Below are 105,513 nucleotides of genomic sequence, written 5' to 3' on the forward strand. Positions count from 1 at the left end.
AGCCTACGGCCAATGCTCCTGCAACCAGCCAGCGAAAAGGAGGCCACGCGGTGGTCATCACCTACGCGACGGGTCCGCGATAATCCTCGAACGCGAGCCGTAGAGGACGATTACACGATCGCCTTCGGCAAATCGTTGAGCCGTGCCCTGGACCACGGTCAGCAAGGCGCCGTTCTCCGTTTCCACGACGTACTCAACTGCCTTTTGGCCGGTAGTACCTTCCTCGATTGCCGCACCAGCAACACCACCGGCTACAGCACCCGCGATTGCCCCGATCACATTGGTGCGCGTGTTACCACCAATGAACGATCCACCAACAGCCCCGGCCCCAGCCCCGGCGGCTGCACCTACGCCGGACTGACTACCTTGCACATCGACATTCCTGGCGCTTACGACGGTCCCTCGGACAGAGCGGTTTACCTGACCAACAGAGGTTGCCGTGTAGGAGTCTGGGGAGATGTCTCGCTGGCACGCCGCGAGCGCGGCCGCCAAGGCTAGTGCGACGACGACTTTTCTCATTGTGATCTACGAACTGGGTGCTGAGCGGTCGGGCTTGCTCGGCGCGGGGAACATTGGGCGCTTCAGGTCGACTGTCTCCAAAGCCTGGAGGAAGGCGAGAACGTTGTTCTTCACAGAGCGGTTCACGCTTTCCCGTGCTCGGACCACGCCAAGAAAGTCATAGTCCCCCGGTGTCGTGCCTTGGGAGGTTATGTCCTGCGAGAAAATGATATCGCCATTGCTGCGGTCGATGATCTCGTATTTGGCGACGGTGTCGGTGGTCATGGAGATGCCCATGGCCGGGACGTCAAGCTTCAGCACCTTCACCGCTATCGACACTGTCTGAGGGGCTCTGTCGGTGAAGATAGCCATCCTGGCCAGGCTTTCTTCGATGGCGCCTTCCCAGGTGTCGGTAAGGGAGGTGCCTGAGCCCATTGCGCCGCCGGCTTCTGTGAACATGGTCTCCACTTCGCCCTGCTGTTCTCCTTCAGGGGCAATGCTGACCGTTATCGAGCGGACCTCCGCTGGCAGCTTGGTCGTCGAAACCCCTACGTTGTTCGGTGTGAACTGAAGAGGTGGTAATTGCTTCGCGCAACCGCCCAGTCCAATGGCGACGAATGCGATGGCAAACCAATAGCGCTTCATGTGGTCCCCCCGGATGTGTTCCGCGTTTGGTAGCCTAGCGGGCGGTTTTGGGCTTTGACGAGCAAATTCGACATAGCGCGCCCGCCAATGGGGCATTGCTGTCAAGTGGCGCAACCGCCCAAGGCCGAAATCAGGTCCGGATTTTTGGGGCAAGTTTGTGAGCGGCTACCCACGGACCTTGTGGGGTCGACTTCCCCCCGTTGGGGGGTGGTTCTGCGCAACATGGCGCTTGATGCCTGGGGGTGGGGTGTGGCTTGGAGCGCCCCTTCCACTTCGAGGGCATGCCCGTCCGCATCTGGGATGCCAGCGGCGAGCCCTGGTTCGTCCTGGTGGATGTCTGCCGGGTCCTGGAGATCGGCAACACCACCATGGCTGCCCGTGCCCTGGACCCCGACGAGAAGAATACCCTCAACATTACTGATGGTAATCGCGGCAACCCCAACCGGACCATCATCAACGAGAGTGGCCTTTACTCCCTGATCCTGACCAGCCGGAAGCCGGCGGCCAAGCGGTTCAAGAAGTGGGTCACCGCAGAGGTCCTTCCGTCGATCCGCAAGACGGGCAGCTACGGTGCCCCGGCCCTGGACATGCGGGACCCGGCTCAGATGCAGCAGGCGTTCTTGGGGGGCTCAGGTAGGGGGTCAGAAAAGCCTCGCCGATTGACGGCTTGAAAGGCCCGGAAACCCTCGCCCATAACTGGCCCATCTAATGGGTCGGAAAAGAGTTGATTTCTGACCCTATGGTTCCCAGGTGGTGGTCGAGGACGGCAACGGCCCACCAGCACCAGGGGACGGACCATGACCAATACCGCAGCCATTTACCTTCGGGTCTCCACCAACGAGCAGACCACCCAGAACCAGCGGGAGGCTCTCCAGGCTGTAGCTGAAAAGGCAGGCTGGGAGGTGGCCGAGGTCTACGAGGATGCCGGCATCAGTGGCGCCAAGGCCAGGGACAAGCGTCCTGCCCTAGACAGGCTCATGAAGGATGCCGCCCGCCGCCGGTTCGATGTGGTGATGGCATGGTCGGTGGATCGCCTGGGGCGGTCCCTGACGGACCTGGTGGGCCTGTTCGAGGACCTGAAGGCATCCCAGGTGGACCTCTACCTCCACCAGCAGGCCCTGGACACCTCGACCCCCTCAGGCAAGGCCATGTTCCAGATGTGCGGAGTCTTTGCGGAGTTCGAGCGGTCGATGATCCAGGAACGGGTCAAGGCAGGTCTGGAGAGGGCCAGGAAGTCCGGCACCCGGCTCGGTCGGCCCAGTGTGGGGGACACCGTCGAGGAGGCCATCAGGGAGCGCCTGGAGGCCGGCATGGGCAAGCGCAAGATCGCTGACGAGCTTGGTGTCGGGAAAGGGACCGTGGTCCGGGTGGCGAGAGCCCAGGCGGCGTGAACGTCCCTCAAGTCACTACGCCCCTGGCCCTGGTGACGCTTGGAGCAGGCCTGCACAGTTACTCCCGTCGACGTAGAGGCCGAGTTTCCATATGGGACCGGCCGGCCCAGGGTATGGCTCAGACTGAGGAGCGCCCAGAAAATTGGCGGACCTTGCAGTGATGTGTGAGCGGAAGAAACAGAATGAACAGAAGCGCTGTTGAGGCAGCTATCGGCAATCGACGAGCAGATGGAATCGGCACTAAAGTGCACTCATTGAGTTTTGGGGCAATCAGCGATGGCGAAGAGCGTTAAGGCCCTGGTGGAGCCTGCGGTGCTCGCTTGGGCGAGAAAGACTGCAAAGCTGACTGTGGAAGAAGTTTCGACCCGCATTCACGTAGATGAAGTTCGCATCAGTGGATGGGAGGACCCTGAAACCGACGATGCGCCAACGGTCCGCCAATTGCAGCGGCTTGCCGGCATCTACAAGCGTCCCCTCGCTGTCCTCTACCTCTCGGAACCGCCCACAGAATTCCAGGCGTTGCGCGACTTCCGTCGGCATCCCGGATCTACTGACCCTACTTCGCCCGATCTTGTCTACCAGATCCGGCGCGCGCAAGAACGCCGGCATATCGCACTTGACCTCCTCTCCATCGAGAACGAGACGCCTAGCCGCCTGGAATTGCAGGCCTCCCTTGCGAGCGACCCGGAAAATGTTGGGCGAGACGTGCGGGATCTACTTAACGTAGATGAGCAGCAGGTGAGCAGTTGGCGAGACGCGCGCGAAGCCTTCAATGGATGGCGTAGGGCTATCGAAAGCAAAGGTGTGCTCGTCTTCCAAGTGAGTGGCATTCCGGTTAGCCAGATGAGGGGATTTTCGGTTTGGGAACCAGAGCTGCCAATCATTGCAGTCAATATGCAGGATGCCCCGAACGGCAGAATGTTCTCGCTCTTGCATGAGTTCACACACTTGATGCTGCGCGAAGGTGGTATCTGCGACTTCGAAGAGGATGATCGCTCACCAAGCCAGGCCGTGGAAGTCTTCTGCAATGCGGTAGCTGGCGCTGCGCTCCTGCCAAGCTCGGATCTGCTAGGCGATCCCGTCGTTGTTGATCATGGTCGCGGGCCAGCTTGGTCAGATGCTGAACTTCAGGATCTGTCGCGGCGCCACCGTGTAAGCCGAGAGGTCGTTCTACGGCGGCTCTTACGGTTTGAACGCACCACTCCAGGTTTCTACCGCCAGACGCGGCAGCGCTTTCTGCAGGAATACGTGCGAGCGCGAGAAAGCAGCACCGGTTTTGCGCCCCCATCTACCCTGGCTGTGGCTAGGCTGGGCAAGCCATTCGCCCGATTGGTGCTCAGAAGTTACCGCAGTGAGCGAATATCGCTGAATGCAGTCTCAGACTACCTGGGTGTTCGGGTAAAGCACCTGCCGAAAATCGAAGAATTAGTGGCGGCTGCGTGATTCGATGTACTCGATTGATACCAGTGCCCTGCTTGATGGCTTGGTGAGGCATTATCCTATCGCTACATTTCCAGGGCTTTGGAGCCGGATCGACGACCTGATCCAGAATAATCGGCTCAAAGCATGTGAGATGGTAAAAGATGAACTCGATCGTAGGGATGACGATGCTTCGGCTTGGATAAAAGCAAGGCCAGAAATGGTGGTCCCGATCGACACTGAGCGACAACCGCACATTCGTCGAATTCTTGCTACACACCCTCGGCTTGTGGACACGCGTAGAGGTAGGTCGACGGCAGACCCCTTTGTCATTGCCTTGGCCATGCAGCTCGGTTGCCCAGTGGTAACTGGGGAGGCGGCAACTGGGGTTCCTACAAAGCCCAACATTCCGGACGTGTGTCAAGCAGAGGGAATTGAATGCATCACGTTCCTACAACTCATCCAGCGGAGTGGGTGGGTATTCAGATAGAAAAGACTTCTCCAGGGACGGGACAGTTAATAAATTGAAGAGATTTGAACGCTTATTCATGGCATAAACTAAGGGACTGTCTACGTCTAGGAGGTGGATATGCCGAGTAGAGAGGAAGATGGCGTCTCCATCGACGGAGATCGTTGGGATCAAACGCCAGAGTTTGCCGCCATGATCCAGCGATATTCATTGAATGCGCAACAACGTGCCGCCGAAGAGTTCTCTCGTCTAGTGTCGCATATGACGCCACGCTGCCGTTCTCCGTCAGAGTTCCGACTGTTGTTGGCATTAATTGATGCGCTTGGTGATATTTCGGACTTTGAGATCAGCTGGATGAATGGCGATGGGCGCTTCGAGCTTGAGCCCTGGCGTTACATTGACTGTATGTACGCTTACTGCAACGCTCAAGTTGGTTCATTCATCGCAGATTTCCTCTTTGAATTTGACTATATGGACCAGAGAGCCTTCGTAGTCGTCGAGTGCGATGGGCATAAATTCCATGAACGTACGAAAGAGCAGGCTCGACGGGACCGAAGCAGAGACCGTTGGATGACATCGAAAGGCATAAAAATTCTACGTTTTACTGGCTCGGAAATTTACCGAGATGCTGACAGGTGTGCTAACGAAGTCGTAAATCTTCTCATGAAAGTATACGGAGAGGTCACAGAAGGATTTTCGCCCCACCGGACGGGTAATTCTTGATCGGATTCGGCCCAGGTTTACTCTTGGAGCAAAAATAAACTGCGACAGGTTGGTCCTCCGTTGCTGGTCATTTGATCAGCTAAAATTCCTGATCTGACTAGGTGAGTCGTCGACTGACCGGTTCTCCCACGTTCATCCACTATAGTCGCGCTGCAGGGTGTTCGGGATCATTCTGTCACCGCGGACCTCTGCGCTAGTCACAAGGTACGACGACGCTTTCGGACTACAAGCGCGAGCCGAAATCTAGGCTAGATCTTCATCTTCTACGTAACCTGTAGAGTACCGGCATTCTAGCAGTGCCCGAGATTTGCCAAATATCAACATCCGCATGTCATGGGATATCAGTCTTTTTGACGATACCTCTCGCATGCCAGACAGCAACAAAGGGGGGGGCAATTCATCCCATGTCCCCCTCTCGACATCTGCAGAGGTAGATCCCATCTCGTATATATCCGGTCGCCATTGACCGGCGCTGGATGGGAAGCTTCGCAGGGGCGCATGGCTAGTATCGAGACGATTTCTAAGCCCGTACCTGCCTAATGGTCTGCCATCCGGTCCAACTAGCTAGAGCCTTGGAGGCATATGACGATGTTGGAACCCATTTCTGAGGATGGGGCCACAGTTGGAAGGACCGCTCGAGCCAAGCTGCACCGCGCCCTGGATGTCTGGCACAGCCGGACGAACGGCCTGGGGAGCGTCAACGAGCTGCGAACCTTGATGTACGTGGCAGAGCGACCTGGGGCGTCTGTCCGGGAGATCGCCAACCGCATGGACATGAGCGGTCCAGGGACCACCCAGATGGTCGCGATGCTGACCCGGAAGTCACGAGGAAAGAGCCCCCCGTTGGAACTGCTGAGGGTTGAGAGGGACCCCAAGGACGGGCGGGGCCGGCATCTGTACCTGACCACGAAAGGCAGGGCCTTGGTCGACCGACTGACCGAGGAACTGGTGGGGTGAGATGCCCCGCAAGTGCCCAGCTGGATGCAGCTGTGGCTTTCACTGAAGCGGCCGCTGAGTGCGCCGCGATCAACATCAACAGAATGAGGAGAACTGTATGACAGCACGGCAACGAGGGCAGAGCTGGCAGGCCGACTTCAGCATCCAGGGCCGGCGGTACCGCCGGGACTTCGACACCAAGCAAGAGGCCGAAGCCTGGGAGAGGGACACCAGGGAGACGGTCAAGGCCGGTCGCACCGAGGCCCTGGTGAAGCAGGTCCGGGACATCAAGATGGAGGAGCTGAAGCGGAAGGCCCACCAACGGTTCTGGCAGGGCACCAAGAGTGAGCTGGGCAGCGTGCGGAATGCCGAGGCTGCCGTGGCCTACTTCGGGGCCTCAACACCGGCATCCCAGGTGACCGCCGCCTGGATCGACGATTGGATCTCCGGGCTCCAGGACGAGGGCAAGGCCAACGGCACCATCAACCGCAAGCTGGCGGCCCTGAAGCGGATGCTAAGGTTCGCCCACCGCATGGAGTACATCGAACGGGTCCCGCATATCGAGATGCTGAAGGAGAATGGCGGCCGGATGTACGTCCTGGACGAGCAGGAGGAGGCGAGCGTCCTGGGGCTGGCCCGGCAGTGGGGCTACGAGGAGGAGGCCGACCTGCTGGAGTTCTTGATTCTTCAGGGCTGCCGCCTGGGCGAGGCCCTGAAGCTGACCGACCGGGACATCGCCGTGACCCCCAAGGGTGGGCACGTCACCTTCGGGGACACCAAGAACGGGGACGACCGGATGGTTCCGCTGCGGGCCAGGGCTCAGGAGATAGTAGCGCCGCGCGTCCGCCGGGGTGGGAAGCTCTTCAACACCACCATTTGGCGGGCGGAGAATGTCTGGGCTCGCATCCGTGCCCACATGGGGATCGACCGCAAGGACTTCGTCATCCATGCCCTTCGGCACACCTGCATCTCCCGGTGGGTGGCGGCCGGCATCCCGCTGCCGATGGTCCAGAAGCTGGCGGGCCACAAGACGATCATCACCACCCGCCGGTACACCCACTTCAGCCAGACCCAGCTCGACGGGTTCATGGCCCAGCTCGACCAGACCGAGGCACCGGCGGATCACCTCCGGGTTGTGAAGTAGATACCCCGAACAGATTTATCCTGTCGTGATAAGGTGTGACGACACCTGTGCCGTGGGCGTGGCGGAACGGGTAGACGCGGGGGGCTTAAAACCCCCTGGCTTATGCCGTGCAGGTTCAAGTCCTGTCGCCCACACCAATATCCTGGAGCTGTCGTAAGCTCTCAGGGGGGTCGGAGGACCCAGCTGGCACTACCCACCGGCCAGAAGTCCAAGCCTCTGTGTGAGGCTCCTTGTCCGAGATACCTAACAGCTTGGACTTAAAATCGCTTGGCTTATGCCGTGCCGGTTCAAGTCCGGCCGCCCGGACCAGCCGAAGCCCTAGTCGCTGATGATCTCCAGGATCCGGCGGGTTGCCTCCCCGATCAGCAGCACCTCGCTGTCTGCCCGCACATAGACGGCGCCGGGTGGCGGCTGGCGATAGTCGCGGATGACGGAATAGGGCAGGTCGGCCGGCAGGACCTGACCCACCTGCCACTTTTTCGCCTGGCCCGGCGGCACGCAGCCCTTCTTGGCCAATCCGGGCGGACAGTGGGACGGACCGCCGGCCACCTTGCCTTGCACGGCATTGCCTTGCGCGGCATTTGCGGGCCCGGCGGCTGCAGCGCCGAGGCCAAGGGCAAGTGTCACGGCGATCATGGCCACGAGGCCGCCGTTCGGCCGCGTGCGCGGGTCGCCGCGCCGGCAATCGGTTCTGTATCTGGTCGACATGGTCTGGCCTCCTCCTGCTCTGCACCTCGGCTCCGCAAGCTCCCGCAAGAACGGGGTCATGGCGTGCGAGGTTCCGGACCTGGTCACTGCCGCCCGGTGCAGCGCTCAGACGCGATAGGGGTCGCGGCGGCCAGGCTGGCCGTGCGGCGTCGGCGTGGCCTGTCCGGCAAAGACATTGGCACCGATCAGCGCCGGATGCAGCGGTCCGCCGCCGATAGGGTTCTCGGTCCAGCGGCGGCCCGGGCCGTCCTGGCCGGCGACGGCCTGGTCCAGGGCGGCCGCGAAGCGGCTGGCGCCTGCGGCCGGGCGGTGCCGGTCCTGCTGCTGCGGAACCGTGTCCCGTTCCATCTGCCAGGCGCCGGGGCGGATGGCAGTGACTTGTGTCGCGTAGCCCATCTGTCGTCTTCCGCTCTGTCAGGGCAGCCCCGACTGATAAATAGATTGGCAGGCGCAAAGTTCCTGTGGCGGACGTCACAGTGCTGCGCGAGACGGTGACATACGTGGCGAATTCGGCGGGAAGTTGGCCATCGCCGGGCGCTGATTGGGCGAGGGAGCGGGCGCCCGCCCGCATGAGCCCTGGCGCCGTGCCGGCGAAGAGCGTATCGAACTCCCGCGGGCGCTGGCATACCCTCGCCCCTGCCCGCCGGTGCGTCGCCCGGCTGGCGCCGGCTTGGCGGCGTGCGCTCTGGCGGAACGGGTCGGGACGAACGGCATGGCTCTGGGATGACGCTCCGCTACCGGGCGGTCGGTTTCGTGATCGGCCTGCTCCTGGCCATGCTCGCGCTGCTGATGCTGCTTCCGGCCGTCGTCGACCTGGCCGACGGCAATAGCGACTGGCTGTCGTTCGTCCTGGGCGCCGCGGTCACCGGTATCGCCGGCGGCTACCTGATCATCTCCTGCCAGTCCTCGGGGCCGTTCGAACTGGAGGTGCGCGACGCCTTTGTCCTGACGGCGGCGACCTGGGTCGCGATCCCGGCCTTTGCCGCCCTGCCGCTGATCGGGCTGGGCATCAGCTATACCGACGCCTTCTTCGAATCGATGTCGGGCCTGACCACCACCGGCTCGACCGTCCTGACGGGGCTGGACGGCCTGCCGCGCGGGATCCTGTTCTGGCGGGCCCTGCTGCAGTGGATCGGCGGCATCGGGATCATCGTCATGGCGATCGTCATACTGCCCTTCCTGCGGGTGGGCGGCATGCAGCTGTTCCGCACCGAGAGTTCGGAGCGGTCGGAGAAGATCGTCCCCAACGCGTTCTCGATGGTGGCCTGGATCCTGTCGGTCTATGGCCTGCTGACCCTGGCCTGCGGAACCCTGTTCCTGGTCTTCGGGATGTCCGCGTTCGACGCGCTCTGCCACGCCTTCTCGACCCTGTCGACGGGGGGCTATTCGACCCACGACGCCTCGTTCGGCTATTTCCGGGAGCCGGGCGCGGAGTGGGTGGCGGTGGCCTTCATGCTGGCCGGCGGGCTGCCCTTTGCCGCCTATATCCGGATGGTACGCGGCGAGAGGGCGGCGCTCTGGCGTGAGCCGCAGGTCCGGGGCCTGCTGGCCAGCCTGTTCGTCATCATCCTGATCGGTGCCGCCGTCCTGGTCGTCGACCGTGCCTACGCGCCGCTGGATGCGCTGCGCGAGATGGCGTTCAACACCGTCTCCATCGTCACGACCACCGGTTTCGCCAGCACCGACTATACCCTGTGGGGCCCGTTCTTCGTCGCGCTGTTCTTCGTCCTGACCTTTTCCGGCGCCTGCGCCGGGTCCACCAGCGGCGGCATCAAGGTCTACCGGCTGCAGGTGCTCTGGCTGTCGCTGGGCGCCTATCTGGCCCGCACCCCCAGCCCGCACCGGGTCGTGGTGCTGCGCTACGGCGGGCGGCGCCTGCCGGACGATGTGCCGTTCGCGGTGCTGGGCTTCCTGGCGGCGTTCCTGGGCTCGGTCGCCCTGGTCACCGTGCTGCTGGGGGCGATGGGGCTCGACTTCGTCACCGCGCTGACCGCCGCCAGCACCGCGATCACCAATGTCGGCCCCGGCCTGGGGCCGGTGATCGGCCCGGCGGGCAATTTCGCCGGGCTGCCGGATGCGGCGAAATGGCTGCTGGCCTTTGCCATGATGCTGGGCCGGCTGGAAGTGTTCACCGTGCTGATCGTGCTCGACCCGCGGTTCTGGCGGGGATAAGCCGCGGTCTTGCCGGCATGGACCCGGCGGGCCGGCAGCCTATCATTGCGGTTCCTCCGCCGTTCGACATGGACCCGTCCCCAGTGATCGATCCGCCTTCCGACCGCGACCCGCCAGGACCGGCGTCCCGGCCGCTTCGCCTGCTGCTGCTGTCGCCGGCGGCGGAGATGCCTGGCGGGGTGGCGGAATATGTCGGCATGATCCTGCACTGCCTGTCCCCCGCCGTGGTGGGAGAGCGCTTCGCGATCGGCCGGCGCCCGGGGGAGGGGGGCCATTCGCCCTGGCGGATGCTGCGCGACTATCTCCGCTTCGCCGTGCGCCTGCTGGGCCGCGACCGGCCGGACGTCCTGCATGTCAACCCGACCCTGGACCGCAACGCCCTGCCGCGCGATGCGCTGTTCCTCGTCCTGGCGCGGCTGCGGCGGCCGCGGGCGGTGATCGTCACCTTCCACGGCTGGCGGCAGGGCACCGAACGGCGCCTGCTGTCGCCCGGTCCGACCGGCGCCGTGCTGCGTCTGGGCATGCGGCTCGCCTTGCGGGGGGCGGACCGCGTCCAGGTCCTGGCCGAACCCTACCGCCAGGCATTGCTGAAGCTGGGGCTGGAAGCGGAGCGGGTGGCGACCACCAGCACCATGTTCGACGGCCGGCTGTTCGGCGGCCGGCTGCCCGACGACCGGCTGTCCGACGACCGGCTGTCCGACGACCGGCTGTCCGACGGTGAGGCGCCGGCAGGCCCGGGGCGCGAAGCCGGCCCGCGCCGGCGGATCCTGTTCCTGTCGCGCTTCGTGGCCGGCAAGGGGGGCGCGGAACTGATCGAGGCCTTCGGCGTCCTGCACGCGGCATTTCCGGAGTTCCGCCTCACCATGGCCGGCGACGGGCCCCTGGCGGCCGAATGGCGGCAGCTTGCCGCGGCGTCGCCGGCCCGGGCGGCGATCGACTTCCCGGGCTATGTCTCCGGTGCCGCGAAGGCCCGGTTGCTGCAGGACGCGCTGCTGTTCGTGCTGCCCAGCGCGACGGAAGGAATGCCCGTCTCGCTGCTGGAGGCGATGGCCGCCGGCGCCGCGGCCCTGGTCACGCCGGTCGGCGGCATCCCGCTCGTCGTGCGTCCCGGGCAGACCGGGGCGTTCCTGGAAACCGCCGATGCGGCAGGCATCGCGGCCGCCCTGCGCGACATGCTCGCATCGCCCGGCCTCGTCGAGGGCATGGGCAGGGCGGCGGCGGAACTGGCGTGGCAGCACTACGAGAGCGCGCAGGTGGTGGCGCGGCTCGAACGGCTGTACCTGGAGACCGCGGCGGCGCGGCGGCGATAGCGCCGGCGGCCGGCGCGGCGCAAAGAAAAAGGCCCGGCACCTGGGTGCCGGGCCCTGTCGCAAGACCGATCCCGCAAGACCGGTCCCCCGACCGGCGGCGGAACGCCGCCAGTCGGGGTTCCGCTGCCGTCTTACGGCGCCATCCGGATGATGACCAGACGGTTGCTCTGCTCTTTCACGCCATCGGCGGTCGGTTTCGGCAGGTTGAATTCGCCGCGGACCGACATCTTGATCGCGCTGGCCGGCACGCCGCGGGCCTCCAGGGCACCCTTCACGGCAGCCGCCCGGCGGGCAGCCAGATCCTCGTTGTAGGTCACGTCGCCGGAGGTGTCGGTGTAGCCGTACAGCGCGACATTGGCGAACCCGTCCATGCCGAACGCCTTGGCGGCATTGGCGATGGTCTCTTCCGCGGCCTGGTCGAGGAAGTTGCTGTCATGCGCGAAGTAGACGCGGTAGCTCTTGGCATCCGGCTTCTTCATCGGCTGCAGCTGCGCCATCGCCTTCTCGAACTCTTCGCGGCACATGGCGATGTGGGCGGGCTGCCGGTTCTCTTCCTGCTGCTCCATCCAGCAGTCGAACATCGCCTGGGCACGGGCGGCCGGCTTCGGGCTGCCCTGCTTGGCGCCGCTGGCGAGGGCGGCGGCCAGGCGCTGGCGGGCGTTGGACAGGTCGCCCTCGGTGCCGGCCGGCAGCATCCGGGCGTCCATCGCCGTCGGCTCGACGGCTTCGCCCTTGGCGACCATGATTGCCCGATCGGCATAATAGTCGGAATCGCCGTAGTCGGACTCGCCATACTCGAACTGCGACAGCTCGATATACTCGCCATAGAGCGCGGTATCGAAGTCGGTGCCCGACGGCACCACGGTCCTTGCGGTCTCAAGCCGCGTGCCGCAGGCGGCCAGCGCGAGACACGCTGCGGCCACACCCGCAATCCCAAGAATCCTGTTCATCCCCGTCGTTCCTCCTCAAGGTGGTGGAAGCAGCACCGTGGGTGCCCCTCATGATGGTTCCGGCAGGACCCCGCACGGCCCCGGCGCAGGGGGTCCAGTCTGATTCCGGTACGCTTGCACTCTCGCAAAACTGCTGCGGCAAGTCCAATATCGGCGGAGCAAACCGCGCCGCCCTACGACGATTGGCGTAGAAGCGTTGCATCCCTGCAGCGGAGCCTGTACCCCTCCGGCCGGGAACAGACCATGTCGGAAGGCACCATGCTGCAGCATCAACAGAAGAGCCCGGCATTGCCGGAGCGGACCGTCATCCTGGGCGCGGGCGGCTTTGTCGGCGCGGCTACTGCCGCCGCCCTGAAGGCCGCAGGCGGCGAGGTGCTGGCGCTGGGACGGGGCCAGGTGGACCTGCTGGCGGACGATGCGGCGGACCGCCTGGCGGCGCAGCTGAAACCCGGCGATGCGGTGATGTTCGTCTCGGCCAAGGCGCCGGTGAAGGACAATGCGATGCTCCTGGACAATATCCGCATGGGCGATGCGGTCTGCCGCGCCCTGGCGGCCTCGCCGGTGGCGCATCTTCTCTATGTCAGCTCCGACGCCGTCTATGCCGACACGCCGGTGCCGCTGACCGAGGCGTCGGCCGCGGCGCCGGGCTCGCTGCACGGTGCCATGCATGTTGCGCGCGAGGTGATGCTTCGCAGCAACCTGCCGCAGACCCCGCTCTGCTGCCTGCGGCCCACCCTGATCTATGGGGCTTCCGACCCGCACAACGGCTATGGCCCGAACCGCTTCCGCCGCCTGGCCAACGAGGGCAGCCCGATCCGCCTGTTCGGCGAGGGCGAGGAACTGCGCGACCATGTCCTGGTCGACGATGTGGCCGAACTGGCGCGCCTGATCCTGTGCCACCGCAGCACCGGGATCCTGAATGCGGCCAGCGGCACGGTGACTTCGTTCCGCCGGCTGGCGGAGCTGGCGGTTGCCGCAGCCGGCCGCGAGGTGGCGATCGAGGGCTCGCCGCGCAGCGGGCCGATGCCGCACAACGGCTATCGCCCGTTCGACATCACGGCGATCCAGCAGGCATTCCCGACCTTCCGGCCGACCCCGATCGAGGACGGCATCGCCCTGGCACAGAAGACGGCGGCCGCCGCGGCCTGAGGGCCTTCCGGCCTGTCGCCTTGCCTGCGGTGAACGCTGCCGCGGCCGATCCGGATGCCGGCCGCATCCTGTGCAGCGGCTGGTGGCCGGCAGCGTCGCTGCGCTGTTCGGTCGACCTGGACCGGCCCGTCGACCCGCCGGCGGACCTGGCCGGGGCGGCAGAGGCGGCATGGCAGAACCATCTGCTGCGGCATCCCGCCGATTTCGACGGCCGGATCCTGCACCTGCTTTCCTGGAGCGGCGGCGTGCCGGGCGAAGCGCCTGCCTTCCGGCTGGCGCCCATGCGCTTCGCCTTCCAGGCGGCGCGGCGCGCCCCGGACCTGCAGCCGGCCGATCGTGCGCGTCTGCCTGGGCCGATCGGCCTGTCGGTGATCCCCCGCACCGCTGACGGAAAGCTGATCCTGGCGCGCCGCTCCGACCGCGTCTCGATCGCCCAGCGCAGCCTGTTCTTCTTCGGGGGGTTCGGCGAGCCGCCGGCCAGCAGCGGCCCGTTCGACCTCGCGGCGGAGGCGCTGCGCGAACTGCACGAGGAACTGGGGACCGGCTTCATTACCCGGGATGTCGGCCTGCTGGGGCTGGGGGAGCGGCCGCGCGGACACCAGCATGCGGTCTTCCTGGCGGACCTGGATGCCGATTCCGACACGGTCCTGGCCCAGGCGGGCGAGGCAGCGGATGCCTTCGAGTGGGACCGGCTCTGGGCATTCCCGCCGGCAGAGCTGTTGCGGCTGCAGCCGGCGGAGCTGGAGGCGGGGGCAAGCTCCTATGCCTTCGAGGCGGGCCGGATTCTCCTGGCCCGCCATCTGGGCCTGCCGGAGCCGGTGCCGGCGCCGGGCGAGCTCCCCTGACCGGCAGGGCCGGCGCGATCGCGCGGGGCGGTGAGGATCCGGTCCGTCCCCCTGGTCAGTCTTCTGCGCCGAATCCCTGCAGGGCGCCGAACATCGCCCTGGCCTGGAAGTCGTTGGCCTTTTCCTCCAGATAGCTGATTTCGTCGGCCAGTTCGTCGGCCCGCTGGCGCAGCGCTTCCGCTTCTTCGGCGACGATCTGTGCCTGCATGTCGCGAATCCGGGCGAAGACGTCGGAACCGGGTTCGTCTGCACCGGCCGGATGGTAGTCGGGGATCGACAGGATCTGCGTGCACAGGTCGATGGTTGCGGATACGGTGGGCATCAGTCCCAGCGGCGCCCCGGTGCCCAGCGCCACGATGCGCCAATAATCGCCATCCTCATGCACACCCAGTCCGTCACAGGCATAGCCCGATACCTGGATGCTCTCGCTTCCGCCGTCCGGGCCGACGATTTCCGTGCGGAAGGCCGTCGCGGCAAAGTCATGCGCCGCGAAGGCCGCCGTGATCGCATCCTGTTCCGCCCGGCCTTCGGCGGTGCGGTCTGTGGTCATTCTCAGTCACTCTCCGCGAGGGCATCGGCCGGAGCATTCCCGTTGCCGGTGCCTGCAATACCAGATTCGCCGAACTTGGCGACTGCCGTCGACGGACGCAACCGTCCGGATGGCCGATGACCGACGCGCCGGACTTCACGCCATGGTGGTGGCAGGACGTGGCCACCGCAGCCGTTCCGCCCCGGGACCCGCCCCCCGTCGCGGAGATCGCCGTGATCGGCGGCGGCTATACCGGCCTTGCCGCCGCTCTGACCTGTGCGGAGGCAAAACGTGACGTCGTCCTGCTGGAGGCGGACCGGCCGGGCCGGGCGGCGTCCGGCCTGAACGGCGGCATGGCGGGCGCCGAGCTGGCGCACGACTGGTTCGCGCTGGAACGCCGCTTCGGGCGCAGCAGGGGGGCCGCCCTGGCGCAGGAAGGCCGTGCCGCTCTGGGCAGCCTGGAGGCACTGCTGCAGCGGACCGGGATCGACGCCGACTACGACCGCTGCGGCCGCCTGAAGGTGGCCGTGACCCCGCAGCAATACGTCGCGATGCAGCGCGCCGCCGAGCCCTTGGCGGCGATGTTCGGCATCGCGCCGCAGCCGGTGCCGCCGGCGGCGCTGGGCGCCCATCTGGCCGCCAGCGGCTATCATGGCGGCCTGGTCTGGCCGCTGGGCGGCGGGCTGCATCCGTTCAAGCTGGTGCAGGGGCTGCTCCGCGCCGTCCAGAAGGCCGGCGTGCCGGTCGTGCCGCATTGCCCGGTCTACCGGCTGGAGCCGGACCCGGCGGGGGAGGGCTACCGGTTGGTCACGCCGCTGGGCACCATCAGGGCACGTCGGGTGATCGTGGCCAGCAATGCGCTGTCGCCGAAAAGCTTCCGCTACATGCGCCGCCGCCAGGTGCCGGTGGGCAGCTACATGATCGCCACCGCCGCGATCGGCGCGGAGCGGGTCCGGTCGGTGATCCCCTGCGGCCGCATGATCGTCGACGGCTATCGGCGGCTGCATTACTACCGGCCCTCGCCCGACGGCAGCCGGATCCTGTTCGGCGGCCGGCCGCAGATCCTCGACACCCGGCCGCAGGCCTGTGCCCGCCGGCTGGCGGCGGAGATGCGGCAATTGCTGCCCGCCCTGGCCGACGTGCCGGTCACCCATGCCTGGAGCGGCATGCTGGGCTTCGCCCTCGACAAGCTGCCGCATATCGCGGAGCCGCTTCCCGGCGTGGTCGCCTGCGGCGGCTATGGCGGTTCCGGCGTGTCGATGTCGGTTCATCTGGGCACCAAGGCGGCATTGCGGCTGATGGGTCGCAGCGACGGTGCGACGGCGTTCGACGACCTGCCGTATCCCACCCATCCCCTGCACCGCGGTGCCGCCTGGTACCTGCCGGCGGTGATGGGATGGTATGCCGCGCGCGACCGCATCGGGATCTGACGATGCGGCCGCGCGACACCCTCTGGCACCGGCGGGTGCTGGCGCTGGCCTGGCCGGTGATGATCGGCAACATGACGGAGCCGCTCCTGGGCGCCGTGGACTCCGCCGTCGTCGGCCATCTGGAGGCGCCGCAATACCTGGCCGCCGTCTCCGTGGGCACGACGATCTTCTCCTTCGTCTTCTTCAGCTTCAACTTCCTGCGGATGGGGACCACGGGCCTGACGGCACAGGCATTCGGCGCCCGCGACGATGCGCTGGTGAAGGCGATCTTCCTGCGCGCGGCGGCGATCGGCCTGGCGCTGGGCATCCTGGTGATCGCGCTGCAATGGCCGATCCGCTGGCTCGGCCTGGCGGTCTACGACCCCGGCACGGAGGTGGCCGTCCTGGCGGATTCCTACCTTGCCATCCGGCTGTGGGGGGCGCCGGGCGCGCTGCTGAATTTCTGCGTCATCGGCTGGTTCATCGGCCGGCAGGATACGCGCACGCCGCTTCTCCTGCAGGTGCTGATCAATGTCGGCAATATCGCCCTCGACCTGCTCTTCGTCGTGGTCCTGGACTGGTCCGTCGCCGGTGTGGCGCTGGCCTCCGCCCTGTCGGTGAGCTTCGGCGCGCTGCTCGGCGTGGCCCTGGTCTGGCGCGCCGCCCGGCGCCGCCATGGCCGGCAGCCGGCGGCGCCGGTCTTCGACCTGCCGGCCATGCGCCGCCTGGTGGTGCTGAACAGCGACATCTTCCTGCGCACTCTCTGCATCCTGGTCGCGATCGGCTTCCTGGTGCAGCAGGGGGCCCTGCTGGGCGAGGTGGTGCTGGCCGCCAACGCGATCATGCTGAACATGTTCATCTTCCTGGCGTTCGGGCTGGACGGCTTCGCCTTTGCGGCCGAGGCGCTGGTGGGACGCGCCATCGGCCGGCGGCGGCGGCGGGACGTGCGCCACGCCATCCTGGTCTCCAGCCTGTGGGCGGGGGCGGCGGCGCTGGCCTATGTCCTGGTCTACCTGGCCCTGGGGGCGCAGATCGTGGGCGCGCTGACCTCGCTGCCGGAAGTGAAGGCGGAAGCGCTGGACGTGCTGTTCTGGATGCAGCTGATGCCGCTCTTGGGAGTGTGGAGCTTCCAGCTGGACGGCATCTTCGTCGGTGCGGCACTGACCCGGGAGATGCGGAACTGGATGCTGGCGGCGCTGGCGGCCTATTTCGCCACCTGGGCGCTGCTGCCGACGGAGATGGGCAATGACCGCCTCTGGGCCGCGGTCAGCGTCTTCCTGGTGGCCAGGGCACTGCCGCTGGCGCTGCTGCTGGGGCGGGTGCTGGACTGTGCCGGGCCGGCGTCCGGCCGCCTGCCGCAATCCGACGAGGCGGCGGTCAGCCGCGCTGATCGAGCGGTGTGACCGCGGCAATGATGGTCTTCGACAGCAGGGTGACCTCGCCGCTCTTCTGTTCCCGGAACGGGAAGAAGCCGTTCGCCTCGTTGAGCATGTCGAGCACCCGCTGGTTCGCGGCGATGTAGACCTGTCCCCGATGGATGGAGCCGTCGTTCAGCGCGATCTCCACGTCGACGGCGATCTTCGGGATGTAGTGCGGTTTCGCCAAGGTACTGGTCCCTGCCTATCGTCCCTGCCAATAATCCCTGGGCGCGTCAGCGCCGGTGCGACAGGCGCCAGAACAGCGGGGCTGCGACGATGACCAGCACGATACGCCAGATGTGCATGGTCGTGACATACGCCGTATCGGTATCCAGGGCGAGGGCGACCAGCGCCATCTCCGCCAGCCCGCCGGGCGCGATCGACAGGGCGACGACCGCGGCCGGCAGGCCGATCAGCGGCGCGGCGGCGAAGGCGGCCGCGACGGTCAGGGCCAGCAGCAGCAGCGTGGCGCCGACCGCTTCCTTCAGGGTGTGCGCCAGCTCGCGCCAGCGATAGCCGTGGAAACGGCTGCCGATCGCGGCGCCCAGCACCACCTGTGCAGCGGCGACCAGCACCGCGGGTGGCGTGGCCTGGGTCAGGCCGGCCAGATGGATGCCCGCCGACAGCACCAGCGGTCCGGTCAGCACCGCGGCCGGCAGTCGCACCGCGGCCGCCAGCGGCCAGCCGATCAGGATGCAGCCTGCCAGCAGGGCCCAGTCGCCGGCGGCGACCTGACCGACCGGCGGCGTCGGCAGCAGCGACGGCACGTCCAGCTGGGCGCCGAAGCGGAAATAGAAGGGGATGACGAAGACGACCACCATGATCCGGGTGGCATGGACCAGGGAGATCCGCCGCACATCGCCGCCATAGGCGCTGCCGACCAGGATCATCTCGGTGATGCCGCCCGGCGTGGCGGAAAAGAAGGCGGTCACCGGGTCGTAGCGCCGCACGACGCGGAAGTAGAAGGTCATCGCCGCCATGCAGAGTGGCACGAACAGCGCCACCAGGACAAAGCCGCCCAGCCATTCGTCCAGCCGCCCCAGCAGCTCCGGGGTGAAGGCGGATCCCAGCATCACGCCCAGCAGTGCCGCCATCGGCCCGCGGGCCATGGAATGCACCGGCACGGCAATGCCGGCGACGGCGGCGGCCATGGAGGCGCACATCGCGCCCAGCATCCAGGCAAGCGGCATGCCGGTGAGCCAGAACAGCGCGCCGCCCGCCGCGCCGAGCGCGAGGGCGAGGGCGGTCCGCAGCCAGAGCTGTCCGTCGCGCCAGTCATGGCGGGGCAGCCCGGCCCGGCTTCCGTCCCCGGCGCCGGCCGCCGCCTCTCCCTCTGGCTCCTGCGCGGGATCCGGGCGGCCTGCCGCCGTCACGGCAGGAACTGCTCCGCGATGATCCGCTCCTCCAGGCTGTGTTCGGGATCGTAGAGCAGGCGCAGGGTCACGTCCGGGGCCTCTGCGATCGTCACCCTGACGACATCCCGCACCTCGGTGGCGTCGGCCGTGGCGCTGACCGGCCGCTTGTAGTGATCGAGGATGTCGAGCTCCACCTGTGCGTGGCGGGGCAGGATCGCGCCGCGCCAGCGACGCGGGCGGAAGGCGCTGATCGGCGTGAGGGCGAGCACCTGGGCGTTCAGCGGCAGGATCGGGCCATGGGCGGACAGGTTGTAGGCGGTGCTGCCGGCCGGCGTGGCCAGCAGGATGCCGTCGCAGGTCAGTTCATCCAGCCGCACACGGCCGTCGACCTTGATCCGCAGCTTCGCCGCCTGCCGGGTCTGGCGCAGCAGCGAGACCTCGTTGATCGCCAGCGCTTCCATCTCGGTGCCGCCGTCATGCATCGCCCGCATGCGCAGCGGGTGAAGGCTCGCCACCTCCGCGTCACGCAGGCGCTCGCGCAGATTCTCCTCGGAAAAGCCGTTCATCAGGAAGCCGACGGTGCCCTGGTTCATGCCGTAGATCGGCGTTCCCTGCTGCATGTAGCGGTGCAGGGTCTGCAGCATGAAGCCGTCGCCGCCCAGGGCGACGATGCAGTCCGCCTCGCCGGGTGGCACGCCGCCATAGCGCTCCTCCAGCCGACGCTTCGCCTCCGTCACGCCCTGACCTGGCATGGCGACGAACGCGATCTTCTCGCCGATGGTCATTTGTCCTCGATGGCTGGCAGGGAGGGGGCCGGCGGGGTTGGCCGGTGGCCCCGGGGGGCTTTCGATCGATCGGGGCGACTGCCCCCTTGGGCCTTTACGCGCTGCGATCGTGCGCCGGCGCCGATGGCGCTGGCCAGTGTCGCGCTGCGCAGTATAGGTTTTCCCGCGGCAATGGCGATGGCCTTGCCGCCCGGGCCGGCGGTCGGCCAGGGCCGGCGGTCGGAATGAGGCCGGCCGCGTCTCCACCGGAAGGAACGTCCATGACCGACATCAGGCTTCTGCGGACCGGCCTGCGCCAGGCCCTGCACCGCGTATCGCCCGGCACCGGCCGCGTCGCAGAGCCGCGGCGCCGGGCCCGGCATTCGCTGCTGGCCGTCGTGGCGATGTCCCTGGCCCTTGTCCTGGGTGTCGCTTCCAGCGGCCATGCGGAGGACCGGCACGAGGAATATTACTACCCCTCTCCGGTGACCAGCGAGACCTATGTCTCCCGTGCCCAGATCATGCCGGAGGCCGAGCGTGCCACCAGGCTCGGCTTCGTCACCGGCCTGACGCAGCAACTGCTCAGCCGGCCCTATCCGCCGGGCTATGTGATCTTCGCCAAGGGCAACGAGGCTGAGAAGATGATCATCGTCGCCGTCGGCGACAACGGCTTCCGCACCCTTTACCAGGCACGGGCCCTGCTGGCGGAACTGACGGCCGTGGCCCGCTCCACATCCCTGCTGCAGGAACTGGCGGTGGAGGACATCTTCACTTTCTTCGATCTGGCTCGCCTGCTGGGCTTCGAACAGATCACGATCTCGAACGGGGTCGACTTCTCGCACCAGATCGAACTGGACTAGCCGGCGGCGGCCTGGCCTGGCCCGGCTCGAGCCTGGGCTACAGCTGGCCGGGCCGCGCGCCCAGCAGTCGCAGCATGCGGTCGTCGTCATTGGCCGCGGCCCGGTCGACGGCGGAGCGTCCCTCCGAATCGCGCCGCCTGGCATCGGCGCCGGCCGCGAGCAGTCGTTCGGCGACCGCATACTTGCCGTTCCATGCCGCGCGGATCAGGGGCGTGGCGCCAAAGGCGTCGGTGATGTCGACATTGGCGCCGAAATCGAGAAGGTCGTCCGCGATCTGCGGATAGCCGTTGATCGCGGACCAGAGCAGGGCGCTGCGGTTGTCGGCATCGCGGAGGTCGGTCATCACGCCATGCTCCATCAGCAGGCGCACGATGCTGCGCCGGCCGCGCCAGGATGCACCGACCAGCGCGGTGCGACCGGAATCGTCCAGCGACTGCGGGTCGGCGCCCTCCTGCAGCAGCCGCTCCACCTCGGCATAGTCCTGCCGCTCGATCGCCTTTGCCAGGTTGCGGTCCAGTTCGTCCTGCCCGGGTTTCGTGTCCGGCCCGTGCATGGCCAGCCACTGGGCGAGGATGCGCTCCGCCTCGGCGCGGACCTCGGGCGAGAGTTCGACCGCATAGGCGGCGCCGGCCTTCTGCGCTGCCGTGCTGCCCCGCAACGCCGCGATCCGGTACCAGGCCAGGGCCTGGGCCGGATCCGCGGGCTGGCCATCGCCCAGCATCGCGATCTCCGCCATCCGCAGCTGCGCCGGGCGGAAACCGTCTTCCGCCAGATCCTTCATGATGGCCGCGGCCTGTTGCGGGGCGCGGGCCACTCCGTCCGCATTCAGCAGTGCGTTCGCCAGGTTATAGAGCGCGCTCGGCGTCCGGACCGTCCGGGCAATATGGTTCAGCCGCGCCGCGTTCAGCGCCGCCTGCAGACCCTGCGGCAGCGGTGCCGTCCGCGGTCCGTTGACCGGTGGCAGCGCCGGATTCGCCTCGCGCGCCGCCTCCAGGACCCGCTTCTGGTGCAGGGTGGGCTCCGGCGGTGGCCGGGAGGCGGCTTCCTGCGCCGTCCGCTCCGCCTCCTGGCGCCGCTGCTCGACCAGCCAGTCGAAGCTGTCCCGCATCACCCGCGCCCAGTCCGCCTCCTCCTTCGGCAGGCGCGCAAGGACCGGCTCCATGGCCGCGGCCACCGAGCCGGCCGTGTCCACGAAGGCCGCGTTCGCCGCCTTCAGGCGAGCCGCGCGCTGCGGATCGGGGACGGGGGGGCGGCCTTCCTGCCGCGCCTTCCGCAGTTCCGCCTGCTCGGCCTGCAGGGCCGCGACAAGGTCGGCGGCAGCGGCATCGAGGTTCCGCTGCCGCATCTCCAGAGCCCGCATTGCGACGCGGGCATCGGGCGAGGACAGGCTGCTCGGATCACCCTGCAACCGCCTGACCATGCGTTCGATGCGGTCGCCCAGCCAGGCCGCTGCAGTGGTCTGGGCCACGCCGCGCTGCAGGCCCGCCTCCTGGACACCGACCTGCTCGAATGCAGGACCGTCGGCGCTTGTCAGCACGGGTGCCGGCTGCAGGGTCGGCTGCGGTCCAGCGGGCGGTGCCGCGATTGCGCTATTACCGGCTGGCTCAGGCGCGACCGCCACCGTTGGGGCCGGGCCCGCATCCGGCTTGTCCGATTCTGCCGGGGAAGGGGAAGGCGGCGTGCCGCCTCCTGGCGGTTCGGCTGGCCGGTGCACCTCCAGGAGCGTGGCAAGCTGGCGGCGGCTGCTTTCGGCTGCCTGCGCGGCCTGTTCGGTGCGACCGCGTGCCGTCGCGATCGCATCGGCCTGCCGGATGATCGCCGCAGGGCTGGGGTCGCCGGCGATCTCCGCCGTCAGGGTCTCCGCTGCAGCGGCATTGGCCGCCGCGGCTTCGGCTGCCCGTCCGGCGCGCTCCGCGACCGCCCGGGCCTCGCCATCCACTTTCTCGACCTGGTCGCGTGCCCATTGGGCGGAGGAAGCCTCCATCATCTCCTTCAGGCGGGCTGCCAGCTGGCGCAGCAGGTCCTCCGACACGGCAGCGGCGCTCTGCGTCCGCGCCGCCGCCGCCCTGATCGCCTCGATGTCCTGCGCCGCGGCCGCGCGGCGTTGCGCCGCCAGTTCGTCCAGCCTGCCAGCGCGCCGCCGCTCCGCCTGACCGGGGTCCGGCGGCTCTGCCGCCTCGGCCGCAGCCGTTGGTGGCGCGGTGCGGATGTCGGCCGCGGGGGGCGGCCCTGCCGTGGCCGCCGGCCTTGCGGCGGGCTCGGGCCGCGATGCCGGCGGGGAAGCCTGGTCCTGCGGCGCCTGGATGCGGAGCGGCGGAGAGGCAGGTGGCCGGGCCGCTGCCTGCGCCGGAACGGCCTCGGGTGGTGCTGCCTGTGGGGCTGGTGCTCCAGAAACGTCAGGCCGGGGAACGTCTGGCCGGAAAGCATCAGGCCGGGAGGCTTGGGATCGGGCCGCTTCAGTCGGAGAAGCGTCTGCCTGCTCGGCAGCAGGCCGCTGGCCTGCGCTGCCCGGTCTTGCCGCGTCCGGCCGCTGAACCTCCGGCGGGGTTGCCGGCGATGCCTGCGCCGGGGCCGGCGGGGTGCGTTCGCCCGGCTTTGCAGGCGGCGAAATCCTGCCGCTCTGTGCCGCAGACGGGCTGGCTTCCGCTTCGGCGGCGCCTGCGGCCGACCTACCGCCGCCTTCGGGCCGGTCGGTGGTTTCCGAAACGGACTGGGCCAGCCGCCTCAGCGCCTGCGCGAGATCGGGCTGGGGGGTCGGCCGCGCCGCCTCCTGCGGCTTCGGTTCCGCGCGGGGCCGTTGCGGTTCCGGCGCCGGTGCGTCCTCGATCCGAACCTCGAACTGCGGCGGCTCCGGCGGCGGGTCGCTTGCGAAGGGCAAACCCAGCGCAAGGGCGACCGCGACAACCAAGCCACTGTGGATCGCGACCGACACCAGCGGGCCGCGCCACCGGCTGCGGCCCGTCATGCGCCAGTCGGGGACCACCCGCCTGCCGATCAGTCCATGTCGCTTTCCCTCGGACACCGCCCGTGCAGCCCTCAAGCCGGCTCCGCCAAGACACCAGGATACCCTCCGCCGCGCCTTCCGGCACGCCGCTTCAGGTCAGGCTTCAGCCGCCGGTGACGCTCATATGGCGATTGACGGAGGGCGTCTTCCGCCGCCGGTCGATGACGAAATCGTGACCCTTGGGCTTTCGGGCGATGGCCTCTTCCAGCGCCAGATCCAGGGCGGCATCGTCGGCACCGTCGCGCAGGACCGCACGAAGATCGGCGGCATCCTCCTGTCCCAGGCACATGTACAGGGTGCCGGTACAGGTCAGGCGGACCCGGTTGCAGCTTTCACAGAAATTGTGGGTCATCGGCGTGATGAAGCCCAGCCGGCGGCCGGTTTCCGCCACGGTCACGTAGCGGGCGGGCCCGCCGGTCTGATAATCGCTGTCGGTCAATGTCCAGCGGCGGGACAGGTCGGCCCGCAGCATCGACAGGGGCAGGTACTGGTCCACCCGCGCCACGCTGTCCAACTCGCCCATCGGCATGGTTTCGATGAAGACCAGGTCAAAGCCCTCTTCGCCGCACCAGGCGATCAGGCGGTCCGCTTCGTCGTCGTTGGTGCCCTTCAGCGCCACGGTGTTGATCTTTACCGCAAGGCCGGCCGCCTTGGCCGCGGCCAGGCCGTCCAGCACCTGTTCCAGCCGGCCCCAGCGGGTGATCCGGCGGAACTTCTCGGCATCAAGGGTATCGATGGAGACATTGATGCGCCGCACGCCGGCCCGGAACAGGTCGTCGGCATGGCGGGCGAGCTGGCTGCCGTTCGTCGTCACGGTCAGCTCCGACAGGCCCTGCCCGGGACCCTGGCCCAGGCGCCCGCCCAGGCTGTCGAACAGCGACATCACGCCGCGCCGGACCAGCGGCTCGCCGCCGGTGATCCGGATCTTCCGGACGCCGCGGCGGATGAACGCCGCGCAGAGCCGGTCGAGCTCCTCCAGGGTCAGCAGTTCCGCCTTCGGCAGGAAGGTCATGTTCTCTGCCATGCAGTACTGGCACCGGAAGTCGCAGCGGTCGGTCACGGAAACGCGCAGGTAGGTGATCGCCCGGCCAAAGGGGTCGACGAGCGGTTCCCGGCCGCCGGCCGCCCGGCTCGTTGCGTCGGGCACCGGTGCATCCTGCGGGGCAGGGGCAATATCGCTCTGGGCATGAAAGTTCATGACGGCCCGCTGCTGTCCTTTCGTGCCGGCAGCCGCCATCGGCGGGCGGACACGCATCCATGGCGCTGCCGGTCTTTCGCTATATCCACCTGACTATATAGGGTTGCGGGCGGTCGCGTCATCCGCCAATTGGCCGGGGGCCCGTCAGACGCGGTCCGCCGGTGGCGCCGCCACCGGCATCAGCACCACGAACTCCGCCCCGCCCTCGCCATTGCGGGCGGCGATCGAGCCGCCCATGTCGGACACCAGCGCCGCACAGATCGACAGGCCCAGCCCCGTGCCGCTGCCCGGTGGCTTGGTGGTGAAGAAGGGGTCGAAGATGCGGCCGAGATAGCGGTCGGGGATGCCGGGGCCGGTATCGCTCACCCGGATCTCGACGCATCCCGCGCCCTCAGTCACGCCGGGCAGGACCGTCACGGCCACCCGCACATCGCCAGCCACGCGCCCCTGCCGGCCGGCCGGCGTCGCCGGATCTTCGGCCGGCGGCAGGCCCGGCTCGCGGAGGATGGCGTCGCGCGCATTGATGAACAGGTTGACCAGCACCTGCTCCAGCCGCAGCGGCAGGCCGAAGGCGATGGCCGCTCCGTAGGGTAGGCTGATGAGGGAGCGGATGCCGCTGCGCCGGAAATCCCGTTCCATGAGGGCGAGCGCGGTGCGGACGCTGTCGCTGACGTCGAAGGACACGGGATCGATGCGTTCGATCCGGGCGAAATGGCGGAGATGTTCCAGGATGCGGGCCATGCGCTGCGACTGGCCGCTGATCAGGCCGAGCTGGCCGCGCAGGAAGCGGGGATCGGTCTCGCCGTCCTCGACCATCAGGATCGTGTTGTCGGCGGACATGCGGATCACGCTGAGCGGCTGCTCCAGCTCCTGTGCCAGTCCTGCCGCGATCTGGCCCAGGGTGGCAAGCTGGGAGCTGCCGGTCGTTGCGGCCGGGTCGGGCCGGCTCTCGCGCCCCTCCGACAGCAGCAGCAGGGCTTCCGGGCGGCCGCGGCGCAGGGCCCGCCCCTGGATCCTGAGCTGCAGGCTGCGGCCGTCCTTGCATGTCAGGCGGCAGAGGATCTGCCGCGGCGTCTCGCGCCGCGACAGACCCTGCAGCTGCATCGCCGCGGTCTCCGACAGCTGCTGCAGGGGCACGCCCGCCAGTTCGCCCGCCCGGTAGCCCAGCAGATCCTCGGCCGGGCGGTTCGCGAAATAGATGGCATAGCCGTCGTCGAGCGCCAGAACCGGGGTGGGCAGCGCGTCTAGGACATCGGCCAGATGGGTGCCGACCGGCAGGTCGTGACGGCCGCGCTCCGGCGCATCCGCACCTGCCTCGTCAATGCTGCGCGCAGCAGGCTCCTGGCCGCCAACAGCCAATATGCCCGTCCTTCCATGACCTCGCCCGCGCCCCTTCGGCGGGGAGGGGGAGTGTTGTCTGTGTCGCAGCCCGGCAGGCATGGTAGACGAAATCCATTCATTGTGTATCCCGGACCGCAGCGGCATCGCCGGCGATCCGGCGCAGCGGCGGCGTCCGGCCCCGCCGGAGGAAGCGGACATGGCGAAGAGCGAACTGGCCGAGGCGCGCAGCCACATGGCAGAGGGCCGCTGGCCCGAGGCGATCCGGGCGCTGACGGCAGCGGCCGGTGGCGAGGGACCGGACAGCCGCGAGGCGCTGCTTCTTCTGTCGCAGGTCTTCCGCCGGCTGGGGCGCCCGGAGCAGGCCGTCCAGGCACTGGAGATGATCCTGTCGCGCGATCCGTCGGACGCCGAGGCAAAGTTCCAGCTTGCCAACATCGCCTCCGAGATGGGCGCCGGGGACGGTGCCGAGCGCCTGTACCGGGAGCTCCTGCAGGCCGTGCCGGATTCCCTTCCTGTCCGGAACAACCTGGCCAACCTGCTGCGCGGCCTGCACCGTCCCGAGGAGGCACTTCAGGTCATGGATGCCGCCATGGGGCAGGGACGCGACAGCGCGGACGCCATGTCCACCTATGGCCTCTGCGCGATGGAGTGCGGCGACCTGGACGGTGCCAGGCAGGCGTTCGAGCGCGCCCTGCGCCTGGACCCGGGGCATGGCCAGGCCCGCGCCAACCTGGGCGAGCTGCTGCTGCTGACCGGAGAGATTGCGGCCGGGCTGGCGGAACTGGAGGCCGCCCGCCGCCAGCTCGACAGCCCGGCGCAGGTCGATGTGAACCTGGCCTATGCCCGCTTCCTGGAAGGCGAGTATCGCGCCGGATGGGAGGCGTTCGAGAGCCGCTTCGATGCCGCGGCGCCGACGGAGCGGCCGCCGCGGCCCTTCACGCAGCGGCGCTGGCGCGGCGAGAAGGTTGCCGGCGCCGTGCTGGTCTGGGGCGAGCAGGGGGTGGGCGACGAGATCGTCTTCGCCTCGATGATCCCGGATGCGATGCGGCGGGCGGAGCGGATCGTGCTGGAATGCGAGCCGCGGCTGGCACCGCTGTTTGCGCGCTCCTTCCCGGCGGTCGACGTGGTGCCGCGCAGCGACCCCCCGGCGCCGCGCCTGCAGGCGCCGGACATCGCCGCTCAGATCCCGCTAGCCTCCCTCGGCGGCATCTTCCGGAACCGGCGGGAGGACTTCCCCGCCGACACCGCCGGTACCGCGGCTGGCGCCTATCTGCATGCCGATCCGGACCTGCGGCGGGGCCTGCGCGCACGCTATCGGCAGTTGGGGGAGGGGCCCCTGGTGGGCCTGTCCTGGCGGTCGGTGAATGCCCGGGCGGGGCCGGCGAAGTCGATGGCGCTGACCGACCTCTCCGAGCTGCTGGCCGTGCGGCCGGCGACCTTCGTCAACCTGCAATACGGCGATGTCGAAACGGAGGTGGCGGACCTGCGGCAGCGCACCGGCATCCGGATCATCCAGGATTCCGCGGTCGACCAGATGCGCGACATGGATGCCTTCGCCGCCCAGGTGGCGGCGCTGGACCTGGTCATCACGGTCAGCAATACGGCGGCCCATGTCGCCGGCGCGCTCGGCCGGCCGACCTGGGCCATGGTGCCTGCCGGGCCGGGGCTTCGCTGGTACTGGGGCCGCAGCGGCGTCGCCTGCCCCTGGTATGGCAGCCTGCGCCTCTACCGCCAGCCGATGCCGGGACGCTGGCACGGCCTGCTGGCGGAAATGACGGCGGCCTTCCGGGACTGGCAGCCGCCGTCGGTGGACGATTAGACGGACGAACGGGAAGCGGCGAAGCGGAAGCTGTACAGCTCGGCCTTGTGCAGCCTGAACAGCAGCCGTACCGGCCGCCCTGGCGACACTTCCGGCGTGTCCGGGCCGGTCCAGGACAGGGCAAGGTCGGTGTCGTCGATGCCGCCCAGCACGGCGCTCTCCGCGATCACCCGGCTATCCTCGGCGTCCAGCAGCAGCGCCTGCAGGCTGCCGTGCGGCGCCCGGACGTTCATCCGGAGCCCGCCCACCGCATCCGGCAGGACGGCCGTGACCAGTTCGCCGGGCATGTAGCCGGCCGCGAGGCAGGCGAAGCCGTCCAGCCGGAGCCGGGCGCGGCCGATCGCATTTTCCCGGTAGCGGCCATCGTCATGCCGGACATTGACCCCGCCATAATAGATCCAGATGGCGTCCGGATCGGTGGCCGGGGCGACCACCGGGACGGAGGCCGGATAAATGCTGCCGGCATCCCAGCTGCCGGCGCCGCCGACCGGCAGGATGGTGCGCCGGTCGGCCGCCCGCTGCCAGTTGCCGTCGGTCCCCTCCGCGGCCAGTTCGACCTCTACCCGCTTGTCGTCGGGGCTGTTGCGATAGACCCAGAGCAGGCCGAGGCGGGTGCCGAAATAGTCGAACCCGCTCATGCCGTAGAATTCGGTGCCTTCCGGATCGCGCCAGTCGGGCCTGAGGATGACCTTCGCCGGCTCCCAGGTGCGGAAGTCGCTGCTCCGCGTCCGCCCGACGACCCGGAAATGCCGTTCCTCGCGCACGCCGATCTTGAAATATGCGGCATAGCGGCCGTCCTCCTGACGGCTCATGGCAGAGGCATCGACCTCCCCGCCGACGATCGGCTGCGGCTGACAGGCGCGCCAGGACAGGCCGTCGGGGGAGGTCGCGGTGAACAGGCCTTCGCCTGCCATCGGCTGCCAGCCCTGCTTGCGGGCCGGCAGGGGGAAGGGATCGCCATGGGCGGCAAGGTCGGCCTCCGACATGGCGTCCCAGTTCAGCAGCCTGTAGCGCGCCTCCGGCGCGGCCTGCGGGTCCAGCAGCACCGCCGGGCTCAGCAGCTGGCCACGGCCGCGGCAGGTCGCCACGATGTTGCTGGGCTCGCCGCGCGGCGTCGCCAGTCCGGTCGTCGGCTTGGTCCAGACCCGTCCGTCCGCGCTCTCGGCATAGCCGATCGCGCTGTCGAAGCGGGGATCGTCATACCGGCCGCGCGCATAGATCTGGTACCACATGCGATAACGACTTCCGGACGCTGTGCCGAGGCAGCCGTCAGGATCTTCCAGCACGGTACCAAAGCAATTGAGACCGCCTTCCCAGGGCTGGTCGGCGACGACAAGCGGGTTGGTCGGATCCTTTTCTGCGACCGGCACCTGCCGATACACGCCATGCGTCGAACTGATCCAGCGATCGTCGACGAACAGGTGCTTTCGTCCAGTGGCGCTCATGTCCGTCACGTCATCAGTTCCTGGGCAGTGGCAAATATCAGCAATTTGATCTTTATCACCGAGCATCTATTGCCGGATTCCGATCCCACGATAGGCGGGTCTTGCCGGGCAAAGTTTGCATTCCAGCCCCTTTCGGGTTCGCCGAAAGCGGTCATTCGGTTCTTCAAATAACTATAACATATTGAAAAATATAGAAAAAATGAGCGGCAGGTAAACTGGCAAGCCGCTTGCTGTTAGCCGGCCGGGAGCGTTCGGTCCGACCGGACGCATTCGATTGAAGTTGCCCATGTCGAAGGTGCGGCGGCGGCCGGCAACAGGTGGAAGAAGGGAATGTAACACATGGCCGATATCGCCCTTTCCGCGAGCATTCGGTCCAACCTGCTCTCGCTGCAGCGGACCGACAGTCTGGCCCAGCGGACCGAAACCCGTCTGGCGACGGGCCGCAAGGTCAACTCAGCCATTGATGATGCCGTCGCATTCTTCGCCGCCAAGGCGTTGTCTGACCGTGCGTCCGATTTCAACGACCGCAAGGATGCCATCGGGCAGGCGGTCTCGACCCTGCAGGCCGCCAACGATGCGGTCGACGCGGTCGACAGCACCCTGCGGCAGCTGAAGGGTCTGCTGCAGAGCGCGAAGACCGCCTCGACGACCGAGCGGAATGCGCTGCAGAGCCAGTTCAACACCCTCGCCGAGCAGATGAACCAGCTGTTCAACGACTCTGCCTATCAGGGTCTGAACCTGCTGAACTCCTCGACCTCGGTCCTGCGGGTGGACTTCTCGACCAGCTCCAACGCCCAGCTGAGCGTGCAGGGCAAGAACCTGCTGGTTTCCTCGACCACCAGCGGTGCGCTGTTCACCTCGATCGGCGCGACGGCTGCCGGCTCCCTGGCCTGCAACATCATCGCCTTCTCGGCGGCGAGTTCGGTCTCTTTCGCTTCTGCGTCGGTCAGCAACTTCGACCGGGGCATCTCCAGGATCGACGACGCGATCACGACCCTGCGTTCGACGGCGGCGCAGCTCGGCTCGAACGTCACCTTCCTGAACACCCGCCTCGATTTCTCGGTCAAGTACATCAACACCCTGGAGACGGGGTCCGACAAGCTCACCCTGGCGGACATCAACGAAGAAGGCGCCAACCTGGTGGCCCTGCAGACCCGGCAGCAGCTGGCCCTGCAGGCATTGTCCTTCGCCGGCCAGAACGAGCGGGCCGTCCTTTCCCTCTTCGGCTGATCGGCCGAAGCGCTTCTTCCACCCCGGCCCGGCCGGCGTCCCCGGGGCGCAGGCCGGGCCTGGCGGTGGCGCCGCCGGGCGTCATGTGCCGGCCTTGCCCGCCGCGAGCGGGTTTTTTTCTTTCGTCCAGCCGTCCTCCCGCTTGGCAAGCGGCGCCCGACGTCCGTCCGGGCGGACTGGCGGGCTGGCCGTCCTCCGGATGCGGTCCCGGCTGCTGCTCCTCGGTGTCGCGCCGGCATGCCCCGATATGGGCGGCACCGGTCCTTTCGTGCGCCGCCTGCCGGCACAGCCGGCTTGCATCGGGTCCGTGTCGTCCCGGTTTGCCTCCTCAAGGCGGCTCCTTATGTCACCTATCCCCGGCGCATTGTTCTCCAGGATGTCTTTTCCCCGGCCGGGACGCGTCGGTCCTGCCGCTGGCGCGGGACACGACGGCAAATTCTGCCGTCCGCTGCAGGCAGCTTCTGCAGCCCCGGCAGAAAATGCAGCGCGCGCCCGGCAAAACCTGCCGATGGATCCCGCGCCGGGTGGGAAAATCCTGCCGGACCGTGCCGGTCGCCTGGCATGGATTGCCAGCTAGGCAGGTTTGTCCGGATGGTTTTTCGCGGATTTCTGCAGATTCCAGCCCCTCGGCCTGTGCGGGAAAAAACGAGCCGGCAGGTCCTGCCGGTTCTGGCACGCTCTGTGCTAGGATGTGCCTGCCCGGAAAATCCGGGGGATCGAGCAGGCGAAACAAGCCCGCCGGTCCGGTGCACATACAACAGTTCCAGAAAGGAGCTGACCAATGGCTGAAATAGCCCTTAGTTCGTCCATCCGGACGAATCTGCTGTCCCTGCAGCGCACGGATTCCCTGGCGCAGCGGACCGAGACCCGCCTGGCAACCGGCCGGAAGGTCAATTCCGCCATCGACGATGCGGTGGCGTTCTTCCAGGCGAAGGCGCTGAGCGACCGCGCCAGCGACATTTCCGACCGCAAGTCCGAGATCAACCAGGCCATTTCCAGCCTGCAGGCGGCGAATGACGGCGTGGAAGCCGTCGACAGCACCCTGCGGCAGCTGAAGGGCATTCTGCAGAGCGCCAAGACCGCCTCGACCACCGAGCAGCAGGCGCTGCAGACGCAGTTCAACACCCTGTCCGAGCAGCTGAACCAGATCCTGAACGACAGTTCGTACCAGGGCCTGAACCTGCTGAATTCCTCGACGGCGAAGCTGACCGTCCAGTTCTCCGACAGCTCGAACGCCAAGCTCGACGTCCAGGGCAAGAACCTGCTGGTCTCCTCGACCACCAGCGGCGCGCTGTTCACCTCCATCGGGGCGACGGCAGCCGGCTCCCTGGCCTGCAACATCATCGCCTTCTCGGCGGCGAGTTCCGTCGCCTTCACCAGCGCCAGCGTGTCGAACTTCGACCGCGGGATTGCCCGCATCGACGATGCGATCACGCGACTGCGCTCGACGGCGGCCGACCTGGGTTCGAACGTCACCTTCCTGAACACCCGCCTGGATTTCTCCCAGTCCTATGTCGACACCCTGGAGACGGGGTCCGACAAGCTGACCCTGGCGGACATCAACGAGGAAGGCGCCAACCTGGTGGCGCTGCAGACCCGGCAGCAGCTGGCCCTGCAGGCGCTGTCCTTCGCCGGCCAGAACGAGCGGGCCGTCCTCTCGCTCTTCGGTTAAGGGCAGGCGGCGCACCGCATCCCCGTACATAGTCCGATTTGAGTAGCGCAGGTCGCCAAAGGCGACCTGCGCCCGGAGACCACGCAGGACGCGGCAAGCGGCCTGCGAACGACCCCGCGCATCCAGAATGGGCCGGCGCGGTTCCAGAAAGGAACGTTACATGGCTGAGATCGCCCTTAGTTCGTCCATCCGTACGAACCTCCTGTCCCTGCAGCGCACCGATGCCCTGGCGCAGCGGACCGAGACCCGCCTGGCCACCGGCCGCAAGGTCAATTCCGCCATCGACGATGCGGTGGCGTTCTTCCAGGCGAAGGCGCTGAGCGACCGCGCCAGCGACATTTCCGACCGCAAGTCCGAGATCAACCAGGCCATTTCCAGCCTGCAGGCGGCGAATGACGGCGTGGAAGCCGTCGACAGCACCCTGCGGCAGCTGAAGGGCATTCTGCAGAGCGCCAAGACCGCCTCGACCACCGAGCAGCAGGCGCTGCAGACCCAGTTCAACACCCTGTCCGAGCAGCTGAACCAGATCCTGAACGACTCGTCGTACCAGGGCCTGAACCTGCTGAATTCGTCGACGGCGAAGCTGACCGTGCAGTTCTCGGACAGCTCGAACGCGAAGCTGGACGTGCAGGGCAAGAACCTGCTGGTCTCCTCGACCACCAGCGGCGCGCTGTTCACGTCCATCGGCGCCACGGCGGCGGGGTCGCTCGCCTGCAACGTCATCGCCTTCTCGGCGGCCAGTTCGGTGGCCTTCACCAGCGCCAGCGTGTCGAACTTCGACCGCGGGATTGCCCGCATCGACGATGCGATCACGCGACTGCGCTCGACGGCGGCCGACCTGGGTTCGAACGTCACCTTCCTGAACACCCGCCTGGATTTCTCCCAGTCCTATGTCGACACCCTGGAGACCGGGTCCGACAAGCTGACCCTGGCGGATATCAACGAGGAAGGCGCCAATCTTGTCGCCCTGCAGACCCGGCAGCAGCTGGCCCTGCAGGCCTTGTCCTTCGCCGGTCAGAATGAGCGGGCCGTTCTCTCGCTGTTCTAATCCGGCAAGGCCTGAGCGGGGCCGCCGCCATCGCAGACCGGGCAGGCGAAGCCTGACCCGGCGACGGGGGAGTCCGCCAGGTTCACCGAAGAGGTCCGAATGTCCTCAGTTTACCAAGGTTCCAGAAAGGGACTCCGATTATGGCTGAAATAGCCCTCAGTTCGTCCATCCGGACGAACCTGCTCTCGCTGCAGCGAACAGATGCGCTCGCTCAGCGGACGGAGACGCGCCTGGCCACCGGCCAGAAGGTCAACTCCGCCATCGACGATGCCGTGTCGTTCTTCATGGCAAAGGCATTGAGCGACCGCGCCAGCGACATCTCCGACCGGAAGTCGGAGATCAATCAGGCGATCTCCAGCCTGCAGGCTGCCAATGACGGCGTGGAGGCGGTCGACGCCACCCTGCGTCAGCTCAAGGGTATCCTGCAGAGCGCCAAGACCGCTTCGACCACCGAGCAGACGGCTCTTCAGACACAGTTCAACACGCTGTCTGAGCAGCTCAATCAGATCCTGAACGACTCGTCGTACCAGGGCCTGAACCTGCTGAACTCCTCGACGGCCAAGCTGACCGTGCAGTTCTCGGATAGCTCGAACGCCAAGCTCGACGTTCAGGGCAAGAACCTGCAGGTCTCCTCGACCACCAGCGGCGCGTTGTTCACCTCGATCGGGGCCACCGCGGCGGGATCTCTCGCCTGCAACATCATCGCCTTCTCGGCGGCGAGTTCGGTGGCTTTCACCAGTGCCAGCGTGTCGAACTTCGACAAGGGGATCGCCCGCCTCGACGATGCGATCACGACCCTCCGGTCGACGGCCGCCGACCTGGGTTCGAACGTCACCTTCCTGAACACCCGCCTGGATTTCTCGGAATCCTATGTCCAGACCCTCGAAGCGGGTGCGGACAAGCTGACCCTGGCGGACATCAACGAGGAAGGTGCCAACCTGGTTGCCCTGCAGACCCGGCAGCAACTGGCCCTGCAGGCATTGTCCTTCGCCGGCCAGAACGAGCGGGCCGTTCTCTCGCTCTTCTAGTAGGCAAAATTTACCTAGCGCAGAAGGTGGCTAGGTAAATTCTACCCAGTGGCCCGAAGGGCCGCGTCATCGAGCTTCAGAAAGGAGCTGACCCATGGCTGAAATAGCCCTCAGTTCGTCCATCCGGACGAACCTGCTGTCCCTGCAGCGGACGGACTCGCTCGCTCAGCGGACGGAGACCCGCCTGGCCACCGGCCAGCGGGTCAACAGCGCCATCGACGATGCCGTCTCCTTCTTCCAGGCGAAGTCGCTGACCGACCGGGCCAGCGACATCTCCGATAGGAAGTCGGAGATCAACCAGGCGATCTCCAGCCTGCAGGCTGCCAATGACGGCGTGGAGGCGGTCGACGCCACCCTGCGCCAGCTCAAGGGTATCCTGCAGAGCGCCAAGACCGCCTCGACGACCGAGCAGACGGCGCTGCAGACGCAGTTCAACACGCTGTCGGAACAGCTGAACCAGATCCTGAACGACTCGTCGTACCAGGGCCTGAACCTGCTGAACTCCTCCACGGCCAAGCTGACCGTGCAGTTCTCGGATAGCTCGAACGCCAAGCTCGACGTTCAGGGCAAGAACCTGCAGGTCTCCTCGACCACCAGCGGCGCGTTGTTCACCTCGATCGGGGCCACCGCGGCGGGATCTCTCGCCTGCAACATCATCGCCTTCTCGGCGGCGAGTTCGGTGGCTTTCACCAGTGCCAGCGTGTCGAACTTCGACAAGGGGATTGCCCGCCTCGACGATGCGATCACGACCCTGCGGTCGACGGCCGCGGACCTGGGCTCGAACGTCACCTTCCTGAATACCCGTCTGGACTTCTCCCAGGCCTATGTCGACACCCTGGAGACGGGCGCCGACAAGCTGACCCTGGCGGATATCAACGAGGAAGGTGCCAACCTGGTTGCCTTGCAGACCCGGCAGCAGCTGGCCCTGCAGGCACTGTCCTTTGCCGGCCAGAACGAGCGGGCCGTTCTTTCGCTCTTCTAGGTAGGCAAAGTTTACCTGGCACAAAAAGTGCATAGGTAAATTTGTCCTGGTGGCCCGAATGGCCACCGTTCATGAGGTTCCAGAAAGGAGCTGATCCATGGCTGAAATAGCCCTCAGTTCGTCCATCCGGACGAACCTGCTGTCCCTGCAGCGAACGGACTCGCTCGCTCAGCGGACGGAGACCCGCCTGGCCACAGGCCAGCGGGTCAACAGCGCCATCGACGACGCTGTCTCCTTCTTCCAGGCGAAGTCGCTGACCGACCGGGCCAGCGACATCTCCGATAGGAAGTCGGAGATCAACCAGGCGATCTCCAGCCTGCAGGCTGCCAATGACGGCGTGGAGGCGGTCGACGCCACCCTGCGCCAGCTCAAAGGTATCCTGCAGAGCGCCAAGACCGCCTCGACCACCGAGCAGACGGCTCTTCAGACGCAGTTCAACACCCTGTCTGAGCAGCTGAACCAGATCCTGAACGACTCGTCGTACCAGGGCCTGAACCTGCTCAATTCGTCGACGGCCAAGCTGACCGTGCAGTTCTCGGACTCCTCGAACGCCAAGCTCGACGTTCAGGGCAAGAACCTGCAGGTCTCTTCGACCACCAGCGGCGCGTTGTTCACCTCGATCGGTGCGACAGCGGCAGGCTCGCTCGCCTGCAACATCATCGCCTTCTCGGCGGCGAGTTCGGTGGCTTTCACCAGTGCCAGCGTGTCGAACTTCGACAAGGGGATTGCCCGCCTCGACGAGGCGATCACGACCCTGCGGTCGACGGCCGCCGATCTGGGTTCGAACGTCACCTTCCTCAACACCCGCCTGGACTTCTCTCAGTCCTATGTCGACACCCTGGAGACGGGCGCCGACAAGCTGACCCTGGCGGACATCAACGAGGAAGGCGCCAACCTGGTGGCCCTGCAGACCCGGCAGCAGCTGGCCCTGCAGGCGCTGTCCTTCGCCGGCCAGAACGAGCGGGCCGTTCTCTCGCTCTTCCGGTAAGGCCGGTAGTATCAGTCCTGAGTAGGATAGAAGGTCTGTCTATCTAGTACTTTTGGGCTTGAGAAGTCAGACCAAGGTCTTCTCAAGTTCCGCCCGCGGCGCGCTCCAGAGGAATTTGCCAGATTGGCAAGCATCGGCAACGATGTCCTTTGGGCCGGTTCTGCACCCGTCCGGTTTCCGCGTCGCGGGCTTTTTTTTCCGGGAGTCAGGTGTCCTCCCGCACATATTCAGAGGCGTGCGCATGGGGGCGATCGGGCCGGCACACCGGCCCGGCGCCCCCCTTGCCTGGCCGCCAATCCCTTCCGACGTTCAATCGTGAGCCTTCAGGCACGGCTTCATCGGTCCCGGTTCTGCGGGGCCGGTTCTGCGGTCGTGGCAGCGCAGGGCGGCAAATGCTGCCGGCAGAAATTGCCGGGCCTGGCCAGGATCGCCTGGCGGCAATCGAGGCGGCGCGATCTGAGTTCTTTAAGATATTGAATTATTTGAGTTATTCTTGGCCGGGCGATGGCCGCCTGGTGTGGCACGAGACGTGCTACCAGCGATCGGTGGGCGGCTCTGGCGCCGGACGGCCTGCTGGTTGTCTGTCTGTGCCGATGTTACCCTACGGAAGCGGGTCGGCGGCGCCTTGTGGCTGCCGCGACTGCTAGAGTGATGACATTCGGCCAGGCGGATGGTCCGCCGGCCGGGAAGGTCGCCACGGAACGGTTTCATAGGGCGCAGAAGGCGTCCGGAGAGGAGGTAGAATGCCGCTGAAGATCAATCTGAAACCGAACGAAAAAATCATCATCAACGGTTGCGTCCTGGAATCCGTCGGTGCGTCGGCGAATCTCGTCGTGCACAACGAAGCGCTGTTAATGCGCGAGAAAGACATCATGACGGAGACTGAGGCTGCGACACCGGCACGGCGGATCTACTACGCGATCCAATGCGCCTACTTGTTCGAAGCGAACCGGGACCGCTATCTGGCGCAGTTCGATGAGCTGACGTCGCAGTTCGAAGAGGCGGTGCCCAGCGCGCGCCAGCTGACCGGGGAGTTCCGGCAGTCGGTAGCCGAGGGGCGGTTCTACAAGGCGTTGCGTCAGGCGCGCGAGCTCATCGATCGGGAGCAGGAGATCCTCGATGGCATACATGAACGCGGCATATCCACGGACGGGCTATTCAAGAATCCCGCAGGAGGGGAATCCGCGTCGGACAGAAGGCTGGGCCCTGATGGAGGCGGCAAGACGCCTGCGCGAGGCCAAAAGCAAAGACAAGCGCGAGCTGTCTGAAGCCGTCCGTCTGAACTGGCGCCTATGGACCATCTTCCAATCCAGCATGCTGGAGCCGGACTGCCCCTGGCCGGTGGATCTGCGCGGCAATATCCTGTCGCTGGCGGATTTCATCGACAAGCGGTCGGTGGCGCTGCTGTCCAAGCCGGATCCCGACGGGGTCGAGGTGCTGGTCAACATCAACCTGCAGATCGGCGGCGGTCTGCTGGCCGAACCCCCGCAGTCTCATGACACCCAGTCCCAGGCCCCAGTACCCGGTCGCGTCAACCAGGTTCTCTGATCCCGCAAGCATACAGGATCTGATCCCGGCCGCGCGCGCCCTGGCGCGTGGCGAAACCGACACGGCACTCACCGCGCTGGAGGTCCTGGCGACCCAGCGGCCCGATCACCCGCCGACCCTGCTGCTGCTGGGGCTGCTGGCCTGGCGCAGCGACGATCTCGCCGATGCCATCGCCCTTGTCCGGCGCGCCCACGATGCGGAGCCGGAGAACGGCTCCTATGCGGAGGTGCTGGCCTCGCTCTATGCCCTGGCCGGCGACCTCAACGAAAGCCTGTTCCTGGGGAAGCTGGCCACCGGGATGGGGCTGGACGCCACCCTGCAGGACCTGGTTCCGCCGGACTTTCCGACCTTCGGCCAGGCCTTCCTCGCGATCGAGGAGCGGCCGCTGGCGACCGCCGCCCGCAATGCGGCGGCCCGCGACCGGCCGGAACAGGCGATCCGCTACCTGCGCGACCATCTGAAGCTGTTCCCGCGCGACCTGGAGGCGCAGGGCGACCTGGTGCGCCTGCTCCTGACCGAGGAGCGCTTCGGCGAGGCGGCGGCGGCGGCCGAAGGGCTGGCCGGCCGGCGCGATGCCGCGGCCCTGAGCCTGATCGCCCAGGCGCGCTGCGCCGCAGGCGAGCATGCGATTGCCGCGGGCACCCATGACGGGGCGGTCATGGTGCCCGGTCTCGACCCGCTGGCAGCCTGCCAGGTGGCGGCGCACCGGCTGTCCGACCTGTGGTGGTGCGAACCCGATACCGCTGCCCTGGCCCGGGCCTGCGGCGACTGGGTTGCGGCCTACTGCCCGCCGCCGGTGGCGGCGCGGCGGCGGCCGTCGGCCGAAAGGCTGACGATCGGCTTCCTGGTCGCCGGCGAGGTGCGGCCCGACATCCGAAGCGCCGTCGCCCAGATCTGCCGCGCCTTCAACCGCCAGACCGTGCGCCCGATCGCCTTCGGCTACGGACCCGCAACGCATCCCCGGAACAGTGTCTATCGCGGTGCCTTCGAGCTGTGGCGCGACGTGCGCCAGGTCGACGGCGCGACGATGGCCCGGATCTTCAGCGGCGAGGGGCTGGACGTCGTCATCGACACGGCCGGCTTCGGCTGTGTCGACGGGGTCCTGGCGGTGGCGCAGAGCGATGCGCCGCTGCGGCTGCTGTGGCCGCAGCTGCCGGTCGCGCCCGACGGGCGCCCCTATGATGCGCGCCTGGCGGCCGGGGAGGCCGATGTACCTGGCGGCAGCATGACGGGCGGGGCGGCGGGCCTGTCGGTCCTCACCTTCGGCCTGAGCGACGTCCCGGCCTCCCGGCAGGCCGCCATGCCCGGCGTGGCGGACGGGCAGGGGGGCGATCCGCAAAGCGATCCGGGCCCCGGCCTGGTCTTCGGCTGCGACATGCGGCCGGGCCAGGCGACGCGCGAGATGCTGTCGATGCTCGCCGCGATCGCCATGGCGGTGCCCGATGCGACGATCGCGATCCGTGACAACGGCTTCTCCGAACCGGCGCTGACCGAGCGGCTGCTGCAGGGCTTCGGCGACGCCGCGGCCGCGGTCACCCTGGTGAAGACGGACAGCGCCGATGATTTCTGTCGCTACCTGGATGTCGCGGTGGCGCCGACCCTGCCGGCCAGCGCGCAGCCGGTCGTGGCGGCCCTTGTGGCAGGCTGCCCCGTGCTGACGGTCGCCCCCGAAGGGCCGGAAGCCGGCCTGCGCGACGGCAGCTATGCGGCGCTGCTGACGGCGATGGGGCTCGGCGCGCTGGTCTGCGACGGGCCCGCCCAGCTGATCCGGCGGGCCGCCGAACTTGCCCTGGATCGCGACGGCTTCGTCCAGCTGCGCGACGGTCTGCGCGCCCGGGACCGGCGCCGCGACCTGTCCGCCTCGGTCCTGGCGGACCGGCTGGAGCAGGCGATCCGCGGCCGTCTGACCGCCTCCGGCGGCGACGCGGCGGCGACGCAGAGGGGAGTGGCGCATGGCTGATCGCGCGCGGTCCCTGGCGGCGATCCGCCAGCGCTTCCCGGTCCTGGCCGACAAGCTGGCGGAGCCGATCGCCAATCTGGTGCCGATCCTGGACGGGGAGACGCTGATCGACGTCTCGCTGGACGGCAAGCGCTTCTACGGCGCCGACGGGCGGGAGAGCACGCGGCGCCAGCTCGATGCCTATCTGGCTTCGCCGCACCGCTTCGCGCTCGGTTCGCCGGATTCCATGGGCCTTTCAAGCCCGCTCTCGAAGCGGATGACCCGCCACATGCTGGCGCTGACCCGTGCCAACCAGGCGGAGGAGGTGCCGGTCTACCCGCTGCGGGGCAAGACATTTCTGTTCGTCTACGGCGTCGGGCTGGGCCATGGCCTGGAGCGGCTGGTGGCGGAAACTGAGGCCAGTTTCGTCCTGTTCATCGAGCCGATGGTCCAGGTGCTGGCCCATTCGCTGGAGGTGGTGGACTGGGAGGCGCTGCTGGACAGTGTCGAGACGCGCGGCGGGGTTGTCGATTTCGTCACCCTGGACGATCCGAAGGCGATCCAGTCCATGGTGGAGATCTTCGTGGAGCGGAACGGCCCGGGTTTCCTCGACGGCAGCTTCATCTTCCAGCATCACGGCCTGTGGTCGCTGAACGAAGCGAAGAAGCTGCTGCAGGAGAAGATCCACGAGATGTTCCTGGCGATCGGCTATTTCGAGGACGAAATGGTCATGATCCGGAACACCGCGGGCAACTTCATCGGCCGCAGCGGCGGGCTGATCGACGGCCAGCCGCGGGTGGAGCGGCCCGAACCGGTGTTCATCGTGGGCTCCGGCCCGTCCCTGGACGAGGCGGTGCCGGTGGTGCGCGAACTGCGCGACCGGGCGATCGTGGTGAGCTGCGGTACCGCCCTGTCCGTGCTGCTGCGCCAGGGCATCACCCCTGACTATCATGTGGAGCTGGAGAACGTCCCCGTCGTGTTCGACCTGATGCGGCGGATCGGCAGCGAATTCGACCTGTCGCAGGTGCATTTCATCGGCTCCACCTCGTGCGATCCGCGGATTGCGGACCTGTTCGGCAAGGCGGATTTCTTCCTGCGGGATGCGATTTCCTCGTCGAAGGTGTTCCGGGGGCGGCTGAAGGAGCTGTTCGGCGTCGCGCCGACCTGCGTGAATTCGGGGCTGTCCTGCTTCTCGATCCTGGGCTTCCGGACCTTCTACCTGTTCGGCGTCGATTGCGGGAAGCGGGTCGACAAGCGCCACCATGCGAAGGGCTCGATCTATTTCGACCTGGGCATGGGCGACGACCGCTTCCGCTACCCGTTGAAGGTGCGCGCCAATTTCGGCGGCGATGCCCAGACCAGCTGGGCGCTGGACCTGTCGCGCATGATGCTGACCCAGGTGATCAAGAACCGGGTCATCACGGTGTTCAACTGCAGCGACGGCGCCATCGTCGAAGAGACGATCCCGCGGCTGCCGACCTCGGTGCGTCTGCACAACCCGCCGCTGGACCGCCCCGCGCTGCTGGCGGAGATCCAGCGCCGGATGGCGCCCTACACCGGCGACGACCTGATCCGGGCGGCGAACCTGCCGGGCTTCCTGGGCGATTGCCGGGACCTGACGGACGGGGTGTCGCAGATCCTGCGCGACTGCGCGGATGCCGATGAGCCGTTCTCGGAGTCCTTCGCCCGGATGCATATCCTGCTGATGAAGGCGCAGGCCCTGCACCAGGGCGCCTTCGCCACGATGGGCGGCAGCATCCGGGCCCTGGCGCGGGTGGGGATGTATTTCGGCAGCCGCGCCAGCGATCCGGCGACCAGCCGGGCGATCTACACTCTGTACCGGGAAGAGGCCGACCGCATCATGCGCCACATGATGCGGGAGATGCGCTTCGTCATCCAGGAGATCGGCTTGACGGTCGACGATGTCCTTACCGATGCCGACGAAGCCGTCGCATTAACAGGAAGTTAGGCTTTTTCGTTAAAATTTCCCGTTTCAGTTTTGTCTTAAATTGTAGTTGACCGGACGCACCCCCGGTGCCATCATGGTATTGCCTCTAGAAAAGGAGGGCAGTGCAATGGTGGTATCAGCTCTTGATAGCGCCCGCACGACGCCCCCATCCAGTTTTCCGCCGAAGGCGGAAGGGCTAGAGACCTCCGCTGTCGCTCCGGCATCGGACGGTAGTCAGCAGAATGCGCGTTACTTCAGCCCGTTCATCCAGTTCGACCACGAACTGGGGCTTGCGATCATCCAGTATCGCGATGCCGAAACGGGCGCGGTGATCCGCCAGGTGCCGTCGAAGCAAGCTGTCGACGAGTACCGGGCCAGATCGTCCGGACTCTCCCTGTCCGGATCCGAGACTTCGGACCGCACGCCAGGCGGCTCGCCGGGAAGCTCCGCTTCCAGCGAGGACTCCGCTTCGGGCGCCAGCAACGGACCCAACGGGTCCGCGCCGGCGATCGGGACTGCTGCCACCGGCTCGAACCAGACGATATCGGCGGATACGCCCACGGGTGGTGGCAAAGGCGAGAGATCCGTTCTCGCTTGAGCGGGCCGCGGCGATCGGATCGCCGCACACGACCAGGACGGGCCGGCGGGTGCAGCCGGTGCCGTTCCCTCGCAGAAAATGATGGCAAGACGCCAAAGAGCGTCTACCGGGGTCCGCCCCTTCGTCGCATCGATCGCTGCCTGATCGCAGCTGTTCCGATGTCGCCGGGGTGACGGGACGAATCCGGCCGGGTCATGCAGGCGCGCCGTGGGCGGGCGGCTGGCCGACAGGCGAGGTGCGTCCGGCGGGTCCCGAACGGATCGGCGCGCCGGGGCAGGGACCCCGGCGCGAACGCTCTTCTTCTGCCTGATCGCACGACGGCGTGCCGGCGGTCCCTGCCGCCGGCACATCCGAAAAGCTGATTTTCGTGCCCTGACGCCCGGCAATCTCCGGAATCCGGCACGGCGGATGCATGTAGACTCAGGCGTCAAGCGATGACGCAGCGGGGCCGGGCCGGTCCCCGGTGGAATGCGGGCGGACCACCCTTGCGGGCCCCGGCCGCCCGACACATCATCGGCCCGACAGGGACGGCATGGGCTCTGGCGGTGGGTTCGACCCGCGGAACGTCAGCCGTCGCGGGATCGGACAGCGCAACGGTGCATGTTCCGGATCCCTGGCAAGGGCTCACAGCGATGGCATCGACCATCTTCGGCAGTTTCGAGTTCAATTTCCGCAAGACCGAGTTCTTCATCAACCGCGCCTACACCCTGACGGCGGGGCAGTTGAAGATTCAGTCCCAGAAGGAGATTGGCGCCATGTCGGCCCGCCATCAGGCGGAGATCGTCAAGGCGCAGCAGCCGGTCACCAAGAACCTGGCCAACAAGTTCGAGGCAGGCGACGCGGTTGCAGACCTCAAGAACGCCCTGGACCGCATCGTCGACATCCGCAACTCGCTGTTCGAGGCGCGCGCAGCCGCCAAGCTGGGCGAGCGCGCAGGATTTGACAATGCGCTCTTCGACATCAACCGCAAGGCTCAGGATGCCTCTCAGGACAGCCATAACCTGATTGGCTGGCTGGCGGTCGACGGCAACGGGGTGCGGTCCAGGACAGTGGAACTGGGACCGGCCAGCTTCAACATTGCATCGCGGTCGCTGGGCGCCACCTACGCCGTGGAACTCGACGACGGCGAGCGCATCCGGCCGGAATTCCGCAAGAACGAGATGGAGCTCAACGGCCAGAAGTTCCTGGTCAATGAGCTGAACTACGTCTCGGAATCCGACGGCGCGATCACCTTCACGGTCGGCGAGGGCGAAGAGCAGCAGACTTTCACCGGTACGGTGAAGAAGGGCGGACTGGGGATCGCCAGTTCCTGGGTCTACGGCAATTTCGATAGCCAGGAGTTCCAGGACTTGGCTGTAGGGGATGTCAACGGCGCATTGCAGCGCCTGAACGCAGCGGAACGCGAACTCAACGCGTCGCTTATCCAGGCGGAATACCGCTACAACAAGTCGAAGACGCTGGCGGAGGCTGCCCAGACCAAGGTCGACAATACCGTCCGCGCACAGCTGACCGAGCAGCAGGCGCTGAACAAGGCGATCGAGGCCAAGACAAAGATCGCGCTCGTCGTTCTCAGCCTGGGCGCGCAGCAGAAACTGACCCAGATCGACGCGATCTTCCGGCCGGCGCCAAAGCCGACCAACACCATCCTGGACCGGTTCGGCCTGTTCGACTGAACCGGCGGGGTGCCGCCGGGCACCTGGACCCCAGGCTGAAACCCCAGATTCCCCGCCATGTGGCGCGGGATTTGCATTTTGTTTCTCGGGTTCGCGACGATTGCGGCCTGGGCAAAACGCAGTGGATCGATGGCGTCCGACTTCTTCAATTTCGACTTCGGTTTCCGGCAGGCCGAATTCAACGTGAACCGGGCCTACACCCTGACCAAGGCCCAGAACACGATTCGTGCCCAGCGCGAGACCGCCGCGATGACCTTCCGTCATCAGGAAGAGGTCGTGCGGGTGCAGAAGTCGGTGACCGCGTTCACCTCCGACAAGATCGAGGCCGGCGATGCCAAGGCCAATCTCGAGAATTCGCTCGACCGCATCATCGACATCCGGAATTCGCTGTTCGAGGCACGCGCCGCGGCCGCCACGGGCGACCGCGCGGCCTTCGACAATGCGCTCTACAACATCAACCTGAAGGCGCAGGACGCCTCCCAGGACCAGAACAACCTGATCGGCTGGCTGTCGGTCGACGGCAGCGGCACCCGCTCCAACACCGTCAGCCTGGGCCAGAGCAGCTTCAACATCTATTCGCGCTCCCTCGGTGCGACCTACAGCGTGGAACTGGACAGCGGCGAGAAGATCCGGCCGGAGTTCCGCGACAACGAGCTGGAGCTGAACGAAGAGAAGTTCCTGGTCACCGAGGTGAATTACGAGTCCGAAGCGGGCGGCGAGATCACCTTCAGCGTCGGCGACGGGGTCGACAAGCAGACCTTCACCGGCACGGTGAACAAGGGCGGCCTCGGTGTGGCCAGCTCCTGGGTCTACGGCAACCTGGACAGCCAGGCCTTCCAGGACGCGGCGGTGGCCGACATCAACACGGCTCTGGAGACCCTGAATGCCGCTGAGCGGCAACTCAACGGCACCCTGATCCAGGCGCAGTACCAGTACGACAAGGCCGTCACGCAGGTCGAGGCGGCACAGGGCAAGGTCGACGACACCATCCGGCGCCAGCTCACCGAGCAGCAGGCGCTGGACAAGGCCATCGAGTCGCGCAACGAGATCGCGCTCGTCGTCCTCAGCCTGGGCGCGCAGCAGAAGCTCACCCAGATCGACGCGATCTTCCGGCCGGCGGCGGAGCCGACGAACACGGTTCTCAACACCCTGGGCCTGTTCGACTGACGATTCGCGGTGCGGCAGGGTCGATCGTCGCTGTCGTCTTTGCGCTTCATTAACGGCTTGAATGGATCATCTTGCCGTATTGATCTGGCCTCTTTCTTGCTCCTTGCCGGGTTGTAGGCCACGCTGGCCTTGCCCCATCGATGGTATGGGGGCGGGCTCGGCGAGGCAGGCGACGGGCCGGCCCGGCGGACCGGATGGCCGGCGCACAGTGAGGAACGGGAGTATCCCCGAGCATGGCTCAGAACGGCAGCGGCAAGGGCAGGAACGGCAGCGCCGGCGGCAGCAATGGCCGTGGGGCGGGGAAGAATGGCCGGGTCACCAAGCTGCGGACGGTTGCCGCCGCGCCGGCGATCAGCATTGGCCAGGACTTCGCGGCGGTAGAGGATTTCAGCAGCTTTGCCGGCAAGTCCGTCCTGGTGACGGGCGGGACCGGGTCGTTCGGCCGCCGTTTCGTCGAGGAACTGATGGCCCGCGCGAAGCCGAAGCGGCTGATCGTGTTCTCCCGCGACGAATACAAGCAGTACGAGATGCAGTCCGCGCTGGACGGCAGGGATGCCCGGGCGCTGCGCTTCTTCATCGGCGATGTGCGCGATGTCGAGCGGCTGGAGCTGGCGATGCGGGAGGTGGATTTCGTTATCCACGCCGCGGCGCTGAAGCATGTGCCGGCGGCGGAGTACAACCCGTTCGAGTGCATCAAGACCAATGTCGAGGGGGCGCAGAACGTCGTCACCGCCGCGCTGCGCTGCGGGGTTGAGCGGGTGGTCGCCCTGTCGACGGACAAGGCCGCGAACCCGATCAATCTCTATGGCGCCAGCAAGCTGGCCTCCGACAAGATCTTCATCGCCGCCAACAACATGTCCGGCTCCGTCGGCACCCGCTTTTCCGTCGTGCGCTACGGCAATGTCATGGAATCCCGTGGCGGCGTGGTGGAACTGTTCGACCGCCTGCTGCGACAGGGCGCCACGGAACTGCCGATCACCGATCCGCGGATGAGCCGCTTCTGGATCACCCTGCGCCAGGGGGTGGATTTCGTCGTCTCCTCCCTGGCGATGATGCAGGGCGGCGAGATCTTCGTGCCGAAGATCCCCAGCATGAACGTGCTCGACCTGGCCAACAGCCTGGCGCCCGGTCTGCCGCACCGGGTGATCGGCATCCGTCCGGGCGAGAAGCTGCACGAGGTCCTGGTGACGGAGGACGATGCCCGCCAGACCATCGAACTGCAGGACCGCTACGTGATCGAGCCGCTGTTCCGCTGGTGGAAGCGCACACCTTACGTGGCGCTGGGCGCGAAGCCGGTGCCGGAGGGCTTCCGCTACGCCTCCGACACCAATGCCCATTGGCTGGACGCAGAAGGCGTGCACCGGCTGCTTGCCGGTCCGGAAGCGGCCGTCCAGGCTGCGGCCAGCGCCTGATCCCGGCCGCTCGTCCCGCGCCGCTACCCCATGCCGCCCGTCCTGCACGTCATCGATCCGGCGCTGCGCGGCGTCGCGGGCCATTACCTGAGCCAGCATGCCGCGCTCTGGCACCTGTGCCGGCAGCATGGCTATGCCATGCACAGCTATGGCCACGCCGCCTTCGATCCGGCATCGCTGCCGCCGGGCACGGGCTTCACCGCGCTGTTCGACGACACCCGTCCCAACGACAGGATCGGCCATTTCGTCACCGACGCGTCGCAGGCCAACCTGCAATGCCATGACGGGCTGTCACGGCTCGACGCCGGGCATTTCGCGCCGGAGGACCTGATCCTCCTGACCACGGCCACGATCCGCAATGTGCTGGGCTATGGCCGCTGGCTGCAGGACGCGGCGGCCGGCCTGGCCTGCCCGGTGGGCATCTATTGCACTTTGTCCGCGGAACTCGACGACACGGTCGGCCGCGCCCTGCGGCGCGACCAGGTGGCGATCGACGATGCCGGCTTCGACCTGCTGGACAGCATCGTCGTGCCCAACGAGTTCAAGCGCTCCGCCTATCGCTATATGTTCCGGCAGGTGCCGCGCGACCGGCGCAACCGCTATGCGGTCTTCTACGAAGAGCCGTTCCCCAGCCGCAGCCTGCTGGATTCCCTGGGCGCGGACGGCATCCGCTTCCACTCGCTGCGGTCGATGTACCAGGGCGGCGACCATGAGAAGGCCGATCCGGCATCGGTCGGCCGCAGGACAATCGCCTTTCTCGGCTCCGGCGGGCTGGCGGAGGGCGAGAAGGGCTGGCACCGCATCGTGGAGATCGTGCAGCAGGTCCTGGAACAGCGCGACGATGTGCGCTTCACCATTCATGCCGGCGGGCGGATGGCGCCCGCGGTCGAGCAGGCATTGCGCGACCTGGGGCGCCGGCATGACGGCCAGGATCGGGTGGACCTGCTGTTCGGTGCCCTGGACAGTGCCGCCTACTGCGCCTTCCTGGAGCGCGCGGACATGGTCTGCCTGCCCTATGGCGACAGGTACCGCCATGTCATGTCGGGCGTTTTCGACGACTGCGCCTTCCTGGGCACCGTCGCCGTGGTCCCGGCCGCCAGCAAGATGGCGCGCTGGATGGACGTCCACAACCTGACGCCTGCCTGCTTCCAGGAGGCCAGCCCGGCCGGCATCGCCGCCACGCTGGTCGATGCGCTGGCGGATTTCGACCGCCACCGGGAGACATTCCGGCGCACGCGGGAGATCGCGCGCGCGGGTTTCCGCCGCAACAATCCGGTCGCCGTCCTGTCGGCAATGAACCCGGCGGCGGGCCGGCGCGACCGCGCCTCGGCCTGACCGTCGCAATGGGGCAGGGCGGGGACAGGATCGACCGGGAAAGGATCGAGCGGGGCCGCATCGACCTGTCTGCCGACCCGGACGGGGTGGTGGCGGAACTGGCGGTGCGCCTGTCCGCATTTCCGCGGCATGGCGGGCAGCCAGATGCCGCCGATCTCAAAGCCGCTTCCGTCGCGATCCTGCTGGTGCACCAGGCGGACGGCTGGTCCGTCGTGCTGACCCGGCGCGCCGCCGGCCTGCGCCGTCATGGCGGCCAGTGGGCGCTGCCGGGCGGCCGCTGCGAACCGGGCGAGACGGCCGTCGCCGCCGGCCTGCGCGAGGTAGCGGAGGAGATCGGGCTGGACCTGCCGCCGGCCCGGGTCCTCGGACTGCTGGACGATTATCCGACACGGTCCGGCTATCACATCACGCCGCTGGTCATCTGGGGCGGGGCGGCGCCGGCGTTCCGACCGGATCCGGCCGAGGTCGCCTCGATCCATCTGATCCCGCTGGCAGACCTGACGGTCGAGGATGCGGTCGACTTCGTGACGATCCCGGAAAGCGACCGCAAGGTGGTGCGCTTCCGGCTGCAGGAGCGCCTGATCCATGCGCCCACCGCAGCTTTGCTGTACCAGTTCCGGGAAGTGCTGGCGGGCCGGGTGACCCGGGTGGCGGAACTGGAGCAGCCCACCTTTGCCTGGCGTTGACCGCGGCCCGCGTCACATCCCGGCGCCGATATGGATGCCGCCGTTGACGTTCAGCACATGGCCGGTGACGTAGCGGCCGCTCTCCGCCGCCAGGTAGAGGGCTGCCTCGGCGATGTCCCCGGGCAGGCCGATCTCGTGCAGCGGCACGTCGGCGATCGCCTGTGCCTCCTCCTCCGGGGTGACGACCGCGGCCATCATTTCCGTCCGGATCAGGCCCGGGGCGATCGCATTGACCGTCATCCCGTCGCCGGCATAGAGCCGCGCCAGCGACTTGGTGAGGCTGATCAGCGCCGCCTTGGACGCGGCATAGGGCACTGCCTTGGTACCGCCGAACTGCCCGCCCATCGACGAGATGTTGATGATGCGACCGCGCCGGCCGGCGGCCTTCAGGTGCGGCAGCACCGCCTGGCACAGCAGGAACGGCCCGCGCAGGTTCACCGCCAGGGTATGGTCCCAGTCCTCCGGGTCGATCTCCGCGAAATCGACCCGGTTCAGGTAGCCGGCATTGTTGACCAGGATATGCAGGCCCCCGAAGGCCTCCACCGTTGCCGCGACTGCCGCCTGCACCGAGGCGCGGTCGACCACGTCCAGCGGTACGGCCCGTGCGGACAGGCCGGTCGCCGTCAGGTCTGCGGCCAGCGTCTCCGCGCCGTCGCGGCCGCGGCGGTAGCCGATGGCCACGGATGCGCCGGCCTCCGCGAGGCGGCGCGCGATGCCGGCGCCGATGCCGCGGTCGGCGCCGCTGACCAGGGCGGCGCTGCCGGCCAGAATAGTGCTCACGGGGCCAGTGCTCACGCGGCCGGGCCCAGGGCGAGGTCGGGCCAGCGAGCGCCGATCGCCGCCAGGATCCCCGCTTCGTCCAGGCCGTAGGCCGCCTCCAGCTCCGCATTGCTGCCGGGTTCGACGAAGGACAGGGGGATGCCGATACGCAGCAGGGGGCGCAGCAGGTCGCTGTCCGCCAGGATCTCGGCCACCGCGGCGCCGAGGCCGCCGGGCAGCACATATTCCTCCACCGTCACGATCCGCGCCGCCCGGGCGGCGCGTTCGGCGAGCCAGCCGGCGTCGAGCGGGTCGAGGGTCCGCATGTTCACCAGGCCGGTCTCGTAGCCGGCGGCGGCCAGCCGGTCGGCGGCGGCAGCGGCGGCCTCGAACTTCTGGCCCGCTGCAAGGATCAGCGGATTGCCGCCGTCGCGCAGCACTTCCGGCCGGAAGACGGCCGCATCGTCCAGGGTGGCGACCCGGGCATCGATCTCCGGCGCCGGGCCATAGGGCATGGCGATGACGGTCGGGCCGGACAGGGTGGCCAGGGCGGCCGCAACCATGCGGCGTGCCTCATGCGCGTCTTTCGGGACATGGACCTTGAGGTTCGGCAGGGCGCGCAGATAGGGCAGGTCGTAGATGCCGTGGTGGGTCGGATTGTCGTAGCCGCTGAAGCCGCTCCGGAAGGTCAGGATCAGGGTCGGCAGGTTCATGAAGCAGACGTCGTGGATCAGCTGGTCGAAGGCCCGCTGCATGAAGGTCGACTGATAGGCGATCACCGGCACCCGTCCGGCAAGGGCCAGGCCGACGGTCATGCTCATCGCATGCTGTTCTTCCATGCCGGGATCGAAGCAGCGCTCCGGCCAGGTGGCGAAGACCTTGGCCAGCCCGGTGGCATAGAGGGTGGACGGCGTGATGCAGCAGATCCGCGGGTCTTCCTCCATCGCCGCAGCCACCGCCTCCGCGGCCACGTCGGGATAGCCAGGCGCCGGCGGCGGTACCGCGGCGGCGCCGCTCTCCGGATCGAAGGGAAACGAGAAATGCTGCCGGAACGGGTGGCCGTCGGCCGGCGGCCAGCCATGGCCCTTCACCGTCCGGACATGCACCACGACCGGTCCGCCATTCTCCTTTGCGGCCTGCAGGGCCGGCAGCAGGGCGGCGATGTCGTGGCCGTCCACCGGGCCGATGCTGGTGAAGCCCCAGCCCCGGAAGATCTGCGCCGCCCGCGCGCCGTCCTGCAGCGCGTCGTGCAGGCCGCCATAGCCGGGGCTGATCGCATAGCCGTTGTCGTTGACCACCAGGATCGGCGGGGCGGGATCGACCGCGGCATCGTTCAGCGCTTCCAGCGCGATGCCTTCCGCCAGGGCGCCGTCGCCGACGATGGCGACGACCCGGCCGGCCGTGCCGGCCAGCCGACGGCCGCGGGCCATGCCCAGCGCGATCGACAGGGCGGTGCCGGCATGGCTCGCCTCGATCGGATCGTGCGCGCTTTCCGCGCGGGTCAGGAAGCGGTTCATGCCGCCATAGCTGTTCAGGCTGGCGAACAGGTCGCGGCGGCCGGTCAGCAGCTTCTGGGTATAGCCCTGGTGGCCGGTATCCCAGACCAGCGCATCCTCGGGCGAGCGGAACACCGCATGCAGCGCGATGGTCAGCTCCACCGTGCCCAGATTGGCGCCGATATGGCCGCCGGTGCTGGAGATGCTCGACAGCAGGAAGGCGCGGACCTGATCCGCCAGGTCTCTCAGGGCGGCGATGCTGCGGCCCTGCAGCGCCTCCGGTCCGGTCAGCGCCTGGAGGTCCAGCGCATCCGCCGGCCGCGCGGCTGTCTCACCTGTCATTCTCGCCCGCCTGTCATTCTCGATGTCACTCCCCAATGGTTCGGGCGCCCGTCAGACCTTCATCGGCGCGCTGTCGCCGGCGATCACGGCACGCAGCGCGCCGGCCGCGGCGCTGAGCCGGGTCTTGAGCTGGATCCAGTTCTCGCCCTCGCCGAACACGAAGGCGATGACCGCCCGGTTGTCCGTGCCCGCCGGTACCAGCTGGCCGTTCCGGCGGATGACGATGACGTCCAGGATGCCGGCCATGTCGATCGCGCTTTCCAGCCCTTCGACCCGCAGGAACCGTCCGGCCATCGGACTGAGGACGGCGCGCCAGCCGATCAGCCGGCCGGCCTTCTGCGGGCCCTCCGTCGCCGACCGCCAGTCCTGGCCGGCAAGATGGCGGAACCAGGGCAGGGCCGGATGCCAGCCCAGCGCGAGCGGGCTGACATGGCTGGAGCTGACATCGCCGTGAAAGCGCGGCGAGACCTCCAGCAGGTGCGGGCCGTCCTCGTTGACCACCACGTCAGCCTTGACCGGGCCCTGATCGAGACCGGCGGCCAGGGCGGCCTCCGCCACCAGCGCGTAGATCGCGTCGGCTTCCGCCGCGCCGATATCCGCCGGCTGATGGCCCCAGAGCGGCACATGCAGCGGCGGCAGGGTGAAATAGCGGTCGAGCAGCCCGCAGCGCACCACCTCGCCCTCGATCAGGCAGAGATTCACGTCGACATGGCGGCCATGCAGCTGCCGTTCCAGCAGGATGACATTGCCGAAGGCGCTGGCCTCGGCCCAGGCACGGTCGATATCGGCGGCCTCGCCAATGCTGCGCACGCCCCGGCTGCCGCTGGACCCGGCGGGCTTGAGGATCGCCGGGCCGCCGATCTCGGCAAAGGCGGCGCGGGCATCGTCCGGGTCCGCGACCCGCCGCCCTGCGGTCGTGCGCAGGCCCAGGCTGCGCCACAGCTCCGTCGATCGCGACTTGTCCAGCAGGATCGACAGGCTCTCCACCGACGGGCCGGGCAGGCCCAGGCGGGTGGTGACCCGGGCCAGGGTCGGCAGCGCGTGGTCGCCCGCCGTGTAGATGCCCACCAGGTCGTCGATATCCAGCGCCGCCTGCAGGATCCCCTCGGTGTCGTCGGCGGCCACGCGGACGAAGCCGTCGGCGCGGTGCCGGCAGAGGGCGTCGGGATCCCGGTCGGTGGCGATCACCTTCAGGCCGGCGGCATGGGCCGCCCGGATCGATGGCATCTGGAGCTGGCCGGCGCCGATATGCAGAAGGGTCGGCATTACGCGGCCGCCGCCGTCCAGCGCCCGCCGCCGGCGCTGGCCGCCGCCGCGAGCGCCGCTGCGTTGGCTGCGGCGTCGCCGGGCAGCAGCCGCGTGCCCAGCAGGGTGGCGGGCCCCGGCGCCGGAAGCGGTCCGGCGGGCAGCGGATCGCCGCCCGTCCAGGCGGCGATCTCGGCCGCGAACGGGTCGAAACCGGGGAACAGCCCCGGCAGCAGAAGGTCGGCGATGCCATCGCCGCAGAGACCCGGATTGGCCTCGTACAGATGGGCCCGGCCGCCCGCGTCCGCCCGGAAGCTGAAGAAGGCGAAGCCGCGATCCATCCCCAGCGACCGTGCCAGGGGCAAAGCGAGGGCGGTGAGCTGCCCGGCGCCCATGCCGGTGGCAGGTGCGGCCAGGCCCAGGCCGCGGACGGAGCCGTCGGCCTGCTGGGCGACGATCTCGTCGTAGGCCAGGGCGAGAACCGGCGTTCCGCCGGCGAGCAGCAGCAGCAGGCCGATATCCTGCCCTGGCAGCCAGTCCTGCACCTCCACCTTGCCGTTGGCGGAGGCCTCCGCGGCGTCGCGCAGCAACGCGGCCACCGCGCGCGGCGTCCCCGCCGGCGGTGCCGGCAGCCGCACCACGGCGGCCTTGCCGCGTAGCGGCATGTCGGGTTTCGCGAGCAGGCCGCGATGCAGCGGCAGGTCCGGCGGCAGGTCGCGCTCCGGATCCGCGACAAGGCGGCCGGCCGGGCAGGGCAGGCCGAGTGCGGTGGCGGCTTCGCGCAGCACCGACTTGCGCACGGCCGCCGCGCAGAAGGCGGCGGGCGGTCCGGCAACATCCAGTGCCGCGGCCAGGGCGGCCGCCGTGGCCAGCGCGGGGCCGGAGGTCCGCTGGATCACGGCCCGGGTGCGCTGCGCCATCGGATGCGCGCGCGCGGCCGCCACGGCCGGCCCTGCCTCGAAAGTGCTGATCCGCAGATGCGCCTCCAGCAGGTCGGCGGCCGCCGGAATATCGGCCCGGTCGATCGCCCAGATCGCGAATCCGGCCGCGGCGGCGGCACGGATCAGGGGCAGTTGCGCCGGACCCGCGCCGACGCTGAGGACCGCATCGCGGCCATCGGCCCGCGGCTCTGCCCGGCGCGCCGCCTGCGGCACCGTTTCTTGCATGTCAGCTGGGTCCTGCCGTGGCGCCATGATCGGGAAAGGCTCGCCTGTCTCTGCTTGCGCCGGTGGGAGGGGGAACGACCGGCCGGGCATCGGCTGCTGGCCGAACCCGCCGAATTCTAGCAATCTCCGTACCGTGAACCAAAGCACAGAGCAGATGATGTCAGCGCCCCAGGCGGCCGCCGGCGCGAACGCGTTCGGCCAGGCCTCGATCATCCGATGCCAGGTATGCGGCGATTCCGCCGCCAGCCCGGCCTACCGCTTCCGGCAGCGACTGCCCTGGGCGGCGGAAAGCACCGAACAGGTGGTGCAGGGCTGCGGCAATTGCGGCTTCCTGTTCCTGTCGCCGCGACCGGACCGTGCCGCGCTGGCCGCGTACTACACGGCCGATACCCATGGCTCGGGCCAGGTCTTCCGCGACGAGAGCGGCGGCAGCCGGGCCGGCCAGAACGCCCGCATGCGGGCGGCCTTCATCGCCGGCATGCTGCCGGCCGGCGCGACCGTCCTGGATATCGGCTGCGGCCAGGGACTGGTGCTGGAGGCGCTGCGCGGCCATGGCATGGCGGTGTCCGGGCTGGAACTGTCTCCGGCGGCCGCGGAGACGGCGGCGGCACGCGGGCTGGACGTGGTGCAGGGCGGCCTGGGCACCGCCCTCGGCCGCCGCTTCGACGCGGTCGTGATGATCTCAGTGCTGGAGCATCTCTGGGATCCGGGCGAGGGGATCGCCGGTGCGCTGGACTATCTGGCGGCCGACGGCCTGCTGATGGTGGAGGTGCCGAACGCCCTGGTGCCGACCCCGTCGCTGACCGACTGGTTCAGCTTCGAGCATCTGTCGCATTTCTCGCCGGCGACCCTGGCGCGGCTGCTGCGGCGGCATGGCTTCCGCTGGGCCGCGCTGGGCAGCAGTTTCCGCGAAGGCGGCATCCGTCTGGGCGCCCTGCGCGGCGCCGACTATCCGACACGGCCCGGCCATTGGGAGGCGATGGAGGAGATCGAAGCGCGCTGCCCGGTCCCGTCGCTGGAATACAGCAGCTATCCGTCGCGCCAGGCCGCCCTGGTCGACGGCGTGACGGCGCGGGTCACCGGCCTGTTGCGGGGGTGGCGGGATGAGGGGCGCCGGATAGCGGTCTATGGTGCCGGCCTGCACAGCCTGCAGCTTGCGGAACTGGTGCCGCTGCAGGATTGGGTCGACTTCTTCGTCGATGGCGACCCGCGCAAGCAGGGCACGCGCTTCTGCGGCCTGACGGTCGAGCCGCCGGAGGCCCTGCGCAGCCGCGGCATCGGTGCCGTGCTGCTCTCCACCGGCGCCTTTGTCGAGGAGATGGCCAACCGGGTCCACGGTATCGCCGGGGAAGAGGTCGCCGTCGCGGACTGCTATGACCGCCTCTGAAGCGGGGCAGGGCGGCGGCGACAGGCCGCCGCTGCTGGTGGTCCTGGGCGCGGGCAGCGACCAGCGCTTCCTGCTGCAGACCGCCCGGGGGATGGGCCTGCGGACCCTCGCCTTCGACATGAACCCGCAGGCGGAGGGGGCCCCATTCGCCGACCGCTTCGAGGCGATTTCCACCCGCGACGTGCCTGCCATCTGCGGCCGTCTGGATGCCCTGATCACCGAGGGCGAGCGCCCGGCCGGCGTGACCACCATGGGCAGCGACATTCCGGAGATCGTGGCCGCGGTGGCGGCGCATCTCGGCACCCCCTCGGTCTCGGCAGAGACCGCGCGCCTGGCGACCGACAAGTTCGAGATGAAGCAGGCCTTCCGGCGGGCCGGCGTACCGATCCCCTGGTTCGCCGCGGTGCGCGATGCCCGCGACGTGCAGGAGGCGCTGGATACGCGCGGCGGAAGACTGGTTGTGAAACCGGTGGACCGGTCGGGCTCGCGCGGGGTGTTCCTGGTGGATCGGGACATGCGCGACCGGGTGCCGGCCCTGTTCGAAGCGGCGCTCGCGCAGTCCTTTTCCGGCCGGGTCCAGGTCGAGGCATTCGTGCCCGGCCCGCAATATTCCACCGAGACCGTGTTCCATCGCGGCCGCGGCGTGACCCCTGGCTTTGCCGACCGCAACTATGAATGGCTGCAGCGGCTGGCGCCACGGATCATCGAGAACGGCGCCTGGATGCCGACCGCCCTGAACGCGGCGGGGCAGGCGCAGGTCGACGAGCTGCTGGCGTGCGCCGCCGCGGCGCTTGGGCTGAGCGACGGCACCGCGAAGGGCGACGTGGTCTGGGGACCGGACGGGCCGCTGCTGATCGAGATGGCGGCGCGGCTGTCCGGCGGCGATTTCTGCGAAAGCCTGGTGCCGCTCTGCACCGGGGTGAACTACGTGCCTGCCGCGATCGACCTGGCGCTCGGCCGCACGCCCGACTTTTCCGTCCTGACGGCGCCGCCCAGGCAGGCGGTTGGCAACCGCTATTTCATTGGCGGGCCGGGCCGCCTGCAGGCGGTGGAGGGATTGGACGAGGTGGCGCGGCAGCCCTGGATCCACAAGCTGGAACTCTGGTACCGGCCGGGCGACGAGGTGCCGGCGCCGGTCAGCCATGCCCACCGGCTTGGCGTCTTCATCGCCACCGCGACGGACAAGGCGGAACTGGATCGCCGGATCGACTGGGTCTACCGCACCGTCAGGCTGCAGATTCTGCCTAGCGGCGATGGCGATCCGCTGGCCGGCCCGGCAGGATCTGCCGCCTGACCCGGCAGATTCTGCCGGGTAATGCGACTTCCATTTGCAGTCAGGCGGGTTGCGCCATCGGCAGGTGGCGCACCGCTTCGGCCAGGCAGGCCGCGATGCGGCTGGCGCCGCGTCCGTCGACCAGGGCGGCGGCCCGCTCCCCCATCGCAGCGAGCCCGTCGGGATCGGCCAGCAGGGTGGCAGCCTGGCTTGCGGCCTCCGCCGCCCAGTCGCGGCGGCGCAGGTCCACGAGGGCGGCGATGCCCGCCTCGGCGAAGCGTCCCGCCGTCGCCAGGTCGGCGTCGGAGCGGCAAAGCAGGATGCTGGCGCGGCCGCGCGCCGCCGCTTCGTAGGCGGTGACACCGAAGCCGATGACCGCCAGGGCGGCCCGGTCCAGAAGCGGGGCCAGGTTGTCGCAGCCCCGGCGGACGGTGACGGGGCCGTCCTCCATCGCGGCAGCCTCGGCCAGCCAGGGCACGGCGGGGCCGGCGATCAGCTCCAGCCAGGCCAGGGCGGGCAGGTCGCGCAGGGCGGCCACGGCCCGGGGCGCCAGGCCTTCGGGGTCGGCGCCGCCGAGGCTGAGCAGCACCCCTCCGGAGCGGCAGGCAGGGCCGGAATCAGGCCGGGGTGCCGAGAAGCTCCGTGCCAGTGGCATCCATTGCCAGCCGGCCTGCAGCCGGCCGCGGTAGCCTGTCCAGTCCAGCGTGCCGGGCGCGTCCTCCGGCGCCGGCGGCGGATAGAAGGCCAGATCGGCGACCAGGCGCCGCGGCGACGGGTCGTCGAGCACCGCCACCACCCGGCCGGTCCCGCGCAGGCCTTCGACCTGCGTCGCGGTCAGTCCGGTCCGCACGTCCAGCAGAATGGCCTGGTGGCGGTGGCTGGCGGCCAGGTCGCGGAGCCAGGCCGCCTCGGCGCCGGCCGCGATGCCGTCGGCATTGCCGCTGGCAGGCCGATGCACCCGGAAGTCGCGTTCGGCGAACAATGCGGCCGCCGCCGCATCGCGAATAACGGCAACATGGACGACGGCCCCCTGTTCGTCGCGCAACCGCTCCGCCACTGCCAGGCAACGGCGGACATGGCCCAGCCCCAGGCCGGCACCGCCGTCGCAGCGGATCAGCACCGACAGGCCGCGATGGTCGACGCTCTTCTGCCGCACATGGCCGTTGATCGCCAGCAGGTCGGGGCGGCGGCGCAGCAGCGCCAGCACCTCCGTCATCTCCGCCTCCGGCGCCGGGACCTCGAGCGCCGCGTAGAGCGCTTCCATGAAGGCGAGGTCGTCGGGGGTGTCGACCGACAGGCGGGCGCCTTCCACGCCGCGATCCTCGTGCAGCGGCAGGTCCAGGGTGCGACCGAAGCCGGGATCCACCCGGCGATAGCCGCTGACATGCTCGCGGGCCGCCGGATGGTCGCCATGTTCCGCGGCCAGCCGGTCCAGGGCGCGACGGCTCATCGGGGTATAGCCTTCGTCGCTGACCAGGCCGCCGGTCTGCAGGTCGACGAAATCGGCATCGGCTTCGACCATCGCCCGCACCATCAGGTCGGTCAGGCGCGGATCCACCAGCGGCGCGTCGCCGGTGACCCGGATCACGACGTCGGCTTGCAGCGCCTCCGCCGCCAGCACGAACCGCTCCAGCACATTGTCCAGCGGGCCGCGGATGCAGGGAATGCCAAGCCCGTCGGCGAAACGCTCCAGGGCATCGTCGCTGGGATCGGTGGAGGTCGCGATCGCAACTGTGTCGACGGTCTCCGCGCGCGCCATGCGGCGCACGACATGTTCCAGCACCGGCATGCCGGCCAGCGGCCGAAGCACCTTGCCCGGCAGCCGGCTGGACGACATCCGCGCCTGGATGATCGCGGCGACCTTGCGGCTCTGGACGCTCACGAAGCGGCCTTCCAGGTGCTGCGCAGGTATTTCAGCGGCCGCAGCCCGTCCTCCGGGTCGGCGCGCCATTCGCGCTCTTCCGCCTCGGCAGGCACCGGTCCCTTCGTGCCGTCGCCGTCGGCGCCGGCACCGCGGCGGATCTCGCCGATCACCCGGCGCAGGTCATCGGGCAGCCAGCAATGGCCGGCAGCGAATTCCGCGCCTTCGCCTTCCAGGTCGACATGGCATTCGATCGCGCCGGCGCCCCAGCGATGGACGGCGCGCTGGATCACCGCGGGATCTGTCGTGTGGTCCGACCAGCCGATGGCGCAGCCGAGTGTGGCGCGCAGGGTGGCGATAGCGGCCAGGTTGGCCTCGGCCGCGCTGGCCGGATAGTGGGAAATGCAGTGCAGGACCGTCAGGTCGTGGCAGCCGGCATCGCTTGCGGCCTGCGCCGCCGCCTCGCATTCCGCCATCGTCGCCATGCCGGTCGACAGGATCACTGGCTTGCCGGTGGCCGCCGCTGCCCGCACCAGGTCGAGCCAGAGCAGTTCGTAGGAGGCGATCTTGTAGAAGTCGACATGGTCGCGCAGCGCCGCCACCGCCTCCAGGTCGAAGGGGGTGCAGGCGAAGGCGATGCCGCGCGCGCGGGCACGGGCGGCGATGTCGGGCAGGAAGGCCTCCGGCAGTTCCCAGGCACGGCGGGCACGGTGGCGTTCGCTCTGCGCCAGGATCTCCGGGGCGAACAGCCTGTCGATCTTGAACAGCTGGAACTTCACTGCAGCGCAGCCGGTGTCGGCGGCCAGGTCGACGAAGGCCAGGCAGCGGTCCAGGTCCGTCGCATGGTTGCTGGACACCTCGGCGATGAACCAGGGGCCATCCGGGGTCTGCCAGGCGGTGTTCTCGGGTGCTGTCACGTGCGGGTCCGTCGCGTCTCGTCAGCTCGCAGGGCCGCGCTCCAGACGGATGCGGAAGCCGATGCGGAAGGGCAGGGGAAGGCGCGGCTCGCCCTCCTGCACTGCCCGGCTGGTATCGTCCACCTCTGCGGCGGAAAAGGCCACCTGCGCGAAATAGGTCTCGGCGACGCTGCGGCAGGTCACCTGTCCGACCAGCGCGGCGGCACCGCGGTCGAAGGAAATGCAAAGCCTGTGCCTGTCGTCGCCGATCTCGAAGCGGCCCTCGGTGACGCCGAGCGCGGTGCCGGCGGAGACCAGAAGGGAGACCGGCCGGCCATGCTCGACCTCGCCCTGCGACAGGCCGTGCCGGTCGGGCACCCGGCCGCCATTGTGGCAGACATAGGCCAGGCTCCGGCGATCGAAGGCGGCCGGGTTCAGAGTGACGAAGCCCAGCCGCAGCAGGCCGCGCGGCACCTCCGGCCAGTGCAGCACCAGGTCCAGCGCCAGCTCCGGTTCGTGCCGCAGGATGCGGTAGCGCTTCTCCACCGGGCCCAGCGCGGTGCCGATCACACTGGCCACCTGCACCGCGTCCGGGTCGCTTTCGTCGACGGTGACGGCGCAGGGGTTGAGGTCGGTGACCTGATGGGCGCCGGGGCTCTGCTGCACGACATTGCCGCTGTACCAGTCGGCACCCAGCAGGATGTCGTCGAAATGGTCCAGGTGGAGGGTGCCGAACAGCCAGTTGCCCGGCGCCTCGGGCAGCCAGCAGCGTTCCACCGCCAGTCCCCGGCGGCGGTTCAGCGCGATCCCCAGGCCCGCCGTCTCCACCGTCAGCAGGCGCGATTCCGCCGGCGCCGAGGGCACCGCCGGTGCCGGCGCCGGCGGCGCTTCCGGCGACAGGCCGAGCGCCGCCTCGAAACCGGCCAGCCGCGCCTTGTAGGCCGACCAGCGGTCCGCGGTGATGTGGGTGCGGAAATCGCTGCTCCACAGGAAGCAGAGCTCCTTCCACTGTGCCGCCGTGGCGGCCGGGTCGGCGGCCAGGCGGTCGGCGATGCGCTGGCAGCGGGTGTTGATCGTGAAGCTGGAGCGGCCGCTGACGGCCCAGCGCAGGATCGTGTACTTCGCCTGCTTCTTCGTCGGCAGCGGCACAGAGGCGGACTCCAGCCGCAGGGCCGGCCCGGCCGCCGCCTCGGTCAGCAGTGCCGTCGGGTCGGTGAAGGCGACGCCGTCCAGCGCGGCGACGGCGGCGAAGGCGTCGGCGATGCGCTGCCATTCGGACTCCGCCGCCAGGGCCGGTTCCGCCTCGAAGCGGCCGGGGCGGAAATCGAACACCTCGGCATCGTTGCAATAGAGGCAGAGCGCCCGTCGCGCGCCGCCGGGCGGCGGCCGGTGGCCGGCGACGAAGGTCGCGAATTCCTGCGGCTCGAACTCGCCATGCGCCATCCGCTGCAGCTTCTGGAACGGGATCGTGTGGCTCCAGATCACCGGCAGGCTGGCGCCGTCGCTGCCGGCGGCGCGCAGCGGGGCGTAGCGCCGCGCCGGCGGCCAGTCGGGATGGGCGCGGAAGCAGTTCTCCCATTCCATCACCAGGCCCTCATAGCCGGCCTCGGCATAGAGCGCCGGCAGGCCGGGGCCGTAGGTCTGCTCGTTCACCAGGGCAAGCCGCGGCGCGGCATCCAGCAGATCGGCATAGGCCTGCCGGCCCAGTTGCAGGTTCCAGGCATTGGCCGCAGCGGGCATCAGCGGGCCGATCGCCTGCGCATAGCCGGAGCCGATCAATGTGACCCGCCCGGCCGCCACCAGGCCCTTCAGCCGCGCGATCCAGTCCGGCGCAAGCCGCGCCAGTTCCTCCAGGGTATAGCCGGTCGCCTCGACGCCGATCGGGCCGGGAGCCGCTTCCGCCAGATCCAGCAGCCGCGCATAGGCGCGCGCGACCAGCGCCGGGCGGGCCTCCTCCGCGATCGAGGAGAAGGCGATGTTCAGGTGGAAGATCGCATAGACCCGCAGGCCCGGGGCGGCATCTGCACCGGTCTCGGGCGGGGGCTGGTCTGCGGGCCGATCAGAGGAGTGTGACATGGCGGAGAAAGCAATAGCGCGGGTCGGCCGCGATGCCCACTGCCGCCCGATATCGCCATTGCGGAGACCGCTGCTATGCGGCCTCTTCCTCCGCCCAGACGCGGAACCCGGACAGGGTATTGGGGCCGAAGGTGTGGGTCAGCGGCACGTCGGCGGCATCGCGGCCATGGGCGATCAGGATGCGGCCGATGCGCGGGCTGTTGTTGCGGGGATCGAAGGTCCACCAGCGGCCGTCCATGAACACCTGCATCCAGGCTGCGAAATCCATCGGCGCATAGGGCGGCGGTTCGCCGATATCCGTGACATAGCCGGTGCAGTAGCGGGTCGGGATATTCAGGCAGCGGCAGAAGGTGACGGCCAGGTGGGTAAAGTCCCGGCACACGCCGACGCCTTCGGCATAGGCCTCCGCCGCGGTGCGGGTGGCGCGCGAATGCTCGTAGCCGAAGGCGATGTGGCGATGCACGAAGTCGCAGATCTCCTGCACCAGCGGCCAGCCGGGGGTGCAATGGCCGAACAGGCGCCAGGCTTCGGCCATCAACAGGTCGGTCTCGCAATAGCGGCTGCCCAGCAGGTAGATCAGCACGTCCGGCGGCAGGTCCTCGACCGGGTGCCGCCTTGCCCGCTGGTCCCAGCGGTCCGGCAGGCCGTCATCCTGGATCACGCCGTCGGTGCCCAGGGTGAAGCGTCCCGGCGGCGCGACCAGCCTGTTGCACCAGTTGCCGAAGCCGTCGCGATAGCTCTCCAGCGGCAGTGGCGGATCGGTCCGCAGCAGGTCCGGGACCTCCAGGAAGCTGACCCGCGAATAATGCACATTCAGCATGGCGATCATCGGTGTCGCCTGCGGCAGGTCGTAGCTCATCTCGCAACCGAGCCTGATGCGCATCGCCGGGACTCCCCTTGGGTATCTGGCCGGGCGGCGGTCGCCGGGCCGTTCGTGCCGGGCTGAAGCGGGACCTTGGCCCGCCAGGCCCTGTCCCTTCAACTCCAGCAGGCAACCGGTGCGGCGGCGGCAAGGTTCCGCGATGCTGCGTTCCGGGGAGGCCGGCCGGGTTCTCAGTCCGTGCCGATGACCGTCCGGTTGCGCCCCTCTTCCTTGGCGCGATAGAGCGCCTGGTCGGCCCTGCGGGACAGGCGGTCCAGATCGTCGCCGGAATGGTCGAAGGTCGCCAGGCCGATGCTGACGGTGACCTGGAACGGGTCGCCATGGCCATCGAAGCGCAGGTCCTGCATCCCGTGCCGGATCCGTTCCGCGACGGCAAGGGCCGCCTGGCAATCGACACGCGGCAGCAGGATCGCGAACTCCTCGCCCCCCAGGCGTGCGGACAGGTCGCTGTCGCGCAGCGAGGCGGTGACGATTTCCGCCAGCTTGCGCAGGACCTCGTCGCCGGCCGGATGGCCGAAGCGGTCGTTGATCGCCTTGAACTGGTCGAGGTCGAGATAGAGCAGCGCCAGGCTGCCGCCGAAGCGTCGGGCGCGCCGGATCGCTTCGCCGGCACGGGTATCGAAGGATCGCCTGTTGTGCAGCCCGGTCAGCGGGTCCAGCTCCGCCTGGCGCTTCAGGTCCGCCTGCAGGTACTCGGTCACCATCGCCGTGTAGGTGGTGGCGACCATGACGGAGATGATCAGGGCGTTCAGCAGCGTGATGGTGATGTCCCAGCTGGCCTCGGACTGTGTCTCCGGTGAGGGGTGGATCGCGCCGAACGCCGCGCGGACCAGGAAGAACAGGGCGTTGTAGCCGAAGACGCAGGACATCAGCCGGCTCGATACCCGGACCGCGTCGCCCCTGGCCGGCCAGAGCGAGACCGCGTTCAGAGTGCAGACGACGAAGATACCGGCCGATGTGATGCTGATCTGGCGGGCAATCTCCGATCCGGTCTCCAGCAGGGTCCAGAGGATCGCCGCATAGAGCAGCGGCATCCCCCAGGCGAGCCAGCTGGGGAACGGGCGGCGTCCCATGAACTGGCGGGAGCCGACGGTCGCCACCATCAGCCCTGCGACGGCCAGCAGACCGGCGGCGACCACCACCGGAATCCGCGGCAGACCGAACTGCAGGGGCAGCATGGCGAAGCTGATGCCGATCATCACGCGGCCGACGATCCAGGCGACGATGCCCGGGACCTGCGGGTTAACGGCCCAGACGGCCACCAGGGCAGCGGTGCCGGCGATATGGGCGATGGCGAGCGCGACGACGAGCGTCACCGGGTCGAACAAGTCTGGCCTCTTGACGGGTTTGCCGCACCGCGGGACCGGGCACGCCCGGGTACCAGGGCGTCGGCGGGCGCGGTGCGTCCGGAACGCGGAATGATCCCCCAGGCGTAGCGGTTTCGCCATCACGAAACCGGCAACTAGCCGGAAGGAGGATGCACAGGCTGTCCGCCCGCCGTGCCGGACCCCGGCCCGGCAGCCAGGGGGAGACGGGCAGGGGAGACGGGCCGCGACCCGCTTCGCAGACGCGGCGTCAGGAACTTCGGCAGAGCCGGGCTGTTTCCAGCGCATCTGAATCAAGACGTGTGAGGGATAGATGCACGGGATCATTTACCTGGTGGGACTTGTCGTCGTCGTGCTCGCCATTCTGTCCCTGCTTGGCTTGGCCTGAACGAAACCGCGCCGCCGGCAGGACGAACGAATTCGATAGGGGAAAGAGATGGCAGAGGTCTCCACTTCCGCCGGCCGACAGCCGGCGCATCTGGACTGGCCGGCAATCATTGCCGGCGCCGTGATCGCGACCGCGGTGTCGTTCGTGCTGCACACATTCGGTGCGGCACTGGGGCTCTCCGTGGTCTCGCCGTTCGGAAGCGACGGAATCGGCGGGACGGGGCTTCTGATCGGGATGGCCCTGTGGGTGCTCTGGGTCACCGTTTCCAGCTTCATGCTGGGGGCCTATGTCACCGGCCGCCTGCGGCGCCGGGCCTATGACGCGACGGAGCATGAATCGGACCTGCGTGACGGTGCCCATGGCCTGACGGTCTGGGCGCTGGGCGTGATTCTTGGCGCATTCGTATTGGCCTCCGGCGTGGACAGCGCCAGCCGTACCGGGGCCGCCGCGGTGTCCGGCGTCGCCGAAGGCGCCGGCACGACGGTGCAGGCGGCGACCCGCGCGATCGATGAACCCGGCTTCCAACTGGCTCTCAGCCGGCTGCTGCGCCCGGTCCAGGGCGGCAACGGCGATGCCGAGCAGCGCCGCGCGCTGCAGGACGAATTCGGCCTGATGCTGGAGGGCACGGCCGGACCCGCCGGAACGGGGCAGGACGCGGCGGCAGTGGGGATCTCCGACAGCGACAGGGCCTACATGGCCAATGTCCTGCAGCAGGAACTGGGCCTCAGCGAAGAGCAGGCCCGGGCCCGCGTGTCGGATCTGGCGGAGAGCTGGAGCCAGCTGCAGGCCAGGGCGGAGGAGGCGGCGCGAACCGCCCGGACGGCGACCGTGCTGGGCGCCTTCGTGCTTGCCGCCGCGCTGCTGATCGCAGGGGCGGCCGCCTGGGTCGCCGCCGGCATCGGCGGACGGCATCGCGACGAGCAGACGGTCTTCCGCTTCATCGCCCGCCGCTTCTGAGCCGCGACAAGGAGAATCCCGATGCTTTATCTGCTTCTCTGGCTGCTTGGCGTCCCGCTGATCGTGGTGGTTCTGCTGGCCGTCGCGCTGTAGCGCAGGAGGTGTTCGACCCGGCCTGTCGTCCCGCTCAGCCGCCGCCGGGACCGACCCGGGCGCGGATGAAGTCGACCAGCCGGTCGACCGACGCCTCGGCGGTCTCGCGGCCGGTGTCCAGCACCAGTTCGGGCGCCTCCGGCGGCTCATAGGGCGCGTCGATGCCGGTGAAGTCCTGGATCTCGCCGGCGCGGGCGCGGGCATAGAGCCCTTTCGGGTCGCGTTCCTCGCAGACCGACAGGTCTGCGGAGATATGCACCTCGCAGAACCTTGCCCCGGCGGCCTTGCGGGCGCGGTCGCGGTCCGACCGGTAGGGCGATATGAACGCCGTCACCACCACCAGGCCGGCATCCGCCATCAGGGCCGCCACCTCGCCGACCCGGCGGATGTTCTCGGCGCGGTCCTCGGGCGAGAAGCCCAGATTGGCGTTCAGCCCGGCCCGCACATTGTCACCGTCCAGCACGTAGACCTGGTAGCCCAGCGCGAACAGCCGGCTCTCCGCCTCGATCGCGATGGTGGACTTGCCGGCACCCGACAGCCCGGTCAGCCAGATCACCGCGCCTTCGTGGCCGTTGCGGGCCTTGCGCTGCGCGCCGGTCACCCGGTGCGCGACCGCCATCAGGTTCGAGCCCTTGACCGTGACCAGGGCGCGCTGGTCCGCATAGCCGGCCATGGAGGCGCGCCCCGCCGCCACGACGCGGTCGCCGTCCACCAGGGCGAATCGCCCGGTGCGCGCCAAAGCGGGGTCGTCGTCGAGCGCCATCAGGCGCGCGCTGCGCAGGGTGACATGGCCCAGAGCCAGTTGCGTCACCTCGGTCGCCGGCGCCATCTCCAGGCTGTCCAGATCGGTCACGCCGTCGATCGACTGGACATGCACCGCATGGCTTGCGGTGGTCAGCCGCAGGGTCAGGCGGCGCCCGGCCTGCAGCGGCTGCCGGTCGAGCCACAGGATGCGCGCGCGGCAGACATCGGTCTCCTTCGGCGGTGCCTGCAGGTGGCTGGCGATGCTGCCGCGCTCGACGAAGACCTGGTCGTCCAGGGTGAAGCCGACGCAGTCGCCGGGCCCGGCGCTCTGGCCGGGCAGGTCCGGCCAGCCCTCGATCCTTGCCACCTTCGCCGTGACGTTGTGGGGGGAAAACAGCAGCGTGTCGCCGGCGGCGAGCCGGCCGCTCTCCACCCGGCCGACCAGGATGCGGCGTTCGTCGAACTTGTAGATGTCCTGGATCGGCAGGCGCAGCGGCGTCTCGCCCGGGTCGGTTGCGACATGGAGCGCGTCCATCGCGCGCAGGATCGTCGGGCCGTCATGCCAGGGCATGTTGCCGGACGGCGAGGCGATGTTGTCGCCGTCGCGGGCGACGATCGGCACGATCGCCGCCGGTGCCAGCTCCAGCTTCGCCAGATAGGCGCGGATGTCGGCGGACAGCGCCGCGAAGCGCGCGGCGTCGTAGCCGACCCGGTCCATCTTGTTGACCGCGACGACCACCTGCTTCACCCCGATCAGGGCGAGCAGCGCGCCATGCCGCCGGGTCTGCTCCCGCACGCCTTCCTCGGCATCGACTACCAGGATCGCGGCATCGGCCTGGGCGGCGCCGGTCAGCATGTTGCGGACGAAGTCGCGATGGCCCGGCGCATCGATGATCACCACGGTCCGCGCGGCGGTGCGGAACCAGATCTGCGTGGTGTCGATGGTGATGCCCTGGTCGCGCTCCGCCTGCAGGGCGTCCAGCAGGAAGCCGTATTCGAAGGGCATGCCGCGGCGCTTGCAGGCGGCGCGGATGCCCTCCTCCTTGCCCTCCGGCAGGGCGTCGGTGTCGTGCAGCAGGCGGCCGATCAGGGTGGACTTGCCATGGTCGACATGGCCGGTGACCACCAGGCGCAGGGTGGGCAGGGCGGCGACCGTATCGGTGCCGGGCGAAGCTCCGGAAGTCATGGGCGGTTCACATATAGCCGGCGTTGCGCAGCCGCTCGAAGGCGTCCTCGGACTCGTGGTCCATCGCCCGGCCGGCGCGTTCCTCGGTGCGGGTGGCGGCCAGCTCCGCGATAATGGCGTCCAGGTCGGCGGCGTCGCTGTCGATCGGGTTGGTGATGCCGATCTCGCCCAGCGACCGGAAGCGCCTGCCGCCTTGCGCGAAATAGAGCGGCACCACGGGAATGCCCTCGCGCTGGGTGTAGCGCCAGATGTCCAGCTCGGTCCAATGCAGCAGCGGATGCACCCGGACATGGCCGCCGTCGGGCGCGCGGTCGGCATAGAGGTCCCAGAACTCCGCCGGCTGGTCGCGATAGTCCCAGTCGCCGGTATCCACCCGCGGGCTGAACACCCGCTCCTTGGCGCGTGTCGCCTGCTCGTCGCGGCGGATGCCGACGATCACCGCCTTCAGCCCGTAGCGGGCGACCGCCTCCTTCAGGCCGGCGGTCTTGCGCGCGGCGAAGCGGGAGGCGGGCGGCAGGGTGGGGTCGATGCCCTCCAGCGGCGGGCAGGGGTCCGCGATCAGCTCCAGCCCCCATTCCTTCGCGTAGCGGTCGCGGAAGGCATAGACCTCCGGGAACTCCGCGCCGGTGTCCAGGTGCATGGCCGGGAAGGGCATGCGGCCGAAGAAGGCCTTGCGGGCCAGATGCACCATCACCCCGGAATCCTTGCCGATCGACCAGAGCATGGCCAGCGGCGAGAAATGCCGGAATGCCTCGCGCAGGATGTAGATGCTCTGATGCTCCAGGGCGTCGAGGGCGCTCATGGTGGGCTGGTCCGCATTGGTTGCAGAACGGGGGCGGGCGGTTGGGCCGGCGGTTTAGGCGCTGGGCCGGCGAAGCGCAAGGGACGCCGGGTCGCAGGCAACTCCCCGGTGCCGCGGTCAGGGCGCCGCTTGCGCCGGCACCGGATTGCCGGCCTGCGGCAGCAGCATGGTGAGTTTCAGCCCCGGCTGGCTGGCCAGGGTGAAGCCCACCTGTTCGAAGCAGAGCGCGCCGTCCCGCGGATGGCAGAACCGGCGCAGGCCACCCTCGCGGCCCTGCACGTCCTGCGCCGCCCAGAGCCGGGCGAAGTCCGGGCTGTCCCGCCGCAGGCCGTCGACCAGGGCGCGGATCGACGGATCGGTCATCCGGGGCGTGGCCTCGGCGCGGAACTCCGCCACCACCCGGCGGGCACGTGCGTCATGGTCCTGGATCAGGCGCCGGGCCACGGGCGACAGGAAGATGAAGCGCAGCATGTTGCGCCCGTCCGCGCCGGGCGTCTCGCCTGCCATGTCGCCCGGTGCATCGCCGTCGAGCCAGCCCGCGAACAGATGCGCGGCCGCGCCGTTCCAGTGCAGCACCGTCCAGCAGGGGTCGAGGATATAGGCCGGGCAGGCGATCGCCGCGACGCAGGCGGGCAGTGCGGCGGGCAAGGGCGCGCCCTCGGCATCCTGCCGCTCCGGGTCGCGGCGCGCCGCCAGTTCGAACAGGTAGGTGCGCTCCGCCCGCCCCAGCTGGAGCGCACGCGACAGCCGCGACAGCGCCGCGCGCGACAGCGAGATCTCGCGGCCCTGCTCCAGCCAGGTGACCCAGGTGGTGGAGAGGCCGGAGAGCTGCGCCAGCTCCTCGCGGCGCAGGCCCGGCGTGCGGCGACGCGGGCCGGGCGGCAGGCCCAGGGCTTCCGGCGACAGCCGTTCGCGCTGGGCCCGCACGAAGGCGCCCAGGGCGCGCCGGCGTTCGGCATCTTCGGAAGGATTCATGGTGTTATATATACCAGGATAAAAATGGATCTTATAACAGTGTCGAACTGTGCGTAGATCATCCCCGTGACCGGCAAGGGCCGGTCGGAACCAGGGAAATGCGGAGATGTCGGAGCACAGGAGTCACGAGGCGACCGTCGGCAGCCAGTTCGGCGTGCAGGCGAAAGCCTATCTGAACAGCGCGGTCCATTCCCAGGGCCCGGACCTGGAGGCGCTGGCGGACCTGGCGCGGACCTGGCCGCAGGCGCGGGTGCTCGACATGGGCTGCGGCGGCGGCCATGCCACCTATACCATGGCGCCGCATGCGGAATCCGTCATCGCCTACGACCTGTCGCCGGAGATGCTGTCGGTCGTGGCTGCGGCGGCGAAGGAGCGCGGCCTGTCCAACGTCACCACCCGGCAGGGGCGGGCGGAGCGCCTGCCGTTCGACGATGCCAGCTTCGACCTGGTGGTCAGCCGGCTGTCGGCGCATCACTGGCAGGATGCCGCCGCCGGGGTGCGGGAAGCGGCGCGGGTGCTGGCGCCGGGCGGCACCTTCTGCCTGATCGACATCGTCTCTCCCGGCACGCCGCTGGCCGACACCTTCCTGCAGGCGATCGAACTGCTGCGCGATGTCTCCCATGTCCGGGACTACAGCCGCGCGGAATGGGAAACGATGATCGCTGCCGCCGGCCTGACGACCGTGGTCACCCGGCAGAACCGCATGCAGATCGACTTCGACAGCTGGGTGGCGCGGATGTCGACCCCGCCGGAGAACGTGGCCGGCATCCGGGCGCTGCACGCCGCCATGCCGCAGGAGGTCGCCGCCTGGTTCGAGCTGAAGGCCGACGGCAGCTTCGTCTTCGACAACATGCTGTTCCAGGCCGTGAAGCCGGCGCGGTAGGCGCGGAAGGGATTGTCTTGCGACCATCACATGACTAGTTATCTGACTAGTCATGTGACGGTTCATTGGAGCGACGGCGATGGCGCGACCGGAATCCTGGTCCGTGCAGGATGCGAAGGCACGGTTCAGCGAGTTTCTCGAGACCTGCCTGAGCGAAGGGCCGCAGATCGTCACCAAACGCGGGACGGAGACCGCGGTTCTGGTGTCGGCGCAGGAATGGCGGCGGTTGCAGGCCGCCGCGCAACCGGACCTGAAAGCGCTTCTGCTGTCCGATGCCGGCCGCATCGACCTTCCGGTGCCGCGCCGCGGCCGATTGCGGCGCAGGGCACCCTGATCGCCCGATGTATCTTCTGGATACCAATATCGTTTCGGAACTGCGGCGCCCGAAGCCGCATGGCGGTGTGGTGGCCTGGATCGCGGGCATACCGGACACCGCGCTTCACCTGTCGGCCGTGACCATCGGCGAGATCCAGGCGGGCATCGAACGGGCACGCGAACAGGATGCCGCAATGGCAGCGGAGATCGACGCCTGGCTCGACCGGGTCGCCGGCAGCTGGAACGTCTTGCCGATGGATTCGCGGTGCTTCCGCTTGTGGGCCCGCCTGATGCACGGCAGGTCGGACAGCCTTCTGGAGGACGCGATGATTGCCGCAACCGCGATGGTCCACGACCTGACCGTCGTGACACGGAATGTGCGGGACTTCGAGGTCTTCGCGGTTCCGGTGCTCGATCCCTTCCGGGGCGACTGACGGGGCGGCGCCCCTCCCCACCTTGGCTCTCGATCGGGCCCTCGATTGGTCCGCGGACGGTTCTCCCATACCCTGTGGCAGACGGAAGCGGGGGAGGGAAATCATGACGCGCCGGAACCTGGCAGGCCTTCTCGTACTCATTGTCCTGGTGTCGGGGCCTGGCCTTCACGGACCGGCGGCGGCGGCTTCGCCCTGCCAGCGCTCGCTCGACTATCTGGCGGACCGCTACGCGGCGGAGCCGCAGACCCGGGCCGCGTTCCAGGCCGCCTATGACGGTCTGCAGCCCTTGCCGCCGGGCTACAGCTATGGCGGGTCGGGTGCCAATCCCTGGACGGCGGCCGGCGACGGCGAAGGCCTGGCGAAGGCGGTCGGCCGCTTCTACGCGCAGGTCTGCACGACCCTGCCGCAGATCGTCGGCGACAGCGACAATGCCCTGGATTCCATCCAGTATTTCGCCTGGCTCTACTATCACAACAAGGCCGGGCAGCGGCTGGTGCAGGGGATCGACCCCGTGGATCCGGCCCGGAAGCTCCCCAGCGTCGCCACCTTCCTGCAGATGTTCCTGGAGGACTACAAGGCCTTCATGGACAGCCCGCAATCGACCGGGCAGGTGGCCGAATGGATCGCCGACCCGCGCATCGAGATCGAGGATTACCGCCGCACCAGGGCCGCCGAGTATGAGAGCTGGAACGCCTTCTTCGCCCGCAACCTGAAGGGCGATCCGGCGACCGGCTATCCGTCGCGGCCGGTGACCATGCCGGACCGGGACTATGTCGTCGTGGCGCCGACCGACTGCATCATGAACCCGCTGGTGCAGGTGGTGGTGAAGGATGCACAGCCGGTGGAGCGCCGGCTGCTGGAGAACCCGCTGCAGCGCGACACGGTGCTGGACGTGAAGGGCATCCCGCTGTCGGTGGACGAGCTGCTGGGCGATGCGCCGGACGCGCTGAAGGCGAAGTTCGTTGGCGCCACCGGGCTGGCCTGCGTGCTGATGCCCAACACCTACCACCATTTCCACAGCCCGGTGGACGGCACCATCCGCTATGCGCAGATCGTGGAGGCGGGCAGCCCGGGCGCGGCCGGCGTGTTCGGCTATATCGACTGGCCGAACTGGGTGCCGCTGGACGGCAATGTCGGCCGGCCGGGCACCGATTTCAGCCAGTTCCAGGGCTTCACCCGCGGCGTGATCGTGATCGAGGTCGAATATGCCAACCTGCCGGGCCGGGAGCCGGCGATGCTGAAAGGCCATGTCGCCTCGATCCCGGTCGGCCTGGACACGGTCGGCTCGGTGGTGTTCCACGACGGCGTGACCGAAGGCGCGCGGGTGAAGAAGGGTGTCACCCCGTTCGGCAACTTCTTCTTCGGCGGCTCCCTGGACATCATGCTGTTCTCGCCGATCGAGGGGGCGGACGGCGCCGAAATGCTGAGCCCGGCGGTGCAGGTCCGCATGGGCAACCAGATCGGCATCCTCAACACCCCCCAGCCGGCGCCCAGGACGCCCTGGACGCCGGATTGAGCTGTGGTCCCTAAGCGGCGCCTGCTGGCACCGCAGGTTCGATATCGGTGCGCCGGAAATCGTCGCCTACGAACAGCAGCGGGGCGGCCGTGCGGCGGGCGAGGGCATAGGCGAAGCAGTCGCTGAAGTTGAGACCGGCGGGATGAATGCCCTTGCCCCAGCGGCGATAGGCGGTGGCGACCTCCTCTGCGGCATCGCGGTCGACCGGGTGGATCTCCATGCCCAGGCCGGTGATCAGCCGGTCCATCTCGGCGGCCAGGTTGCGATGCGCCGCGACGATCTTGGCCTCGGCCACAGTGCCGGCGGAGATGCAGAGGGACGGAGCGCCTTCCAGGACCGGCATGCACGGGCGCCCGCCCGGTTCGCCGCACAGGACCGCCATAAGGGCCGAAGTATCGACGACGATCACCCGGGCAGTCCCTCATCTCCGTAGAGGAAGTCCTGGCTGCGGGCGGCATCCGGGCCGGCAGTGATTTTTCTGGCGGCCGCAGCCTGCAGGGATTGCAGCAAAGCACGGCGGTCGGCAGGTCTGGGAAGGGCCTGAAGCCCGACCAGTCGGGCCACCGGCCGGCCATGCCGGGTCAGCAGGATCTCCTCGCCCGCCTCGGCCCGCCGGATCAGGTCGGTAAGGCGCCCCTTGGCGTCTGTGACCGGAATCTCCACGCCTGCCTCCTATCTGGACCAGAGAATGGTCCAATATTGCCATGCTGTTCGGGTATGGCTAAGCCGCGTGGTGGGCCGCCGCATAGCTGCGGGGGCAGCGAATTGTCGGCGCCGGCCCCGCCTGCTACCGTTAACCCCTCTGGGCCGCCCCGCGGTGCGGGCGGCGGTGGGTGATGCGGAACCGATGGCCCAGCTGACGGGCATGGCGGCAGGCGCCGTCCAAGCGACTTTACCGGCCGATGCCGCGATGGCGGCAAGCTACGACCCCTGGCTGGTCGCGGCTTCGATCGCCATTGCGGTGATGGCCTCCTTCACCGGCCTGCGGCTGGCCTCCGGCCTGAAGGACCTGGACGGCGCGGCGCGCCGCCGCCAGCTGGCGAAGGCGGCGCTGACCCTGGGCGGCGGCATCTGGTCGATGCATTTCGTCGCGATGCTGGCGGTGAAACTGCCGGTGCTGGTCAGCTACGACGCGCTCTACACCCTGGGCTCCGTCCTGCTCTCGATCCTGATCGTCGGCATCGGCCTGTCGCTGATGCATCTGGGCGCGCGGACCTGGCCGCGAACGATCTTCGCCGGCACCCTGACCGGGCTGGGCATCGTGTCGATGCACTATGTCGGCATGGATGCCATCGGCGGCGCCTGCATCGTCGACTACCGGTTCGGCGGGGCCGTCGTCTCCTCCGCCGTCGCGATCGGCTTCTCGATCTGCGCGATCCGGCTGGCCTATGGCCGGCGCACCCTGCTGCAGCTCTGCCTGGGCGCCCTGCTGCTGGGGGTCACGATCGCCGCCATGCATTATTCCGCCATGGCCTTCACCCGGTTCCTGCCAGTGCCGGAGACCTGGAGCCTGGCCACGCCGGAGATCGACCAGGGCCAGCTGGCCCTGATCGTGGCCGTCGCCGCCTTCCTGGTCTGCGGCCTGTTCCTGCTGACCGCGATGCCGCTGGACGGCCGTGCCTCCGCCGCCGGCGGCAAGGCGGCGGCGACCGGCGGTGGTGCAGGAACTGTCCCGCCCGAGGCGGCCATGGCCGCGGGTGCCATGCTGGCGATGGCGCCGCAGCCGGCGCTGGCCAGCGGATCGATGGACGAACAGCCCGCGGCTCTGCGGACGGCCTTCTTCGACGGGGCCGGGGAGGGGGCGAAGCCTTCACCTGCCGAAGGGGCGGCGCCTGCCGGGACGGCCGCGGTCACGGAGCCGGCCGCCAACGCCCCGGAGGCCCATCCCGCCGCCCGGGTGCGGCTGCCCTACGAGCAGAACAACGCCACCCTGTTCATCGATGCCGGCCGGGTGCAGGCGGTCCAGGCCGACGGTCACTACACCCGTCTGATCGACGGGGCGGGCCGGCATTTCTGCCCCTGGTCCCTGTCGAAGGTCGAGGCGCATCTGGCCGGCGGCCCGTTCATCCGCACCCACCGGTCGTTCCTGGTCAACCTGGACCATGCCAGCGGCCTGCGGCGGGAACGCGACAAGGCGTTCCTGATGCTGCCGGCGATGAACGACGACCCGGTGCCGGTCAGCCGCTCGCACCTCGCCGAAGTGCGCCGCGCCCTCGGCCTCTGATCCATCTTCCATCGCCCCTGCGGGACCGCCGGCCTGCTGCCGGCCACGGCCGATGCCCGGCATTCGCGCAGGCGTTGCCGCCATTCGTGCAGCCATGCCGCCGTTCGTGCGAAATCGCGGTCATCCGCGGTTTCCCGGCCGCGAGCCTGGCCGAACCGCGCCAGACTCAACCCCAACGAATTGAGACCCGGGCCGGGCCCGGGCAGCGAAGGGAGGGTCGCGGGGCATGATTCCCGGCACATTCGAATACCATCGGCCGTCGCGGCTGGACGAGGCTGTCGCGCTCCTGGCCGAGCATGGCGACGAGGCGCTGGTGCTGGCCGGCGGCCACAGCCTGATCCCGATGATGAAGCTGCGCATGGCGGCGCCGGAGCATCTGGTCGACCTGCAGGCGCTGGCCGACCTGCGCTTCGTCGAGGAACGCGACGGTCACCTGGCGATCGGCGCGATGACCAGCCAGCAGGACCTGCTGGCCTCCGACGTGGTAGGTCGCACCTGCCCGATCCTGCACGAGGCCGGCGCCCTGATCGCCGACCCCCAGGTCCGCGCGCAGGGCACGATCGGCGGCAATGTGGCGAACGGCGATCCCGGCAACGACATGCCGGCGGTGATGCTGGCGCTCGATGCCCGCTATGTCCTGGCCGGCCCGGGCGGCGAACGGGAACTGCCGGCGCGGGGCTTCTACCATTCCGCCTACGAGACCGCGCGCGAGGATGGCGAAATCCTGACCGCGATCCGCATCCCGCTGCCCGCCGCCGGCCATGGCTGGGCCTATGAGAAGCAGAAGCGCAAGGTCGGCGATTATGCCACCGCCGCCGCGGCCGTCCTGCTGCAGATGCAGGGCGGCACCTGCCGCGCCGCCGCCATCGGCCTGACCAACGTCGCGGCGGTGCCGCTGCTGGCGGAGGAGGCCGCCGCCGCCCTGGTCGGCACGACCCTGGACAAGGCCGCCGTCGATGCCGCTGTCGCCGCGGCGAAGGCGATCACCGAACCCGCCGCCGACGGCCGCGGCCCGGCCGACTATCGCACCCATGTGGCCGGCGTGATGGTCCGCCGCGCGATCGCGCGCGCGGCCCAGCGCGCGTCCTGAAGAGGAGCCCGGCGATGAGCAAGAAGCACGTCAAGATCACCGTCAACGGCACCGCGCACGAGGCGCTGGCGGAGCCGCGCACCCTGCTGATCCATTTCCTGCGCGAGGCGCTGGAGCTGAAGGGGCCGCATATCGGCTGCGACACCGGCCATTGCGGCGCCTGCACCGTGGACCTGGACGGCCGCTCGGTGAAGTCCTGCATGGTCTTCGTCGCCCAGGCCGACGGCCATGAGGTGACCACCATCGAAGGCGTCGGTGCGCCGGGCGCGCTGCACGCCCTGCAGGAGGCGTTCCGCGAACATCACGGCCTGCAATGCGGCTATTGCACGCCGGGCATGATCACCCGCGCCTGGCGGTTGCTGCAGGAGAACCCGGCGCCGACCGAGGCGGAGATCCGCATGGGGATCTCCGGCAATCTGTGCCGCTGCACCGGCTACCAGAACATCGTGAAGTCGATCCAGGCCGCGGCCGCGACGTTGAGCGCCGCAGGTCAGGAAGCGGCGGAATAGGGGAGGGCAGGCGATGACCGAGACCGAGAGCCGCGAGGCCCGTACCGCGAAGCTGGAAGGGCTGGGGACCAAGCGCAAGCGGGTGGAGGATGCCCGTTTCACGCAAGGAAAGGGCAACTACGTCGACGATATCCGGCTGCCGGGCATGCTGTTCGGCGATTTCGTCCGTTCCCCGTACGGCCATGCCCGGATCAAGTCGATCGACGCCTCCGCGGCCCTGGCCCTGCCGGGGGTGAAGGCGGTGCTGACGGCGGCCGACCTGAAGCCGCTGAAGCTGCACTACATGCCGACCCTGGCGGGTGACGTGCAGGCGGTGCTGGCGGACGAGAAGGTGCTGTTCCAGAACCAGGAGGTCGCCTTCGTCGTCGCCGAGGACCGCTACATCGCCGCCGACGCGGTGGAACTGGTGGAGGTGGAGTACGAGGAGCTGCCCGCCCTGGTCGACCCGTTCAAGGCGATGGATGCGGACGCGCCGGTGCTGCGGGAGGACCTGGCGGGCAAGACCGAGGGCGCGCACGGCCCCCGGCGCCACCACAACCACATCTTCACCTGGGAAGTCGGCGATGCCGGCGGCACCCAGGCCGCCATCGACGGGGCGGAGGTCGTGGCGAAGGAGATGATCTCCTACCAGCGGGTGCATCCCTGCCCGCTGGAGACCTGCGGCTGCGTCGCCTCGATGGACAAGGTGAACGAGCATCTGACCCTGTGGGGCACCTTCCAGGCGCCGCATGCGGTGCGCACCGTCGCCTCGCTGATCACCGGCATCCCGGAGCACAAGATCCGCATCGTCTCCCCCGATATCGGCGGCGGCTTCGGCAACAAGGTCGGCGTCTATCCGGGCTATATCTGCGCCGCCGTTGCCTCGATCGTGCTCGGCGTGCCGGTGAAGTGGATCGAGGACCGGATGGAGAATCTCTCCACCACCGCCTTCGCCCGCGACTACCACATGACGGGCGAGATCGCCGCGACCCGCGACGGCCGCATCACCGGGCTGAAATGCCATGTGCTGGCCGACCATGGCGCCTTCGACGCCTGCGCCGATCCGACCAAGTTCCCGGCCGGCTTCTTCAACATCTGCACCGGGTCCTACGACATCCCGGTCGCGCATCTGGTGGTCGACGGCGTCTATACCAACAAGGCGCCGGGCGGGGTCGCCTATCGCTGCTCCTTCCGGGTGACGGAGGCGAGCTATTTCATCGAGCGCATGGTCGACGTGCTGGCCCGCAAGCTGGAGATGGACCCCGCCGAGCTGCGGCGGAAGAACTTCATCGACAAAGCGCAGTTTCCCTACACCTCCGCTTTGGGCTGGGAATATGACAGCGGCGACTACCACACCGCCTTCGACAAGGCGCTGGCGGCCGTCGACTATCAGGGCCTGCGCGCCGAGCAGGCGGCGAACCGGCAGGCCTTCGCCCGCGGCGATACCCGCAGCCTGATGGGCATCGGGGTCGCCTTCTTCACCGAGATCGTCGGCGCCGGGCCGGTGAAGAACTGCGACATCCTGGGCCTGGGGATGTTCGACAGCTGCGAGATCCGCATCCACCCGACCGGCAGCGCCATCGCCCGGCTGGGCACGATCAGCCAGGGCCAGGGCCATGCCACCACCTTTGCCCAGATCCTGGCCTCCGAGATCGGCATCCCGGCCAGCCAGATCACGGTGGAGGAGGGCGATACCGACACCGCGCCCTACGGCCTGGGCACCTACGGTTCGCGTTCCACGCCGGTCGCCGGCGCCGCCACCGCGATGGCGGGCCGGAAGATCCGCGCCAAGGCGCAGATGATCGCCGCCTGGCTCTTGGAGGTGCATGAGGGCGACCTGGAATGGGATGTCGACCGGTTCGTCGTGAAGGGCGCGCCGGAGCGGTTCAAGACCATGGCCGAGCTGGCCTTCGCCGCCTACAACAATGTGCCGCCGGGCATGGAGCCGGGGCTGGAGGCGGTCAGCTACTACGACCCGCCGAACATGACCTATCCGTTCGGCGCCTATATCTGCGTGGTCGATGTCGACGCCGATACCGGCGTGACCCAGGTCCGCCGCTTCTACGCGCTGGACGATTGCGGCACCCGGATCAACCCGATGATCATCGAGGGCCAGGTGCATGGCGGCCTGACCGAAGCGCTGGCCATCGCGATGGGGCAGGAGATCTCCTACGACGAGCTGGGCAATGTGCACGGCGCGTCGCTGATGGACTTCTTCCTGCCCACTGCGGTGGAAACCCCGGCCTGGGAGACCGACTTCACCGAGACCCCGTCGCCGCACCATCCGATCGGCGCCAAGGGGGTGGGGGAGAGCCCGAATGTCGGCGGCGTCTCCGCCTTTTCCAACGCGGTGAACGACGCCTTCGCCCATCTCGGCCTGACCCATACCCAGATGCCGCACGACCATTGGCGGGTCTGGAAGACCGCCGAGCGGCTGGGCGTGGCGGAAGCTTAGGCTAGAACCGTCGCCCTCGGACCCCGAGCCGATGGCCCATTCCGCCAGCCCCGCCGCGAGGCTGGCGGAATGGATTCCAGGCACAAGGCCTGGAATGACGTGAATGCGGCGGCGGAACTGTATCACCACCGTCATCCTCGGGCCTGACCCGAGGATCCATTCCGCAGGCCTCGAAGCGCGGCACGGCTTGCGGAATGGGTCCCCGGCTCAAGGCCGGGGACGACGGGCAGCGCGGCGAGGGAACCATGGACCTCGACTACAAGGCCCTGCAGGACCGGCTCGCCGCCACCGGCTATGTGGCGGAGGATGCGCTGGCGATGGCGCTCTGCCTGGCCATCGGGCTGCAGCGGCCGTTGCTGCTGGAGGGCGAGGCCGGGGTCGGCAAGACCGCGGTGGCGAAGGCGCTGGCGGAGCTGCAGGGCGCGCGGCTGATCCGGCTGCAGTGCTACGAGGGGCTGGATGCCGGTTCGACCCTCTACGAATGGAACTACCAGCGCCAGCTGCTGGCCATCAAGGCGCATGAGCGCGACGGCGCCAGCGCCGCGGAAGTGGAGCGGCAGATCTTCTCCGAGGCCTATCTGATGCGCCGTCCGCTGCTGGAGGCGATCAGCCAGGACAGCCCGCCGGTGCTGCTGATCGACGAGATCGACCGCGCCGACGAGGAGTTCGAGGCCTTCCTGCTGGAAGTGCTGTCGGACTTCCAGGTCACCGTGCCGGAACTCGGCACCATCGCCGCGCGGGCGATCCCGCAGGTGGTGCTGACCTCCAACGGCACGCGCGAGCTGTCGGACGCGCTGCGGCGGCGCTGCCTCTATGCCTGGATCGACTTCCCTGCGGCGGAGAAGGAGCTGTCGATCCTGCAGGCGCGCCTGCCGGGGGTCGACCGGGCGCTTGCCGCGCAGGCGGTGCGCTTCGTCCAGGCCCTGCGGAAGGAGGAGCTGGAGAAGGTGCCCGGCATTGCCGAGACCCTGGACTGGGCTGCCGCCCTGTCGGGTCTGGACCTCGACCGGCTGGACCGCGACCCGGTCGCCCTGCAGGCAAGCCTGATCTGCCTTTTGAAGACCCGCACCGACCAGGCCGCGGTGACGCCGGAGGTGACGGCCCGGCTGGTCGGCCAGGCTGCGGAGTGACGATGGCGGCGGCCCTGCCATCGGCGCGGGTGCTGGAATTCATCCGGCATCTGCGCCTGAACGGCTTTCCGCTGGGCGTGGCAGAAGCCGAGGCCGCCTGCACGGTGCTGGCGGCGGTGCCGCCCGGCAGCGGCGCGGCGCGGCTGTGGCCGGTGCGCCTGGCCCTGCGCAGCCTGCTGGCCGGCAACCGGGAGGAATGGCAGCGCTTCGACGCGCTGTTCGACGCCTGGTGGCTGGCGGGGCCGCGGCGCGGGCGCCGGCTGCGGCAACGGCAGGCAGCGGAGCCGGCGGCGCGGCAGGGCCGGCGACCGGCCCTGTGGAACGCCGTGCTGCCGTCGGAGGGCGAGGCCGCCGCGGGTGCCAGTGCGGTGGAGACCGCGCCGGAGGAGGATGACGGCAATCCGCCGGAGGTGGCGGAGCGGCCCGGCCGGCTGGTCGCCAGCCGCCGCTCGGTGATGTCGCGCACCGACCTGCGCCGTTTCTCCACCCCGGAAGAGGCGGCGGCGGCCGAGGCGGTCGCGCTGCGCCTGGCGGCAGCGCTGCGCTACCGGCTCAGCCGGCGGCGGGTCGCCGCGCGGCGCGGCCGGCAGCTCGACCTGCGGCGCACCATCCGGCGCAGCCTGGGCCATGGCGGCGAGCCGCTGGAGCCGGCCTGGCGGCGGCGGCCGGACCGGCCGGTGCGGCTGGTTGTGCTGCTGGACGTGTCGGGCTCGATGCAGGTCTATGCCCGCTGGTTCCTGCTGTTCCTGCGCGGTCTTGTCGGCGGCTGGGGACGGACCGACGCCTATCTGTTCCACACCCGTCTGGTGCGGGTCACCGACGCGCTGCGCAACCGCGACACGAACCGGGCGCTGTCGCAGCTTTCCCTGATGGCGCAGGGCTTCGGCGGCGGCACCCGGATCGCCGGCGCGCTGGCGGATTTCAACGACCGCCATGCGCGCAGCGCCATCGACAGCCGCACCGTGGTGGTGGTGATGAGCGACGGCTATGACACCGATGCGCCGCAGGATCTGGCCCGTGAGCTGGCGCGCCTGAAACGCCGCGCGCGGCGGCTGGTCTGGCTCAACCCGCTGAAGGGCTGGCAGGACTATGCACCGGTGGCGCGCGGCATGGCGGCTGCGCTGCCGCATCTCGACTGTTTCGCCGCGGCCAACACCCTGGAGAGCCTGGCGGCGCTGGAGGCGGAGTTCGCCCATGTCTGACGAGCTTTACGACCGCATCGCGGCCCTGCGTGCGGCAGGGCGGCCGTTCTGCGTGGCAACCGTCGTGCGGACCGAGAACGCGACCTCCGCCAAGGCCGGTGCCAAGGCGATCGTCGATACCGAGGGCGCGATCCATGGCCATGTCGGCGGCGGCTGCGTGCAGGGCGCGCTGCGCCGGGGTGCGGCCGCGGTCCTGCAGTCGGGGACGGCGCGGCTGATCCGGGTGCGCCCGCGCGAGGATGTGGACGGGCCGGTGGACAGCGACGGCACGGAACTGCACGGCAGCGCCTGCCCCAGCGGCGGCACCGTCGACCTGTTCCTGGAGCCGATGGGCACGGCGCCGCGGCTGGTGCTCTGCGGCGCTTCGCCGATCGCGCTTGCCCTGGCGGACCTGGCGCCGCGGCTCGGCTATCGGCTGGCGGTTGCGGCGGCAGAGGAGGACCTCGCCGCCTTCGACCGGGCGGAGCGGCGCCAGGCCGGCTACGATCTGGGACCGCTGGAGATCGCCGCCGGCGACTTCCTGGTCGTGGCGACCCAGGGGCGCCGCGACCTGGAGGCGCTGGCGGCGGCGCTGAACAGTCCCGCCGGCCATGTCGCCTTCGTCGGCAGCCGCCGCAAGACGGCGGCGCTGGCGGCGCGCCTGCGGGCCCAGGGCGTGGCGGAGGCACGCATCGCCGGCCTGCGGGCCCCGGCCGGGCTGGACCTGCAGGCGATCGAGCCGGCGGAGATCGCGCTGTCGATCCTGGCGGAGATCGTGCAGCTGCGCCGTGCCGGCCAGCGCGACCGCGACCGCATGGCCCGGACCGCCTGAGGTTGGCCGCCTCGGGCTGAGCCCGCGCGGCTGCTTCGGCGCTACCTGTCCCGAGGGGGGCCGGGCGCCGTGTCCGGTCCCGAGCGCAGCACCTTCTGGTGCACCGGCACCAGGTCGAGCACGATCTGGACCGGCTGGCCGATCTGGCGCTCCAGGCTGGCACGAAGGCGGTCCAGTTCCTGCTGCAGGTCGGGGGAGATGCCGCGCACGGCGATCAGCCGGATCACGATATGCAGCATGCCGTCGCGATAGGCGGCATGGACGTTGCGCACGTCCAGATAGGGCGCGTCGCTGTTCTGCGCCTGCCGGTCGGCGACCTGGCGCAGGACCCTGTTCTTCAGCTCGAAGAAGAAGAAGGCGTCTGCCAGCGGCTGCATGATCAGCCAGGACATCCCGGCGATCGCCGCCAGGGACACTATGGCGCGGCGCCAGCTGCCATAGCCCTGGGCGAGAAAGGTGATGGTGCCGATCGCGACGATCGCCTGCAGGTTCGCCAGGAACAGGAGGAACGCGCCGCCGGCCAGGTCGTAGCCGCTGTCCTGCATGGCGTCGATGCGGCCGATCGCAACGCCGGTAGAGCTGATCGCCTGCTCCCCCAGGCCCAGGGTGATGCCGCAGACCGCCAGCGGCGGCACCAGCGACACGGCGATGGCGACCCCGGCGATGGAATTGGCGATGCTGGGCCGGGCATTGGCGACGGCCGCCGCGCATCCGGCGGCCAGGGCGATGCCGTAGTCGAGCAGGGTCGGCGCGGTGCGCGACAGGATCTCGTCGCCGGCGATGCGCGATCCCACCAGGACGACGCCGAGATAGGCGACGGCGAGCACGATGCCCAGCCCGACCAGGATGCTGGCGGCGGCGAGGGCGATGATCCGCCGGTCCAGGCTGGCCAGGCCGTAGGACAGGCTGACGATCGGCATCATCAGCGGTGCGACGATCATCGCACCGATGATGGCCGGGGCGGAATTGGCGATCAGGCCCAGGGTGGCGATCACGCTGCTGAGGACCAGAAGCGCCAGATAGCCGAAGCGCGGCGCGGCGCCTTCCAGCATCTGCTGGCGCATGTCCCAGCGCGAGATCTTTGCCTCGAAGAAGCTGGTGCCGCCGCCGGTCAGAAGCGCCCAGCCGCCTGTCTTGGTCCAGCGTGGCCGCCGGCCATCCCCCTCTGCCATCCCTGATCTCCCGGAAGTCGGCGCCCGGACGGGTCGTCGACGATGCCCGAGACTAGCACGGCCCGCAGCCGGACGCGGCAATCACGGAGACCAGCCTTGCAGCATCGGGCCCGGCGCCCATCACCAGGGCGGAGGCCCGGTTGTGCTGCCAGGGCCGTCCCAGATGGTACAGCCCGGCCACCGGCGCGTGGCCGCGGCAGTGGCGAAAGCGGCCGTCGGGCCCGACGGCCCCGGGGATGTCGAGCCAGCCTGTGTCGTCGCGATAGCCCACCGCCCAGACGATTGCGGCGACCTCTGCCGAGCGGCCATCGGCAAAGCGGGCCCGCCGTCCGTTCAGGCCGGTCAGGCGGGGGCCCAGGACGACACCGCGCTCCGCCAGTCCGGCCCGGCCGCGGTGGCGGTCGGGGAAGGGATCGGCGCGGCGCATCGCGCGCCCGACCGAACCGTCCGGCGCGGTGCGCAGCAGTCCGAGCCGGTCCAGCCACCACCAGCTGGAACGGCCCAGGACGGCCTGTGGCAGCAACCGTCGCCGCCGCCCTCCGGACAGGATCACGTCCCGGCCCGCGGCTGCCAGTTCGGCGGCAATGTCGCGGCCGCTGGCGCCGTCGCCGACCACCAGGATCCGGCCGGGCGGCAGTTGGGCGGGGCGCCGGTAGTCGGCGAGGGTGAGTTGCGGCAGGTCCGGGTCGGCGCCGGCTGCCAGTGCCGGCACGACGGGATACTGGAAGGCGCCGGTCGCCACCACCACCCGGTCGGCCCGCAGGCTTTCGCCGCCGGCAAGCGCTGCCGTGAAGCCGCCATCTGCGTCCTGCCGCAAGCGACGCACGGCGGCCCCCAGGCGGAGGGGCAGGGTGAAATGCGCGGCATAGCGGGCCAGGTAGTCGGCGAACTCGCCTGCGCTGGCAAAGCCGTCCGGGTCGCCGGGCAGCGCCATACCGGGGAGGGCGCTGTAGCGACGCGGGGTGAACAGGGTGAGGCTGTCGTAGCGTTGCCGCCACGCCTCGCCGGGCCGTGCGGCGCGGTCGACGATGAGGAAGGGCAGGCCGGTCGAACGCAGGTGGTAGCCAGCCGCGAGGCCGGCCTGGCCGGCACCGATGACGAGGATCGTGGGAGGAGGCATCGGATGGTCCCTCGGTTGGACAGCAACCGCGGGGAAATGGGAGTTCCAGCTACTGGAGGTTCAAGGGGCCGGCGGATCATTTCCGCCGGTTTGCCGTCAGAGGAAGTCCAGCAGGGTCAGGCGGGAGATCTGCTGCACGGCGGAATAGGTCGCCTTCAGCTGCACCATCTCTTCGCGCAGGCGGATCGCGGCCTCGGTATCGTCCACATCCTCGACCCGGATCACCGTGTTCTGGCTGATGTTCTTCAGGTTGTGGAAGCCGTCCTTCACCTCGTCGATCGTCTTGTTCGTGGTCGACAGGCTGGTGCGCATCTCGGTGAAGCTGCGATAGCTGCCGGCGACCCCGTTCAGGGCGTTGTTCACGTGGTTGCGGGCGGTGTCCACGTCGGTCTGCGCCGGCGCCGGGTAGAGCGCGGTATTGTCCAGGTCGGCCAGTGCCACCAGGCCGGACAGCATTTCCTGGAAGGCGTTGGTGACGTTCAGGGTGCCGCCGGCGTTCAGGTTATTGGCGGTGTACTGGACCGTGACCTGCAGGCTGTCGTCGATCGGGATCTGGGTGTCGGCGTCGGTGCCGCTGGCGAAGATGCGGAAGCGCCAGCCGGCATTGGTCGGCGCGGCATTGGCGGCGGGGCTGCCGAACACCACCTGCAGGGCGCCGGCCGGGTCGGTCACCGGGCCGGAGCCGGGCGGGTAGATCTCCACCGGCGGGGTGCCGGTGCCGGTGCCGCCGAACAGGTAGCGGGTGGAATCCTGCGCGTTCATCAGGTCGCCGAACAGGGCCAGGAAGTTCTGCGCCTGCTCCGACACCAGATCGTAGTTCACCGGCGTGATGTTGGTGATCGTGCGGATCTGCTCGCCGATGTCCTGCATGCCGCCGAGATTGGCTTCGCTGAGCTCCAGCCGGGATTCGGCCGTGACGATGTTCTCTTCGTAGCGCTTGATCCGCGCCAGCTCGTTCTCGGCGGCGAGCAGGGCCGGCATGTCGCGCAAGGTGCCGGGAGAGGTCTGGGATTTCTTCCCACTGGTGATCTGCATCTCCGGGTCGGACCGGCACAGGCGCGCCGTCCGGATCTGGAAGAGCTGCAGATTGTTCTGCGCGGGATTGCTGAGGAGGTCGACCGGCACCGGCGCGGCCGGGCCCGGTCGACCGCGGGTCTCGGTCCTAGAGGTAGTCGAGCAGGGTCAGGCGGGAGATCTGCTGCACGGCGGAATAGGTCGCCTCCAGCTGCACCATCTCCTCCCGCAGGCGGATCGCGGCCTCGGTATCGTCCACGTCCTCGACCCGCATCACCGTGTTCTGGCTGATGTTCTTGATGTTGTAGAAGTTGTTCTTGATCTCATCGAGCGTCTTGTTGGTGGTCGACAGGCTGGTCCGCATCTCCGTGAAGCTGCGGTAGTTGCCGGTCGAGCCGGTGATCGCGTTGTTGATGTGGTTGCGCGCGGTGTCGACGTCGGTCTGGGCCGGCGCCGGGTAGAGCGCGGTGTTGCTGATATCGGCCAGCGAGACCAGGGCCGTCAGCATCTCCTGGAAGGAGTTGGTGACATTGGCCGCGCCGTTGTTGTTGGTCGCCGTGTACTGGACCGTGACCTGCAGGCTCTCGTTCACCTGCACCCGGGTGTCGGTATCGGCGCCGGTGGCGTTGATCTGGAAGCGGTAGCCGGCGTTCGACAGGGCGCCGTCGGCGGCCGGGCTGCCGAAGATCGTCTGCCCGGTCGGGTTCGCCGGATCGGGGACCGGGCCGGTGCCGGGCTCGTAGATCGTCACCGGCGGCGTGCCGGTCGCGGTGCCGCCGAACAGGTAGCGGGTGGAATCCTGGGCGTTCATCAGGTCGGCGAACAGCGCCAGGAAGTTCTGCGACTGCTCGCCCACCAGGTCGTAGTTCACCGGCGTGATGTTGGTGATCTGCTTCATCTGCTCGGCGATGTCCTGCATGCCGCCGAGATTGGCCTCGCTGAGCTCCAGCCGCGCTTCCGCGGTGACGATGTTCTCCTCGTAGCGCTTGATCTTCGCCAGCTCGTTCTCCGCGGCCAGCAAGGCCGGCACCTCGCGGCTGATGCCCGAGTAGTTCTGGGACTTCTTGCCGCTGGTGATCTGCGTCTCCAGGTCCGCAAGGCGCATCTGCGCGGTGCGGATCTGGAACAACTGCAGGTTGTTCTGGGCGATATTGCTGAGGCGATTGATGGGCATGGTCTACCTCACCGTCCCGCGATGCTGATCAGGGTGTCCAGCATTTCCGATGTCACCTGGATCAGGCGGCCGGCGGCGGAGAACGATTTCTGGAACTGCAGCATCTGGGCCAGCTCCTCGTCGATATTCACGCCGCTGACGGCACCGACCCGCTGCTCCAGGCTGTTGGTCACGTATTCCTGCTGCTTGTAGGTCAGCTCGGTATTGCTGGTGGCCAGCGACTGCCGCTCGATGATCGCGTTGCCGTATTCGACGAAGCCGACCGTGACCGCGCCGACGCCATTGGTGACGGCGGCGAAGGCGTAGTTGGCGTTGACTGCGGTGTTCAGGTCGTCGGCGGCCGTGATGTCGTTCAGCAGGCTGGCATCCGCCACCAGGTCGGGATGGACCTGGATGTTGTAGGCGGAGACCGGGTCCGCGGGGACATAGGTCGCGAAGAAGTGGTTGCTGTCGTCCTGCACGCCGCCGCTGGTGTCCGCCGTGTTCAGGTTGGCGGAGGTGATGTTGGCGAACAGGGTGGTGGCGATCCGGTTCAGCTCGTTCTGGCGCGCCACCAGGTCGGTGTCGCGGGCCTGCAGGTGGGCGGCGATCGCGCCCTGACCGTTGCGCAGCTCCGAAGTCACGTCGATGCCGTCGATGGTGATCGCGTTGAACACCGTCGACGCGTTCACGTTCGTCAGCGTGGTGGTGGTCAGCGGATGGGTGACGGTGTTGTCCACCAGGGTCCGGCCGATCGCCGTGGTCACCACCAGGTTGCCGTCGCCGGACTCGCGGACCTTCACGTCCATGTACTTGGCGATCTCGTCGACATAGTTGGCGCGCTGGTCCTGCAGCGCGTTGGAGTCCTGGTTCTGCGCATTGGCGCGGATCACCTGCTCGTTGATCGAGGCGATCTGGTCGAGCAGGGAGTTCACCCGCTCCACGATGGAGCCGATCTCGCGCTCCGCATCACCGCGCAGGTCCTGGATCGCCGCGCTCTCGGTGTTCAGCCGGTTCGCCAGGCGGATGCCGTCCTGCAGCGCCTGCTCCCGCAGGCCCTGGTTCTCCGGCGCGGTCTCCAGCGCGGTCAGGCTGGAGCGGAAGTCGGTGATCGTGTTGGCGATGGAATTGTCCGCGCCGGGCTGGCCGTACATTTCCTCGACGCTCTCGGCGTATTGCAGGTTGATGCGCAGCTTCTCGATCGTCGAATTGGCCAGCCGGTAGTCGGCGTTCAGATACTCGTCGACCTCGCGCACGATGTCGGCGATCTTCACGCCGCGGCCGAAATTGCTGACCGTCACCGCTTCCAGCGCCACCGTCCTGCGGGTATAGCCGGGGGTATTGGCGTTGGCGATGTTGTTGGAAATGACGTCCATGGCCTGCTGCGAGGTGCGCAGGCCGCTGAGCGCGTTGCCGATGGCGATCGACAGGGTCATGGTGGCTGCTCCGTCCGGCCGGTCCTACAGCCGCGTGTCCTGGAAGATCGCGGATCCCTGGCGCTTGTCGGCACCATAGGCGGCGCTGGTGCGCCCGTTGGCGCCGTAGGTGGTCGCCGCGGGGCGGCGGTCCTGGGCGGCCTTGGCGATCGCGTTCATCAGGATCTGGCTGGCTTCGTGCGCGCCGCGCACGGCGTTCTCGTTGTCCTGGGTGGCGACCTTCATGCGTTCCGTCGCCTGCCGCAGGGCGTCCTTCTCGCGGCCGGGCAGGCCGCTCAGAGCGTCCGGGTTCTTCTGCATCTTCCACAACAGGGTGGCGTAGTTGTTGGCCAGGCCGATCTTGCGGGCGCTGAGCTCGCCGAAGCGATCCATGTCCATGCTTCGCAGGGCGTCGGTCTCCGCCTCCATCGCCTGGGTCAGATCCTCGGTCAGCGACAGAAGGTCGTTCACGGGCAGCGAGAAGTTGCTCCGCTGCTGCGCCACGGGCGGCGCCTCGGCGGGTGCCGGGGCTGCGGCCGGCTCGGCACTGCGGGCGGCGCGCGTCATGGGCTTCAGGTCCAGGAGCATCCCGGCAAAGGCTGCCGCGGGGTTCTCGTCCTTGGTATGCGCAGTCATGGTCGGTCCTCTACTTCGCGGCCGCGGCGCCCTGCAGGTGCAGGATCTGCTGGTACACCTGGTTGGCGATGCCGATGCCGCCCGCCTGGGCGATCGACTTGCCGTATTCCTGGTTCATCATCTGCTGCCAGCTCTGCTCGGCAGAGCCGCCGCCGAACGGCGCCTCCGCCTCGGTGCCGGTGAACATGTGCGACACCATCTGGGCGATGAAGACGGACTCGAACTCCACGGCCTGCCGCCAGGCCGGGTCGTTCGGGGCCGGCCGCTGGCCGCCCCGGGTCCGGGCATGCTCCGCCAGCGCATCGGCGAAACGGGCGCCGGAAGCGGCTTCGGCAGGGGTGGGGCGGCTGTCCTGCGGGTACAGGATCGTCGGGCCGGCATTGGGGGTGAGGTCGATCATCGCAAGCGGCTCCTAGATCACTTCGATATCGGCCTGCAGCGCGCCCGCCGCCTTGATGGCCTCAAGGATGGAGATCATGTCGCGCGGGCCGACGCCGAGGGCGTTCAGGCCGTCGACCAGCTGCTGCAGGGTCACGCCGGCCTGCACCACGGTCAGCTTGTCGGTGCCGTCCTGGGTGATGTCGATCTGGGTGCGCGGCACCACCACGGTGGTCGCGCCGCCGCTGATCTGGCCCTGCTGCGGCTGGATCGCGTCCAGGCCCGTGCCGGGGACGGCGGTGGTGGTGCTGTCGAACACCACGTTGCCGGAAGAGTCGCGGACCGGGCTGCCGTCGGGATTGATGCGCGGCGTCTGCACCTGGCCGGTGGCGTTCGCCTGGCCCTGGATGCCGGCGATGCCCTGCACCACGCCGGGCCCGGGCGCGAAGGGGTTGGGCTGGGACACCTGCGGCGTCTCGGTGATGCGGATCGTCAGGTTGCCCTGGGCGATTGCGACCGTGTCCACGCGGACCGCGGCACCCATCACGATCACGCCGGTCGCCTCGTTCACGACCACCTTCGCAGGCGAGTCCGTGGTGACCTGCAGCTGCTCGATCGCCACCATCATGCCGACCAGGTCGGTGCGCTCGCCCGGCGGCACGTCGAGGGAGACGGTAGAGGGATCCAGCGCGCGGGCATTGGCGCCGGCGAGGGCGGCGTTCACCGCCTCCGCAATCCGGCGCGCCGTGGTCAGGTCGGGGTTGCGCAGCGACAGCCGCAGGCCGGGCAGGCTGGCCAGGTCGAAACCGACCTCGCGCTCCACGATGGCGCCGTTGGGGATGCGGCCGGAGGTGGGCACGTTCTGGGTAACGGTCTGGCCCTGGCCCTGGGCGGAGAAGCCGCCGACCGTCACCGGGCCCTGCGCCACGGCATAGACTTCGCCATCGGCGCCGATCAGCGGGGTGACCAGCAGATTGCCGCCCATCAGGCTGTCGGCATCGCCCAGGGAGGCGACGTTGATGTCGATGCGCTGGCCGTTGCGGGCGAAGGGGGGCAGGTTGGCTGTCACCATGACCGTGGCGGTGTTGTCGGTCTGGAAGTTGGTATTGCCGCGGATGTTGACGCCCATCCGCTCCAGCATGTTCTCCAGGCTCTGGCGGGTGAACGGCGCATTGCGCAGGCTGTCGCCGGAGCCGTTCAGGCCGACCACCAGGCCGTAGCCGATCAGCATGTTTTCGCGGATGCCGTCGAAATCGGCGATGTCCTTGATCCGGGTCGTCGCTGCGCCGGCCGGCAGGGCCAGCGCCAGGACCAGCAGCCCCGCCGCCAGCGCGGCGACGCGGCGGAGAGGCTTGCGGCCTGCGGCTTCGGTCTTGGCGGTTCTGGATGCGTTGCGCGTCATTGCCCGTTCGTCTCTTTCACTTCTGGTCGCTCTGCCGGGGCGGCCGGTTCTCCGGCTGCTGGACGACCCGGCAGGAATGGCCCTGCACAAGAGCTGTCGGGTCCCCCCGTTGCGAGTGTCGTGCCACATGGCAAGCGTTTGATTTCATTGAAGTATGAGCGAATCGGAGCGGCAGGAACGGCCGACTTCCGGCACCTTTTTCCGGGGCCGGCGGCAAATTCGCGCGGGCGTCGTGCCTGCCGCCCCCGGCCAGCCGCAGCGGTGCCCCGGCATTGCCAGATGCACGCGCAGGCCATAGGTGTTGAAGGCAGCAGCCTTGCGACGGGGCCGGTATGTCTAAGCTGCCCGGTGCCGTGCTATAGGTGGCACGTATGATTCGGCGAATGGTGACCCAGGCATGAAAATTGAGGGCCCAGGACCGCTGCGGCCGTCGAGCAACCGGCCGTCGAAGGGGTCAAGCAAGAGCGGCTCATCGAGCTTCGCCGACAGCCTGGGCGGGACCGGCAAGGGTGCGCAGTCGGTTGCCGGCGGCGCACCGATCACTCAGGTCGATGCCCTGCTGTCGCTGCAGGAAGTGCCCGACTCCCTGGAACGGCGGAAGCGCCATGTGAAACGCGGCTTCGACCTGCTGGAGCGGCTGGAGGTGATCCGCGACGCGCTCCTGACCGGGCAGCTGCCCCTGAACCGCCTCGACGATCTGGCCACGGCGCTGCGCAAGCAGCGCGAGGCGGTGGATGATCCCCGGCTGAAGGAGATCATCGAGGAGATCGAGCTGCGCTGCGCGGTGGAACTGGCGAAGCTCGGCCGCTAGCACCGCAGGCGGATCCCGCAGGCATCTGCCGCCCACTGGCCGGAACGCCCGCCCCGCGGGCGCTTTGACGGTCCCGGTTCCCCCGCAGCGGGCCGTGTCACGGCGTGATGATTGTGACCGCTTGCCCGATGGGGGGGGCCTCCATATACTCCGCGCCGCTTGGCGGCCGGGCCCCCGCGGGACGGCGTTCTTCCCGGGGCCAGTGGCCTAGAGTCGGAGTGCGTTATGGGTATCGAATTGCCGGTCGATTATCGTCCCTCGGAATCCGAACCGTTCATGAATCCGCGGATGCAGCTGTATTTCCGTCAGAAGCTGTTGGACTGGCGGGCGCAGATCCTTCGGGAGAGCAACCAGACCCTGCAGCATCTGCAGGAGGACACGGTGCAGGAGCCCGACATCGCCGACCGGGCCTCCACCGAGTCGGAGCGCGCCCTGGAACTGCGCACCCGCGATCGCCAGCGCAAGCTGATTTCCAAGATCGATGCGGCCATGCGGCGCCTCGACGAGGGCGAATACGGCTATTGCGAGGAAACCGGCGAGCCGATCTCCATCAAGCGCCTTGAGGCGCGGCCGATCGCGACCCTGTCGCTGGAGGCGCAGGAGCGGCACGAGCGGCGCGAACGCACGCACCGCGACGACTGACCCGCACAGTGTCGGTCCGCCTGCCGGGAGGCGCGGTCCGGGCCTTTCAGTCCACCAGCTTGCCGAAGCGCAGCGCCGTCGTGCCGGGCGCCGCGCCCGGCGTGGGCATCACCGGCACGCAATCGTCATAGGGCGTCACCACCGGGTTGCCGTCGTTCCAGCCGATGACCGTTCCGGCCCAGGGTATCGGCTGCATGCCCACCACCGTATCGGCCATCCGGAACCGGGGGCCCGCAGTGACCAGTCCGGTGACCCGGACCAGCTGCTGCCGCGGCGGCGGGGGCAGGGCGCGTCCTGCCAGCCGTTCCGCCTGCGCCCGGTCGATCATGTCCAGCGCCAGAAGGAAGCGCAGCGTCGCTTCCTCCGCCAGGTCGATCGCAGCCGGAGCCAGATGCTGCCCGCATTCGAGCAGGACCGCGGCGTCGGCCAGCTGCGGATCGGCGAAACGGCCATAGTCGCGCATGCGCGGCCCCGCCGGATGGCCGGGGTCGCTGACGATGCAGGCCGGGACACCGATCGCCCTGGCCAGGGCGGCGCCCTTGTCGAGGTCGCCTGAGAGCGCGACGGGGGCATCCTGGCTCTGCATCGAATGCAGGTCCAGCAGTTGCTCCGCATCCTCCAGCAGGCAGCGCACCTGCCGGGCGCGCAGCAGTTCCCTGCTGCTGCGATCGCCGGTCAGCACCGCCGGATCCCAGACCCGGTTCATGTCCTCGTCCAGGAAGCGGCGTGGGGGTTCGGCCTGATAGGCCCCGACATTCATGAAGACGATGGTGAGGCGGCCGCGGGCGGGCTCCAGGCCTCGCTGCAGCAGTCCGTCGAGGGCGATCGCACCGCAGATCTCGTTGCCATGCACCAGGGCTGAAACCATCGCACGGGGGCCGTCGCGCCCGGCATCCAGGACGACGGCGTAGGGCACGCCGGCCGCACCGCCGGCGTATCGGGTGAGACTGGGCAGGGGATGGGATCGACCGGCAGGCCGGTCGGTGTCGGAGTATGCAGTCATGTCACAAGGATAGCGTCTTGCGGGCGAAAAGGGACTGTCGCACCTGGCCGCGCCGGGTGGGGCAGCCTGGTCGGCCGGGAAAGAAAGAGGGCCCGGAAAGAAAGAGGGCCGGGAAATCCCGGCCCTCCCTCGTCAGGCAGATGCGGCTTCGCTCGCCATGGGGTCACCACGGGAAGATGATATCGAACAACTGCTGCCCGTAGCGGGGTTGCTGCACATCGGAGATGACGCCGCGTCCGCCGTACGAAAGCCGTGCCTCGGCGATCTTGGTGTGGGGCACCGCATTGCCGGCGGTGATGTCTTCCGGCCGGACGATGCCGGTGATCAGGAGTTCGCGCACCTCGTAGTTCACACGCAGTTCCTGCCGGCCCATGATGACCAGGTTCCCGTTCGGCAGGACCTGGGTGACGATCGCTGCGACCGAGAGGTTGATGGTCTCCTCCCGGTCGATGGTGCCGGAGCCGGAGGAGGCGGAGTTGGAGCCCAGCTCCGCCAGGTTGTCCGGATCGGCATTGGGGTTGTTGCCCGGCAGGCGGCCGACGACGCTCGGGATGTCGTAGCCGAAGAACTGCGGCACCGAGAGCCCCTCGCTGCCCGTACGGTTGCGGGTGGTGGAGTTCTCGAACTGCGCGCTCTCGTCGATGTTCACGGTGACCGTCAGAAGGTCGCCCACCCGGTTCGCCCGCTGGTCCTTGAAGAAGGCCCGGCTGCCCGGCCGCCACAGGGAGTTCGGGGCATGGGCCACCGGCTCCGGCCGCGGCATCGGCAGGCTCACCGGCTTGTAGCCCTGCTTCTCGGTCGGGTTCTCGATCTGCGCCAGCTGCGGCTCCTCGCCGATCCGGCTGATCCGGTCGATCGCGTTGCAGGCGCCGAGCCCCAGGCAGATGCCGGCAATGCCGGCAAACCGGAGCAGGCGGGCGGCTGTGAGGGTGGGCAGGGTGGTGGTCATCTCTTCTGATCTTTCGCTTGAGCGAGGCAGGCCGCCGTTCGGTGGCTGCTGCGGTCGAGTTCTTCGTCGGTCGGTTACGTCAGTACTGCGCGGCCGGCGGCATCAGCCGGAGGTGTGGCGTGCATTGGCCAGCCCGGCATTGGCGGGCGTCACGAAGCCGTTGCCGACCATGTGGACCTCGCCGGGACCGACGATGACGCCGCGGACGACCCGCTTGCTGCGCATGTTGCGGACGCCGATCACCTCGCCGCGGGCGCCGGATTCCAGGGCCTGGCCGGTGGTGGTCAGCAGCATGCCGCCGTTGTTCACGACCATGGTGACCATGTCGTTCCGCGCGACGTCCTGCGGCACGATGATGTCGTTGGCGCGGACATGGCGGCCGGCGGCCACAACCCGGCGCGGCGTGCGGCCGATCAGGTCCTCGGCCTCGGTGATGATGTTGGCCGGCACGCGATCGGCTCGGACCTTGCGGTAGGTGATGTCGGCGGCGGTGATCACCTCGCCGGAGTCCATGCGGGTGCGCAGGACCGGCAGGTCCGCCATCTCGGTGACCATGCCGGTCAGCCGCAGGGGGCGGGTCTGGGTGCCGTGGGACAGCCGGACGACGGCGTCGAAGCGGCCGGTATCGGCCCGGAAGTCCAGGCTCTCGACCTGCGGGTCGACCACCGTGTCGAGCGCCACGAAGGTGTCGCGCACCCGGCCGTTCAGGTAGATCTCGTGATCGCCCTCGGCCAGCTGCGGCTGCAGCGCGTCCAGGATCACCCGGGTCAGTTCGCTCTGCTCCACCAGGCGGCCGCGGCGGGTCACCTCGATGCTGCGGGTCTGCGCGAAGGGCGTCCATTCCAGGCCGTGGATCTGCGCCACCCGGGCGACCGAGCCGGTGCGGATGCGGCCCTGCTGGCCGGGATCCGGGGAGCGGGCCACCGGCACGTCGTAGAGATGCTCCGGCACGCCGACCAGCATGTCCCCGAGGGTGACCATCGGGCCGTCCACGGTGATGTCGCCGCGCAGGTAGATGACCTCCGCGGGGACCGGCGCCGCGGCCGCATCGGCGGCGGTCCTGTCGGCGGCGGCAGCGGCGGCATGGGCCAGGGCGGTCGCCGCGATCAGGGCGGCGAGCAGGCCATAGCCGGCATGCATCACGAGCTTGGAAATCCTGGCGGTCATCGGGGAACCTCGTTCAGCGCAGCTGACTGGTCTGGGCCATCATCTCGTCGGAGGTCGAGATGACACGGCTGTTCATTTCGTAGGCCCGCTGGGCCTTGATCAGGTTGGTGATCTCCTGCACCGGGTTCACGTTGGAGGTTTCAAGGTAGCCCTGGCGCAGGCCGCCGAAGCCCTGGGAACCCGGCGTGCCGGTGGTCGGCGTGCCGGAGGCGGCGGTCTCCAGGAACAGGTTGTCGCCCTGGGATTCCAGGCCGGCATCGTTGAAGAAGATCGCCAGGTTGATCTGGCCGACGACGCTCTCGGTCACCGAGCCGGGCACCTTCACCGAAACCTCGCCGGTGGGGTTGATGCTGATCGCCGTGGCGTTCTGCGGGATGGTGATGCCGGGCTGCAGGGTGTAGCCGTCCTGGGTCACGATCTGGCCGGCGGAGGAGACGGCGAAGGTGCCCGCCCGGGTATAGGCGGTGGAGCCGTCCGGCAGGGTGATCTGGAAGAAGCCGCGGCCGTTGATCGCCAGGTCCAGCGAATTGTCCGTCATCTCCAGGTTGCCCTGCTCGAAGATCCGGTAGACGGCCGCGGTCCGCACGCCGACGCCGATCTGGATGCCGGCCGGCACCACGGTGCCGGTGTCGGAGGACTGCGAGCCGGAGCGGCGCAGGTTCTGGTACAGCAGGTCCTGGAACTCCGCGCGCTGCCGCTTGAAGCCGGTTGTCGTCATGTTCGCGATGTTGTTCGAAATGACTTCGACGTTGAGCTGCTGTGCCAGCATCCCGGTGCTGCCGATGCTCAAGGAACGCATGCTTCTACTCCCTTAACGAGGCGTCTGGCCGATCAGACCGGCTGGCCGATCCGCGAGATCGACTTGCGATCCAGCGAATCGTTGCGGTCGATCATCTGCTGCGTCGACTGGTACTGGCGCAGCAGGCCCATCATCTTGGTCATCTCGGTGATCGCGTTGACGTTCGAACCCTCCAGCGCGTACTGCGTGAGGGTGAAGTCCTCCGCCGGCTGGGGCGCGAGCTCGGTGGTGTAGAGGCCGGCGCCGATGCTGCGCAGTTCGCGCTCGTCCTCGAAGGTCACGATGTCGAGCCGGCCGACTTCAAGGCCGCTGGCGTCGGTGATAACCCCGGCGGCGTCGATGCTCGGGCGGTCGGTCTGATCCTCGATCACGATCGGCTGGCCATTGTCGCCCAGCACCGGAAAGCCGCTGACATGGGTCAGCTCGCCGTCGGCGTTCAGGGTGAAGGCGCCGTTGCGGCTGTAGAGTTCGCCGTCGGGGCCGGCCAGCGCGAAATAGCCGTCGCCCTCGATCGCCACGTCGAGCGGCCGCAGGGTCGGGGTGATCGGTCCGTTGGTCAGGTCGCGCAGCATGCCGAAGTCGCGGACATAGGAGGTGGGCTCCTTGTCCTGCGGCCGCTCGATATACTCCTCGAACAGCACCTGCTCGCCCTTGAAGCCGGTCGTGTTCATGTTGGCGACATTGTTCGCCACGATATCCATCTGCCGGCGCAGGGCGGTCATCCGCGACAATGCGATGTAGATCGTGTTTTCCATCTCGGCTCCGCGCCGGCTGTCCCGGCAGCTTTCTGATTGCCATCTCTGACCCGCTCAGGGCCGCTGTTGCGCCTCTATATGCAGGTGACGTGCCAGAAAAATATCTTATTTATATCAATAGCTTAATGGATATGACCGGGCTGCCCGGCAGTTCCAGCCGGGCAGCTCCCGACCGGCCGCAGGGCGGCGAATCGATGGCCGTGCAATTCTTGCCTTCCGGCCCGGGAGCGAAGCGGCGAAGGCCAGCCGATCCTCCCGGCAGCAGCGCCGCCGCGACAGAGACGGCGCGCGATTTATGTGGTACAAGCCATTGATTTCCGCGGAAGAATCTCCGCGGGCGCGCGGGCTGGATGGACCGTCCCGGGCGCGGGGCGGCAAAGGCTGCCGCCGGCTGGTACGGCGGTCGCCGGCGGCCCCGCCAGTGAGTCAGTCGGAGCGGAAGTGATGGCGGACGTCGAAGACGACGACGGCACAGAAGGCGGCCAGGCGAAGAAGAAATGGAGCGGCAAGCGCCTCGTGCTGCTTGTCGTGCTGCCGCTGGTCCTGGTCGGCGGGCTCGCCGGCGCGTTCGTGGCCGGCCTGTTCGACGGTCTGATGGGCGGCGGCAAGGAAGAGGAGCAGGCCGCCGAGGCACTGCCGCCGGACGATCCGAACCGGCCGGTGGTATTCTACGACCTGCCTGAAATCCTCGTGAACCTGAATGCCGGCGGGCGACAGACCTCCTATCTGAAGCTGCGCGTGGCGCTGGAGCTTGACGACCCGACGGCACTGCCGAACCTGGAGCGGCTGGTGCCCCGGGTGATGGACAATTTCCAGATCTATCTTCGGGAGCTGCGGCCCGAGGACGTGTCCGGCTCGGCCGGCCTGTACCGGATCAAGGAAGAGCTGCTGTACCGGATCAATACGGCGGTGCGGCCGATCAAGGTCAACGACGTCCTCTTCAAGGAGATGATCGTACAATCCTGAATGGATCCCGCCGGACCGGCGGGAACGCAGCGGGTGCACGAATGGCGGATGGTGACGACGACGACGTCGACCAGGAAAAGATGGCTGCCGAGTGGGAGCAGATGGCCGGTGGCGGCGATGGCGATCAGGACGCCATGGCCGCCGAATGGGAGGCCATGGCCGACGGCGACGACGACGATGACGATATGGGCGGGGGCCAGTCGACCCGCATCCTGAACCAGGACGAGATCGACTCCCTTCTCGGCTTCGACGCATCGACCGATTCCGACGGCGACAAGTCAGGTGTCCGCGCGCTCATCAACAGCGCGATGGTGTCCTACGAACGCCTGCCGATGCTGGAGGTGGTGTTCGACCGGCTGGTGCGGCTGATGACCACCTCGCTGCGCAACTTCACCTCCGACAATGTCGAAGTGTCGCTCGACAACATCACCGCGATCCGTTTCGGCGACTATCTGAATTCCATCCCGCTCCCGGCGATCCTGTCGGTGTTCCGTGCTGAGCAGTGGGACAATTACGGCCTGCTGACGGTCGACAGCTCGCTGATCTATTCCATCGTCGACGTCCTGTTGGGCGGCCGCCGCGGCACGGCGGCGATGCGGATCGAGGGCCGTCCCTACACGACGATCGAGCGGAACCTCGTGGAGCGGATGGTCAACGTGGTGCTCGACGACATGGAGGCGGCGTTCGAGCCGCTGTCGAAGGTCGACTTCAACTACGACCGGATCGAGACCAATCCCCGCTTCGCGACCATCGCCCGGCCGGCGAACGCCGCCATCGTGGCCCGGCTGCGCGTCGACATGGAGGATCGCGGCGGCCGGCTGGAGCTGCTGCTGCCCTATGCCACCCTGGAACCGGTGCGCGAGATCCTGCTGCAGATGTTCATGGGCGAAAAATTCGGCCGTGATTCGATCTGGGAAAACCATTTGGCAACGGAACTCTGGTCCACTGACGTCGATATCGAAGCCGTTCTGGAGGAACAGGTGATGACCCTGGGGCAGGTGATGAACCTCAAGGTCGGGACGACGGTCCTGTTGAACGCCACCCCCGACGCCGTGGTCGAACTTCGGTGCGGCGGTGTACCCATGGTTGCCGGGCGCATGGGGCGCGTCGGCCAGCATATCGCGATCCGGGTCGACCACCGGCTGAAGCGCAACGGACATCCGGCGTCAACATCATGAGCTTTTCCCTCGCCCTCGACATCATCCTGGTGCTGCTGCTGGCCGTCACCATCGCCTATTGCGTTCTTCTGAACCGAAGGTTGCAGGTGATGCGGTCGGCCCAGTCGGAGATGATCAACCTGATCCAGGAGTTTGATCGCGCGACAGTGCAGGCGAAGACGGGCATTGCCGACCTGCGCCAGGCCGGCGGCGAGATCGCGACCCGGCTGCAGGAACAGGTGAAGCGCGCACAGGCCCTGTCGGAGGACCTGTCGTTCATGATCGATGCGGGCGACCGCATGGCGGAGAAGCTGGACGGCCGGATGCAGTCCGCGCGCCGCGCCGCCAGCCCGACGGCAACCGGCGCGGATCCGCGCGGCGTGGGCGAGAACGTGCCGGCAGGCGAAAAGCCCGCGACCCCGCGGTCGGAGGCGGAAAACGAGCTGCTGCAGGCATTGCGGCGGGTGAAGTGACGAAATGACCGGGGGCGCCGCTGCAATGGCGGCGGCGTCGGCCGCAGTAAGGCAAATCGGACCGCGGGCGCAAGATGCCCCGGCGGTCCGGGAACAGGCAGAACCATGCTCAATGTCGTGAGGATCATTCCGGTAACCATCGTTGCGGCGCTCATCCTGTTGGGAGTCAAGGTCAGCGATGTGTGGAGCGGGCTTGAGCAGGCAATCATCGCCGCACCGGCGGCACCGGCGCCTTCGGCCGCCGGCAGCCTGGCCGATGCCGGTTCCGGTGGCGGATCCGCTGGTTCGGGGGCGCGGCAGGCCGATGCCGCCGCGGCCGGCGGCCAGGACCTGACCCCCGGCGGCGATCAGGCGGCGCGGCGCTTCGCGCTGTCGGCGCGCGCGAATGCGGAGGAAACGCCTGAAGCCGGGGCGCAGGGCCGCAAGGCGGTGATCAACTCCGCCCAGGCCCAGACCGCCCAGGCCCAGACCGAAAATGCCGGTCAGGAGGGCGGCGAGGGCGGCGAGGGCGGGCCCGATGTGCCGGCGGCACCGACCGCGCAGGGCGGCGCGGTGTCGGGCGCGGCGGGCGAGGGCGGCGCGGCGCAGGGAGGCAGCGCGTCCTCCGGTTCGCCGGCGGAATTCTCCCAGGCGGAGATCGAGCTGCTGCAGAACCTGGCACGGCGGCGCGACGAGCTGGACGCGCGCGAACGCCAGATCGAGATGCGGGAGAACCTGCTGGCCGCGACGGAAAAGCGCATCGATGAACGGATCGCCGAGCTGCGCCGGATCGAGAGCCAGATCGATTCGCTGCTGATCAAATATGACGAGCAGCGCCAGCGGCAGATCGATTCCCTGGTGAAGATCTACCAGAACATGAAGCCGAAGGATGCCGCCCGGATCTTCGAACGGCTGGACATGAACGTCCTGCTGGAGGTGGCCGAGAACATGAAGAGCCGGTCGCTCGCCCCGATCCTGGCGGAGATGGACGCCAACCGGGCGCAGAAGGTGACCGTAGAATTGGCGACCCGGCGGCAGCTGCCGGGCACCAACTGAGCGGCGGGCATCCGGCGCCGGCGTTGCGGCGCCGGCGCGGTTTCGGCGGGCGGTTCATCAGGACGGAAAATCCCGACGCATTAACCAGTCGTACAGGACCGCGGCGATAATCTGCATCTACAGTCGGTTCCGACCTGGCCGCATGTGACGCGGTGCGGGCGGGATCGTGAGGACAGGCACCCGGCAACGGAGTTCAGGGGCGGGACGAGAATATGGCAGTAGACAAGGATATGCGGGTTCTCATCGTCGATGATTACAAGACGATGCTGAGGATCATCTCCAACCTGCTCAAGCAGATCGGCTTCAACAATGTCGACGAGGCATCGGACGGGGCGTCCGCGCTCCAGATGCTGCGGGAGGCCGATTACGGCCTGGTGATTTCCGACTGGAACATGGAGCCCATGACCGGGCTGCAGCTGCTGAAGGAAGTGCGCGCCGACGACACCCTGAAGGCGACGCCTTTCATCATGGTCACGGCGGAGAGCAAGACCGAGAACGTGGTGGCAGCGAAGCAGGCCGGCGTGAACAACTACATCGTCAAGCCGTTCAACGCCGAAACCCTGAAGCGCAAGCTGACGGCGGTGCTCGGGGATTTCTGATGGGCGCAAAGGTGGCGATAGTGCGGGGCATCGCAGCGGTTCCCGGCGGCCATCCTGGCCGGCAGGTGTGGCGCGGTGCCCGCGGTGCATGCGTCACAGCCCCAGCTAGGTGGGAGGGTTGTTCATGACCCAGCAGATGGCCGTGAATGCCGCCGGCGCCGCAGCCCGTCGGACGACCGATGCCGAGAACCTTTCGCAGCGCCTGGAAGCGCGTCTGCTGCACCTGCAGGAAGAGCAGGGCGAGACCGTGCCGCTGGGCGAAGTAGGCAACATGGTGATCGACCTGTTGACGACCCTGGACGGCGACATCACGTCCGCCGATATCGAGTTGCAGAACGAGCTTCGCGATCTGGCGGAGTATATCCGGCGGGCGCACAAGGAACTCGAGGCACTGGAGGTCGGTGACCTGCGGCATCGCCGGATCCCGGAGGCCGCCGACCAGCTGGATGCCGTCGTGCAGGCGACGGAAGAGGCGACCGGAGTGTTCCTGGACGCTGCCGAGGAGGTGCAGACCATCGCGCGCGACCTTTCCGGTCCGCAGAGCGAGCGGCTGAACGAGATCGGCAACCGGATCTTCGAGGCGTCGAACTTCCAGGACATCACCGGGCAGCGGATCACAAAGGTGGTCTCCACCCTGCGCCATATCGAGGCGAAGATCCTCAACCTCACGGAGACGTTCGGCCTGCCGGCCGAGGATCTGAACCGGAAGGCGGCCGAGGAGAGCGACAAAGCCGCCGAAGACACCTATGATGAGTCGGACCTGCTGAACGGCCCGCAACTCCCCAACAAGGCCAACAGCCAGGACGATATCGACGCCTTTTTCGACTAGGCATGGATGAACCGCATCACGATCTCCCGGCGGAGCGCGACACGAGTACGATGGTATTCCTGTCGCTGTTCCTCCTGGTGCTCGCGTTCTTCATCCTTCTCACCGCTCTCTCGGAGGTCAACGAGAAGAGCAGCCTGGACATCATCCAGGAAGTGAAGGCCTCGTTCGGTGGCGACAAGACCACCAATCTGCCCACAAGCCGTCAGCGGCTGGAAGCGGAGGCCGACTCTGCCGCCCACAAACTGTCGGAAACCCTGCAGGGGGTCTTCGACCGGGACCTGCCCGGGATCAAGACGGCATTGAACAGCGACCGTGTCCTGCAGGTCCGCTTTCCGGAGTTCGAGCTCTTTTCCCGTGGCCGGCCAACGGTGCGCCGGACCCGCTTGCCGCTGGTCCGCCAGATCGCCGGCCTGATCCGCACCGCACCGCAGGGCATCGACCACCGCCTCGAACTCAGCATCCCCGACCCCGCCGGACCGGATACTGCAAGGCGGGGCCTGACCGCCGAACAGCAGGAGGCGCGGGCACTCGCCATCGCGCGGCTGGGGCATCTGGCGGCCGCATTTGCCGGCGACGGCGCCGCCGCGGGCGAGATGAGCATCGCCCTGCGGCCTGCCAGCGCGGAAGCCGAAGGCGATGAGGGCGAGGTTCTGATGCGGGTCTTCACACTGGTCGAGGCGGAACAGAACTTCGTCTCCTTCGCGCCGTCGCGGCCGGCCCGCTCGCCGGGCGGCGAGGGCCCTGTTCTCAACCTGCGGCTCGACCGCACCGCGCCTGCTGCCTCAGGCGCCGGCGCGGAGGGGGGCTGACCGGCAATGGAGCTTTTCCAGACGCCGGCGCAACTGCGCGATGCCGACTTCCAGGCCCAGGCCGAGATGGAGCGCCGGCGCGTCGAGGCGCGCGACCGCCGCCTGCGGATTCCCGAACCGGAGACGTTGAAGCGGCGCGAGAAGATCCCGGCACCGATCTGGATGGTCACGATGGCCGACCTGATCGCGCTGATCCTGACCTTTTTCGTGCTGATGTTCGCCCTGTCCACGACCAACCCGATGACCTGGCAGGCGATCCGGGAATCGCTGGCCGACAGCCTGCGGCGCAGCAACCCGGCGGCAAGCCTGGGCGAGCAGAACGACCTCACGGAGATGCCGCACATCACCGTCTCGCTGGGCGCGGATCTGACCTATCTGGGGGCCGTCCTGGAATCCAAGGCTGCTTCGGTCCCCCTGCTGCAGGCGGGCGACATCATCCGGCGGCATGACAGGCTGGTGGTCTCGCTGCCCACGGACCTGCTGTTCCAGCCGGCCAGTGCGGAACTGGAGCCGGACGCGATCCCGGCCCTGAACAACATGGCCAACCTGTTGAACACCGTGCGCAACCAGGTCGCCGTCGAGGGCCATGCCGGCGCGGTCGGCGGCGATGCCGGCCTGTTCGAGGCAAACTGGCAGCTCTCCCTCAGCCGCGCCGTTGCCGTGGCAGAGGCGCTGCAGCGCGCCGGCTTCACCGGTGCGATCGTGCCGATGGGCCGGGGCGATGGCGACGACGAAATGCCGGACGCCAGTGGCCCGGACGGGGAACGGCTGGCCCGCCGGGTGGATATAGTGATCCGCAGTGGCCGCTCCGCCGCGCCGCCAGGTGGTTCACTTCGCTCACCGGGTGGCACGGCGCGATGACCGGAGCGGTTCCACCATCGCGCGGCGCGGGCCGCGCATGCCCCGTGTCGGCAGCGTCGCGAAGCCGTCTGCCGGTCATGCTCTGGCTGCTGGCGGCAGTGACGGCGATCGCCATGTTGTCCGCGACCGTCCGCGCGCAGGCGCCCGAGATCCCGGTGAAGGTCGAGGAGCGCGCCAACTTCTCGCGCCTGATCTTCGACTGGCCGGTCGATGCCGGGCTGCGGGTGACCCGGGACGGCCCCCTGGCCACGCTCAGCTTCGATCGCCCGGCGCGGCTGGACCTCGCAGCGCTGCGCCGGAACCTGCCCCCGCCGGTCACCGGCGTCTTCGCCGAGGAGGGCAGGGATCGCCTGGCCGTGACCCTGGACATGCTGCCGGGCTATCGCCTGCGGCACTTCCGGAACGGCAATGCCGTCATCGTCGACATTCTGCCGGCCCCGGTGGAGGAGAAGGCGGAAATGCCGGCGCCGGCCCAGACCGATGCCAGCGCGACCGGCACTCCACCTGCCGCTCCGGCGACTGCAACCGAGACCCGGACGGAAGCCGGGACCGGGACCGAAACGGAGACCGCCACCGAAACGGAGACCGCTCCCCCGGCCATGCCGGCGGCCGAGACGGCGTCCAGTGCGGCCGGGCTGACCGAAGCGGGTCCGCCGCGCATGCCGGTCGAGGTCGCGCCGCTGACGCCGGTGACCGGACCCGATGGCGAGGTGCTGCCATCGATCACGGTGGGCGCGGAGCGCAACGGCAACGGCATCACCCTGACCTTTCCCTTCGAACGGGTTGCTGGGGCGGCGGCGTTCCGGCGCGACCAGACCTTGTGGCTGGTGTTCGACCAGGCGGTGCAGCTCGACCTCGGTGCGTTGCAGGCCCTGCGGCCGCAGCTGCTGGCCGGTGGCGGCCAGCAGTTTGGTTCCGCCGCGACCGTGCTGCGACTGAACCAGGCGGGCGATCTGGTGATGACGCCGGCCCTGGCGCGGCGCGGCCTGGACTGGGTGATCGACCTGCAACCCGGCGACCGCCGCGACCCGGCGACGCCGCTGGAAGTGATCGTCGAGGCCGCGACCGACCAGCCGCGGATCTTCCTGCCGACGGGGGAGGTGGACCCATCGCAGCAGCGCGCCTTCTCCCTGCGCGACCCGGTGGTGGGGGACAGCATCCTGGTGATGCCGCTGCGCTTCGCCGGCTTCGGCGTCAGGGGCAGCCGGCAGTTCGCCCAGTTCACCCTGCTGCCCAGCCTGCAGGGCGTGGTGGTCAAGCCCTGGGCCGATGCGGTCCAGGTCCGCGGCGTGCCGAACGGCATCGCGATCGACGTGGTGACCGGATTGCTGCTGGCGGCGACGGAGCAGGCACGCCTGCAGGTCGACCGGCCGACGGAGGGCCTGTTGCCGATCGCGGACTGGCGACGCAGCGACGAGGCCCCCTTCATCGAGATGCAGGACCGCCTGTACTACGCCTTCTCGGTCGCGCCGGGGGGCGAGAGGCTCGATCGCCAGCGCGATATCATCCGGTTCCTGTTCGCCCACCGGTTCGCCGCCGACGTCCTGGGGCTGATCGAGGTCTACAGGGACATGCAGGGCGGGCTGTCGGAGCTGGCCCCGGAAATGAAAGCGATGCGCGGCCTCGCGCAGCTGCAGATGCACCGGCTGGAAGAGGCGGCGCAGGATCTGAAGGCGCCCGCGCTGGACGGATATCCGGAAATCGCGCTGTGGCGGACGGTCCTGGCGGTCGAGCAGCAGAACTGGGACGAGGCGATCACGCAGTACCGCGACGGGCTGGGGGCGCTGGACGACTTGCCGCCGGACCTGCGCAGCGGCATACGCCTGGCGGCGGCCCGGGCGATGGTGGAGGTCGGCGCCTATCGCGACGCCCTGCGGGAGCTGAAGGCTTTCCAGGAACTCGACGAGCCCTCCCGCGCCGAGGAAGCCTGGGCGCAGCTGACCAGCGCGCGGGCCAATGCGGCGCTGGACGACCTCAAGACGGCGACATCCGCATTCGAGAAGGCGATCGACTCCGGCGACATGGAGGTGCGGGTGAAGGCGCTCTATGCGCGCGCGATCCTGGACTTCCAGAACAAGGACATCACCCGTGCAGAGCTGATCGACCAGATCGACGGCCTGCGCTACGCGTGGCGGGGCGGACCCTTCGAATACAACCTGCTGCGCAAGCTGGGCGAACTGTACCTGGAAGACGGCGACTATCGCGACGGGCTGATCACCCTGCGTCAGGCGGCCGTCTATTTCCCGGAGCGCGCCACCGACTCCGCGGAAGTGGCGGAGGATATGGCGCGCGCCTTCCGCCGGCTGTTCCTGGAGGGCGAGGCCGACAAGCTGGACCCGCTGACGGCGCTGGCGCTGTACTACGATTTCCGCGAGCTGACCCCGACCGGCGAGGATGGCGACGAGATGATCCGCAAGCTCGCCGACCGCCTGGTCGGCGTCGACCTGCTGACCCAGGCGGCCGAGCTGATGGAGCATCAGGTCAATTTCCGCTTGGACGGCGTCGAGCGCGCCCGGGTGGGCGCGCGGCTGGCGGTCATCGACCTGCTGAACAAACAGCCTGAAAAGGCCCTGGCGGCACTGGAGGAGAGCACCGAGAGCGGCCTGCCCGAGCCCCTCGTGCTGGAGCGGCGGCAGCTCAGGGCCAGGGCCCTGGCCGACCTGGGGCGCTATGCCGAGGGCCTGCAGACCCTGGACGGCTTGGACGACGGCCGTTCCGCCCGGCTGCGGGCGGAGATCAACTGGCGCGCCAAGAACTGGAAGGCGACGGCCGCGACCCTGGAGCCGCTCGCCGACCAGGCGGCCCGCCAGGAAGGTCCGCTGTCGGCCGAGGAACGGCGGCAGATCCTGCAGCTCGCCATCTCGCTCGCCCTGGACGGGGAGAACCAGAAGATCGACGCGCTGCGCCAGCGCTTCCTGGCGCGGCTGGAGGGCACGCCCGAGGCCAGTGCCTTCGAGATCGTCACCGACAGCCTGCAGCGCAATGCCAGCGATATCCGCCAGCTCACCGCCGCCATTGCCGAGGTCGACGAGCTGGAAGCCTTCATGGCCGACTATCGCGACCGGCTGTCGAAGGGCGGGCTGGAGGCGATCAACTAGGGCCCGGCCAGGTTTGATAGAAAATCTGTCCTTCTCGGGCTTATATGAGGCGGCTTGTGTCAAGGCGTTGCCGGTAGATTTGCAGCAGCTTTTTCTGTCGGGCGGGGCGCAGG

95 protein-coding genes and 1 tRNA gene (1 of these 96 only partly in view) are annotated in these 105,513 nt (G+C 68.6%); 56 read left to right on the top strand and 40 right to left on the bottom strand.

Translation table 11 applies throughout. The features are described from left to right. A protein-coding gene (locus ACFOGJ_RS19120; protein WP_379903489.1) for a hypothetical protein crosses the window boundary here: on the bottom strand, positions 1-13 show its beginning. It extends 302 nt beyond the left edge of the window; 13 of the gene's 315 nt are visible here — the first part of the coding sequence; it begins with the start codon at positions 11-13; its stop codon lies beyond the left edge, outside the window. A 512-nt stretch (positions 14-525) separates the two neighbouring features. Next, positions 526-1,143: a hypothetical protein gene (locus tag ACFOGJ_RS19125; protein ID WP_379903491.1), complete on the bottom strand. Its 618-nt coding sequence runs from the start codon at positions 1,141-1,143 to the stop codon at positions 526-528. A 254-nt stretch (positions 1,144-1,397) separates the two neighbouring features. Between ACFOGJ_RS19125 and ACFOGJ_RS19130 the strand changes: the two genes are divergently transcribed. The 7 genes from ACFOGJ_RS19130 to ACFOGJ_RS19160 all read left to right on the top strand — a co-directional run bounded on the left by ACFOGJ_RS19130 (position 1,398) and on the right by ACFOGJ_RS19160 (position 7,362). Further along, positions 1,398-1,814: a BRO-N domain-containing protein gene (locus ACFOGJ_RS19130; RefSeq protein ID WP_379903493.1), complete on the top strand. Its 417-nt coding sequence runs from the start codon at positions 1,398-1,400 to the stop codon at positions 1,812-1,814. 126 nt (positions 1,815-1,940) lie between these two features. After that, positions 1,941-2,534, top strand: coding sequence for a recombinase family protein (locus ACFOGJ_RS19135; RefSeq protein ID WP_379903495.1), 594 nt, complete (start codon positions 1,941-1,943; stop codon positions 2,532-2,534). A 276-nt stretch (positions 2,535-2,810) separates the two neighbouring features. Next, positions 2,811-3,977: an XRE family transcriptional regulator gene (locus tag ACFOGJ_RS19140; protein ID WP_379903497.1), complete on the top strand. Its 1,167-nt coding sequence runs from the start codon at positions 2,811-2,813 to the stop codon at positions 3,975-3,977. Between the two features lie 4 nt (positions 3,978-3,981). Then, positions 3,982-4,443, top strand: coding sequence for a DUF4411 family protein (locus tag ACFOGJ_RS19145; protein WP_379903498.1), 462 nt, complete (start codon positions 3,982-3,984; stop codon positions 4,441-4,443). A gap of 99 nt (positions 4,444-4,542) precedes the next feature. Continuing rightward, complete coding sequence (locus ACFOGJ_RS19150) at positions 4,543-5,145, top strand: endonuclease domain-containing protein (RefSeq protein WP_379903500.1); 603 nt, start codon at positions 4,543-4,545, stop codon at positions 5,143-5,145. A gap of 1,054 nt (positions 5,146-6,199) precedes the next feature. Then, positions 6,200-7,225, top strand: coding sequence for a tyrosine-type recombinase/integrase (locus ACFOGJ_RS19155; RefSeq protein WP_379903502.1), 1,026 nt, complete (start codon positions 6,200-6,202; stop codon positions 7,223-7,225). Between the two features lie 52 nt (positions 7,226-7,277). Next, positions 7,278-7,362, top strand: a tRNA-Leu gene (locus tag ACFOGJ_RS19160). Between the two features lie 181 nt (positions 7,363-7,543). Here ACFOGJ_RS19160 and ACFOGJ_RS19165 read toward each other — a convergent pair. Together ACFOGJ_RS19165 and ACFOGJ_RS19170 are read right to left on the bottom strand one after the other, a co-directional pair. Beyond that, a complete protein-coding gene (locus tag ACFOGJ_RS19165; protein WP_379903504.1) occupies positions 7,544-7,693 on the bottom strand; it encodes a hypothetical protein in 150 nt (49 codons plus the stop codon). 345 nt (positions 7,694-8,038) lie between these two features. Continuing rightward, positions 8,039-8,329 carry a hypothetical protein gene (locus tag ACFOGJ_RS19170; RefSeq protein ID WP_379903506.1) on the bottom strand — a complete coding sequence of 97 codons (291 nt, stop codon included), beginning with the start codon at positions 8,327-8,329 and terminating at the stop codon, positions 8,039-8,041. 327 nt (positions 8,330-8,656) lie between these two features. Between ACFOGJ_RS19170 and ACFOGJ_RS19175 the strand changes: the two genes are divergently transcribed. Both ACFOGJ_RS19175 and ACFOGJ_RS19180 read left to right on the top strand, forming a co-directional pair. After that, positions 8,657-10,105 (top strand): TrkH family potassium uptake protein, encoded by a 1,449-nt coding sequence (locus ACFOGJ_RS19175; RefSeq protein WP_379903508.1) that lies wholly within the window; start codon positions 8,657-8,659, stop codon positions 10,103-10,105. Between the two features lie 83 nt (positions 10,106-10,188). Continuing rightward, the gene (locus tag ACFOGJ_RS19180) at positions 10,189-11,415 is read left to right on the top strand and encodes a glycosyltransferase family 4 protein (RefSeq protein WP_379903510.1); all 1,227 of its coding nucleotides are present in this window, start codon (positions 10,189-10,191) and stop codon (positions 11,413-11,415) included. A gap of 131 nt (positions 11,416-11,546) precedes the next feature. On the opposite strand, the gene ACFOGJ_RS19185 is transcribed toward ACFOGJ_RS19180, so the two are convergent. Then, positions 11,547-12,365, bottom strand: a complete 819-nt coding sequence (locus tag ACFOGJ_RS19185; RefSeq protein WP_379903512.1) for an OmpA family protein — start codon at positions 12,363-12,365, stop codon at positions 11,547-11,549. Between the two features lie 258 nt (positions 12,366-12,623). Here ACFOGJ_RS19185 and ACFOGJ_RS19190 point away from each other — a divergent pair, with 258 nt between their 5' ends. Then, on the top strand, positions 12,624-13,514 hold the full coding sequence (locus ACFOGJ_RS19190) for an NAD-dependent epimerase/dehydratase family protein (RefSeq protein ID WP_379903514.1): 891 nt from the start codon (positions 12,624-12,626) through the stop codon (positions 13,512-13,514). A 29-nt stretch (positions 13,515-13,543) separates the two neighbouring features. Next, the gene (locus tag ACFOGJ_RS19195; protein ID WP_379903516.1) at positions 13,544-14,359 is read left to right on the top strand and encodes an NUDIX hydrolase; all 816 of its coding nucleotides are present in this window, start codon (positions 13,544-13,546) and stop codon (positions 14,357-14,359) included. 55 nt (positions 14,360-14,414) lie between these two features. Here ACFOGJ_RS19195 and ACFOGJ_RS19200 read toward each other — a convergent pair whose 3' ends face one another. Then, positions 14,415-14,909, bottom strand: coding sequence for a hypothetical protein (locus ACFOGJ_RS19200; protein WP_379903518.1), 495 nt, complete (start codon positions 14,907-14,909; stop codon positions 14,415-14,417). A 116-nt stretch (positions 14,910-15,025) separates the two neighbouring features. Here ACFOGJ_RS19200 and ACFOGJ_RS19205 point away from each other — a divergent pair, with 116 nt between their 5' ends. Together ACFOGJ_RS19205 and ACFOGJ_RS19210 are read left to right on the top strand one after the other, a co-directional pair. After that, entirely contained in the window at positions 15,026-16,318 is a 1,293-nt protein-coding gene (locus tag ACFOGJ_RS19205) for an NAD(P)/FAD-dependent oxidoreductase (RefSeq protein WP_379903520.1), read from the top strand. 2 nt (positions 16,319-16,320) lie between these two features. Further along, positions 16,321-17,700, top strand: a complete 1,380-nt coding sequence (locus ACFOGJ_RS19210) for an MATE family efflux transporter (RefSeq protein WP_379903522.1) — start codon at positions 16,321-16,323, stop codon at positions 17,698-17,700. On the opposite strand, the gene ACFOGJ_RS19215 is transcribed toward ACFOGJ_RS19210, so the two are convergent. The 3 genes from ACFOGJ_RS19215 to ACFOGJ_RS19225 are packed head-to-tail and all read right to left on the bottom strand — an operon-like array spanning position 17,675 to position 19,855. Further along, entirely contained in the window at positions 17,675-17,902 is a 228-nt protein-coding gene (locus ACFOGJ_RS19215; RefSeq protein ID WP_379903524.1) for a hypothetical protein, read from the bottom strand. The two genes, ACFOGJ_RS19210 and ACFOGJ_RS19215, sit on opposite strands and share 26 nt — an antisense overlap. 46 nt (positions 17,903-17,948) lie before the next feature. Continuing rightward, entirely contained in the window at positions 17,949-19,088 is a 1,140-nt protein-coding gene (locus ACFOGJ_RS19220) for an AbrB family transcriptional regulator (protein WP_379903526.1), read from the bottom strand. Further along, the gene (locus ACFOGJ_RS19225) at positions 19,085-19,855 is read right to left on the bottom strand and encodes an NAD kinase (RefSeq protein WP_379903528.1); all 771 of its coding nucleotides are present in this window, start codon (positions 19,853-19,855) and stop codon (positions 19,085-19,087) included. The genes ACFOGJ_RS19220 and ACFOGJ_RS19225 overlap by 4 nt, the downstream gene beginning before the upstream one ends. Positions 19,856-20,115: 260 nt before the next feature. On the opposite strand from ACFOGJ_RS19225, the gene ACFOGJ_RS19230 reads away from it, so the two are divergent. Then, positions 20,116-20,694 (top strand): molybdopterin-guanine dinucleotide biosynthesis protein A, encoded by a 579-nt coding sequence (locus tag ACFOGJ_RS19230; RefSeq protein WP_379903530.1) that lies wholly within the window; start codon positions 20,116-20,118, stop codon positions 20,692-20,694. A 37-nt stretch (positions 20,695-20,731) separates the two neighbouring features. On the opposite strand, the gene ACFOGJ_RS19235 is transcribed toward ACFOGJ_RS19230, so the two are convergent. The 3 genes from ACFOGJ_RS19235 to ACFOGJ_RS19245 form a co-directional block, all read right to left on the bottom strand. Further along, the gene (locus ACFOGJ_RS19235) at positions 20,732-22,726 is read right to left on the bottom strand and encodes an ankyrin repeat domain-containing protein (protein ID WP_379903532.1); all 1,995 of its coding nucleotides are present in this window, start codon (positions 22,724-22,726) and stop codon (positions 20,732-20,734) included. Positions 22,727-23,801: 1,075 nt separating this feature from the next. Then, complete coding sequence (gene moaA, locus ACFOGJ_RS19240; protein WP_379903534.1) at positions 23,802-24,845, bottom strand: GTP 3',8-cyclase MoaA; 1,044 nt, start codon at positions 24,843-24,845, stop codon at positions 23,802-23,804. A 195-nt stretch (positions 24,846-25,040) separates the two neighbouring features. Beyond that, on the bottom strand, positions 25,041-26,255 hold the full coding sequence (locus ACFOGJ_RS19245) for an ATP-binding protein (RefSeq protein ID WP_379903536.1): 1,215 nt from the start codon (positions 26,253-26,255) through the stop codon (positions 25,041-25,043). Between the two features lie 178 nt (positions 26,256-26,433). Between ACFOGJ_RS19245 and ACFOGJ_RS19250 the strand changes: the two genes are divergently transcribed. Beyond that, a complete protein-coding gene (locus tag ACFOGJ_RS19250) occupies positions 26,434-28,056 on the top strand; it encodes a tetratricopeptide repeat protein (RefSeq protein WP_379903538.1) in 1,623 nt (540 codons plus the stop codon). Here the strand turns inward: ACFOGJ_RS19250 and ACFOGJ_RS19255 are convergent. Next, positions 28,053-29,288 (bottom strand): hypothetical protein, encoded by a 1,236-nt coding sequence (locus tag ACFOGJ_RS19255; protein WP_379903540.1) that lies wholly within the window; start codon positions 29,286-29,288, stop codon positions 28,053-28,055. The genes ACFOGJ_RS19250 and ACFOGJ_RS19255 overlap by 4 nt on opposite strands. A 552-nt stretch (positions 29,289-29,840) precedes the next feature. On the opposite strand from ACFOGJ_RS19255, the gene ACFOGJ_RS19260 reads away from it, so the two are divergent. The 16 genes from ACFOGJ_RS19260 (at position 29,841) to ACFOGJ_RS19335 (ending at position 48,755) form a co-directional block, all read left to right on the top strand. Beyond that, positions 29,841-30,731 carry a flagellin N-terminal helical domain-containing protein gene (locus tag ACFOGJ_RS19260; RefSeq protein WP_379903542.1) on the top strand — a complete coding sequence of 297 codons (891 nt, stop codon included), beginning with the start codon at positions 29,841-29,843 and terminating at the stop codon, positions 30,729-30,731. Positions 30,732-31,512: 781 nt separating this feature from the next. Next, positions 31,513-32,403 carry a flagellin gene (locus ACFOGJ_RS19265; protein ID WP_379903544.1) on the top strand — a complete coding sequence of 297 codons (891 nt, stop codon included), beginning with the start codon at positions 31,513-31,515 and terminating at the stop codon, positions 32,401-32,403. A 160-nt stretch (positions 32,404-32,563) separates the two neighbouring features. Next, the gene (locus ACFOGJ_RS19270; protein ID WP_379903546.1) at positions 32,564-33,451 is read left to right on the top strand and encodes a flagellin N-terminal helical domain-containing protein; all 888 of its coding nucleotides are present in this window, start codon (positions 32,564-32,566) and stop codon (positions 33,449-33,451) included. Positions 33,452-33,591: 140 nt separating this feature from the next. Next, a complete protein-coding gene (locus ACFOGJ_RS19275) occupies positions 33,592-34,479 on the top strand; it encodes a flagellin N-terminal helical domain-containing protein (protein ID WP_379903548.1) in 888 nt (295 codons plus the stop codon). Between the two features lie 94 nt (positions 34,480-34,573). After that, positions 34,574-35,461 carry a flagellin N-terminal helical domain-containing protein gene (locus tag ACFOGJ_RS19280; protein WP_379903550.1) on the top strand — a complete coding sequence of 296 codons (888 nt, stop codon included), beginning with the start codon at positions 34,574-34,576 and terminating at the stop codon, positions 35,459-35,461. Between the two features lie 97 nt (positions 35,462-35,558). Continuing rightward, positions 35,559-36,449, top strand: a complete 891-nt coding sequence (locus tag ACFOGJ_RS19285) for a flagellin N-terminal helical domain-containing protein (protein ID WP_379903552.1) — start codon at positions 35,559-35,561, stop codon at positions 36,447-36,449. Positions 36,450-37,192: 743 nt separating this feature from the next. Beyond that, complete coding sequence (locus ACFOGJ_RS19290) at positions 37,193-37,717, top strand: flagellar biosynthesis repressor FlbT (protein WP_379903554.1); 525 nt, start codon at positions 37,193-37,195, stop codon at positions 37,715-37,717. Next, complete coding sequence (locus ACFOGJ_RS19295; RefSeq protein ID WP_379903556.1) at positions 37,659-37,997, top strand: flagellar biosynthesis regulator FlaF; 339 nt, start codon at positions 37,659-37,661, stop codon at positions 37,995-37,997. The genes ACFOGJ_RS19290 and ACFOGJ_RS19295 overlap by 59 nt, the downstream gene beginning before the upstream one ends. After that, positions 37,945-39,957 carry a hypothetical protein gene (locus ACFOGJ_RS19300; protein ID WP_379903558.1) on the top strand — a complete coding sequence of 671 codons (2,013 nt, stop codon included), beginning with the start codon at positions 37,945-37,947 and terminating at the stop codon, positions 39,955-39,957. The genes ACFOGJ_RS19295 and ACFOGJ_RS19300 overlap by 53 nt, the downstream gene beginning before the upstream one ends. Then, a complete protein-coding gene (locus ACFOGJ_RS19305) occupies positions 39,950-41,905 on the top strand; it encodes a motility associated factor glycosyltransferase family protein (RefSeq protein ID WP_379903560.1) in 1,956 nt (651 codons plus the stop codon). The genes ACFOGJ_RS19300 and ACFOGJ_RS19305 overlap by 8 nt, the downstream gene beginning before the upstream one ends. 106 nt (positions 41,906-42,011) lie before the next feature. Further along, positions 42,012-42,482, top strand: coding sequence for a hypothetical protein (locus ACFOGJ_RS19310; RefSeq protein ID WP_379903562.1), 471 nt, complete (start codon positions 42,012-42,014; stop codon positions 42,480-42,482). 632 nt (positions 42,483-43,114) lie between these two features. Next, positions 43,115-44,155 carry a hypothetical protein gene (locus ACFOGJ_RS19315; RefSeq protein ID WP_379903563.1) on the top strand — a complete coding sequence of 347 codons (1,041 nt, stop codon included), beginning with the start codon at positions 43,115-43,117 and terminating at the stop codon, positions 44,153-44,155. 129 nt (positions 44,156-44,284) lie between these two features. Further along, positions 44,285-45,322, top strand: a complete 1,038-nt coding sequence (locus ACFOGJ_RS19320; protein WP_379903565.1) for a hypothetical protein — start codon at positions 44,285-44,287, stop codon at positions 45,320-45,322. A gap of 233 nt (positions 45,323-45,555) precedes the next feature. After that, positions 45,556-46,734 (top strand): UDP-N-acetylglucosamine 4,6-dehydratase (inverting), encoded by a 1,179-nt coding sequence (pseB, locus tag ACFOGJ_RS19325; RefSeq protein WP_379903567.1) that lies wholly within the window; start codon positions 45,556-45,558, stop codon positions 46,732-46,734. A gap of 30 nt (positions 46,735-46,764) precedes the next feature. Continuing rightward, positions 46,765-48,069 (top strand): hypothetical protein, encoded by a 1,305-nt coding sequence (locus ACFOGJ_RS19330; protein WP_379903569.1) that lies wholly within the window; start codon positions 46,765-46,767, stop codon positions 48,067-48,069. 8 nt (positions 48,070-48,077) lie between these two features. Then, the gene (locus ACFOGJ_RS19335; RefSeq protein WP_379903571.1) at positions 48,078-48,755 is read left to right on the top strand and encodes an NUDIX hydrolase; all 678 of its coding nucleotides are present in this window, start codon (positions 48,078-48,080) and stop codon (positions 48,753-48,755) included. A 12-nt stretch (positions 48,756-48,767) separates the two neighbouring features. Here ACFOGJ_RS19335 and ACFOGJ_RS19340 read toward each other — a convergent pair whose 3' ends face one another. Genes ACFOGJ_RS19340 through ACFOGJ_RS19355 form a run of 4 tightly spaced genes read right to left on the bottom strand, consistent with a single transcriptional unit; the run spans position 48,768 to position 53,763 of the window. Then, a complete protein-coding gene (locus ACFOGJ_RS19340) occupies positions 48,768-49,535 on the bottom strand; it encodes an SDR family NAD(P)-dependent oxidoreductase (RefSeq protein WP_379903573.1) in 768 nt (255 codons plus the stop codon). Between the two features lie 11 nt (positions 49,536-49,546). Continuing rightward, complete coding sequence (locus ACFOGJ_RS19345; RefSeq protein ID WP_379903575.1) at positions 49,547-51,352, bottom strand: 1-deoxy-D-xylulose-5-phosphate synthase; 1,806 nt, start codon at positions 51,350-51,352, stop codon at positions 49,547-49,549. A gap of 51 nt (positions 51,353-51,403) precedes the next feature. Then, positions 51,404-52,618 carry an ATP-binding protein gene (locus tag ACFOGJ_RS19350; RefSeq protein WP_379903577.1) on the bottom strand — a complete coding sequence of 405 codons (1,215 nt, stop codon included), beginning with the start codon at positions 52,616-52,618 and terminating at the stop codon, positions 51,404-51,406. After that, positions 52,618-53,763 (bottom strand): hypothetical protein, encoded by a 1,146-nt coding sequence (locus ACFOGJ_RS19355; RefSeq protein ID WP_379903579.1) that lies wholly within the window; start codon positions 53,761-53,763, stop codon positions 52,618-52,620. The genes ACFOGJ_RS19350 and ACFOGJ_RS19355 overlap by 1 nt, the downstream gene beginning before the upstream one ends. 154 nt (positions 53,764-53,917) lie before the next feature. Between ACFOGJ_RS19355 and ACFOGJ_RS19360 the strand changes: the two genes are divergently transcribed. Together ACFOGJ_RS19360 and ACFOGJ_RS19365 are read left to right on the top strand one after the other, a co-directional pair. Then, positions 53,918-55,150: a methyltransferase domain-containing protein gene (locus ACFOGJ_RS19360; protein ID WP_379903581.1), complete on the top strand. Its 1,233-nt coding sequence runs from the start codon at positions 53,918-53,920 to the stop codon at positions 55,148-55,150. Further along, entirely contained in the window at positions 55,137-56,444 is a 1,308-nt protein-coding gene (locus ACFOGJ_RS19365) for an ATP-grasp domain-containing protein (protein ID WP_379903583.1), read from the top strand. Before ACFOGJ_RS19360 ends, ACFOGJ_RS19365 begins: the two co-directional genes overlap by 14 nt. A gap of 40 nt (positions 56,445-56,484) precedes the next feature. On the opposite strand, the gene ACFOGJ_RS19370 is transcribed toward ACFOGJ_RS19365, so the two are convergent. The 5 genes from ACFOGJ_RS19370 to ACFOGJ_RS19390 all read right to left on the bottom strand — a co-directional run bounded on the left by ACFOGJ_RS19370 (position 56,485) and on the right by ACFOGJ_RS19390 (position 63,467). After that, positions 56,485-58,305 carry a cytidylyltransferase domain-containing protein gene (locus ACFOGJ_RS19370; protein ID WP_379903585.1) on the bottom strand — a complete coding sequence of 607 codons (1,821 nt, stop codon included), beginning with the start codon at positions 58,303-58,305 and terminating at the stop codon, positions 56,485-56,487. After that, on the bottom strand, positions 58,302-59,201 hold the full coding sequence (locus tag ACFOGJ_RS19375; protein WP_379903587.1) for an N-acetylneuraminate synthase family protein: 900 nt from the start codon (positions 59,199-59,201) through the stop codon (positions 58,302-58,304). The genes ACFOGJ_RS19370 and ACFOGJ_RS19375 overlap by 4 nt, the downstream gene beginning before the upstream one ends. 21 nt (positions 59,202-59,222) lie before the next feature. Further along, complete coding sequence (locus tag ACFOGJ_RS19380; protein WP_379903589.1) at positions 59,223-61,256, bottom strand: hypothetical protein; 2,034 nt, start codon at positions 61,254-61,256, stop codon at positions 59,223-59,225. Between the two features lie 73 nt (positions 61,257-61,329). Then, entirely contained in the window at positions 61,330-62,139 is an 810-nt protein-coding gene (locus ACFOGJ_RS19385; RefSeq protein WP_379903591.1) for a transglutaminase-like domain-containing protein, read from the bottom strand. 170 nt (positions 62,140-62,309) lie between these two features. Then, on the bottom strand, positions 62,310-63,467 hold the full coding sequence (locus ACFOGJ_RS19390; RefSeq protein WP_379903593.1) for a GGDEF domain-containing protein: 1,158 nt from the start codon (positions 63,465-63,467) through the stop codon (positions 62,310-62,312). A gap of 433 nt (positions 63,468-63,900) precedes the next feature. Between ACFOGJ_RS19390 and ACFOGJ_RS19395 the strand changes: the two genes are divergently transcribed. After that, entirely contained in the window at positions 63,901-64,809 is a 909-nt protein-coding gene (locus ACFOGJ_RS19395) for a hypothetical protein (RefSeq protein ID WP_379903595.1), read from the top strand. Positions 64,810-64,936: 127 nt separating this feature from the next. On the opposite strand, the gene cysC is transcribed toward ACFOGJ_RS19395, so the two are convergent. From cysC to ACFOGJ_RS19410, 3 genes are all read right to left on the bottom strand, one after another. Continuing rightward, positions 64,937-66,832 carry an adenylyl-sulfate kinase gene (cysC, locus tag ACFOGJ_RS19400; RefSeq protein WP_379903597.1) on the bottom strand — a complete coding sequence of 632 codons (1,896 nt, stop codon included), beginning with the start codon at positions 66,830-66,832 and terminating at the stop codon, positions 64,937-64,939. A gap of 7 nt (positions 66,833-66,839) precedes the next feature. Next, positions 66,840-67,634 carry a sulfate adenylyltransferase subunit CysD gene (cysD, locus tag ACFOGJ_RS19405; RefSeq protein WP_379903599.1) on the bottom strand — a complete coding sequence of 265 codons (795 nt, stop codon included), beginning with the start codon at positions 67,632-67,634 and terminating at the stop codon, positions 66,840-66,842. A 117-nt stretch (positions 67,635-67,751) separates the two neighbouring features. Further along, positions 67,752-68,609, bottom strand: a complete 858-nt coding sequence (locus ACFOGJ_RS19410; RefSeq protein ID WP_379903601.1) for a helix-turn-helix transcriptional regulator — start codon at positions 68,607-68,609, stop codon at positions 67,752-67,754. A 106-nt stretch (positions 68,610-68,715) separates the two neighbouring features. On the opposite strand from ACFOGJ_RS19410, the gene ACFOGJ_RS19415 reads away from it, so the two are divergent. The 4 genes from ACFOGJ_RS19415 to ACFOGJ_RS19430 all read left to right on the top strand — a co-directional run bounded on the left by ACFOGJ_RS19415 (position 68,716) and on the right by ACFOGJ_RS19430 (position 71,757). Continuing rightward, complete coding sequence (locus tag ACFOGJ_RS19415; RefSeq protein ID WP_379903603.1) at positions 68,716-69,492, top strand: class I SAM-dependent methyltransferase; 777 nt, start codon at positions 68,716-68,718, stop codon at positions 69,490-69,492. A gap of 79 nt (positions 69,493-69,571) precedes the next feature. Beyond that, positions 69,572-69,826 carry a type II toxin-antitoxin system Phd/YefM family antitoxin gene (locus ACFOGJ_RS19420; RefSeq protein ID WP_379903605.1) on the top strand — a complete coding sequence of 85 codons (255 nt, stop codon included), beginning with the start codon at positions 69,572-69,574 and terminating at the stop codon, positions 69,824-69,826. A gap of 7 nt (positions 69,827-69,833) precedes the next feature. Beyond that, the gene (locus ACFOGJ_RS19425; RefSeq protein ID WP_379903607.1) at positions 69,834-70,241 is read left to right on the top strand and encodes a type II toxin-antitoxin system VapC family toxin; all 408 of its coding nucleotides are present in this window, start codon (positions 69,834-69,836) and stop codon (positions 70,239-70,241) included. A 103-nt stretch (positions 70,242-70,344) separates the two neighbouring features. After that, complete coding sequence (locus ACFOGJ_RS19430) at positions 70,345-71,757, top strand: phosphatidylserine decarboxylase (RefSeq protein WP_379903609.1); 1,413 nt, start codon at positions 70,345-70,347, stop codon at positions 71,755-71,757. A gap of 10 nt (positions 71,758-71,767) precedes the next feature. Here the strand turns inward: ACFOGJ_RS19430 and ACFOGJ_RS19435 are convergent, their stop codons facing one another. Both ACFOGJ_RS19435 and ACFOGJ_RS19440 read right to left on the bottom strand, forming a co-directional pair. Then, positions 71,768-72,166: a type II toxin-antitoxin system VapC family toxin gene (locus tag ACFOGJ_RS19435; protein ID WP_379903611.1), complete on the bottom strand. Its 399-nt coding sequence runs from the start codon at positions 72,164-72,166 to the stop codon at positions 71,768-71,770. Continuing rightward, positions 72,163-72,420 (bottom strand): type II toxin-antitoxin system Phd/YefM family antitoxin, encoded by a 258-nt coding sequence (locus tag ACFOGJ_RS19440; RefSeq protein ID WP_379903613.1) that lies wholly within the window; start codon positions 72,418-72,420, stop codon positions 72,163-72,165. The genes ACFOGJ_RS19435 and ACFOGJ_RS19440 overlap by 4 nt, the downstream gene beginning before the upstream one ends. A gap of 184 nt (positions 72,421-72,604) precedes the next feature. Between ACFOGJ_RS19440 and ACFOGJ_RS19445 the strand changes: the two genes are divergently transcribed. The 7 genes from ACFOGJ_RS19445 to ACFOGJ_RS19475 all read left to right on the top strand — a co-directional run bounded on the left by ACFOGJ_RS19445 (position 72,605) and on the right by ACFOGJ_RS19475 (position 81,157). Then, complete coding sequence (locus tag ACFOGJ_RS19445) at positions 72,605-73,981, top strand: MHYT domain-containing protein (protein WP_379903615.1); 1,377 nt, start codon at positions 72,605-72,607, stop codon at positions 73,979-73,981. A gap of 226 nt (positions 73,982-74,207) precedes the next feature. Continuing rightward, positions 74,208-75,071, top strand: coding sequence for an FAD binding domain-containing protein (locus tag ACFOGJ_RS19450; protein WP_379903617.1), 864 nt, complete (start codon positions 74,208-74,210; stop codon positions 75,069-75,071). A gap of 14 nt (positions 75,072-75,085) precedes the next feature. Further along, positions 75,086-75,580 carry a (2Fe-2S)-binding protein gene (locus ACFOGJ_RS19455; protein ID WP_379903619.1) on the top strand — a complete coding sequence of 165 codons (495 nt, stop codon included), beginning with the start codon at positions 75,086-75,088 and terminating at the stop codon, positions 75,578-75,580. A 13-nt stretch (positions 75,581-75,593) separates the two neighbouring features. Next, entirely contained in the window at positions 75,594-78,014 is a 2,421-nt protein-coding gene (locus tag ACFOGJ_RS19460) for an aerobic carbon-monoxide dehydrogenase large subunit (RefSeq protein ID WP_379903621.1), read from the top strand. Positions 78,015-78,259: 245 nt separating this feature from the next. Then, positions 78,260-79,144, top strand: a complete 885-nt coding sequence (locus tag ACFOGJ_RS19465; RefSeq protein ID WP_379903623.1) for an AAA family ATPase — start codon at positions 78,260-78,262, stop codon at positions 79,142-79,144. A gap of 2 nt (positions 79,145-79,146) precedes the next feature. Continuing rightward, positions 79,147-80,346 (top strand): vWA domain-containing protein, encoded by a 1,200-nt coding sequence (locus ACFOGJ_RS19470; RefSeq protein WP_379903625.1) that lies wholly within the window; start codon positions 79,147-79,149, stop codon positions 80,344-80,346. Beyond that, the gene (locus ACFOGJ_RS19475; protein WP_379903627.1) at positions 80,339-81,157 is read left to right on the top strand and encodes an XdhC family protein; all 819 of its coding nucleotides are present in this window, start codon (positions 80,339-80,341) and stop codon (positions 81,155-81,157) included. Before ACFOGJ_RS19470 ends, ACFOGJ_RS19475 begins: the two co-directional genes overlap by 8 nt. Before the next feature lie 41 nt (positions 81,158-81,198). On the opposite strand, the gene ACFOGJ_RS19480 is transcribed toward ACFOGJ_RS19475, so the two are convergent. The 8 genes from ACFOGJ_RS19480 to ACFOGJ_RS19515 all read right to left on the bottom strand — a co-directional run bounded on the left by ACFOGJ_RS19480 (position 81,199) and on the right by ACFOGJ_RS19515 (position 89,447). Continuing rightward, entirely contained in the window at positions 81,199-82,329 is a 1,131-nt protein-coding gene (locus ACFOGJ_RS19480; RefSeq protein WP_379903629.1) for a DUF389 domain-containing protein, read from the bottom strand. A 52-nt stretch (positions 82,330-82,381) separates the two neighbouring features. Continuing rightward, complete coding sequence (locus tag ACFOGJ_RS19485) at positions 82,382-83,449, bottom strand: flavin-containing monooxygenase (protein ID WP_379903631.1); 1,068 nt, start codon at positions 83,447-83,449, stop codon at positions 82,382-82,384. A 96-nt stretch (positions 83,450-83,545) separates the two neighbouring features. Then, entirely contained in the window at positions 83,546-84,574 is a 1,029-nt protein-coding gene (locus tag ACFOGJ_RS19490; protein WP_379903632.1) for a hypothetical protein, read from the bottom strand. Between the two features lie 37 nt (positions 84,575-84,611). Continuing rightward, the gene (locus ACFOGJ_RS19495) at positions 84,612-85,637 is read right to left on the bottom strand and encodes a hypothetical protein (protein WP_379903634.1); all 1,026 of its coding nucleotides are present in this window, start codon (positions 85,635-85,637) and stop codon (positions 84,612-84,614) included. A gap of 8 nt (positions 85,638-85,645) precedes the next feature. Beyond that, positions 85,646-87,052, bottom strand: coding sequence for a flagellar hook-associated protein FlgK (gene flgK, locus ACFOGJ_RS19500; RefSeq protein ID WP_379903636.1), 1,407 nt, complete (start codon positions 87,050-87,052; stop codon positions 85,646-85,648). Between the two features lie 24 nt (positions 87,053-87,076). After that, positions 87,077-87,667 (bottom strand): hypothetical protein, encoded by a 591-nt coding sequence (locus ACFOGJ_RS19505; RefSeq protein ID WP_379903638.1) that lies wholly within the window; start codon positions 87,665-87,667, stop codon positions 87,077-87,079. A 10-nt stretch (positions 87,668-87,677) separates the two neighbouring features. Then, the gene (locus ACFOGJ_RS19510; RefSeq protein WP_379903640.1) at positions 87,678-88,067 is read right to left on the bottom strand and encodes a rod-binding protein; all 390 of its coding nucleotides are present in this window, start codon (positions 88,065-88,067) and stop codon (positions 87,678-87,680) included. 12 nt (positions 88,068-88,079) lie between these two features. Further along, positions 88,080-89,447, bottom strand: a complete 1,368-nt coding sequence (locus tag ACFOGJ_RS19515) for a flagellar basal body P-ring protein FlgI (protein ID WP_379903642.1) — start codon at positions 89,445-89,447, stop codon at positions 88,080-88,082. A 397-nt stretch (positions 89,448-89,844) separates the two neighbouring features. Between ACFOGJ_RS19515 and ACFOGJ_RS19520 the strand changes: the two genes are divergently transcribed. Together ACFOGJ_RS19520 and dksA are read left to right on the top strand one after the other, a co-directional pair. After that, a complete protein-coding gene (locus ACFOGJ_RS19520) occupies positions 89,845-90,258 on the top strand; it encodes a flagellar assembly protein FliX (RefSeq protein ID WP_379903644.1) in 414 nt (137 codons plus the stop codon). Positions 90,259-90,483: 225 nt separating this feature from the next. Next, entirely contained in the window at positions 90,484-90,900 is a 417-nt protein-coding gene (gene dksA / locus ACFOGJ_RS19525) for an RNA polymerase-binding protein DksA (protein ID WP_379903646.1), read from the top strand. 46 nt (positions 90,901-90,946) lie between these two features. Here dksA and ACFOGJ_RS19530 read toward each other — a convergent pair whose 3' ends face one another. The 5 genes from ACFOGJ_RS19530 to flgF all read right to left on the bottom strand — a co-directional run bounded on the left by ACFOGJ_RS19530 (position 90,947) and on the right by flgF (position 95,573). Then, complete coding sequence (locus tag ACFOGJ_RS19530) at positions 90,947-91,816, bottom strand: succinylglutamate desuccinylase/aspartoacylase domain-containing protein (protein ID WP_379903648.1); 870 nt, start codon at positions 91,814-91,816, stop codon at positions 90,947-90,949. Positions 91,817-92,066: 250 nt separating this feature from the next. Beyond that, entirely contained in the window at positions 92,067-92,852 is a 786-nt protein-coding gene (gene flgH, locus ACFOGJ_RS19535; RefSeq protein ID WP_379903650.1) for a flagellar basal body L-ring protein FlgH, read from the bottom strand. Positions 92,853-92,954: 102 nt separating this feature from the next. Next, complete coding sequence (flgA, locus tag ACFOGJ_RS19540) at positions 92,955-94,019, bottom strand: flagellar basal body P-ring formation chaperone FlgA (RefSeq protein ID WP_379903652.1); 1,065 nt, start codon at positions 94,017-94,019, stop codon at positions 92,955-92,957. 13 nt (positions 94,020-94,032) lie between these two features. Further along, complete coding sequence (gene flgG / locus ACFOGJ_RS19545; RefSeq protein ID WP_379903654.1) at positions 94,033-94,818, bottom strand: flagellar basal-body rod protein FlgG; 786 nt, start codon at positions 94,816-94,818, stop codon at positions 94,033-94,035. A gap of 32 nt (positions 94,819-94,850) precedes the next feature. After that, complete coding sequence (gene flgF / locus ACFOGJ_RS19550; RefSeq protein WP_379903656.1) at positions 94,851-95,573, bottom strand: flagellar basal-body rod protein FlgF; 723 nt, start codon at positions 95,571-95,573, stop codon at positions 94,851-94,853. A 444-nt stretch (positions 95,574-96,017) separates the two neighbouring features. Between flgF and ACFOGJ_RS19555 the strand changes: the two genes are divergently transcribed. The 9 genes from ACFOGJ_RS19555 (at position 96,018) to ACFOGJ_RS19595 (ending at position 105,400) form a co-directional block, all read left to right on the top strand. Beyond that, positions 96,018-96,539: a flagellar basal body-associated FliL family protein gene (locus tag ACFOGJ_RS19555; RefSeq protein ID WP_379903658.1), complete on the top strand. Its 522-nt coding sequence runs from the start codon at positions 96,018-96,020 to the stop codon at positions 96,537-96,539. Between the two features lie 41 nt (positions 96,540-96,580). Further along, a complete protein-coding gene (gene fliM / locus ACFOGJ_RS19560) occupies positions 96,581-97,717 on the top strand; it encodes a flagellar motor switch protein FliM (protein ID WP_379903660.1) in 1,137 nt (378 codons plus the stop codon). Next, positions 97,714-98,169 carry a DUF6468 domain-containing protein gene (locus ACFOGJ_RS19565; protein WP_379903662.1) on the top strand — a complete coding sequence of 152 codons (456 nt, stop codon included), beginning with the start codon at positions 97,714-97,716 and terminating at the stop codon, positions 98,167-98,169. The genes fliM and ACFOGJ_RS19565 overlap by 4 nt, the downstream gene beginning before the upstream one ends. A gap of 105 nt (positions 98,170-98,274) precedes the next feature. After that, positions 98,275-99,204, top strand: a complete 930-nt coding sequence (locus ACFOGJ_RS19570; RefSeq protein ID WP_379903664.1) for a MotE family protein — start codon at positions 98,275-98,277, stop codon at positions 99,202-99,204. A gap of 212 nt (positions 99,205-99,416) precedes the next feature. Then, positions 99,417-99,803 carry a chemotaxis response regulator CheY gene (locus tag ACFOGJ_RS19575; protein ID WP_379903666.1) on the top strand — a complete coding sequence of 129 codons (387 nt, stop codon included), beginning with the start codon at positions 99,417-99,419 and terminating at the stop codon, positions 99,801-99,803. Between the two features lie 124 nt (positions 99,804-99,927). Beyond that, positions 99,928-100,632 carry a protein phosphatase CheZ gene (locus tag ACFOGJ_RS19580; protein ID WP_379903668.1) on the top strand — a complete coding sequence of 235 codons (705 nt, stop codon included), beginning with the start codon at positions 99,928-99,930 and terminating at the stop codon, positions 100,630-100,632. Positions 100,633-100,682: 50 nt separating this feature from the next. After that, positions 100,683-101,441 carry a hypothetical protein gene (locus tag ACFOGJ_RS19585; RefSeq protein ID WP_379903670.1) on the top strand — a complete coding sequence of 253 codons (759 nt, stop codon included), beginning with the start codon at positions 100,683-100,685 and terminating at the stop codon, positions 101,439-101,441. Positions 101,442-101,447: 6 nt separating this feature from the next. Further along, positions 101,448-102,302 carry an OmpA/MotB family protein gene (locus ACFOGJ_RS19590; protein ID WP_379903672.1) on the top strand — a complete coding sequence of 285 codons (855 nt, stop codon included), beginning with the start codon at positions 101,448-101,450 and terminating at the stop codon, positions 102,300-102,302. Positions 102,303-102,379: 77 nt separating this feature from the next. Beyond that, positions 102,380-105,400 carry a hypothetical protein gene (locus ACFOGJ_RS19595; RefSeq protein WP_379903674.1) on the top strand — a complete coding sequence of 1,007 codons (3,021 nt, stop codon included), beginning with the start codon at positions 102,380-102,382 and terminating at the stop codon, positions 105,398-105,400. Positions 105,401-105,513 lie beyond the last annotated feature (113 nt).

Source organism: Marinibaculum pumilum, assembly GCF_042646425.1.
GTDB lineage: Bacteria > Pseudomonadota > Alphaproteobacteria > Ferrovibrionales > Ferrovibrionaceae > Marinibaculum > Marinibaculum pumilum.

What these genes read in the sequence shown, in the direction of transcription:
- ACFOGJ_RS19125 (WP_379903491.1), bottom strand. Translation starts at nt 1,143, where the DNA reads ATGAAGCGCTATTGGTTTGCCATCGCATTCGTCGCCATTGGACTGGGC.
- ACFOGJ_RS19135 (WP_379903495.1), top strand. Translation starts at nt 1,941, where the DNA reads ATGACCAATACCGCAGCCATTTACCTTCGGGTCTCCACCAACGAGCAG.
- ACFOGJ_RS19140 (WP_379903497.1), top strand. Translation starts at nt 2,811, where the DNA reads ATGGCGAAGAGCGTTAAGGCCCTGGTGGAGCCTGCGGTGCTCGCTTGG.
- ACFOGJ_RS19145 (WP_379903498.1), top strand. Translation starts at nt 3,982, where the DNA reads ATGTACTCGATTGATACCAGTGCCCTGCTTGATGGCTTGGTGAGGCAT.
- ACFOGJ_RS19150 (WP_379903500.1), top strand. Translation starts at nt 4,543, where the DNA reads ATGCCGAGTAGAGAGGAAGATGGCGTCTCCATCGACGGAGATCGTTGG.
- ACFOGJ_RS19155 (WP_379903502.1), top strand. Translation starts at nt 6,200, where the DNA reads ATGACAGCACGGCAACGAGGGCAGAGCTGGCAGGCCGACTTCAGCATC.
- ACFOGJ_RS19170 (WP_379903506.1), bottom strand. Translation starts at nt 8,329, where the DNA reads ATGGGCTACGCGACACAAGTCACTGCCATCCGCCCCGGCGCCTGGCAG.
- ACFOGJ_RS19175 (WP_379903508.1), top strand. Translation starts at nt 8,657, where the DNA reads ATGACGCTCCGCTACCGGGCGGTCGGTTTCGTGATCGGCCTGCTCCTG.
- ACFOGJ_RS19185 (WP_379903512.1), bottom strand. Translation starts at nt 12,365, where the DNA reads ATGAACAGGATTCTTGGGATTGCGGGTGTGGCCGCAGCGTGTCTCGCG.
- ACFOGJ_RS19190 (WP_379903514.1), top strand. Translation starts at nt 12,624, where the DNA reads ATGCTGCAGCATCAACAGAAGAGCCCGGCATTGCCGGAGCGGACCGTC.
- ACFOGJ_RS19200 (WP_379903518.1), bottom strand. Translation starts at nt 14,909, where the DNA reads ATGACCACAGACCGCACCGCCGAAGGCCGGGCGGAACAGGATGCGATC.
- ACFOGJ_RS19205 (WP_379903520.1), top strand. Translation starts at nt 15,026, where the DNA reads ATGACCGACGCGCCGGACTTCACGCCATGGTGGTGGCAGGACGTGGCC.
- ACFOGJ_RS19210 (WP_379903522.1), top strand. Translation starts at nt 16,321, where the DNA reads ATGCGGCCGCGCGACACCCTCTGGCACCGGCGGGTGCTGGCGCTGGCC.
- ACFOGJ_RS19225 (WP_379903528.1), bottom strand. Translation starts at nt 19,855, where the DNA reads ATGACCATCGGCGAGAAGATCGCGTTCGTCGCCATGCCAGGTCAGGGC.
- ACFOGJ_RS19230 (WP_379903530.1), top strand. Translation starts at nt 20,116, where the DNA reads ATGACCGACATCAGGCTTCTGCGGACCGGCCTGCGCCAGGCCCTGCAC.
- ACFOGJ_RS19250 (WP_379903538.1), top strand. Translation starts at nt 26,434, where the DNA reads ATGGCGAAGAGCGAACTGGCCGAGGCGCGCAGCCACATGGCAGAGGGC.
- ACFOGJ_RS19255 (WP_379903540.1), bottom strand. Translation starts at nt 29,288, where the DNA reads ATGTGGTACCAGATCTATGCGCGCGGCCGGTATGACGATCCCCGCTTC.
- ACFOGJ_RS19260 (WP_379903542.1), top strand. Translation starts at nt 29,841, where the DNA reads ATGGCCGATATCGCCCTTTCCGCGAGCATTCGGTCCAACCTGCTCTCG.
- ACFOGJ_RS19265 (WP_379903544.1), top strand. Translation starts at nt 31,513, where the DNA reads ATGGCTGAAATAGCCCTTAGTTCGTCCATCCGGACGAATCTGCTGTCC.
- ACFOGJ_RS19270 (WP_379903546.1), top strand. Translation starts at nt 32,564, where the DNA reads ATGGCTGAGATCGCCCTTAGTTCGTCCATCCGTACGAACCTCCTGTCC.
- ACFOGJ_RS19275 (WP_379903548.1), top strand. Translation starts at nt 33,592, where the DNA reads ATGGCTGAAATAGCCCTCAGTTCGTCCATCCGGACGAACCTGCTCTCG.
- ACFOGJ_RS19280 (WP_379903550.1), top strand. Translation starts at nt 34,574, where the DNA reads ATGGCTGAAATAGCCCTCAGTTCGTCCATCCGGACGAACCTGCTGTCC.
- ACFOGJ_RS19285 (WP_379903552.1), top strand. Translation starts at nt 35,559, where the DNA reads ATGGCTGAAATAGCCCTCAGTTCGTCCATCCGGACGAACCTGCTGTCC.
- ACFOGJ_RS19290 (WP_379903554.1), top strand. Translation starts at nt 37,193, where the DNA reads ATGCCGCTGAAGATCAATCTGAAACCGAACGAAAAAATCATCATCAAC.
- ACFOGJ_RS19295 (WP_379903556.1), top strand. Translation starts at nt 37,659, where the DNA reads ATGGAGGCGGCAAGACGCCTGCGCGAGGCCAAAAGCAAAGACAAGCGC.
- ACFOGJ_RS19300 (WP_379903558.1), top strand. Translation starts at nt 37,945, where the DNA reads ATGACACCCAGTCCCAGGCCCCAGTACCCGGTCGCGTCAACCAGGTTC.
- ACFOGJ_RS19305 (WP_379903560.1), top strand. Translation starts at nt 39,950, where the DNA reads ATGGCTGATCGCGCGCGGTCCCTGGCGGCGATCCGCCAGCGCTTCCCG.
- ACFOGJ_RS19310 (WP_379903562.1), top strand. Translation starts at nt 42,012, where the DNA reads ATGGTGGTATCAGCTCTTGATAGCGCCCGCACGACGCCCCCATCCAGT.
- ACFOGJ_RS19315 (WP_379903563.1), top strand. Translation starts at nt 43,115, where the DNA reads ATGGCATCGACCATCTTCGGCAGTTTCGAGTTCAATTTCCGCAAGACC.
- ACFOGJ_RS19320 (WP_379903565.1), top strand. Translation starts at nt 44,285, where the DNA reads ATGGCGTCCGACTTCTTCAATTTCGACTTCGGTTTCCGGCAGGCCGAA.
- pseB (WP_379903567.1), top strand. Translation starts at nt 45,556, where the DNA reads ATGGCTCAGAACGGCAGCGGCAAGGGCAGGAACGGCAGCGCCGGCGGC.
- ACFOGJ_RS19330 (WP_379903569.1), top strand. Translation starts at nt 46,765, where the DNA reads ATGCCGCCCGTCCTGCACGTCATCGATCCGGCGCTGCGCGGCGTCGCG.
- ACFOGJ_RS19335 (WP_379903571.1), top strand. Translation starts at nt 48,078, where the DNA reads ATGGGGCAGGGCGGGGACAGGATCGACCGGGAAAGGATCGAGCGGGGC.
- ACFOGJ_RS19345 (WP_379903575.1), bottom strand. Translation starts at nt 51,352, where the DNA reads ATGACAGGTGAGACAGCCGCGCGGCCGGCGGATGCGCTGGACCTCCAG.
- ACFOGJ_RS19350 (WP_379903577.1), bottom strand. Translation starts at nt 52,618, where the DNA reads ATGCCGACCCTTCTGCATATCGGCGCCGGCCAGCTCCAGATGCCATCG.
- ACFOGJ_RS19355 (WP_379903579.1), bottom strand. Translation starts at nt 53,763, where the DNA reads ATGCAAGAAACGGTGCCGCAGGCGGCGCGCCGGGCAGAGCCGCGGGCC.
- ACFOGJ_RS19360 (WP_379903581.1), top strand. Translation starts at nt 53,918, where the DNA reads ATGATGTCAGCGCCCCAGGCGGCCGCCGGCGCGAACGCGTTCGGCCAG.
- ACFOGJ_RS19365 (WP_379903583.1), top strand. Translation starts at nt 55,137, where the DNA reads ATGACCGCCTCTGAAGCGGGGCAGGGCGGCGGCGACAGGCCGCCGCTG.
- ACFOGJ_RS19380 (WP_379903589.1), bottom strand. Translation starts at nt 61,256, where the DNA reads ATGTCACACTCCTCTGATCGGCCCGCAGACCAGCCCCCGCCCGAGACC.
- ACFOGJ_RS19385 (WP_379903591.1), bottom strand. Translation starts at nt 62,139, where the DNA reads ATGCGCATCAGGCTCGGTTGCGAGATGAGCTACGACCTGCCGCAGGCG.
- ACFOGJ_RS19395 (WP_379903595.1), top strand. Translation starts at nt 63,901, where the DNA reads ATGGCAGAGGTCTCCACTTCCGCCGGCCGACAGCCGGCGCATCTGGAC.
- cysC (WP_379903597.1), bottom strand. Translation starts at nt 66,832, where the DNA reads ATGACTTCCGGAGCTTCGCCCGGCACCGATACGGTCGCCGCCCTGCCC.
- cysD (WP_379903599.1), bottom strand. Translation starts at nt 67,634, where the DNA reads ATGAGCGCCCTCGACGCCCTGGAGCATCAGAGCATCTACATCCTGCGC.
- ACFOGJ_RS19410 (WP_379903601.1), bottom strand. Translation starts at nt 68,609, where the DNA reads ATGAATCCTTCCGAAGATGCCGAACGCCGGCGCGCCCTGGGCGCCTTC.
- ACFOGJ_RS19415 (WP_379903603.1), top strand. Translation starts at nt 68,716, where the DNA reads ATGTCGGAGCACAGGAGTCACGAGGCGACCGTCGGCAGCCAGTTCGGC.
- ACFOGJ_RS19420 (WP_379903605.1), top strand. Translation starts at nt 69,572, where the DNA reads ATGGCGCGACCGGAATCCTGGTCCGTGCAGGATGCGAAGGCACGGTTC.
- ACFOGJ_RS19425 (WP_379903607.1), top strand. Translation starts at nt 69,834, where the DNA reads ATGTATCTTCTGGATACCAATATCGTTTCGGAACTGCGGCGCCCGAAG.
- ACFOGJ_RS19430 (WP_379903609.1), top strand. Translation starts at nt 70,345, where the DNA reads ATGACGCGCCGGAACCTGGCAGGCCTTCTCGTACTCATTGTCCTGGTG.
- ACFOGJ_RS19445 (WP_379903615.1), top strand. Translation starts at nt 72,605, where the DNA reads ATGGCCCAGCTGACGGGCATGGCGGCAGGCGCCGTCCAAGCGACTTTA.
- ACFOGJ_RS19450 (WP_379903617.1), top strand. Translation starts at nt 74,208, where the DNA reads ATGATTCCCGGCACATTCGAATACCATCGGCCGTCGCGGCTGGACGAG.
- ACFOGJ_RS19455 (WP_379903619.1), top strand. Translation starts at nt 75,086, where the DNA reads ATGAGCAAGAAGCACGTCAAGATCACCGTCAACGGCACCGCGCACGAG.
- ACFOGJ_RS19460 (WP_379903621.1), top strand. Translation starts at nt 75,594, where the DNA reads ATGACCGAGACCGAGAGCCGCGAGGCCCGTACCGCGAAGCTGGAAGGG.
- ACFOGJ_RS19465 (WP_379903623.1), top strand. Translation starts at nt 78,260, where the DNA reads ATGGACCTCGACTACAAGGCCCTGCAGGACCGGCTCGCCGCCACCGGC.
- ACFOGJ_RS19470 (WP_379903625.1), top strand. Translation starts at nt 79,147, where the DNA reads ATGGCGGCGGCCCTGCCATCGGCGCGGGTGCTGGAATTCATCCGGCAT.
- ACFOGJ_RS19475 (WP_379903627.1), top strand. Translation starts at nt 80,339, where the DNA reads ATGTCTGACGAGCTTTACGACCGCATCGCGGCCCTGCGTGCGGCAGGG.
- ACFOGJ_RS19480 (WP_379903629.1), bottom strand. Translation starts at nt 82,329, where the DNA reads ATGGCAGAGGGGGATGGCCGGCGGCCACGCTGGACCAAGACAGGCGGC.
- ACFOGJ_RS19485 (WP_379903631.1), bottom strand. Translation starts at nt 83,449, where the DNA reads ATGCCTCCTCCCACGATCCTCGTCATCGGTGCCGGCCAGGCCGGCCTC.
- ACFOGJ_RS19495 (WP_379903634.1), bottom strand. Translation starts at nt 85,637, where the DNA reads ATGCCCATCAATCGCCTCAGCAATATCGCCCAGAACAACCTGCAGTTG.
- flgK (WP_379903636.1), bottom strand. Translation starts at nt 87,052, where the DNA reads ATGACCCTGTCGATCGCCATCGGCAACGCGCTCAGCGGCCTGCGCACC.
- ACFOGJ_RS19505 (WP_379903638.1), bottom strand. Translation starts at nt 87,667, where the DNA reads ATGACTGCGCATACCAAGGACGAGAACCCCGCGGCAGCCTTTGCCGGG.
- ACFOGJ_RS19510 (WP_379903640.1), bottom strand. Translation starts at nt 88,067, where the DNA reads ATGATCGACCTCACCCCCAATGCCGGCCCGACGATCCTGTACCCGCAG.
- ACFOGJ_RS19515 (WP_379903642.1), bottom strand. Translation starts at nt 89,447, where the DNA reads ATGACGCGCAACGCATCCAGAACCGCCAAGACCGAAGCCGCAGGCCGC.
- ACFOGJ_RS19520 (WP_379903644.1), top strand. Translation starts at nt 89,845, where the DNA reads ATGAAAATTGAGGGCCCAGGACCGCTGCGGCCGTCGAGCAACCGGCCG.
- dksA (WP_379903646.1), top strand. Translation starts at nt 90,484, where the DNA reads ATGGGTATCGAATTGCCGGTCGATTATCGTCCCTCGGAATCCGAACCG.
- flgH (WP_379903650.1), bottom strand. Translation starts at nt 92,852, where the DNA reads ATGACCACCACCCTGCCCACCCTCACAGCCGCCCGCCTGCTCCGGTTT.
- flgA (WP_379903652.1), bottom strand. Translation starts at nt 94,019, where the DNA reads ATGACCGCCAGGATTTCCAAGCTCGTGATGCATGCCGGCTATGGCCTG.
- flgG (WP_379903654.1), bottom strand. Translation starts at nt 94,818, where the DNA reads ATGCGTTCCTTGAGCATCGGCAGCACCGGGATGCTGGCACAGCAGCTC.
- flgF (WP_379903656.1), bottom strand. Translation starts at nt 95,573, where the DNA reads ATGGAAAACACGATCTACATCGCATTGTCGCGGATGACCGCCCTGCGC.
- ACFOGJ_RS19555 (WP_379903658.1), top strand. Translation starts at nt 96,018, where the DNA reads ATGGCGGACGTCGAAGACGACGACGGCACAGAAGGCGGCCAGGCGAAG.
- fliM (WP_379903660.1), top strand. Translation starts at nt 96,581, where the DNA reads ATGGCGGATGGTGACGACGACGACGTCGACCAGGAAAAGATGGCTGCC.
- ACFOGJ_RS19565 (WP_379903662.1), top strand. Translation starts at nt 97,714, where the DNA reads ATGAGCTTTTCCCTCGCCCTCGACATCATCCTGGTGCTGCTGCTGGCC.
- ACFOGJ_RS19570 (WP_379903664.1), top strand. Translation starts at nt 98,275, where the DNA reads ATGCTCAATGTCGTGAGGATCATTCCGGTAACCATCGTTGCGGCGCTC.
- ACFOGJ_RS19575 (WP_379903666.1), top strand. Translation starts at nt 99,417, where the DNA reads ATGGCAGTAGACAAGGATATGCGGGTTCTCATCGTCGATGATTACAAG.
- ACFOGJ_RS19580 (WP_379903668.1), top strand. Translation starts at nt 99,928, where the DNA reads ATGACCCAGCAGATGGCCGTGAATGCCGCCGGCGCCGCAGCCCGTCGG.
- ACFOGJ_RS19585 (WP_379903670.1), top strand. Translation starts at nt 100,683, where the DNA reads ATGGTATTCCTGTCGCTGTTCCTCCTGGTGCTCGCGTTCTTCATCCTT.
- ACFOGJ_RS19590 (WP_379903672.1), top strand. Translation starts at nt 101,448, where the DNA reads ATGGAGCTTTTCCAGACGCCGGCGCAACTGCGCGATGCCGACTTCCAG.
- ACFOGJ_RS19595 (WP_379903674.1), top strand. Translation starts at nt 102,380, where the DNA reads ATGCTCTGGCTGCTGGCGGCAGTGACGGCGATCGCCATGTTGTCCGCG.